This window comes from Lentzea fradiae (genome assembly GCF_900100955.1).
GTDB classification, from domain to species: domain Bacteria; phylum Actinomycetota; class Actinomycetes; order Mycobacteriales; family Pseudonocardiaceae; genus Lentzea; species Lentzea fradiae.
In genome coordinates this window covers 221,918-336,605 of the sequence record NZ_FNCC01000004.1, presented here as the reverse complement: position 1 = coordinate 336,605, position 114,688 = coordinate 221,918, and the positions used below count along the sequence as shown (strand labels likewise).

Here is a 114,688-nt window from a genome sequence, read left to right as displayed (position 1 = left end):
CAGTCGCGCACGTTCGACCCGCCGAAGCACCTCATGTGGGCGCGGGCGCTGGTCGAGCTGTGCCGGTTCGTCCCGGTGATGCTGAACGTGGCGCTCGTCGTGCTGGTGCTGTTCGCGCTGAAGGAGTTCGGGCCGTGGTGGTCCGGGGTCGTCCTGCTCGGTGCGGGTGTCGCCGCGTGCCTGGTGGCGGTGGCCGCGAAGTGGACGCTCGTGGGCCGGTTCAAGGTGCGCGAGTACCCGCTGTGGTCGGCCTTCGTGTGGCGCAACGAGCTGGCGGACACGTTCGTCGAGGTGCTCGCGGTGCCGTGGCTGGTCGGGTTCTCCGGCGGCACGCCGGTCATGAACCTGTGGCTGCGCTCGCTGGGTGCGTCGGTGGGCCGTGGCGTGTGGTGCGAGTCGTACTGGCTGCCAGAGGCCGACCTCGTCTCGCTGGGCGCCGGTGCCACGGTCAACCGCGGCTGCGTCGTGCAGACGCACCTGTTCCACGACCGCATCCTGCGGATGGACCGGGTGTCGCTCGCCGAAGGCGCCGCTTTGGGCCCGCACGGCATCGTGCTGCCCGGTGCGTCCGTCGGCGCGCACACCACGATCGGACCCGCCTCGCTCGTCATGCGCGGCGAAGAGGTACCGTCGGGAACCCGTTGGCTGGGCAACCCGATCTCCGCGTGGACATGAGCTTCTCCGTACACCATTACGCGCTAGAGCTTGACTACAAGCCGCACTCCGGCCGCCTGTCGGGGCGGGCGGTGCTGCAGGCGTCCTGCACGGCGCTCAGCTCGTTCTCGCTGTCCTTCGGCTCGCTGCGGGTCTCGAAGGTGCTGGTAAACGGCAAACCGGCCCGCTACGCGCACGCGGGCGGAGTGCTGAACGTCCGCGCGGCCGTGCGCGGGTCGTTCTCGGTCGAGGTCCGCTACTCGGGCACGCCGGTCCCGATCTCCACGCCGGAGTGGGGTGACCTGGGCTGGGACGAGCTGACGGACGGCTCGATCGTCGCCTCGCAGCCGATCGGCGCCCCGTCGTGGTTCCCATGCCTGGACGACCCGTCGTCGAAGGCGTCGTACCTGATCGACGTGACGGCGCCGTCGTCTTACACGGTGGTGTGCAACGGAGTCCTGGTCGACGGCAAGGTCTCCGGCAGCACCACGCGCTGGACGTACTCGATGGCCGCGCCGATGGCGACCTACCTCTCGACCGTCCAGATAGGACAGTACGTGGAGGCGCTGCCCGGCGTCTGGGCGCCGTCGCGGCTGAGGCGGCCGGTGGCGCACGACTTCGGCAGGCAGAGCGAGATGGTCGAGCTGTTCTCGTCGCTGTTCGGCCCGTACCCGTTCGCCGGGTACGCGGTCGTGGTGACCGACGACGCGCTCGACGTTCCCGTTGAGGCACAAGGGTTGTCCACGTTCGGCTCGAACCACGTGGACGGACGGCGCGGTTCCGAGCGGCTGGTGGCGCACGAGCTGGCGCACCAGTGGTTCGGCAACTCGGTCGGCATCGCCGCGTGGGAGCACATCTGGCTGAACGAGGGCTTCGCCTGCTACTCGGAATGGCTGTGGTCCGAGGCGTCCGGCGGCCGGTCGGCGGACGTGTGCGCGGCGGCGGCACGCGACCTCCTGCAACGCCTGCCCCAGGACGTCGTGATCGGCGCGCCCGATCGCGCCCACTGGTTCGACGACCGGGTCTACCAGCGCGGCGCGCTCACGCTGCACACCCTGCGGCGCGAGATGGGCGACGACTCGTTCTTCGCGCTGCTGCGCGAGTGGTGCGCCCGCCACCGCCACGGCGTCGTGACGACCGACGACTTCCTGAACCTCGCCGGGCACCAAGACCTGCTCACCCACTGGCTCTTCGAGCCCGACCTGCCCCTCTAGCCCCACCCGCCCGGGTGACCCAACCGTGTCACGCGGGGGCCCCGCGTGTTTCCTGATGGTACGCGGGGCCCCCGCGTACCATCAGGAAACACGAATGGGGGGCGGGGGGAGGCGTGGGCGGGTGCGGGTAGTGGTTGTGGGTGGTGAGGTGGGACGGGCTCAGGTGGTCCACTTCCAGACCAGTGGCGGACGGCCGCCCTTGGGCAGTGCCGCGGCGTGTTCGCTGGTGCGTTCCAGGCCGGGCACGCGGTCCATCGTGCGGCCCAGGTTGGCCGGGTAGGGCCGATCGCCGGTCAGCGACTCGGTCACGTCGAGCGCCTGCGCCGTGGTGAACTCCCGTCCCAGCAGCCCCGCGGTGAACGGCACGTCGCGCCACAGCTTGTCCGCGAGCAGCGGCCGGCAGTCGGCGACGATGCGGTCGTGGTCGAACGCGAGCGGCGGCACCTCGTCCAGCCGCGCCCAGACGGCCACGTCGCCGGTCGGGCGGTCTGCCGTGGCCCACAGCGCGATCGACAGCGTCGGGCCGCGCGGGTCGCGGGACGGCTCGTCGAACGTGGCGAGCTGCCCGGTCGCCGTGACGGTGTCCGCGGCCAGGCCCAGCTTGCCGGTGACGGCCCTGGTGGTCGCCTCCCGCAGCCGTTCCCCCTTGCCGAGCAGCACGCCGGGCAGCGCCAGCTCGCCCGCGAACGGCTCGTGCGCGCGCGGTGCCACCCCCAGGAACACCGCGCGCGCGTCCCGGTCAAACCGGAGCACGATCACGTCCACCGACACGAGCGTCGACTCGATCATGACCTGGATTCTCCCGCACCACGTAGTCCGCCCTGGACGGGCCCGCCCCGGTCACCAGCACCTCGACGTCCAGCAGTTCCCGCAGGTAGGCGACGGGATCGGGCAGGTCCTCCAGCCCGTCGCCGGTCGCGACCTTCAGGCCGCCGGCGTCCAGGTGCGTCACGGCCAGCCCGTCGACGCCCCCGCAGCACTCGACGGCGTAGCGCAGCAGGACGGCGTCGAGGTGGCCCGCCCGCCAGGCGCCCTGGTACTCCCCCGTGCCGTTGTGCGCCTCCGGGAACCGGTCGAGCACCGCCCGGTCCTCGGTCGGCAGCGGACCGGCGCCGTGCCGGGTCTGATAGGTCCTGGTCACGCCGAGAACCCGCGCTCCGCACCCCTCGAGCAGAGCCCGTGCGTTCTTCGGCGTGACCGTGGACCAGGTGGTGTGCGGGTGGAAGCCGTGCGTCTCGTCCAGCAGGACGCCCTGCGCGCCCTCGAAGACGATCCGCCCGCTGTCCGCGAGCCGCCCCGCCTCGTCGCCCGTCGTGATGCGGACGGCGTCCGCGAACGACCGGTACAGCTCGACCAGCTCGTCCACGCCCGGCCCGTCCCCGATCAGCGGCTCGTAGAACCGCGCCAGCGCGTCCAGCCTGCGCCGCAGCTCACGCGGGTCCAGGCAGTCGCCGACCGTGGGCGCGGGACCCGGCTCGCCGAGCACCCGCTGCTGTTCCACCACCTCGCCGGGCCGCGCCCCCCGTTCGGCGAGCAGCCCGTACCAGACCGTCTCGCCGATCCCCTTGCCGCACGACCCGTGCCGGTCCGCTCCCCTGGCGTCCTCCCTCGCCCGGTTCGCGGCCACGTGGAACGGCGTCGTGAGCTTCGCGCCGGCGTCGACCGACACCAGCGACAGCGGGTCGGCCACCCCGATCGCCTCCAGCTCGCGCGACTCGGCGGCCAGCGCGATCGGTTCGACGAGCACGTACCGGGAGAGCCAGGTCGGCACGCCCGCGAGCGTGCCCGACCCGAACTGGCTGAACGTGTGGTGCCGCCCGTCGACGACGACGTTGTGCGCGGCCTGCGCACCGCCGTTGAACCGCACGACGGCCGACACCGGGCCGTTCGCGCACAGCGCGTCGACGACCGCCCCCTTGCCCTCGTCGCCGAACCCCAGCCCGACGACGATGACGTGCTCGTCGTTCCACATGTCCACTCCCGCTGTCGGTTCGCTCGGGTCAGCTCAGGGTCACGTCGTCGGGGCCGTCGATGCCCAGCGGTGCCGCCGTCGCCGTGAGCGACCGCGAGCCGACCGTGGCCAGCGCCTTGCCGACCGACCTGCTCTCGGCGACCGACCCGATCTCGGCGAGGTCGACCAGCGCCTGGTCGAGGTCGACGACGCTCTCCTCCATGCCGATGGTCGCGGCGATCAGCTCGCACACCGCGCCGGGGTCGTCGAGCTTGAGGAAGTTCTGGCCGAGGATGCCCCGCCAGTGCTCGGCGATGCTGTCGTCGCGGAAGTACGCCGACTGGTTGGGCAGGATGAAGTAGACGTGCCACTTCCGGGCGAGCTCCCGGTACACCGACACCGGGTCGATGTCCTGGCGGACGTCGTCGCCGATGACCCGGCGGATGTGCTTCGCCTCCAGCCGCGGCTTGTTCAGCTCGTCGCCGATGATGAACAGGTAGCCCTTCTTGCCGCGCTTCTGCCACGCGTCGGTGACGACGTGCCGGGCCATGAAGTACGCGGCCAGCTCGTACGACTCGCTCTTCTGCCCGCCACCGCCGCCCTCCAGGAAGATGTCGCGCAGCTGGTCGTCCATGCGGTTGTCCGACTCGAACTGCCCGACCTGCAACGGCACGCGGTCGCTGTCGGCGTCGCCGATGCCGCCGAACAGCACCTGCGGGTCGGCGAGGTATCCCTTGCGCTGCAACAGTCCGTGCAGCTTGCCTAGCTTGCCCTGCATGATCCGCGGGACCGAGCCCATCGACCCCGTGACGTCGAACAGCACGGCGATCGGTGTCGAGTCGGCGTGGTCGGGCGAGTCGCGGCACTCGCGGTGCTCCACCTTGAACGGGTCGAGCGCGGGAGCGGCCTTCCAGCTCGCCGCCGGGGTGGACTTCATCGAGGCGGTGTAGCCGAAGTCGGCGATTCCCTTGGCCGCGCGGAAGGTCTTGGCCGCCGCGTAGGCGTTGTCATCCCACTTGCCGTGTCCCATCGTCATGCTCCTGTCTTGTCGGGGAGGGCGAACGGGCGGAAAACCCGTGGCCCGTAAAGGTCTTCGAGGAGGTCGTCGTACTCGGTGAGCAGGTCGACGGCCTCCGGGCGGCGCGACGGGCGGTCCTGCAGGCACCCCTTCGCGAAGGAGATCTGGGTGCGTTCGCTTGGCGCCAGCAGGTCCAGCATCAGCGTGTGTGCCATGTGGACGTCGGTCGCGGTCGTGACCGGGTCGCCCGCGACGACTTCCGGCGGGTAGCCGATGGTGCGGCTGGTCGCGATCAGCCGTTGTCCCGTCTCGACGGCGAACGACCAGCCGACGAGCACGATCCCGTGCTGTTCCGGGTGCACCATCACGTTCTCGGCGGTGACGGCACCGTGCACCAGGCCGATCTGGTGCGCACCGGCCAGCGCCTTGAGCAGCCTGCGGTGCATCCACGCGTAGTCACGTCCGTCGAGCCCGTCCGGGTAGGCGCGCTTGACGTCGGCGAGCGTCACGAACCCGTCGATCAGCGGGTCGAGCACCGTGAAGGCACGTGACCCCTTGGCGACGTCGCCGGAGGTGTCGAGCAGCCGCGGGTAGAAGGGCCGCAGCCACGCGTTCCAGTCGGTGAACCGCTCCAGCTTGCGCAGCGCGTCCCACTCGCCGTGCAGCAACGGGTTGAGGACCGGGTTGCGCACCACCTTGACGACGTGCGGACCGTCCGTTTCGTACAGGTTGGCGACGCTGCCGACCGCGAACGGCTCGCCGATGCGGTAGACGCCCGTCTTCGTCTTCAGTTCGACGACCGCGCTGCGCACCCACTCGTGGTGCAGGCGGGTCAGGTTCGCCGACGCCGCGTGCGCTCGCGTGTCGCCAGGCCCCACCACGTCGGGGTGCAGCACCGAGGCGAGCGCGTGGTAGCGCCGCTTCGCCTGCTTGCGCTTGTCCGGGTCGATGGTCCGCGGGCCGAACAGCTCCTCGGCTGTCGTGACGCGTTCCACCAGCTCCAGGGCCTCCACTGTGGTGAACATGGGTTTGAGTCTAAGCGACTCAAACCCGGAGCGCAAGCGCGTTTCGAAGAGGACGGCTCCTCAGCCGGCCGTGAGGCGCCTCATGGTGTTCCTCCGTCCGTCCACCGGGTACCCGGTCCGGATACGGGAGGAGGAAACGTGCTGTTCGTCGTCATGGGCTGCTCGATCGCCTTCGCGCTGCTCGTGGTCGAAGTGGTCCACCGGCTGGTCCGCCGCTTCACCCACAGCGGGAGGATGTACCGCCCCGCCCAGCTCTTCGGAGCGCTGCTGGCCGCCCAGATCAGCCTGAGCGTGTACCCGGTGGACGCACCCGTCGTGCTGCACGCGCTGGGCATCGCGCTGATCCTGGCCGGGTCGTGGCTGCTCGCAGCGCTCATCAGCACCCTTGTGGACGTCTCACTCGCGCGCATCCGCACGGATGTCAGGGACAACCGGCACGCGCGGCGGGTGCACACGCAGATCACACTGGTGCGACGCCTGGTGCTCGTGGTCATCGGCGTGCTCGCGATCGGCGCGATCCTGATGACGTTCCCCGGCGCACGCGCGGTCGGCTCGACGGTGCTGGCGTCCGCGGCGGTCATCGGTGCCGTAGCGGCCTTCAGCGCGCAGTCGTTGCTGGGCAACCTGATCTCGGGCCTGCAGATCGCGTTCAGCGACGCGGTGCGGCTCGACGACGTCGTGGTGGTCGAGGGCGAGTGGGGACGGGTCGAGGACATCACGCTGACGTACGTGGTGCTGCACCTGTGGGACGACCGGCGGCTGGTGCTGCCCACGTCGTACTTCCTGAAGACGCCGTTCCAGAACTGGACGCGCACGCAGTCCGCGCTGCTCGGCACCGTCGAGCTCGACCTGGACTGGACGGTGCCGGTCGAGGCGATGCGGCAGGAGATGCGGTCGATGCTGCAGGCCAGCGACCTGTGGGACGGACGGGTGTCGGTGCTGCAGGTGACCGAGGCGACGAACGGGTTCGTGCGGGTGCGTGCGCTCGTGAGCGCCGCCGACGCCGGAAAACTGTGGGACCTGCGGTGCCTCACCAGAGAGCACCTGGTGGACTGGGTGCGCAGGCAGCACAGCGACGCGCTGCCGCAGATCCGGACGCGCGCGGTGACCGGGGTCAGGAAGGCACAACCGGCCTCCGACCAGCACACCGACGCCCGCGTGTTCGGCGAGAGCGCGGACGGGACGCTGCGGGAGCAAGCGTTTGCGGGGCCCAAGCAGTAGAACGGCGGGAAATCCCGTGCAACCGCGCGTGGGGCGCGTTCCGTCCTCGGACCATGAGAAGACCGCTCGCCGTCGCGTTTTGCGCGCTGGCTCTCGGTGGCTGTGGCACGGACACTGGCACCCTGCCGTACCAGGAGGGGACAGTGGTGTACTCGGCCATGCCGGACAGGAACCGGATCGAGCAGGCGAAGCGCGACGGCCACCTCACAGTGCCACTGACGATCTCCGTGCGACCGGGACGCGACGAGGAGGTCGAGCAGGCGCTGGTGCGGCTGGGCGCGACCGTCGAGTCGCGTGACCCGAGAATCGGCTACCTGCGCGCCGAGATGCCGGTGGACAAGGTGGAGCAAGCGTTCCTGATCACCGGAGTGTCCCGGGTGGACGTGGACGAGCCGCTCGGGAACAGGCTGCCAGAACCGTAGGAAGCCCCAGGACCTCGTGGATCCTGGGGCTTCCCGCGTTTCACACCTTCCGGTGCTAGCCGATCGACTGGATGATCACGGCACCGCCGCCCACGAGGGCGCCGTCCACCGTGCGCACTTCCAGGTCACCGCGCAGCACGCGGCCGGCGGCCGGGACGCCCAGCGGGGTGATGACCGCCGTGGTGCTCCACGACGAACCGGCGGCGCGCTCGGCGTCGCTGTCCGCGACGGTCAGCGTGCCGAGACCCGGCGAGGTGAAGACGTCGAAGTAGTCGTACTCCGTCGTGCCCGCGGGCACCGAGTACGCGTCCACGAGGACGATCCACTGGCCCGCCGCCGGGTTGTTGATCGTCACCGACTCCTCGGAGTCCGCGTCCGCGGACTGCCCGGCGAGCAGGCAGCTGCCCGTCGTGCAGTTGTAGACGAGGAGGTCGAGGTCGGCACCCTGGTCGGACGGGTTGCCGATGGTGGCGGTGAGCCGCGTCGCGCCGGCGCCGACCGTGACCGGGATCTGCTTGGACTCGAGGTTCGCGATCGTCGGGCGGTCCTGCTTGGCGCTGCCCACCTGGCCCGCCGCGAGCTTGCCGGTGAAGCCGGCCTGCGAGTTCGTGACGGTGTAGGAGCGCTCGATCGGCGTGCCCAGCGACGCGGACGGGATGACGTCCGGGTTCGGGCTGACCGTCGTGCCCAGCACGGACGCCGTCACCGAGTACGCCGACTCGGCCGCGTCGGAGGTCCGGCGCGACTCGATCACGATCTCCCACACACCGGCCATCGGGTTGGTCACCGTGCGGCTGGTGGGGGTGCCACCGGCACAACCGGCGCCCGCGTCCGGGTTGTAGCAGTTCGTCGACGAGGACGAGTCGAACGGGATGCCCTGCGGCGTGTAGCGCAGGAAGCGCACCTGGCCCTTGCCGGCCTCGGCGCCACCGGCGGCCATGTCGACCTTCAGCGCGCTCGTGCCCTTCGGCACGTTCACGAAGATGCTGGCCGACTGGTTCCGCTCGATCTTGCCGGTCTTGGTCACCGAGAACTTGTTGGCGGAGTTGAAGGTCTCCGCCGCGAACACGGTGTTCAGGGTCTGCACGTCGACGCCGGGGGTCTCCGGGTTGTCGAGCTGCAGGACGGCGCTGTGCGCGCCCGCGGTCTTCGGCTTGACCTTGACGTCGAGCTTGACCGGCTTGTTCAGCGGCAGGCTGACCTTCTTCGGCGCCGTGAACGTGCCGTCGTTGCCCAGCCAGGACACGTTGTAGGTCTCGTCCTTGTGGCCCGTGGTGCGGGTCAGCGTGTAGGTGCGGGTGTACTCCTTGCCCGCGGTCACGCCCTCGCGGTCGTGGATGCCGACACCGGTGTTCGGGGTGGCCAGGAAGTCACCGAGGACGGTGCTGACCGGGACGGACGTGGTGACCTGGTCCGGCACGGAGTGCTTGTCCAGCAGCTTCCACGCGGCGTTGGTGTTGAACAGACCGGCGCCCTGCTCGTACGCGGCGAGGTCCTTCACGTAGTTCGCGCTGCGCTGGATCGCGTAGCGCAGCTCGGCGCTGGTCGGGCGCTGGCCGTTGTGCGTGGCCTTGAACGCGCTGACGAGCAGGGCCGCGGCACCGGTCGCCTGCGGGGCGGCCATCGACGTGCCGTTGAACATCGAGTAGCCGGCGGGCAGGGTGTAGGTGCCCGTCACCGGGCCACCCGGCTGCCAGCGCGGCGTCGTGGAGATCGCCGAGCCGGGCGCGATGATGTTCGGCTTGAAGCCGCCGTCCTCGGCCGGGCCGCGCGACGAGAAGCCGTGCAGGCTCTGCTTCTGCTTCGTCTTCGAGCCGTAGTTGGAGAGCCAGGTCTCCTTGGTGATGGACGAGCCGACGCTGACGGCGTCCGTGGCGACCGACGGGTCGCCGACGGTGTTCGCGCCCGCGCCCGAGTTGCCCGCCGAGATGAAGAGCTGGACGTTGTACTCGTTGATCGTGCGGTTGTAGAGCTCCGCACGGGCGTTGTTGCCGTCGTTGAGCGCCGGGAGGCCACCGATGGAGATGTTCACGACGTCGGCGCCGTTGCGCGCGGCGTAGAGGACACCGTCGATGAGGCCGGAGCTGGTGCAGGCCGGCGTGGTGAGGCACGCCTTGATGGAGATCAGCTTCGCACCGGGGGCGGCGCCGGCGGCCTTGCCGTCGAACAGCTTGTGAGCGGCGGTGATGCCGGCGACGTGCGTGCCGTGCGCGCCCGAGATGCCCAGGTTGACGTACGGGGTGCCCGCGTTGTCGTAGATCGAGCGGTCGGTCTGCACGACGAACGCGATGCGGTCGACGACCGGCGTCGCGGGGTTGTCGGTGCCGAAGAAGCCGACGTCGTACTTCACCTTGTAGTCGATCATGCGCTTGTTGTTGGTGAAGTTGCCGTCGCCGTCGGAGTCGACGAAGACTTCCTTCGTCGTGATGTCCTGGATGACACCGAACGAGTCCGTGCGGTCGCCGTCGCGGTTGATGTCACCGCCGACCTCGCTGGCCGCGGCGCTCAGGTCGCCCGCGGTCTCGCGGAAGAGACCGAACGAGTACGGGCCGCCGGTCGAGGGCGCGGTCCACTCGCGGCCCTCCGCGGTGAACTTGCCGACGCGGCCGGTCTTCGTCATCGCGACCCAGGTGCCGTCGCCCGAGTCGATGGAGTTCGCGTTGTACCAGTCGATGATCTTGCGCTCACCGGTGCTGGTGGTCTGCAGGGCGGGCGTGTCGAGGTCGATGCCGCCGTCGATCACGGCGATCGTCGCGCCGCGGCCGTCCCACTTCGGGTTCGCGGTGGCGAACTGCGCCGCCTGCGTGTCCTGGGTCGGCATGTACGGGTTGGTGCGCGGCGTCTTCGAGTCCGGCGCCTTCTGCGGGGCCGGGTTCTCCATGCCCTGCGGACGCGGGTCGTCGACGGCGATGAGCCCGTCCACGTCGACGGTGTTGACCGACGCCAGCTTGGCGGCCCTCTCCGCGTTCTCGCGCGGGATGGTCACCTTGACGTAGTCGACGTCCTTCTCGGTCTTCTGGACCGTGGCGCCGAGCGCCTTGAGCTCGTTGACGGCGGCGTCCGTCTTGCCCTTCTCCGCGGCGACCAGCAGGTCGACGGTCGGCTTGCCCTCCCGGGCGGCCTGCTCGACGAGCTCGCGGTCCTTCTTGTCCAGCTGCTTGTCAGCGGCCGGCTGCTCTTGGGGAGCGTTCTGCGCGATTGCGGGGGTGGCGGCGAAGCCGAGCCCGGCAGTGCCCAGCACCGCGGTCAGCAAGACCGTTCCGGTGCGGCGTCTCCAGTTCTTCACGGCGCATGTGCCCTTCGTGGGGTAAAGAGTGCTCGAAGCACATCTCTTCACCTGACGAGCGGCAATCGTCGGACCGGAGCATTTCCGACAACGGAGTTGGACTGTTCAGAGTCTTGCCGGAACACCATTTCGGTGCTGATGCTTTCCGTTTATGCGTGGAACGGACAGCCGCCTTCCAGTCAAGAGCTGATGGAATGGAATGTCAAGCAGGTGTCAACGGTGAACAGCGTTGTCGTGTAACGAGTTCCCGTCACCGGGCGATGGGACGTGCGCCATTTCCGCGCAACAGCGAACGCAATCGGGACCGCACTCGCGCGCCGAGGCTCCTGCTGATCTCGACCGCTTTCGGCACCGTGCCGCACACCGGGCATCCGGTGCGGTGCTCGCGCAGGGCCCGCTCCAGTTCCGCCACGTGCTTGCGGGTGCGCTCCGGGACGACGTCCTTCTGCACCGACAGCAGGCTCAGCTCGGAGAGCGTCTCCTTGCCGGAACGCAGCCGCACGACGGGCGCAATGGTGTGGAAGAGGACCAGGTTCCGGCGCCGCGCGTGCTCGACCGAGACGACGTCACACCACTCGATCGTGGTCTGCCGGTCCAGGCCGTTCGACGTGATGCCCTGGGCGGTCAGCCGGGTGCCCATGCACAGGGCGCGCCACGCCACCGTGCCGCCCAGCAGGAACCACAGGCCGCCGAAGACGTAGCCGTACCAGGGACCGCCCGTCATGGCGAGCGGCCCGATGGCGGCCACGGCGGCGCCGAGACCCGTGAGAACCCACTTCCACCTGGTGTCCATCTCTCCCGTCCCTCGCGGTTGTCCTGCTCCTAGGACGTCCGGGACACCCCTGTCGTTGAGTTCGGCTCGAAACGGCCTGGTCAGGACGCGCCCGGACGCGTTCGGCGGGACTGGAGGCCGCTCAGCCGCTACCTTGCGCGGATGGACCTCAAGTCGGTCGCCGACGAGCTCTACGGGCTGCCTCCGAAGGAGTTCACCGCCGCCCGCAACGCCGCCGTCAAGCAGGCCGGCGACAAGGACCTCGCGAAGGCCATCTCGGACCTGCGCAAACCGACGGTGGCGGCCTGGGCGGTGAACAAGCTCGTCAGGGACGCCCCCGACGGCCTGCAGGACGCGCTGGGCCTGTCCACGGCCGAGCTGACCATGCGCGAGCTGGGCCGCAAGCGCAAGCAGCTGATGGAAGCCCTCGTCTACCGGACGCTGGAGCTGACCGGACCGCTCGCCGACGACGCCGTCACGCAGGTCCGCTCCACCCTGACCGCCGCGATGGCCGACCCGGAGTCGGCCGAGCAGGTGCGCGCGGGGCACCTCACCAAGGCGCTGGAGTACTCGGGCTTCGGCTTCGCGCTGCCCGCTCCCGAACCGCCGTCCGACGACGGTGAGGACGCGCTCGCCCGCAAGCGGCGCGAACGGCGGGAACGCAAGCGCGCCGAGGCCCAGCAGGCCCTGGACGAGGCGGAACAGGCCCTCGGCGAGGCCCAGGCCGACCAGCTGGCGGCCCAGCGGGCGTTCGACAGGGCCGCCGAACGGCTGGAGGACGCGAAGCGCCTCACCGCGGCGGCGGAGAAGGCCCGCAAGGCGGCCGAGCGCAAGCTCGCCGACCTGAGCTAGTGGCGCGCCAGAGGTCCCTGTCCGCCGCTACCCCGTCACACCCGCCCGTATGTCATCCACACAGGGGCCACCGCCTCCTCTGCGTGACACGGCTTTTGCACGCGGGGGCCCCGCGTATCGGTGCTTGGTACGCGGGGCCCCCGCGTACCAAGCGGCAAACACGAAAGAGAGTTGCGAGCGGCGCGGGTGTTACGGACAGCAAGCACTTCGGGAGCGTGCTTAGCTGTGCTGCCCGGGCCGTCGGGCGGTGGTTTGCTCTGCGATGTCCTCGGCCACGTCGCCGGCGCGAGCCGCGCCACCGGACCGGTCGAGGGGTCCCCACCCCGCGGAGTGCTGTGCGCCGACCAGCTCCGCGCACTCCTCCAGCGCGCTGTCCGCCACCCACGCGAGCGGCTCGGAGCAGTGGACCAGCGGCTCGTTGTCCGGACCGCGGCCCACCTCCGTGCCGCGCAGCACCCACGCGCGGACGTCCGGTCCGCGCAGGTCACGCAGGTGGCGGTAGTCGAACAGGCGCCGCGCGACCCACAGCTCGCGGGAACGGTCGCCCCACCACGGCTCGATCCGCAGCGGGCTCGCGGACAGGCCGGGCAGGTCCACGCCGGTCAGCGAGTCGCGGGACGTCGCGGCGGCGTCGGCGTCAGGGCCTTTCGACCAGCGCACGTAGACGTCCTCGCCCAGCAGTCCGACCAGCTCGGCCAGGTTCGTGATCGTCGGAAGTCCAGCTGTCACGCCCATCGGCGTACCCGGCCGGAACCCGGGAAAACCCGGCCGGGTTGAGCCTGGTCACACCGCGGGCCGACCGGAACACCACCGACAGGTTGTACGTTCAACCAGTGGTTGGCCGCGTGCGCTCGAGCTGCACGCCTTGGGCGATCCGGCACCCCCAGGCCGGAAAGGCCCTTCCGCAGGCGTCGCGTGCTCGCGCCGCGGTCAACCCGTGCCGTCGGCCGCCCACCGGTAACCCCCCTCTCCGGTGGTGGCCGGCGGCCTCAGCTCAGCCGGGCAGCTGGTCACGCCGCGCGTAAAAAGCCGCCGTTTCGCCTCGCCGATCTCCAGGAAGAACTTCTCCCCGGGGCTGTCAATGCGGAATCCGCGCGGCCGGTTCGCCGGCACGTACAGGAAGTCGCCTTCGAGCACGGAGAACGTCTTGTGGAAATGAGGACGGGCGTTCGGCCGCCGACGCCGTCGCGTGAGCCGGTCGCATAGGTCAACGGGGTTCCGCGTGGTGGACGCGGGTTGACGGTCCCCCGGCTTGCGGCTGTGCTGGGAGCATGACGCAGATCGGTGTTCTGGCCGGCAACCCGCGGCCCGCCTCACGCACCCTGCAAGCGGCTCTGACGCTGCGCGAGGCGCTCGCCGCCACGCTGGGAGTGCCCGTCGACGGCCCGGTGGTGGACGCGGCGGAGCTGGCGCCGCTGGTCTTCACCGACCAGGAGGCGGTCAAGGCGGCGCTAACGGCGTTGGGGCGGGCCGAGATCCTGGTGGTCGCGACGCCGACGTACAAGGCCGCGTACACCGGGCTGCTGAAAGCCGTGCTGGACCAGGCACCGCCGGGCTGGCTCACCGGCAAGGTGGTCGTGCCGTTGCAGATCGCCGCGTCCGAACGACACGCGCTCGCGGTGGAGGTGCACCTGCGGCCCGTGCTGAGCGAGCTGGGAGCGCTGGTGCCGCAGGCGTTGTTCCTCACCGAAGCGGCGCTTCCCGCCCGGCCCGCCGACTTCGCGCTCGACGCGGACGTGCTCAAGGCGCTGGTCCGATGAGGGAACAGCTGCGGGACGCGTTGCGGCACCACGCCCAGGCCGTCACGATCGTCACGGCCACCGGCCAGGACGGTCCGGTCGGCACCACGGTGTCGTCGTTCACCTCCGTCTCGTTCGAGCCGCCGCTGGTCGTCGTGTGGATCGGCGAGGGCGCCTCGGTGTGGCCGGTGCTGCGGACCGCGCCGCTGTTCGCGGTGCACCTGCTCGACGCCGCCCAGACCGGTCTCGCCGACCTGTTCGCGACGAAGGGCGCCGACCGGTTCGGTCCCGGCACGCGGTGGCGGCAGGACGACGACGGGGTGCCGCACCTGCTGGACGCGCCGGTCCGGTTGCGGTGCAGGACGGCCCGCCGGATCGCCGTGGGCGACCACGTCGCGTTGGTCGGCGAACCGCTGGACATCGCGCACGCCGAGATCGCCGCTCCCCTGGTGCGGCACCAGGGGCGCTACACGTCAGTCGCCTAACAGGCGCAGGATCTCCCGTGCCAGCCGGTCGTTCTGCTTGAACGCGGGCGCGTTCGTCCTCGGCCGGGCGAACGCCGCGAACGCCGTGCCCGTCACGTACGGGCCGACGGCGAACCGGACGGGGTCCGCCTCGCCGCGTTCGCCGATCAGGCGTCCCAGCGGGTCGACGCGGACCAGACCGGCGGCGTCCTCGGTGATGTCACCGGTGGCCCGCAACGACCTCAGCACCGGGTCCGCCGTGCGCGACAGCGAGTGCGCGGGCAGGCGGGCCTCGACCAGGCCGTTGGCGCGCACCACGTCCGGTGTCGTGGCACTGCCCGCCAGGAACGCGCCCTCCACCGCCTCCACCCACATGTCCGCGCCGAGGAAGCGCACGATCCCCGCGCGGGACAACGCGAGCAGCTCCTCCAGCCGGTCCGGCGGCGGGCCGGAGGCCAGGTAGCTGAAGTAGCCGTGCCACCACCCGTCGAACGGCATCAGCCCGGCCAGCTGGCCGTAGACCGACAGCAGGGCCAGGAACGCGCCGAGGTCCGCGCTGTGGCGGGGGTCCGAGCGGCGGGCCACGTCCGCCTCGACGTACGAGCGCAGGTACTCCTGGAACTCCTCCGCCGAGCCGAACGTGACGCCGGCCAGCGGGCGGTCGAGGCGCTCGAAGTCGATGCGGTCGGCCGGGTCCGGCACCGCCAGCCGTTCCAGCTCCCGCATCTCCTCGCTGTACCAGGGCAGGGCGGCGAACGAGACGGCGAACTCGGGGAACGGCATCCGCACCAGGGCGGGGTGACCGGTGAACAGCTCGTGGTAGTGGCCCCAGGCGATCTCCTTGGCCATCAACGGCCACACGTCCGCCCGGAAGTCGAGCTCCTTGCCGCGCAACGCGTCCGCGACGAAGAAGTGCGGCAGCTTCGGGCGCGTGCCCTGCAAGCGGTAGCCGGTCTTCGAGTGGTACGGGACTCCGCGCCGCGACCCCACGTACAGCGTCGGTTCCGCGCCGGACGGCACGTACGTCAGCTGCCCGGACTCGCGCACGTACCGGCCGCCGCGTCCTTCGGTCAGCAGCACCATGAGGTCGATGAACGCGAGCCCGAACCCGCGCAGCACCACGTCACCGGTGACGGCGGACAGGTCCGCGTCGGCCGAGTACAGCGGCGGCACGTAGACCAGGCCGTGCTCCGCGGCGTGCTCGGCGAGCTTGCGGTGCTCCGGTTCGAGGTCGGCGTCCAGGTGGCCCAGTGCGAGCACGAGGATGTCGGCGTCGAGCATCTCGCCGTTGTCGAGCCGCACCCGGTTGCCGGTGACCTCCACCGCCGTCGCCCGATGCACGGTCACAGACATGGTCGGTGGCAGAGATTTCCTTGCGTGGTCGAAGAACCACGACAGGTACCGGCTCTGCACCTGACGGGACGGGAACGACACCGGGTCGATGCCGGTCCACTCCGCGAGCGACGGGCCGGGCCGGACCGGGCCCTCGCCGTCGAACGACTCGTCGGTGAAGACGGTGACGTCCTCGGCCATGCTGTTCATGCGCAGCAACGGGGACTGCGCGTGCCGCCACACCCGGCCCGCTCCCGGCGGGTGCGGGTCGACGACGTGCACGGCGGCCCGGACGGTGGGCGACTGGGCGGCGATGCGTTCGAGCAGGCCCGCGGTGCGGGGACCGCCGCCGATCACGACGAGTGTGCGCATGCGCGTCTTTCCGTTGGAGGGCAACGAGAAACGAGCCGCGCCCCTCAACGCGAACACCCCCACGATACCCCGCGTGTGCAAGCACATCCCGCTCTGTGGACGTCGTTGCACCGGTCGGTCCCGGGGTGTGCACTCGAAGGGCGTCCCCTCAACGCACCCACTCCCGCCACCAGTACTGGGGAATCGGTCATGCCAGTGGAGTTTCTCGGGATCGCCGCCACGAACGACGGGTCGGAGACGACCCCGCGCTCGGGCGGCGCGTTCGACAAGGAGTACACGATCAGGCTCGCCAGGGCCCACGAGGACCACGGGTGGGACCGCGTGCTCTTCGCCTACGGCTCCGGCTCGCCGGAACCCGCGTCGGCCGCCGCCTACCTCGCGAGCAAGCTCGACAAGCTGCAGATCCTGCTGGCCCACCGGCCGAACGTGTCCTACCCGACGTTCGCCGCCAAGACGTTCGCGACGCTCGACCGGATCAGCGACGGCCGGCTCACCGTGCACTTCATCACCGGCGGCACCGACCACGAACAGCAGCGCGAGGGCGACTACCTCTCCAAGGACCAGCGCTACGGCCGCACCCGCGAGTACATCCGGATCGTCAAGAAGGCGTGGCTCAGCCGCGAGCCGTTCGACCACGACGGCGAGCACTACCACTTCGCCGACTTCGTCAGCGACGTGTTCCCCGTCCAGCAGCCACGCCCGAACGTGTCGTTCGGCGGCTCCTCGCCCGCCGCCTACGCCGCGGGCGGCGCCGAGACGGACATCTACTGCCTGTGGGGCGAGCCGCTGGCCGAGACCGCGCAGCAGATCGAGTCGGTCAGGCAGGCGGCGAAGGAGGCGGGCAGGACCGACGTGCCGCGCATCCAGGTGGCGTTCCGGCCGATCATCGCGCCGACCGAGGAGCTGGCCTGGGAGAAGGCGCACCGGACGGTCGAGCGGATCGAGGCGCGCAAGGCGGGCGGCCCGCTGAGCCGCCGGCACCCGCTGACGAACCCGGAGAACACCGGCTCGCAGCGGCTGCTGGCGGTCGCGGAGCGCGGCGAGCGGTTCGACCGCGCGCTGTGGACGCCGACGGCCAGGGCGACCGGCGGCGCCGGCAACTCCAACGCGCTGGTCGGCACGCCGGAGACGGTCGCGCAGGCGCTGCTCGACTACTACGACCTCGGCGTGGACATCCTGTCGGCGCGCGGCTACGACCTGCTCGGCGACGCGATCGACTTCGGCCGGTACGTCATCCCGATCGTGCGCGAGGAAGTCGCCAAGCGGGACCGGGCAAAGGCCGCATGACGACCCTGGAGGTGCGCCGCGTCCGGCAGTCCGACCCGGACGCGGCACCGTTGGTGGCCGAGCTGACCTACGAGTACACGTCCCGGTACGGAGCGGGTGGGCTGGAGGAGATGCGGCGGCCGGCGGACGTGTTCGAACCACCGCACGGCCAGTTCCTGCTGCTGGTGGAACACGGTGAGGCGGTGGCGGGCGGCGCATTCATGCGATACGACTCGGAAACGGCGGAGCTGAAACGAATCTGGACGCATTCACGGCACCGCCGCCGCGGACTCGGCCGCCGTGTTCTCATCGAGCTGGAGAACGAGGCCAAAGCGTTTGGGTACAACCGCGTCTATCTCACGACGGGACCCCGCCAGCCCGAGGCGAAAGCGCTCTACCTGGCGACCGGCTACACGCCCCTGTTCGACGTGACGACAGCACCTACGACAACGGGACCGCTCGCGTTCAGCAAGGTAATTCGTTAGTTCAAACGAGTGAATTCGTGCCCGGAACGCCGAATCTCGCCCGGGAATCGGCGTTCCGTTGGACACGTCGTGACTGATCAGTAAGCTTTCCGGTTGGTCGCGGCACGCCGCCGTGCGACGACCTGGCAGCGGATCCCCGGTCCCCACGAATGGCCACCGAGCTGAATGAACATGGTCGACAGCCCCGATCGCGCCGTGCACTGGGCGACGGCGATCTTCAGCACGCTCCTCGCGAACCTCACGCGCGACAAGCTCGAGCGGCTGCTCGCCGGCTACCTCGAGCAGCTGCTCGGTGGCGACGCGGAGGCGGCCAGGCAGGTCGGCCGTTCCATGGTCGAGAACGACTTCATCTCGCCGGCGACGCTGGAGCAGTCGATCTCCCACCTCGGTGAGCACACCCCGGTGAGGCCCGCGCAGCTCGCCGCGCTCGCCGCCGGGTACGCGGAGGCGCTGCGCGACCGCGCGCTCGACCAGCAGGAGGTCACCCGCGCGGCCTCGATCAACGCGATGCGCCGCGCCGAGAGCGCGGTCAGGGCCAGCGAGGCCAAGTTCCGCGCGGTCTTCCGCAGCGCGGCGTTCGGCATCATCATCACGAGCCTCACCGGCGAGATCATCGACGTCAACGAGTCGATGCTGGCGATGCTCGGCTACCAGGCGCCCGACCTCGCGCGGATCAACGGCGGCGAGCTCGTGCACCCCGACGACAGAGCCGGGCTGGCGGAGCTCGCGAGACAGCTCATCGCGTCGGACCACGACAGCATCAGGGTCGAGAAGCGGATGGTCCGCAGCGACGGCGAGACCATCCAGACCCACATGGCGATCTCGCTGGTGCGCGAGGAGGAGGGCTCCTCGCCCTACTTCGTCGCCATGATCGAGAACATGAACGAGATGCGCGCGTTGCAGACGGAGCTGGTGCGCCAGAGCCTCAACGACATGCAGACCGCCCTGCCGAACCGCGCGCAGTTTCTCGGCTGGCTGGAAGGTGCCGTCGGCTCGAAGGGACCGGGGACGGTCGCGCTGCTGCAGGTCGACGTCGACGGCTTCCGCGGCGTCAACGACGCCTTCGGGCACCAGGCGGGCAACCGCGTGCTGCTGCACGTGGCCACGCAGTTGCGCACGGTGTTCCACGACGACGTGGCCAAGGTCGCGCGCATCGGCGAGGACGAGTTCGGCGTGCTGATCAACGACCCGCAGGACGTGCCGGCCGTGATCGCGCTCGTCGACGAGTTCACCGCGAGCCTCGAGGAACCGCTCTGGGTCGAGGGCCACGGCATCGGCGTCACGACGAGCATCGGCATCGTGGCGAGACCGGCGCGCCGCGGTGACGCGGCGGACCTGTTGCGGGCGGCGGACGTCACGGTCGGCTGGGCCAAGCGCGACGGCAAGGCGCAGTGGGCGTTGTACGACCAGGAGCGCGACGAGCGCGACAAGCTGAGGTACGAGCTGGCCGCGTCCGTCCCCGGAGCCCTGGAGGAGGGCCGCATCCGGGTCGACTACCTGCCGGTGCGGTCGCTGACCGACGGCACGGTGCTCGCGCTGGAGGTCAAGGTCGTCTGGGACCACCCGGAGCACGGGATGCTGTGCCCCGACGACTTCATCGACGAGGCCGTGGGCAACGGCATGATCGTGCGGCTCTGGTGGTGGGCGTTCGAGGAAGCGTGCGCGCAGGTGAACGAGTGGCGCCGGGTCCTCGGCGACCGCACACCGGTGCTGTCGATCGACCTGCCCCGCCGGCTGTGCCAGGAACCGGAGCTCGTCGCCGCGGTCTTCCGCGTGCTGGACCGCACCGGCCTGCCCGTGTCGTCGCTGCGCTTCGAGCTGCACGAACACCTGCCGGCGCAGCTCACCGAGGCGCAGCTGGAGGAGCTGACCATCCTCGCCGAACGCGGCGCCGGACTGGTGCTCGACCACGTCACCGGCGGCAACCCCGGCGTCGAGCAGCTCCGCCTGCTGCCGCTGACCGGCGTCAAGTTCACCGGCCCCGTCGTGCACGGCCTCGACGAGGGCGCCGACGAGATCGACGAGGGCGCGTCCGTGACGATGATCGCCAGGGCGTCGCTGCTCGGCCTGCCGCTGCACGCGGAGGACGTCAAGACCTCCGCCGAGGCCGCCCGCCTCGCCTCGCTGGGCGTGCAGGGCGGTCAGGGCCCGCACATCGGGCTGTCCCTGGAGGCGTCCGCCGTCGCCGCGCTCCTCCTCCCCTGACCTTCTCAGCGATTTCTTATCAGGGTTTTCGAGGGTTCCGGCACAGCTGGCTCACATGATGGGGGTTCATCGTGGAGCCATGACCGAGCAGAGCTTCCCCGCGATGAGCGGGTCACTGGTGGAACCGCAGCCCGCCGTCGCCCGGACGCCGAAGTTCTGGCGCCGCACGGCACCCGCCCTCACCGTCGCGGCACTGGTGGCCGGCCTGTTCGGCGGCGTCACCGGAGCGGTCGTGGCCACCTCCGACACCCCCGCGAACACCACCGTCGCCGCACGGACCGTCTCCAACACGTCCACACAGGACTGGAGCACCGTGGCCGCGAGCGTGCTGCCCTCCGTGGTGCAGGTGAACGTCGGTGACGGACTCGGCTCCGGCGTGGTCCTCTCCGCCGACGGCAAGATCCTCACGAACAACCACGTCGTGGCCTCGTCCGGCGGCGCCGTCACCGTGAAGCTCAACGACGGCAGGGAGGTTCCCGCCACCGTGGTGTCGACCGACCCCGCCTCCGACCTGGCGGTGCTGCAGGCGTCCGTCACGGGCCTCACGCCGATCAAGTGGGCGGACTCGGACGCGGTGAAGGTCGGCGACGCGGTGATGGCGATCGGCTCGCCGTCGGGCCTGCAGGGCACCGTCACCACCGGCATCGTCTCGGCACTCGACCGCAAGGTGACCGTGCCCGGCCAGACGCGCCGCGCACAACCCGTGTCGTACCAGGCGATCCAGACCGACGCGTCGATCAACCCCGGCAACTCCGGCGGCGCGCTCGTGAACGCGGCGGGCGAGCTGGTCGGGATCAACTCGGCGATCTACTCGCCCGCGTCGAGCAGCGGCGAGGCGGGCAGCGTGGGGATCGGGTTCGCGATCCCGTCGAACACCGCCAGGCAGATCGTGGACCAGCTCGGCTAGCAGGTCCACAGGGCGGAGATCGGCAGGCACGCCATGCCGTCGCGGCGGTGGTGCGGCCCACCCCCTCGTCGAGGTGGCGGGCCACACCGCCGCGCCGGTGCACCGTCCTTCCGGCCGGAGTGCTTTCGCCGTCCTCCGCCACCGCCTCGGCAGGTACTCCGACCAGCCGAAACAGCTGATCGACTTTCAATCTGCCGAGCCGCGGACTTTAAATCTGCCGAAGATCACTCTTTCGATCTGCCGAAGATCAACTGAGCCAGTCCGGCCGCAACGGCATGTGCGACTCCGTCCCGTCCAGCTTCACCCCGAGCACCTGGTGCAGCTGGATGTTGTTGCGCTCGAACCCGAGCCGGGACGCCGCCAGGTACAGCCGCCACACCCGTGCCCGTGCCTCCCCGACCTCCCGCATCGCCTCTTCCCAGTGGTCCTCCAGGTTGCGGCCCCAGGCGGCGAGAGTGAGGGCGTAGTGCTCGCGGATGTTCTCCTCGTGCCGCACCTCGAATCCGGCGTCGTGCATCCGGGAGACGAGGTGGCCCGGCCCGACCAGCTCGCCGTCCGGGAACACGTACCGGTCGATGAACGGGCCGGAGAGCGCGCGCTGCTTGTTGTCCGGCCTGGTGATGCAGTGGTTGAGCAGCCGGCCGCCCGGCTTGAGCTTGCGGTACAGGGAGTCGAAGTACGCGGGCAGCTTGGCCTTGCCGATGTGCTCGGTCAGGCCGATCGACGACACGGCGTCGAAGCCCGTCTCGCGGACGTCGCGGTAGTCGAGGTGGCGCACCTCGGCGAGGTCGGACAGGCCCGCCTCGACGATCGCCTTCTGCGCCCACTCCGCCTGGTTGCGCGAGAGGGTCACGCCGATCGCGCGCACGCCGTACTCGCGGGCGGCGTGCATGACCATGCCGCCCCAGCCGCAGCCGACGTCGAGCAGCTTCATCCCCGGCTTCAGGCCGAGCTTGCGGGCCACCAGGTCGTGCTTCTCGAACTGGGCTTCCTCCAGAGTGGACTCGAGCGACGGGTACACCGCGCAGGTGTAGGCCATCGACGGGCCGAGGATCCACTCGTAGAACCGGTTCGAGACGTCGTAGTGGTGGGCAATGGCCTGCTGGTCGCGGGCCTTGGAGTGACGCAAGCCGCGCAGGCGGGTCTCCTGCGGGGGCGGGGCGACCTTGTGGGTCAGCCGGATCTTGCCGAGGAAGCGCAGCAGCTCCGCGCGCTGCGCCCACGGGATCTCGCGCAGGGAGAACTCGGAGAGCTGGGCGAGACCGGCGTGCACGTCGCCGAGGATCTCCAGGTGGCCTGTCACGTAGGCGCGTGCCAGGCCGAGCTCTCCGGGAGCGGAAGCCAGGTAGGACAGGGCTTCCGGGGTTTTGATGTCGATGGCGACCGGAGCCGAGTCAGGCCCGGCCGAGCTGCCGTCGTAAGCCTTGAAGCGAACGTCGTTGCCGCCCGTGATGCGCTGGAAAATGGTGGCCAACCGCATTCATCGTCCCCTGACACACTTGGCGTACAGATCAGGCAGGCGGTTCGTCTGGTCGTACCGGCTCTTCACGGACCGGTAGTGCGAACCGTTGTAGTGCCGCCAGAACTCGTCCTCGGTGTAGTACGAGTCCGAGTACAGCGACTTGTGACCGCCCAGCCGCGCCACCTCGCGCTCGATCAGCCGGTTGCGGTCACCCATCTTCTCCCCCGGACGCACCGGGACCTCCGACCAGAACCCGACGTTGACGTACAGCGTGTCCGGGTCCATCGGGTACAGCGGCCAGCCCGTCGTGTCGCGCAGGCGGACCGGGCACAGCCACACCGGCGAGATGCCGATCTCGCGGTCGAAGAAGTCGAGGAAGTCGGCCAGGCCCGCGACGGGGATCTCCACGTCCTGGATCACCGGCTCGACGTCCACCCGCGGCCGCAGCTGCCGGTGCTTGGCCACGAGCTTGCGGTACACGTCCGACCTCAGGTAGCGCTTGGGCCACAGCCGGCGCACGACCGGGTGCTGGGCCCCGAACGCGCGGGAGCACCAGAACCAGTCGGTGTCCCAGCGCCACAGGTAGTCGTGGATCGTCAGGTGGTCGGTCCGCCGCTTCTGGATGGACCGGTAGTAGATCTGGTTGCCGGTGTAGTCGGACGTGTAGGGCGCGATGTCGGCGTAGTGGCCCAGCGTCAGGTACATCTCGCCGCGGGAGAACACCGTGCCGTCGACGAAGTCGGCGGAGCCGTCCGCGCAGACCTCCTCGATGACGGCGGCGCACTCGGCGAACGACCCGAACGGCACGTGCCGCAGCCGCACGTACTGGCGCACCGGCTCCAGTTCGATCTCCAGCCGCAGCGCGTAGCCCAGGGTGCCGTAGGAGTTGGGGAAGGCGCGGAACAGGTCGTCGTCCGGCTTGGCGACGACGACCTCGCCGTCGCCGGTGAGGATCTCCAGTTCGCGCACGGACTCGTGCGGCAGGCCGTTGCGGAAGGACGTGGACTCGATGCCGAGCCCCGCCACGGCGCCGCCGATGGTGATGGTCTTGAGCTGCGGCACGACCAACGGCATGAGGCCGTGCGGAAGTGTCGCGGCGACGAAGTTCTCGTAGGTGGTCATGCCCTGCACCTGTGCGGTACGTCCGGCCGGGTCCACGGACAGGACCTGGTCGAACCTGCCGACGTCCAGCCCACCGGCCTGGTCGGCCCGGAACCGGAAGAGGTTGGACGTCTTCTTCGCGAGCCGCACCGGCGCACCTTCGCGCATCGCGGCGTACTGCGCGGTCAACGCAGCCACGGCCGAGCTGTGCCCATGGTCACTCACGCCGACGACGTTATTCCTCGTCAGCGCCGATGGCACGCCCAAAACCCGGAATGGACCAGCGATCTTCCGGCGCACCCTGCCAGGAGTTACCGATGAGTAGTACCGTGCGGGACATGGCAACGCACGAGGTGACCAACCAGGTTCCGCCGCTGACCGGTCACGACGTCGCGGCCGACCCGGCCCTGCTGAGCTGGGTCGACGACGCCGAGCTGCACGAGATCGGCAGGCTCGCGGGCAGCGAGGAGTGGCAGGAGCGCGGCCGGCTCGCGAACTCCTACCCGCCCGTTCTGCACACGCACGACCGGTACGGGAACCGGATCGACGAGGTCGAGTTCCACCCGGCTTGGCACGATCTGATGAATGTGGCCGTTACGCACGGATTGCACGCCCATGTCGACGGTGCGCACCTCGCCCGTGCGGCCAAGTTCTACGTGTGGTCGCAGGCCGAGGCCGGTCACGGATGTCCGATTTCGATGACTTACGCGGCTGTGCCCGCATTGCGCGTCTCGCCCGAGCTCGCCGCCGTGTACGAACCGCTGCTCACCTCGCGCACCTACGACTTCGGGCTCCGGGCGCCGCTCACCAAGCAGGGCCTCATCGCCGGCATGTCGATGACGGAGAAGCAGGGCGGGTCGGACGTCCGGACGAACACGACGGTGGCGAAGCCCGTCTCCGACGGGTACGTGCTGACCGGGCACAAGTGGTTCACCTCCGCCCCGATGTCCGACGTCTTCCTGACGCTCGCGCAGGCCCCCGGCGGACTGACGTGCTTCCTCGTGCCGCGGGTGCTGCCGGACGGCACGCGCAACCGGTTCTTCCTGCAGCGGCTCAAGGACAAGCTGGGCAACAAGTCCAACGCCTCCGCCGAGATCGAGTACGACGAGGCGTTCGCCCTCAGGGTCGGCGACGAGGGCCGCGGCGTGCGGACGATCATCGAGATGGTCAACGCGACCCGCCTCGACTGCGTGCTCGGCACGGCGGCGGGCATGCGCGCCGGGCTGCGGCAGGCCGCCCACCACGCCGCGCACCGCAAGGCGTTCGGCAGCTACCTCGTCGACCAGCCCGCGATGCGCAACGTCCTGGCGGACCTCGCCGTCGAGTCCGAGGCGGCCACGACCACCGCGATGTGGCTGGCACAGCACAAGCAGCGGCTCGCGCTCGCCGTCACCAAGTACTGGGTCTGCAAGCGCGGGCCGGTGCACGCCGCCGAGGCGATGGAGTGCCTGGGCGGCAACGGGTACATCGAGGACAGCGGCATGCCGCGGCTGTTCCGCGAGTCGCCGCTGATGTCGATCTGGGAGGGCTCCGGCAACGTCGCCGCGCTCGACGTCCTGCGCGCGATGAAGAAGGAACCCGCGTCCGTGCAGGAGTTCCTGGAGACCGTCTCCGGGGCCGACCCGCGCGTCGACCGAGCCGTGAACGCGCTCACCGCGTCACTGTCCGATGTGGACGAGACGCAGGCGCGCCGGGTCGTCGAGCGGATGGCGCTGGTCCTGCAGGGCGCCCTGCTCGTGAAGCACGGGCACCCCGCCGTCGCGGACGCCTTCCTCTCCTCCCGGCTCGGCGGCGACTGGGGCGTCGCGTTCGGCACCCTGCCCAGGACCACGGACTTCGCCGCGATCATCGACCGCGCCATCCCAAAGGTCTAGCCACACCGTAGCTCCACACACGCCCCCACAATTACTGTCCGTAACGCCCCCTCCCACTCGCGACTCTCCTTCGCGTTTCCCCTCCCGCACGCGGGGCCCTTTCGTCCTGTCAGGGCGTACGCGGGGCCCCCGCGTACTAAAGCCACGTCACGCGGAGGAGGCGGGGACCGCTGGACGGATGACACACGGGTGTGACGGGCGAAGGCGGGCAGGACCTTCGGCGGCGCGTAGCCGTCCCGGAGTTCCGGCCGCGTCACTGGCCGGTCGGGCAGCCGTTCGGTCCGCGGGGCGAGTCCGGGCCGTACAGGTCGCCGGTCAGGAAGACGCACGCCGGCTGCTGGCCGAAGTCGTGGATGTCCGTCAGCTCCAGGATCGTGAAGTTGCGCTGCTCGCCGATCCGCGACGCGCTGAAGTCGGTGCGTCCGGTGGCACCGAAGAACTCCAGCTCGCGCAGCTCGCCGCCGATGGCACCGCGGTGCGGGGTGTGCACCGGCAGTCCGGTGAGCCGCGCCTGCGCGTTGCGGACCGCGTCGAGGAACAGTCCCGCCGCGTCGTAGGCGACGCCGATGTGCTCGCCGGGCCACGGTTTGGCCGGCTTGTCCTCCGCAGGCAGCGAGGACGCCTGGATCTCCTGGTTCAGCCTGCTGTACCCGGCGCAGAACGCGTCCAGCGGCAGCCCGCCACGGGCTTTCGGGTCCGGTTTTCCCTCCACGCAAGGCTTTCCGGCGAGCACGACGAGACCGGCCATGCTCACGTACGACACGCGCATGCCCGCCAGCGAGTCGTGCACGCGGCTGGCCTTCTGCGCGATGAACCGCATGATCGCGTCGTCGGCGACGATGCGCGGCAGGCGGTTCTTGTCGTAGCAGTCCCTGCCGACGGCGCGCAGGAACTCGCCGAAGTACTCCTCACGGCCCGCGAAGAACACCATCTCGCGGGAGTGGTCCTCGACGCACTGCGACGGCACCTCCTGCGGGCTCCTCGACCACGGGACGGCCTGGAAGCGCACTCCCGTCCCGGCGAGCTCGGTGCCCAGCACGGAGACCAGGTCGTCGAGGTAGACGTCCCCCTTGCCGAGCGGCGGGTGGTGGATCGTCACCTTGGTGACGCCGACGTGCTGCGCGTACCGGCGGACGAGGTCGGCCTGCCGGACGTTGCCGGGGATCAGCTGGAAGTACATCGACGACCTGGTCGGCAGCGACGCCTCGGTGAGCGTGGTGCCGATGGTCGGCACGCCGAGCGCGCCCAGCTCGGTGATGACGTCCTTGGTCTCCTGGACGCTGCGGTCGAGCCCGACCACGCCGATGATGCTCCGGTCCTCGTCCAGCAGCGGGGTCAGCATGTCACGCAGGACCTCCGGCGCGCGCTTCATCATCGCGCCGCCGTTCGCGACCACGACGCGCAGCAACGGTTCCGAGCGCGACCTGTCGTTCTGCTGCCGTTGCTTGAGCAGCATGCCCTCCAGCTCCTCGGCCCTGGAGTGGTCGGCGTCGGGGTTGGTGTCCTTGTGGGTGAGGCTGGAGAAGTAGACCAGCGAGACGTACGGGCGGCCCGGGTCGGCCTCGTGCAGGCGCTTCGCCTCCTCGTTCTGCGCGAAGACCGCCTGCTGCGTCCACCGCAGCCGTTCGTTCGAGCCGAACACCTGGCTGCTGTTGTCGCTGTAGCCGACGCACTCGGTGTTGCCGTCGACGTCCATCAGCCTGGTCGCCACCCCCGCCGACGTGGCGGAGCCGATGATCGAGCAGCTCGCCTCGATGTGGTTCTGCACGGTGACGAACGCGGGCAGCAGCAACACCACGACCACCGCGGCGACGATCGCCTCCAGGCGCCGCGGCCGCGCGAGCCACCGCACCGGCGCCGCGCGGAACTCCGGCGCGCCCTTCCACCTCTTCTTGCCCTCGCTGGGGAACGGCAGCCCGACCATCAGGTAGCGGGCGTCCGGTGCGAGCATCTGCCGTTTGCGCGGCAGCTCCTCCCGCCAGGTCGCCAGCGCCTCTGCGGTCTCGTCCGGCGCCACCGGCGTGGTCCCGAGCCGTTGCGACAGCGCCGGTTGCACCGAGCTGGCCGCGATGACGAGCAACGGGTCCAGCTCGCCGGTCTCGTTGCGGACGTCGTTGATCAGCTCCAGCAGCTCCCAGCCGCCGTTGTCCTTCGTGACGCCGTCGAGCAGCACGGGGATGTAGGCCGTGCGCCGCCACCCGGCCCTGCGCGGCAGGAACCTCCTGCGCCGCCGGTACGCGATCCGCAGGTCCTCCAGGAACGCGTGCACGAGCAGCAGCTTGACCTGCTCCTCGTTCTCCGACTCCCGCCGGCCGAGCGTGAGCCGTTCGGCGAACCCGAGGAACTCGATGGAGTGGTGGGGCAGCGCGAAGTTCTGGCCGCGCATGAACCACTTCGACTCGCGCGCGAGCCCCGGCACCCTCCTGCCGAGCCAGCGGAACCCCGCCTTGCTGCCGACCCACGCGACGAGCCCGAGCCCCAGCCGCGTCACGAGGTTGGGGATGAACGCGTCGACGGCCCTGTTCAGCTCCTCGCCGCTGCCGGTGGTGCGGCCGGTCCACTGCCGCAGCAGCTCGACGACGCTCGCCCGGTCGTCCCTGCCCGGCTTGCGCGGCAGGCGTTTGCTGGTGAGCCAGTCGACGAGCCGGTAGTGGTCGAACCGGGTGAGCCGCTCGCTGCCGACGTGGACCTCCGCCAGCCGGTGGCTGAGCACGTCCAGCAACGGCAACAGCGGCGGCGTCTCCCGTGCTTCGGGCGGCCAGCGCTTGGCCACCTCCGCGCGCACCGAGGACACGTCGACGTAGGCGTGCGGGATTCCCGGACGGCCCTCGTCGAGCTTGTGCTCCAAGGCCCGCAGGAACGGCGTCGGGCTGGCCTCGCTCTCCAGGTAGATCAACGGGAGCGGCTGGTCGCCCACGACCTCCTCGGTCTTGCTCCGGTAGAAGAACCCCGGCCGGTGGCAAAGACCCTGGATGACCTCGAGGAGGACGCGCACGCCCGGGAAGACCGGTTCCGTCCGGCTACCTGTCATCTGCACCCTCACAGTCGTGCGGCGGGAAGCCGACGCTAGCCGTGTGCGGTGAGGGGAACCGGCCGTTTCCGGCTCGGTTAGGTGGAATGGCGTAACGGGCTCCGCGCGCCCTCCGATACCCCGCCGACTTCGACGAGGAGACATGGTGCGCGGTTTCGGCGTGTTGCTGCTGGTGACAGGTGTGATCGGCGGACTGGTGTCCAGGTTCAGCCTGGAACCGTTGTCAGTCCTGGACTTCATCCCCCTGCCGTTGATCCTGCTGGGCGGCTTCCTGTACTTCCGCGGCGGTCAGCACGCGGCCCGCGCGCTGTCCCGGCAGCCGTACGACGGCGGGGACTCCGTCCTCTACCTGCGGGCGTTCAGCACCGACCCGACAGCGCTCGGGAGGACGTTCCGCAGCATCTTCTGGGTAGGGCTCGCGACCATGAGCACCGACGTGGAATGCCTGGCGCGGGCGCTGAGCCCGTTCGGCCGGCTGCACGTGATCGGACGTCCGGAGGAAGGACTTCCGCGTCCCGGCGGGAAGACCGTCTACACGGGCGACGACGCCTGGAAGCAGGTCGTCCAGGAGATGATGCTGACGGCCAAGCTCGTGGTCATCCGCCCGGCCGCCAACCCCGGCGTGCTGTGGGAGCTGACCAGGGCGCGTGAGATCGTCCCCGCCGACCGGCTGCTCGTCGAGGTGCGCGGGCTCTCCGCCCGCGAGTACCGCGAGGCGGCGGAGTCGATGGCGCGCTGCGGCTACGAGCTGCCGGCGAAGCGGCCCCGGCGCGGCGGGTTCTTCCGGTTCTCACCGGACTGGAAACCGGAGTTCCTGCCGCTGTCCGGTCCCGTCACGCGCCGGGGCGTGGTGAACGTCTACCGGAAGATGACGGTCTTCACCCTCCGTCCGGTGTTCGCCCACCACGGCGTCCCGTGGACGCGACCCGGGCTCTCCGCCGGGTTCGTCGCCTACCTCGTGTTCCTGGGGCTCCTCGGCGCGTTCGTGCTCACCGCGGCCATCGCGGGCGCGATCCTGGGCTAGAAGCCCAGCTCTCGCGCGATCAGCATCTTCTGCACCTCGGACGTGCCCTCGCCGATCTCCAGGATCTTGGCGTCGCGGTAGAAGCGGCCGACCGGGTACTCGTTCATGAAGCCGTAGCCGCCGAAGATCTGCGTGGCGTCGCGAGCGTTGTCCATCGCCGCCTCGGACGACACGAGCTTCGCGATGGCCGCCTGCTTCTTGAACGGCTCGCCGCGCAGCATCCGCGACGCCGCCTCGTAGTAGGCGAGCCTGGCGGTGTGGACGCGGGCTTCCATCTCGGCGATCTTGAACTGGATCGCCTGGTACGTCCCGATCTTCGCGCCGAACGTCTCGCGCTCGTGCGCGTAGCGGACCGACTCGTCGACACAGCCCTGGGCCAGGCCGACCGACAGCGCGGCGATGGCGACGCGGCCCTCGTCCAGCGTGCGCAGGAACTGCGCGAAGCCGCGGCCGCGGGTGCCCAGCAGGTTCTCGGCGGGCACGCGGCAGTCCTGGAAGGACAGTTCGCGCGTGTCCGACGCGCACCAGCCGACCTTGGAGTACTTCTTCGACACCGTGAAGCCCGGCGTGCCGGACGGGACGATGATCGACGAGATCTCCTTGCGGCCGTCCGGGAGCGTGCCCGTCACGGCGGCGACCGTCACCAGACCGGTGATGTCCGTGCCGGAGTTCGTGATGAACGCCTTGGTGCCGTTGATGACCCACTCGTCACCGTCGAGGCGCGCGGTGGTCGCGAGGGCGCCCGCGTCGGAGCCCGAACCCGGTTCGGTCAGGCCGAACGCGCCGAGCATCCGCCCGGACGTCAGCTCCGGCAGCCACTTCGCCTTCTGCTCGTCGGTGCCGTAGCGGTAGATCGGCATGGCACCCAGCGAGGTGGCGGCCTCGACGGTGATCGAGACCGACGAGTCGACGCGCGCGAGCTCCTCCAGCGTGAGGCACAGGGCGAAGTAGTCGCCGCCCATGCCGCCGTGCTCCTCGGGGAACGGCAGGCCGAGCAGGCCCATCTGCCCCATCTTCGCGACGATCGGGTACGGGAACTCGCCGCGCTCGTAGTAGTCGCCGATGACCGGGGCGACCTCGTCGCGGGCGAACTCCTCGACGGTCTTGCGCAGGTCCTCGTACTCGCTCGGGAGCCTGAAGTCCAACATCGGTGTCACTCCTCGTGAGAGACGACGAGAGCCAGCACCTGGTCGAGTGCGACCTGCTGGCCTGCCTGAACGTTCACTTCGGCGAGCACGCCGTCGACCGGTGCGGTCACGGTGTGCTCCATCTTCATGGCCTCGACCACGAACAACGCTTGACCGGCGGTCACCTCCTCGCCCTGCCGGGCGCGGACCACCAGCACGGTGCCGGGCATCGGCGACTTGACCGGGCCACCGGAGGCGGCGGCACCACCGCCGGCGGCGCCCACCAGGAACTCCGCCTCGACCAACGCCCACGAGGCCCCGTCGTGGCCCAGCCACAGCACGTCGCCGTCGCGCGCGGTCGCGTACCGGCGTGAGCCGACGAGCAGGTCGGACCCTTCCCGGCGGGCCCGCGCCCGCACCGGTTCGCCGCCTCCCACAACGACTTCGTCGCCGCGCACGCGCACGTCGACGTCGTTGATCCGCCACGTTGTCCACGCGTGCTCGCCGACCCGCCAGCCGTCCAGCCTGTCCCAGGGGTCGTCGCCGCGCGGTTCCAGCGACCGCTCGAGCCCGGCCGCCACGTACACGTCGTCCGGCACCTCGGCCGACGTGAGCGAGTCGAGCTTCCGTTCGACCAGACCGGTGTCGAGCGCGCCGGAACGCACGTCCTCATCGCGCAGCAACGCGCGCAGGAACGGGATGTTCGTCGTGACGCCGAGCAGCACCATCTGGCCGAGCGCGTGGTCGAGGCGCCGCAACGCCTCCTCGCGGGTGCGGCCGTGAGCGATCACCTTGGCCAGCATCGGGTCGTAGTCCGATCCGACGACAAGTCCTTCGTACAGCCCGGAATCCACCCGCACGGACGTCGGTTCGCGCAGCGCCAGCACCCGGCCACCGGTCGGCAGGAAGCCCCGCGCGGGGTCCTCGGCGTAGACGCGGGCCTCGACCGAGTGCCCGGACAGCTCGACGGTCAGGTCCAGCACCTCACCGGCGGCCACCCGGAGCTGCCACTCGACGAGGTCGACGCCCGTGACCATCTCGGTCACGGGGTGCTCGACCTGCAACCGGGTGTTCATCTCCATGAAGAAGTAGTCGCCGGAAGCACCGTCCACAATGAACTCGACCGTGCCCGCGCCGACGTAGCCGACCGACTTGGCGGCGTCGACCGCGGCCGAGCCCATCGCCTCACGCACCTCGGGCGTGAGGAACGGCGACGGCGCCTCCTCGATGATCTTCTGGTGCCGCCGCTGGAGGCTGCACTCTCGTTCGCCGAGGTGGATCACGTTGCCGTGCGCGTCGGCGAGCACCTGGATCTCGATGTGCCGCGGGTTCGTGATGAACCGCTCGATCAGCAGCGTGTCGTCACCGAACGACCCGCGCGCCTCACGCCGTGCCGACTCGATCGCCTCGCGCAGCGCGCTTTCCTCGTGCACGAGCCGCATGCCTTTGCCGCCACCACCGGCGGAAGGCTTGAGCAGCACCGGAAAACCGATCTCCAGCGCGGCGTCCACGATCTCGTCGTCGGACATGCCCTCACGGGTGCGGCCGGGGACGACCGGAACGCCGGCCGCCGACACCGTCAGCTTCGCGCGGATCTTGTCGCCCATCGCGTCGATCGCGGACGCGGGCGGCCCGACGAACACGATCCCCGCCTCGGCGCAGGCCGCCGCGAACGCCGTGTTCTCGGCCAGGAAGCCGTAGCCGGGGTGGATCGCCTGCGCCCCCGCCGACACGGCCGCCGCGACGATCTTCTCGACGGACAGGTAGCTCTCACGGGCCGCCGCCGGCCCGATCCGCACGGCCTCGTCGGCCATCCGGACGTGCAACGCGTCGGCGTCCGCATCGGAGTACACGGCGACGGAACGAATCCCGAGCGACCGCAGCGCGCGGATCACCCTGACCGCGATCTCCCCGCGGTTCGCCACCAGAACGCTGTCGAACATGATCACATCCGGAAGACGCCGTAGGAAACATCGTCGATGGGGGCGTTCGCCGCGGTGGACAACGCGAGCCCGAGCACCGTGCGGGTGTCCCGCGGGTCGATCACGCCGTCGTCCCACAGCCGCGCGGTCGAGTAGTACGGGTTGCCCTGGTCCTCGTACTGCTGGCGGATCGGCGCCTTGAACGCCTCCTCGTCCTCCGCGGACCACTCGTCACCGAGCTGGTCGCGGCGCACGGTCGCGAGCACCGACGCGGCCTGTTCCCCGCCCATCACGGAGATCCGCGCGTTGGGCCACATCCACAGGAACCGCGGCGAGTACGCCCGGCCGCACATCGAGTAGTTGCCCGCGCCGAACGAGCCGCCGATGATCACCGTGAACTTCGGGACGCGCGCGCACGCCACCGCCGTCACCATCTTGGCGCCGTGCTTGGCGATGCCGCCCGCCTCGTACTCGCGGCCGACCATGAAGCCGGTGATGTTCTGCAGGAACACCAGCGGGATGGACCGCTTGTCGCACAGCTGGATGAAGTGCGCGCCCTTGACCGCGGACTCGCCGAACAGGATGCCGTTGTTCGCGACGATCCCGACCGGGTGCCCGTGGATGCGCGCGAAGCCGGTGACGAGCGTCTGCCCGTACTCCTTCTTGAACTCCTGGAACTTCGAGCCGTCGACGACCCGCGCGATGACCTCGCGCACGTCGTAGGGCGTCCGGGAGTCCGTCGGCACGACACCGTAAAGATCATCGGGGTTCACGACCGGCGCCTCGACCGGCGCGACGTCCCACGGCCGCGGCACGCGCGGGCCGAGCGTCGAGATGATCGAGCGGACCATCTTCAACGCGTGCGCGTCGTTCTCCGCCAGGTGGTCGGTGACGCCGGACGTGCGCGAGTGCAGGTCGCCGCCGCCCAGGTCCTCCGCCGAGACGACCTCCCCGGTCGCGGCCTTCACCAGCGGCGGGCCGCCCAGGAAGATCGTGCCCTGGTTGCGGACGATGACCGCCTCGTCGCTCATGGCGGGCACGTACGCGCCACCCGCGGTGCAGGAGCCCAGGACCGCGGCGACCTGCGGGATGCCCTTGGCCGACATCGTGGCCTGGTTGTAGAAGATCCGGCCGAAGTGCTCGCGGTCCGGGAACACGTCGTCCTGCTTGGGCAGGAACGCGCCGCCGCTGTCGACCAGGTAGATGCACGGCAAGTTGTTCTGCAGCGCCACTTCCTGCGCGCGCAGGTGCTTCTTGACCGTGATGGGGTAGTAGGTGCCGCCCTTGACCGTGGCGTCGTTCGCGACGATCACGCACTCCCGGCCGGACACCCGCCCGACGCCGGTGATGATGCCCGCGGCGGGCGCGTCGTCGCCGTACATGCCGTTGGCGGCCAGCGGCGACAGTTCGAGGAACGGCGAACCGGGGTCGACCAGCGTGTCCACGCGCTCGCGCGGCAGCAGCTTGCCGCGGTCGACGTGACGCTGTCGCGCCTTCTCGGGTCCGCCGAGTGCGGCGGTGGCGAGCTTGCCGCGCAGCTCGTCGACGAGCGCGGCGTGCTCCTTGGCGTAGCGGTCCGACGGCTCGGCTGCGCTGCGCAGGACAGGTGCGTCCATGCTCCCCAGACCTCAGGTTAGCGGGCGTTAACGTCTTGATGTTAACGCCCGCTCACCTGAAGGTCCACCAGCTCCGGTGGAGAGCGGCCCGAACGCAGGTCACCCTACCTTTCAGGCACTCCCACGTTCCGGAATGACTCAGCCCAGCACGCCCCGCAGCGCGGGCAGGTACCCGCTGCTGTGACCGGCGCGGTTCGGGTGGTACGACTCGTCGACCGGCCAGCTCAGACTGTTCAGCCACCAGCTCGACGAGCAGATCTCGTGCCCGGTGAACACGCCGCGCACGTCGACGTAGGTGAAGCCGGCGGCAGCCGCCCGCGCACTGATGGTGGCGTGCAGCGCGTCGCTGCCGGAGTTGATCGCGGCCCGCTTCGTGTCGCTCAGCCCGACGGCGCACGAGCCGGGCACCTTGTAGATGCGCGGGTAGCCGAGCACGACCACCCGAGCCGACGGCGACTTGGCCTTGATCGTGCCGTAGACGTTGTTGAGCAGGCCGGGAAGCGTGTTCGCGGCGTAGTTCTTGGCCGTGTTCACCCGGTTGACGCAGTCCTGCTCGGACCCGAGCGTGCAGGTGGTGATGACGTCGGTGAACCCGGCGTCGTTGCCGCCGACCTGCACCGTGACCAGGTTGGTGGACGACGTCAGGTTGTTGTTCGCCTGCGAGATGACGTCACTGGTCCGAGCACCCGAGCAGGCGGCGGACTTGAAGCTCGCGGGAGCTGTCGCCGCCGCGTACAGGGCCGGGTAGGCGAGCGGACCGCGCTTGCAGCTGCTGTTGTCGTAACTGCCGGTGCCGAGACCCGAGGCGTACGAGTCGCCGAGAGCCACGTAGTTGACGGCTGCCGCGCTGGCGGGGTTGGCGAGCGCGATGACGGCCGCGGCGGCAGCGACCACCGAGCCGAGGAAATGAGCAGGACGCATCGAAGACTCCCGAGGGGGCCGCAGGGGTGATGCAGTGCGAGCACATCGTTGCCCAGCAGTAAGACCTGTGTGAAGTATTGGTCAAGAGTCAACGATCCGCGGCCGCACCCCGGGGAATTCCTCCCATCGGTGGACGACGATCGACCTCCCGCACCTCGAGCGCCCGCCGCTTTCCACCCCCCGGCCCCATGTGAACGGCTGCTAACCTCCTCCCGTGGCCGAGAAACCCTCACGCCGGGACCAGATCCTCAACGCCGCGGCCGAGCTCTTCGCCCGGCACGGCTTCCACGGGGTGGGCATCGACGACATCGGCGCGGCCGTGGGCATCTCCGGCCCGGCCCTGTACCGCCACTTCCGCAGCAAGGACGCGATGCTCGGCGAGATGCTGACGTCGATCTCCGAGCGCCTCCTGGACGGCGGCCAGCGCAGGGTGGACGCGGCCGCCTCCCCCGACGAGGCGCTGCGCGAACTGGTCGGCTGGCACGTCGACTTCGCCTTGGACGACCCGGCCCTGATCACGGTCCAGGCCCGCAACCTGGCCAACCTCACCGACCCGGACCGCCGCCGGGTGCGAGCCCTCCAACGCCGCTACGTGGAGGTCTGGGTGGACACCATCCGCCGGACCGTCACGGACTTCGACGAGCCCACCGCGCGAGCGGCAGCACACGCGGTGTTCGGCCTGATCAACTCCACCCCGCACAGCGCCCACCTCGACCGCGACCAGATGGCGGCGCTGCTGACCCGCATGGCGCTCGCCTCGCTGGCACCAGCCGCAGTGCCTTCCTGACCGGCCGGGAAGCCGTCGAGGCGCGGACGATCGGACGCCTGACCGAGAACGGCGGCCGGCTTCCCGCTCTGTTCGGCACCACCTCTCCCCCGCAGGCGAAACAAGCGAATCGAGGCGTTCGGAGCACGTTCGAGTCTGTTCCGAACACGCTCGAACGCATTCGAACGTCGATTTTTTCCGCAATGCTTCCGAGTTGCTGCTACGTTCGAAATCGCCAATTCTCGGCAAGTTCACCAGGGGGAGAACTGTGACGAAATCGCTGCTCCGCAAATCAGCGGTGTTCACTGCGAGTCTTGTCGCGATGACGGCTGTGGCGGGCACGGGCGCCACCGCGTCAGCGAAGCCTGACGGCGAGGTGGGGGTGCTGGCGCGGGCGTGCACGACCTTCTACATGGGCAGTGGGGAGGTGTACTTCTGCAAGACCTGGAACTGGGACGGCAACGACTACGACGGCAGCTGGGGCCCCGAAGGCCCCTCCGACCTGCCGGGCGGCACCTACCTCCAGCGGCGTGAGGACGGACGCAAGATCGATCCCTCGGCGTGGTCCGGCCGGTACTACGACCGGGACGAGGTCCTGTTCCGGGTGTGCAACGACCTGTTGGGCGGTTGCACGAGCTGGTGGTGATCCGCGACGTGGTGGCGCACCGTCCGGTGCGCCACCACGAGCGGCGAACACGAATCGCGACCGAACGGAAATCGACGTCGCGGGCGAGAGAGGAAGGCCGCCCGGCTGACCGCGGAAAACGATCGCCCGCGACCAGGAAGTCACATTGGGGGAAAACGATGAGATCGACTTTGCTCCGCAGGACGGCGGCGGTGATGGCCGGCTTCGTGGTGGCGACCGGCCTGACGGGTGTAGGTGCTCCCGTCTCTGCTGACACCGGCGGAGTCACCAGCCAGGCGGCCGTCCCGGTAGCCGCCGCCTGTGAGGACGGCACCAAGCAGGTCCAGCTCCTCTACGTGCGCTCGCCCGCAGGCGCCGACCGCTACGCCGAGATGGCGCCCAAGATCGAGACCATGTCCGCCGAGATCAACTCCGCCGTCCAGCGCTCGGCGTTGCGGACGGGAGGCTCGCGGAAGATCCGCTACGTCGGCAACACCGACTGCTCGCCCAGGATCGACAACGTCGTCCTGTCGTCCACCACGAACATCATGGACTACGACTCCGTGCGGAAGGACCTCTCGTCGCGCGGGTACAACAGCGCCGACCGCAAGTACCTGATCTTCTTGCAGACGACCGCCTTCTGCGGCCTGGCGTCCGGCGGAACCCTCACGGCCGGTCCGTCGTGGTCCATGGTCGGCGCGGGCTGCTGGGAGTGGAACGCCGCCGGACACGAACTGCTGCACGCGCTGGGCGCGGTGAGCCCGAACGCGCCGCACGGCACTCCCGGTGGTCACTGCTGGGACGACGCCGACATCATGTGCTACGACGATGACGACAAGCCCGGCACGTACCCGCTGCAAGAGCTGTGTCCCAAGTCGAGCGAGCAGGACCTCGTCGACTGCAACAACGACGACTACTTCAACACCGATCCCCCGGCCGGCACCTGGCTGGCGAACAACCCGAACGCGAACGTCGCCAGGAGTCCGTTCCTGTCCTCCAGTGCGATGGCACCGGTGTACACGGGGAGCAAGACCATCACCACCGCCAGGGCCGGGGCGACCGCCTACGTGACCAAGTACCAGCTGCCCACCGGCGAGTGGACGGCGAAGGCGAAGATCGTGACGAACACGAGCAGCCCGTTCTTCTCGGCCGTGCTCGCGGTGCGCACTCCGAACGGCGTCCGGTACGTGCCACCATCCGGCGTGCAGCGCGGTTCGGCCGCCCACATCACCGTGGAGCACAACGACTCGATCGAGTTCAAGCTCTGCGAGGGCAACGCCGCGGCGAAGTCCGGCTGCACCGCCACCTGGTGGTAGCCGGGAGCCGCCCGCCGGGGAACCGGTGGGCGGCTCCCCGGTGGGCGGGACGTGTTCCGAACGCTGCTCGGACAGGGCCGAACAGACCTGAACGGCGCAGTGCCGGTCTCCTGATCAGCGGTCGCACGGCCGGCCGCCGATCCACCATCCTGAGCTGATGGATCATGGAGGCGGAGGCTCGGCCGGGCCGCCGGTGGACGCACCGCGGCCCCAGGCCCGCACCCCTTCGGAGTTCACGGCGGAGCTGCGGGCCCTGCGGACGTGGTCCGGGCTGACCTATCGGCAGATCGAGGGAAAGGCGTCAGCGCACGCGACCAGGTTCCCCGCCAGCACGATCGCGACCACCCTCGGCCGGGCCACGCTGCCGAAGGAGTGGTTCGTCGAGGTGTTCACCCGCGCGTGCGGGCTCGGCGACGAGGAGGTGCGCCAGTGGCTCGACGTCCGCCGCCGCATCGCGACCGAGAACCCCGTGCAGACCGGCGACCAGGACGGCGACGATCGAGACGAGGCCGCCGACGAGGGTCTCCCGCCGCGCTCCCCGCGCTGGCGCCGGGCGGCGAGCCTGCTCGCCGCGACGGGCATCGGCGTCGCGGGCACCTTGGGTGTCACCAGCGTGGTCGGCACGTCCGCGCCTCCGCCGCCGCCGTCGGCGCAGCCGGTGACGGGTCTGGCCGTCCGGGCCGTCGGCAGCTGGGCTCGCATCCACCCCGGCAGGACACCTGAGCTGTGCCTGACCGAGGGCAGGGACCGGACCGGGCGTTACGCCACCGCGGTCGCGGCCCAACAGGTCTGCGCGGACGCCGTCCTGCCGCGGGTGTTCGTCGAGCCGCTGGGCGACGACGTGGTGCAGATCCAGTGGCACCACCCCGAGTACGGCATCGGCTGCCTCACCGTCCTGCTCGACGGACCGGGCCGTGACCTGCTCGAACCTCGCGACGACTGCGCCGGCGACAACACCGCCCAGCAGTTCAGGGTCGAGCCGCACGGTCCTTCGGCGGCGGGACGTTTCCGGATCCGTCCCGTGGTCACCGACCAGTGCCTGAGTCTGCGTGACCAGGACACCGAGGCCGGTGCCGAAGTGGTGCAAGGGCGCTGTTCCGGAGCAGCCGACCAGGAGTTCTCGATCGAGCTGGTGTCGCCTCCGTGACGCGAGCCGCCGCCGTGGCAGACCGTGTCACGGCATCCGCCGATCGACTGATGGCACGCCCCTGACCTGGCGAACTGGCGGCCGCCCGAGACCCTTCCGTAACCTCCCCGACCAATGGGCGCGCGCAAACTCCTCCTCCGGCTCCCCGCCTGGTTCAGGTTCACGGTGATCACGCTCGCCGTGTTCGTCTGCGGGGTGGTCGCCTCCCGCCCGGCCACGGGCGACACGGGCACACCTCCCAGCCCGGACGTGATCGCGGCAGCCAACGCGGTGGAGGCGTTCGCCGCGCCCTCGGCCACCCACGACCCGTACGTGAACCTCCCCCCTGACTTCGCCGAGGAGATGGGCCGAGACCCGAAGACGGTCACGGCCCCGGACGGCACCCTGCGGGTGGTGGACCTCTCCGGCGGCTGCTCCGGCCCGGCCGGTGACACGGAGTGGGACTTCAGCACGGCCTGCCGGGCCCACGACCTGGGCTACGACCTGCTGCGCTACGCCGACCACAAGGGCGAACCGCTCGGACCGGCGGCCCGCAAGGCGCTGGACGACCGCCTGACGACCGACCTGCACGCGCAGTGCCGGACCAACCCGCGGGGTGCCGAGCAGAGCTGTCACGCGGTGGCCGCGACCTACGCGATGGGGCTGAAGTTCAACTCGTGGCGCCAGCGCTGGGGGCCGCCCGGTCACGAGCCGGTCGTCGCCTGGGCGTTCGGCAGCGCGGTCGTGGTGTTCCTCCTGCTGGCCCGCCTACACGGCCGCAAGCGCGGCGAGCTTCCGGCGGCGACCGCCCCCGTCGAGCAGGACCGGTACGCGACGTTCCTGCGGCTGTTCAGCCTCGCCCTGCTGGTCCTGGGTGAGACGGTGGCGACGCTCGCGCACCTCAAGGACGTCGGCACGCCGTGGCTGTGGGCGCTGCAAGCGGTGCCGTTGTTCTTCTTCGCGGGCGGGCACGCGAACCTGCGCAGCTGGCAGGCTCACCAGGGCGGTTTCGGGTGCTGGGTGTCGAGCCGGACGTCGTGGCTGATGCGGCCGGTGCTCGCGTTCGTGCTGCTGTGGGTGGTGCTGTTCGCGGGGCTGAACCTGCTCGACGTCAAGGTCGAGGCGTACAGCCGGTTGATCACGCACCCGCTGTGGTTCCTCGCCCTCTACCTGCTCGCGGTGGCCGCCACGCCCGCCGCCGCGTGGCTGCACCGCAACTTCCGCCGCACCACGCCGTTCGTGCTGATGCTGCTGACGCTGATGGTCGAGGTCGCGCGCACGTCGACGGACTGGAAGACCGGCGGGTACGCGAACCTGGTGGTCGGGGCGCTGCTGATGCAGCAGCTCGGGTTCTTCTACGCGGACGGCACGGTGCGGCAGGTGTCGCGGCGGGTGCTGGCGGCGCTGGGCGCGATCACGGTGCCGGCGCTGGTGTTCTTCAGCGACTACCCGCGCTCAATGATGGTGCTCGGCGTCGCCCAGGTCTGCCTCGCTCTGCTGGCGCGGGAGCGGGTGACGGCGTGGCTGAGCGGCCGGTCGTGGCACGTCGTCGACTTCGCCCGGCGGGCGCCGATGACGGTGTACCTGGCGTACCTCGCGGGCGTGGGCGCGCTGGTCGGGGTGCTCGGGCTCACCGACGCGCCGTTCTGGCTGGTGCTCGCCCTCGTGCCGCTCACCCTCGTCTTCCACCGGTTCGAACGGCGGCTGGTCCGGTTCCCGCTGCTCGCGCACGAGTCGCACCGGACCCGGCTCGCGACGGCGGCGGGCGTGGCGTTCGGCGTGCTCGGCGTGCTCGGGTTCGTGGTGAGCGGGTTCCTCGGCGACGGCGTGCTGGTGCTGCTGCCGGTCGACCCGCTGCAGAACGTCATCCACCTCCTGCTCGGCTGGTACCTGGTGCACACGGCACGCACCGGCAGCTGCGACACGCGGTTGCCGTGGCTGCTCACGGCGCTGGCGTGCGTGCCTCCGATGCTGGCGCTGAACCCGGCTCCGGCGGTGGTGGCGCTGCACGCCGTGGCGATCGGGCTCGCAGTGCTCGCAGCCATCCCCAGGTCACTGCCGCGCACACCGGCAGCCACAGCACCCGCTGCCACACCCAGCCCGGATGGTCTGGTGGCTGCTGGAGTCCCGGCAGTGGTCCCCACGCGCTGAGCGCCAGCGTCACGGTGACCAGCGCGCTCTGGTGCGACAGGAAGATCCCCAGTGCGCGCTTGTTCAGCCACACCACGGGTTTCGCCGTCCCGGCCCTGGTCAGCACGGGCGCGATCGTGAGCACCAGGCCGATCTGCGCGAACGCCAGCGCGAGCGTCGCGTAGTTGGGCGGGTTGAGGTTCGACACCGCTTCTCCCGGGATGCCGACCGCAGACACCGGGTAGCCGCCGAACGTCGTCAGCACCGCGTACCCGGCCGCACCGGCCAGCAGCAGCGGCGGACCGGGCACCTTCCTGCGCGCCAGCGAGTAGCCGAGCTGCCAGACCGCCCACCACACCGCGTACGGCAGCACCGGCACCAGCAGGACCGGGACGAGCACACCCCACGAGTGCTCGTCCAGCCCGCGCACCAGCGGTGTCAGCGCGAGCAGCACCAGGTACACGCCGAAGAACCACAGCGGCGACACGACGAGGAACCCGATGGCGGACGCCGTTCCCTGGTCGACACCGCGCAGGACCAGTCCGAAAAGGACGATCGCCCATGCCCCGAGCACCAACGACGTCGGCACTACCAGTTGCTTCAGCCGGACGAAGAACGGAGTCGCCGAGTGCGCCGCGGCGAACCCACCGGCGAAGAAGAACAGCCCGAGCGTCTGCAACACCCACGAAACCGGTGCCAGTGCGGCGAAATGCCGCAACGGGCTGTCGATGTACATGCCAGTGGGCGTGTCGACCAACGCCGTCACGAGCCAATGTCCGAGCACGACGGTGACGACGGCGACGGCCCGCACTGCGTCGATGAACGGGTTCCTCACGGCTTCTCCCCCGAAGCGATGCGGACGAGCGCGGCCAGCGTCGCGGTGCCCGGCTCGTAGTAGGTGTCGTGCTTGCCGCCCTCGAAGCGCAGCACGGTGGCGCCGAAGCCGGGGGACGCGGGATCGGTGCCGTGGCCGAGGTCGAACAGCCGCAGGCTGGGCACGAACCGCATCCAGTCGCCGCTCGTCCTGATCGCCACGACCTCCGCCGGTGTGCGCAGGTCCGCGACGGAGTCCGCCCGCACGCCGGGGCTCCCGGTGAACACGATGGTGTCGACGTCCAACTCGGGCGCGGCCAGCGACACGACCACCGAGCCGTAGCTGTGGCCGAAGACGTGGACGCGGGCGCGGGTGTCCAGGGCCCGCACGAAGTCCGCCAGCGCGACGGCACCCTGACGGGCCAGCCCGCCCGTGACGGCGTCGACGCCGAGGCCCTGCGGCGTCCGGTACCCGAGCCAGGCGATCACCGCGAGGTCGTCGCGGTGGGCCTGCTCGTACAGGTTCACCGCCATCCGACCGACGGTGCGGCCGAACCTGTCGGCGTCCACGTCGGACCCCGGCACGACCACGACGACGTCCCGCGCGGTCGCGAGGTCGCCGACGACCGCGACCCGGCGGGCGGCGTCACCACGCCACTGCGCGATGGACGGCGTGACCGCGGGAACGGCGATCAGCAGGAGGAACAGGACGGCTCGGCGCATGAGCCGAAGCTAGGAAGACGACGAACCCCGGCGCGTCCCGCCGCGGAGCCATCTCCGCGCCGCTACCCCGGTACGACGAGCCCGCTCTCGTACGCCGCGATCACGGCCTGGGCCCGGTCGCGCAGACCGAGCTTGGTGAGCACGCGGCTCACGTGCGTCTTGACGGTCTGCTCGGCCAGCACGAGGTGCGCGGCGATCTCCTGGTTCGACATGCCCTGCGCGACCAGCGAGAGGATCTCCGTCTCGCGTTCGGTCAGCACGCCGAGCCGGGCGGGCCGGACCTTCTCGCCGCGGCGCGCCCGCACGAAGTCCTCGATCAGCCTCTTGGTGATCGACGGCGCCAGCAACGCCTCCCCCGCCGCCACGACGCGCACGGCGTGCACCAGCTCGCGGGCGGGCGCGTGCTTGAGCAGGAACCCGCTCGCGCCGGCCTGCAACGCCTCGTAGACGTAGTCGTCGAGGTCGAACGTGGTCAGCACGAGGACCTTGACGTCGCCGGAGCCGTCCAGCAGCAGCCGGGTGGCGGTGAGCCCGTCCATCTCCGGCATGCGGATGTCCATCAGCACGACGTCCGGTCTGACCGTACGCGCCAACGCGACGCCCTGCACCCCGTTGCCCGCCGACCCGACCACCTCGATGTCGTCCTGCGCGGCGAGCAGCGCCGAGAACCCCTCGCGCACCATCTCCTGGTCGTCCACCACGACCACCCTGATCACTTGTCCCCCAACGGAATTCTCGCTCTCACCAGGAACCCGCCGTCCTCGGTCGACTTCACGGTCAGCGTGCCGCCGTGCACCGCGACGCGTTCCCGCATCCCCACCAGACCCTGCCCGCTGCCACCGCCCCGCGACGGCCCACCCGCCGTGTTGACCACCAGGACGTCGAGCGCGTCGCCCTCGCGGTGCACGTGGACGGACGCCTTGGAGCCGGGCGCGTGCCTGGTGGCGTTCGTGAGCGCCTCCTGCACGACCCGGTAGGCGGTCAGCCCGACCGCCTCCGGCACGTCGTCCACGCCCACCTCGGCCTCGTCGCCGGGCCGCACCAGCTCCGGGATGCGGCTGATGCCCGGCTGCGGCTGCCGTTCCGCCTCCTGGCCGTTCGTCCTGAGCACGCCGAGGAGCCGTTGCATGTCGGTGATGGCCTCCCTGGCCGCCTCACCCAGCTCGGCGAACTCCTTCTCCGCGTCCTCGTTCAGTCCTTTGAGGCGGTACGGCGCCGTTTCACACCGCACGGCGACCATCGACATGTGGTGGGCCACGACGTCGTGCATCTCGCGCGCGATGCGGGCGCGTTCCTCCAAAGCGGCCTTGGCGTCGCGTTCTTCCTCCAGCTCGCGTTCCGCCCGGCCTCGGGCGCCGAACAGGAAGACCGCGGCGGCCACTATCGGGACGAAGAAGGCCAGGTCCGCGTTCTGCGGTTCGGACCACACGATCAGCGCCGCGCTGACCAGCGTCGCGGCGACGACGACCGATCGCGAGTAGAACGCGGCGACCGCGACGAAGAGCGGTGTCACCGTCCAGTACTGGCAGGCGGCGGCGCTTTCTCCCGCGAACAGCAGGCTGACCGGGTGGAAGGCCGCGGCGGCGAACCGCCAGGCGTACAGCGGCGACCAGAACAACAGCACGTACGGGACGACCGTCGACACGAAGACGAGGACCCACCAGCCGTCCGAGTCGTCCTGGCGCACGTAGTTCGCGCTGGCCACGATCCCCCACACGACCGCGTAGACGACCAGTGCGGCGAAGACGGGCAGCCACAGCCGGCCGAGCGCCTGGGGGAGAACCCGCGTGCGATCGGGACCGAGGACAGTCCGGTACAACGTGCGGAACACCACCCGATGCTAGGTGGGATCGCGGATTCGCACATTGACCTGCGGAGTGACCTACCCCGGTAGCACTCTGATCAAGATGGGGCATTGCGGTCTGCTCACACCGCGCGGTAGGCAGTACCTGTGAGACCACCACAGGACCCTGATCGCTGGTCACGGCTGACGGCCGTGGCCGGTGAGGCGCTGGCCGCGGCCAGGGCCGGTGAGGACGCTGTGGCGGTGGACCTCGTGACCGGCTACCTCAGCGGGTCGCCCGAGGGCAACGAGGAGATCCGCGAGCTGGTCCTGCTGCTGTTCGCCGAGTGCAGCAGCATGGTCGGCGCGCTCGGCTCCGGTGGTGCCACGCCGGTCAAGATGCAGGTCTTCGACGAGGAGGGCAACGAGGTCCAGATCGACGACGCGGACCCGCCCGTGCGCACGGCGATCCGCGCGTTGCTGGCGGAGGTGCACGGCGACCAGGACGCGGCCTCGGAGCAGATCGAGATCGCCCTGGCCAACGGGGCACCGCAGGAGCTCGCGACCGTGGTCCTGCAAGCCCTGCGGTGGACCCTCAAGCTGGCCGTCGAGTGCGAGACGCGCGACCTGCCCGTCGCGTCGTGGATCACCGCGTCACTGGACGACCAACCCTGACGTGCAGCAGTGCGTCCACACCGGCCATGAGGTGCCGGTCGAGCGGGAAGTAGCCCATCTCGGGGCTGGTGTCCGCGCGCGGCTCACCGACCGGCATCTCGTTCGTGATGCCCCAGGTCGTGAACCTGCCCTGCAGCTGCCCCTCCGGGGTGGCCCTGTCCGGTTCGCCCAGCCCGAACGAGTCGTTGCGGCCGAGCGTGCCCGCGACGACCGTGTAGCGGTCGCCGAGGACCGGCGCCACGAGCGCACCGGCCGAGAACCACTCGACCCGTTCGCCGCCCATCTCCATCGAGCTCGTCGTGCGTTGCAGGTGGGCGTTGTGCGCGAACACGAACGTCGGTCCGCGTGACGCCTCGGCGCGCCGGATCTCCAGCAGGTTGCGGGCCATCACGCCGTCGCGGATCTGGCACAACCGGGTGATGCGCACGCCCAGCGGGTTCGGCTCCGCGCACTCCCGGTGGTAGCGCAGCAGCTCCAGACCGGCCGTGAGGTGCAGCTCCGCGCGGTGCCACGCCTCGTCGAGCGTCCTGCGCCCGTGCAACCGCCTGAGCATGCCCACGCCGATCTCGCGCAGCCGCAGTGCCTCCTCGGACAGCCCCGGCGACTTCGTGAGGTCCAGGACGGCCTCGTCGCGGCTCCACATCTCGTCGTCCGTCGACAGGTCCACGTCCTCGCCGAGGTGGTCGCGGGCGTGTTCGAGGTACGGGCGCGGGCTGGGCGCGCTGGTGGTCTCGGTCTGGAAGTCGAAGCCGTGGAACGCGAGCCGTTCCTCCGCCGGCCTGCCGCTGTTGTGCTCGCGCATCCACTCGACCAGCTCGCGGTTGGCGGGCCACTGCCCGAACGAGTGGGAGAAACCCTCCTCCATCACGGTGTCGAGGTCGCCGGGCCCGCCCTGGACGTAGTCGTCGACCAGCAGTGCCCTGATCCGGCACGTCTCCAGCGCGATCGACCGGTAGCCGTGGGCGGCGAGCTGCTCGAACAGCTCGTTGCGGACCCAGGTGTGGGCGTGCTCGCGGTGCGTCGGCTCCCCGAACGCCAGCAGCTCGGTGAAGGGGGTGGTGAACTCACGGATGTCCTGGCTCATGTGGTTCAACCGTAACATTGAAACGCCCGTTGAAACTTGACCGTGAAATGCCCTGCTACCTGCGGCTAAAGTCTCAACCGTGCGTCCATCCGACCTCGCCGCGGAACACGGCCTCTCGGCCCAGGCGGTGCGCAACTACGAGCAGTCCGGGTTCCTGCCGCCCGCGGCGCGCACCCCGTCGGGGTACCGCGTCTACACCGAGGTCCACGCCGCCGCGTTGCGCGCGTTCCTGGCGCTGGTCCCGGCGTTCGGGCACGCGCGGGCGGGGCAGGTCATGAACGCGGTGCACGCCGGTGATCTCGACGAGGTGCTGCTGACCATCGACCGCGGCCACGAGCAGCTGCTGCGCGACCGGGAGACCCTGGCGTCCGTCAGCAGGGCCGTGGAGGACCTGACCGGCTTCGAGCCGACCTTGGAACCGCGCTCGATCGGCGAGCTGGCACGGCGCCTCGACGTCACCCCGGCGACGTTGCGCGCGTGGGAGGGAGCCGGAATCCTGCGGCCCGCCAGGGAAAGCACCGGCTACCGCGTCTTCACGGCGGAGGACGTGCGCGACGCCGAACTGGCGCACCTGCTGCGCCGCGGCGGCTATCCGTTGGCGCGCATCGCCTTGGTGGTCGAGCAGGTCCGCACGGCGGGCGGCACCGGCACGCTGGCCGCCGCGCTGGCGGACTGGCGCCGCCGCCTCACCGCGCGGGGCCTCGCGATGCTCACCGCCTCCGCGCGGCTCAACGACTACCTGAGTGCGCGGGCACCAGCTCCCTGACGAGCGCGCCCACCTGGTCGCTCTCGATCAGGAACGCGTCGTGCCCGTACGGCGACTCGATCACCCGCACATCGTCCGCTCCCGGAATGCCCGCCGCGAGCTCTCGCTGCTGCCCCAACGGGTACAGCCGGTCCGAGTCGACACCGGCGACGATCGTCCGCGCCCGCACCCGGCGCAGTGCCGCACGGACACCGCCGCGTCCGTGCCCGACGTCGTGGGCGTTCATCGCCTCGGTCAGCACCACGTAGCTCTCCGGGTCGAACCTGGCGGCGAGCTTCGCCGCGTGGTGGTCCAAATAGGACTCCACCTCGAAGCGCCCGTCCGCCTGGACCTTCCTGCCGAACCGCTCCTGCAGCTCCTGCTCGCTGCGGTAGCTGATGTGCGCGATGCGGCGCGCGACCCCGAGCCCTCCCACGGGGTCGAGCCGGATCGCGTGCACCTGCGCCGACGCGAGCGCGATCTGCTCGGCCGACGCGGCGGCCGACGTCGCGAGCAGCAGCAGCGACTCCACCCGGTCGGGTTCGGCGACCGCCCACTCCACGGCCCGCATCCCGCCCATCGAGCCGCCGAGCACCGCGGCCCACCGCTCGACGCCCAGCGCGTCGGCGAGCAGCACCTCGGCCGCGACCTGGTCGCGGATGGTGAGCGCGGGGAAGTCCGGGTGCTGCCACGGCCCGGTGCTGCCCTGGCAGCCGCCCAGCACGTTCGGCGCCACCACGAAGAACCCGTCGAGGGGCCGGCCGGGCCCGATCAGCGAGTCCCACCAGCCCGGCGTCGGGTGGCCCGGCTCCACACCCCCGGCGACGTGGCTGTCACCGGTGAGGGCGTGGAGCACGAGCACCGCGTTGGAGGCCCCCGCGTTGAGGGTCCCCCACGTCTCGTACGCGAGCTGGAAGCCGGGCAGCCCCGCGAACGGCGCGGTGTGGGTGAACCACTCGCGCCGTCCCTCGGGGTCGCCGAACCGCCAGCCTGCCACTACAGCTCCGACTTGGCCGCGGTGAAGCCCGCCTCCAGGTCGGCCTTGAGGTCCTCGAGCCCCTCCAGCCCGACCGACAGCCGCACCAGGCCGGGCGCGACGCCCGCGACGAGCTGCTCCTCCGGCGTGAGCTGGCTGTGCGTGGTCGACGCCGGGTGCACGATCAGCGACCGCACGTCGCCGATGTTGACCAGCTGGCTGAACAGGCTCGTCCCGTCGACGAACGCCCGCCCGGCGGTCACACCGCCGCGCAGCTCGAAGCTCACGATCGCGCCCGCGCCCTTGGGCAGGTACTTCTGCGCGTTGGCGTGGAACGGCGACGACGGCAGGCCCGCGTAGTGGACCTTCTCGACCTCGTCCCGCCCCTCCAGCCACTCGGCGAGCGCCTGCGCGTTCTGCACGTGCCGCTCGATCCGCAGCGACAGCGTCTCGATGCCCTGGATGACCAGGAAGCTGGTCAGCGGCGCGATGGCGGCACCGGTGTCCCGCAGGCCCTGCACCCGCAGCTTGGCCGCGAACGCCCCGTGCCCGAGCACCGGCCAGTACTGGAGCCCGTTGTAGCTGGGGTCGGGCTCGTGGAAGCCGGGGAACTTCTCCGCGCCGTACTCGAACTTGCCGCCGTCCACGACGACACCGGCGATGGCCGTCCCGTGCCCGCCGAGGTACTTCGTGGCCGAGTGCACGACGATGTCCGCGCCGTACTCCAGCGGCCGCAGCAGGTACGGCGTCGGCACCGTGTTGTCGACGATCAGCGGGATGTCGTTGGAGTGCGCGACACCGGAGACACCCTCCACGTCGAGCACGTGGCTGCGCGGGTTCGCGAGCGACTCGCCGAAGAACAGCTTGGTGTTCGGCCGCACCGCCGCCTGCCACGCGTCGAGGTCGTCCGGGTCCTCCACGAACGACACCTCGATGCCGAGCTTCGGCAGCGTGTAGCGGAACAGGTTGTACGTGCCGCCGTAGAGCGAGGCGCTCGACACCAGGTGGTCACCGGACTGCGCGAGGTTCAGGATCGCCGCCGTCACCGCCGCCGAACCGGACGCGAACGCGACGGCGGCCACACCACCCTCGAGTGCGGCGACCCGCTGCTCCAGCACGTCCTGCGTCGGGTTGTTGATGCGCGTGTAGATGTTGCCGGGCTCGGCGAGCGAGAACAGGTCGGCACCGTGCTGCGTGTCGCGGAACACGTACGACGTGGTCTGGTAGATCGGCGTGGCACGAGCACCGGTGGCGGGGTCGGGCGCGGCGCCCGCGTGGATCTGAGCAGTCTCGAAGGACCAGGACATGGCTGTGCTCCAGGTTCAGTGCGGTGAGGGTGGGCTCGAATCAACGGGAGCGACGACAGGCCATGCTGGTGACGCGCACGTAGTCCACGTGGCGGCGGCTGGTGAGCAGCATGGTCATGGTCACACACGCTAGTACGCCATCCGGCCTGATGGACACCCCGTCCACCAGATGAGAACGCTTAGGCTGATCGCATGCGCACAGCACTGGTCGGCTACGGCCTCGGAGGGGCGGCCTTCCACGCCCCGTTCATCGCGTCGACACCGGGCCTGGAGCTCTCGGCAGTGGTGACCGCGAACCCGAAGCGCCAGGCAGAGGTGGCGGCCCGCTACCCGCAGACCCGCCTGCTGTCCACACTGGACGAGATCTGGACCGGCTCCTACGACCTGGTCGTCATCACCACCCCGAACCGCTTCCACGCGACCCACGCCCGCCAGGTCCTCGAACACGGCCTGAACGTCGTGGTCGACAAGCCCTTCGCGGGCTCGGCGGCGGAGGCGAGGGCACTGGCCTCCATCGCCTCGTCGCGGGGCCTGCTCCTGGTCCCCTTCCACAACCGCCGCTGGGACGGCGACTTCCTGACCGTGCGCTCCCTCCTGGACACGAACGCACTCGGCAAAGTTCACCGGTTCGAGTCACGGTTCGAGCGCTACCGCCCGGAGATCAAGGCGTCCTGGAAGGAGTCCGGCGACCCGAAGGACCTCGGCAGCATCCTCTTCGACCTGGGCACCCACCTGATCGACCAGGCGATCACCCTCTTCGGCCGCCCGAAGTCGGTCCACGCCGAGATCGCCGCGGTCCGCCCCGCCGCCAAGGCCGACGACGACGTCTTCCTCGCCCTCACCCACGACAACGGCGTCCGCTCCCACCTCTGGATGAGCGCCATCGCGGCGGACCTCGGCCCCCGCTTCCGGGTGCTGGGCCACGACGCCGCCTACGTGAAGTACGGCATGGACCCCCAGGAGGAACGCCTCAGGGCGGGCGACACCCCCGCGACCCCCGGCTGGGGCGAGGAGCCGCAGGAGGCGTGGGGCACGCTGGGCGGCCGGCCGCACAGGACGGAACCAGGCGCCTACCAGGACTTCTACGCGGCGGTGGCCGCGGGGACGGCCCCGGTGCAGCCGCAGGACGCCGTGACCGGCCTGGAGGTCATCGAAGCGGCCAGGCAGTCCGCGGCGTCGGGGGACACGGTCGCCCTCTGACCGCGGAGGTCCTCACGGACGGACCAGCGGCGGGTACAGCGCCTGAGCGGGCCCCCGGCGGAACACCGCCGCGGGCCGCCCGCCGTCCCTGCCGGTCGTCTCGCCGGTGGGCACCAGCAGCCCTTCCACGCCGGTGACCTTGCGGTGGAAGTTCCTGGGGTCGAGCGGGACGCCCCAGACGATCTCGTAGACCCGCCTCAGCTCGGCCACGGTGAACTCGGGTCCGCAGAACTCCGCCGCCAGCGGCGTGTACTCGAGCTTGGCCCTGGCCCGCTCGACCCCGTCCCGCAGGATCCGCGAGTGGTCGAAGGCCAGCGCGGGCGCCTGGTCCACCGGCACCCACCGCGCCGCGGCGGCGTCGGTCCCCGCCACCGGCACCGGCAACCCGGCCGCCAGCGCCAGGTGGGCGACGGACACCACTCTCATCCGCGGGTCGCGGCGCGGTTCCCCGTACGTGGCGAGCTGCTCCAGGAACAGCCCCGACACCCCGGTCTCCTCCGCGAGCTCCCGGACGGCGGCGTCGGCGACTGACTCGGTGGCACGGACGAACCCGCCGGGCAGCGCCCACCGCCCTCGGTACGGCGCCTCCCCCCTGCGCACCAGCAACGCGCACAGCGCGTCGTCCCGCACGGTCAGCACCACCAGGTCGACCGTGACCGCGAAGGGAGGGAAGTCGCTTGGCGAGTACACGACCGCAGTATAGGGTTATCGTCAGATCGACGATAATTGAGGAGACGTCATGGCCGACATCCGCAGGTACCCGGGCCTCCGGCACTTCAGAGGAGCCCCCACCGTCCACATCAGACACGTCAGCAAGGGCGTGCTCGTGCACGAGGGCACCGGCCAGAGCTTCTGGTTCCGTCCCGCGACCGCGGTGCTGAGCGAGGTCCCGGTCGACGACCGCGAGCTGCCCATGCTCTTCCACGCGAGGACCGGCGACCACCAGGACGTGACGGTCCAGCTGACCGTCACCTACCGCTGCACCGACCCGGAGACGGCGACCAGCAGGATCGACTTCTCGATCGACCCCGACACCGGCGTGTGGCGCCAGGACCCGCTGAGCCAGATCGGCACCACCCTGACCGAGAGCACCCAGCAGCACGCGCTGAAGATCCTCGCCACCCTGGACCTGGAGACGGCGATCAGGACCGGCGTGGAACAGGTCAAGACGGCGGTGGCGGCCGGTCTCACGGCGGCCCACCTCGGCATGGAGGTCATCGACGTCCGCGTCGTCGCCATCCGCCCGGACGCAGACCTGGAGAAGGCGCTCCAGACCACCATCCGCGAACGGGTCCAGCAGGAGGCCGACAGGGCCACCTACGAGCGCAGGGCGATGGCCGTCGAACGCGAGCGGGCGATCGGCGAGAACGAGCTGCAGAACCAGATCGAGCTCGCGAAGCGCGAGGAGCAGCTGGTGGTGCAGCGCGGCGCGAACGCGCTGCGGCAGGCGGAGGACAACGCCAGGGCGGCGAAGGTCGCCACCGAGGCGAAGGCCGACGGCATCCGCAAGCTGGCCGAGGCGGAGGCGGCCGGTGAGAAGGCGCGGCTCGACGCGTACCGGGACACGCCGGAGGCGACCCTCCACGCGCTCGCGCTGAAGGAGCTGGCCGGCAACCTCCCGGAGATCGGCAGCATCACGCTGACGCCGGACCTCCTCCAGGCCGCGTTGCGGAGACTGGCCGGATGAGCCTCGCGCCGAGGATCGTCCTGGTGCACCGGCGCACCGAGCTGACCGACCTGCTGGCCAGGCACGGGACCCGCGGGCAGGTCGAGTTCTTCCTCCGCTCCCGCGACCGGACCCTGGACGAGGTGGTGGACCGCGACGAACGGGCCCGCCGCGCGCTCGCCGACGTCAGCGCCGCGATCCCGCTGGACTGGCGCCGCGGCGTGGTGGAGCGGGAGGACCTGTCGCGGTTCCTGTTCGCGCCGGAGGACGTCGTGGTCGTCGTCGGCCAGGACGGGCTGGTCGCGAACGTGGCCAAGTACCTGGACGGCCAGCCCGTGATCGGCATCAACCCGGACCGGGGCGTGCTCGCGACGCACGCGCCGTCCGACGCGGCCGAGCTGCTGCGCGCCACCGGTGACACCGAGGACCGCACGATGGTCGAGGCCAGGTCGGACGACGGCCAGACCCTCCTGGCGCTCAACGAGGTCTACGTCGGCCACCCGAGCCACCAGACCAGCCGCTACCGCGTCCGCGGCGAACGGCAGGCGTCCTCGGGAGTCCTCATCGGCACCGGCACGGGCGCGACGGGCTGGTGCGGGTCGATCCACCGGGAACGGGGAAGCGCGCTGACGCTGCCCGGCCCGGCCGAACGCAGGCTCGTCTGGTTCGTCCGGGAGGCGTGGCCCTCCCCCGGCACCGGCGTCGAGCACACCGAGGGCGAGATCACCACCGAGGACCTCCACCTCGACGTCGAGTCCGACGGCCTGGTGGCGTTCGGCGACGGCATCGAGAGCGACGCGCTGCGCCTGGGCTGGGGCCAGCGGCTGAGCGTGGGGCTCGCCGCCCGCCGGCTGCGCCTCGTGCGCTGAGCCGGCCCGCCCGTTTCCGCCTGGTGGAGGGATTGACACTGCGCAATGGCCCGGTCACCCTACGTCCGACGGCCCTACTTTCCAGTAACGAGGTAGCAATGACGCGCCGAGTGACTGTGGTGTCCCTGCTGACGGCCATGATCGCCACCCTCCTGGCTCCCCATGCCAGCGCCGCCCCGAACTACCGCAACTACGTCTCGCTGGGCGACTCGTTCGTCTCCGGACCGTTCATCCCCCACCAGCGGCTGGACCCGCTGAGCTGCTTCAAGTCCACCCAGAACTACCCGTCCGTCCTGGCGGGGAAGCTGGGCATCGCGAACTTCACCGACATCTCCTGCGGTGGCGCCCAGACCAAGGACATGGCGGGTGTGCAGAGCGGCGTCCCCGGCCAGTCCGTGGCGCAGTTCTCCGCGCTGAAGGCCGACACCGACCTCGTCACGATCTCCATCGGTGGCAACGACATCGGCTTCTCCGACATCATCCTGACGTGCGCGGGCAAGAGCGTGCTCGACCCGCTCGGCGCTCCCTGCAAGGCGAACTACGGCGACTCGCTCGCGCAGCGCGTCGCGGCCACCGCGCCGAAGGTCGCCGCCGTGCTCGCGGGCATCAAGCAGCGGTCGCCCAACGCCAAGATCGTCGTGGTCGGCTACCTCCGCATCCTGCCGCCGTCGGGCGGCTGCTGGCCGGTCGTGCCGATCTCCCGCGGCGACGTGCCGTACCTCGACGGGGTGGAACGGCAGCTCAACGCGATGCTGGCCGCGCAGGCGCAGGCGGCCGGTGCCACGTTCGTGAACCCGTACGACATCAGCCTGGGCCGTGACACGTGCGCGGCGCCGTGGGACAAGTGGGTCGAGGGCATCATCCCGACGAGCCTCGCGTTCCCGGTGCACCCGAACGCGAAGGGCATGGCGGCGGTGGGCAACCAGGTCGCCGCGGCGCTCGCCGGGACGGCGTCCGCGAAGGTCTAGTTGCACGAACGATCGCGGTGTACACGATCCGGTGTTACCGCCGAGTTGGTTGGAGTCGCGGGTCCTCGCCGCGCCACAGTGGTGGCATGGCAAGGACCCGGCTTCTTTTTGCCTCTCTCGCACTCGTCGCGCCGCTCCTCACCGCGGCGACGGCCCAGGCGGGCCCGCTCGTACCACTCCTCCCGGCCACCGGCCTGGTGCTGTCGCTGGAACCGGAGATGGGCGGCGCCCGCACCACCCAGCTCAACTGCCACCCCACCGGCGGCCCGCACAAGCACGCGCGGCAGGCGTGCGACGCGCTCACGCCCGTCGAGGGCGACTTCCGCGAGCTGGAGCCGACGGCCGACGCGATGTGCACGATGGAGCTGAACCCGACGAAGGCGACGTTGCGCGGCAAGTGGCGCGACAAGCGGATCGACTTCCAGCAGGTGTACTCGAACCCGTGCGTCGTGCGCGCGTCCACCGGCAAGGTCTTCGACTTCTGACCCCGCGACCGCGCGTCAGGTGTTCCGGCGCACCGCCGTCGTGCCGGAACACGGCCGCGTTCTCAGCCGGACCTGCCTAGGCTGCGGTCCATGGGGGACTTCTTCGTCTACACGATCGGCTTCCCGGTCACGTTCGTGCTGCTCGTGCTGGGCATGGCCCTGGCGGCACGCCGCATCCTCGGCCTGCGCGTCGGTCTCGTCCGCACCGCGCTGGCGTGCCTGCTCGCGATGTCCATCGCGTCGGGCATCTTCGGCGAGACGAACGCGTCGCCGACGACATCGCTCGCGACCATCCAACTGGGACTGTCGCTGCTCGTCGTCATCGGGCTGCTGGCGTTCGCCGAGATCATCGTGCCGACCGGCTCGATCCCGCCGCCCACCGAGTGGTGGGGCCTGCTGCGGCGCCGGGTCGCCCGCACCCGCCGGTACTCGCGGATCACCGCGATCGCGTTCCGTCACGGCCTCGGCCCCTATCTGCGCGGCCGGGAGCGGTCGGGCACGGACCTGGCGCGGTCTCTGCGTCTCGCGTTGCAGGACGCGGGCGTCACGTTCGTGAAGCTCGGCCAGGTGCTGTCCACCCGCGCCGACCTGCTGCCGGAGGACTTCGTCGACGAGCTGAGCCTGTTGCAGGACAAGGTTCCGCCCGCGCGGTGGGACGAGGTCCGCGCGGTGCTCGACGCCGAGGTGGGGCCGGACGCGTTCCGCGAGGTCGACCCCGAACCGCTGGCCGCGGCCTCGATCGCGCAGGTGCACCGGGCGGTGCTGGCGTCGGGCGCCGAGGTCGTCGTGAAGGTGCAACGGCCGGACGTGCGGGCGGTGGCCGAGGGCGACCTGGACATCGTGTCGCGGCTCGCGGAGACGTTGCAGCGCACCCGGTGGGGTTCGGCGCTGGGCGTGCGGGACCTGGCCGCCGGGTTCGCGGCGGCGTTGCGCGAGGAGCTGGACTTCCGGGTCGAGGCACGCAACATCGCCGCCGTGGCGGCGGTCGCGGACGACTCGGTCGCACTGCCGCGGGTCCACCTGTCGACGTCGCGCGTGCTCGTCATGGACCGGCTCGACGGCGTGCCCGTGCGCGGCACCGCCGAGGACGAGGGGCTCGCGCGGACGTTGCTGCGGTTCGTGCTCCGCCAGGTGATGCTCGACGGCGTCTTCCACGCCGACCCGCACCCCGGCAACGTCCTGCTGATGGCCGACGGACGCCTCGGGCTGCTCGACTTCGGCTCGGTCGGGCGGATCGACGCCGGCCTGCGCTCGGCGTTGCGGCGGCTGCTGCTCGCCATCGACCGCGGCGACCCCGCCGGGCTCACCGACGCGCTGCTGGAGCTGACCGCGCGGCCGGAGGAGATCGACGAGCAGCGGCTGGAACGCGCGCTCGGCCAGTTCATGGCCCGGCACCTCGGCGCGGGGATGCGGCCGGACGTCGAGATGTTCGGCGACCTGTTCGCACTGGTGTCGCGGTTCGGGCTGAACGTCCCGCCGGAGGTCGCGGCGGTGTTCCGGGCGCTGGCGACGCTGGAGGGCACCCTCGCCGTGCTGTCACCGGGCTTCAACATCGTGGTGGAGGCGCGCGCCTTCGCGGCCGAACAGATCACCGAGCGCCTGTCGCCCGAGTCCGTGCAGCGCACGATGGCCGAGGAGCTCCAGGCCGCGCTGCCGATGCTGCGCAGGCTGCCGCGCCGGATCGACCGCATCACCGGAGCCGTGGAGCAGGGCAGGCTGAGCCTGTCGATGAGGCTGTTCGCGGACGAACGCGACAGGTCGTTCGTCACCGGCCTGCTGCACCAGGTGATGCTGACCGTCCTCGGTGCGACCGCGGGCCTGATGGCGGTGCTGCTGCTCGGCTCCTCCGGCGGGCCGCAGGTGGTGCCGGACATCGGCCTCTACCAGGTGTTCGGCTACAACCTGCTGATCGTCAGCGTCCTGCTCGGCCTGCGGGTGGTCGTCGCGGTCTTCCGGCCACGCGCCTGAGACGCCGACGAGGTCCGGCCTGCCGAGAATCCGCTGCGCGGCGGGCTGCCGCCGGTGCACACGGACCAGCATCCGGTGGCCGAGGAACGGCACTGGATCGTCACCCGTCCGCGCCTTCTCGACGGAACCTGCGCCACTGGCGGATTGTCCGTCGCATCGACGTGGGCGACCATCACCCGATGAGTTATGAGACGGGCGTCCGGTGGAAGTGGATCCCGGCCGTCGTGCTCGGCTTCGTGCTGCTGAGCTGGATCGTGTTCGAGGCGCTCGACCTGATCGACTTCGAAGGCGTCGTGACCTGGGTGCGCGGGATCGACCCCGCGTGGGCGGCGGTGGCGATCTTCGCCCTGCTGGTCGTCGACATCTTCCTGCCGGTGCCGTCGACGCCGCTCATCGTGCTGGCGGGAACGGCGCTGGGCCTTCCCCTCGGGCTGGCGCTGGCGGTCGTCGGGTCCCTGGGTTCCTCCGCCGCGGGCTACGCCCTGGGCAGGTTCGCGGGTCCCGCCCTGGTGCGCCGGGTCGTCACCATGGAGGAGATGGCCGAGATGCGGCGGTGGGGCCGTCAGTTCGGGCCGTGGTTCTTCGGCGTGGCGCGCGGAATCCCGATGATGGCGGAAACGGTGTCGGTGTCCGCGGGGGTTTCGCGGGTGCCGTTCCGGAGTTTCATGTCGTTCACGCTCCTCGGCACCATCCCGATCTGCGCCGCCTACGTGTTCGCGGGATCGAAGGCCGACACCGTGGAACAGATCGTGATGATCAGCGCAATCGGTTTTCTCCTCACCGTCGGGCTCTTCTACCTCTTGCGGCGCCTGGTGAAGACGGCGTAATTCGCTGGCGCGGTGTGGTTGTATGAATGTGCGCCCGGTGCGCAGCGGAGGGTTACTTCGGTGTCCACTCAGGTTCAACTCCTGGGACCGGCTCAGGCCGGTCGTGCTCACTCCGGTGAGCAGTCACCTTCCGCGACTTGAACTCGGGCGCCCCACAACTCCACCTCCGCCGGAGATAAAACCGCTGGCGCGGCGTGGTTGTATGGAAATCGCACCCGGTGCGAAGCCGGCGGTTACTTCGATCCGTAATCAGAACACCGCCGGCGAACCGATCTCGGGAGCGCACAACTTCACACGTGTCCGGTGCGAAGCAGAGGGTTACTTCCACTTTTAATGGGCGGGACGTGGGTTCGAATCCCACCGGCCATCCGGTCGTAGCTCAGTCAGGCAGAGCAGCAACGTACCTTCCGCGCTCTGATCTCGGACACGTGTGGAGTTCGTGGGCTCCCCTTTCTTTTGCTTCGAGGGGGAAGAGCCGATGGCGAAGTTCAACGTCTTCCGCGCACGCCCGGCGGGCACCAGCCCGGTCGCCACGGCGGCGCGTCCGGCCGGCCGCACCCACGAGGGCGGCGACGGGTACGCCCGCGACACGAAGTCCGAGCTGTTCCTGCTCGCCGTGTCGAACATGGGCGGCGAGGACACCTTCTACGAGTCCGGGACCAGCCGCGACAACCGCTTCGCCCAGCTCGTGCACGCCGCAGCGCTCGCGGACCCCGAGTGGACCGCGCGCCTGCTCCAGTGGCTGCGCACCGAGGCGAACATGCGCACCGCGTCGCTCGTCGGCGCGGCCGAGTTCGTGCTCGCCCGCCTCGTGGAGTCCGCGGACGCGGGCGTCACCAACCGCGCGGTCATCGCCTCGGTGCTCCAGCGCGCGGACGAGCCCGGTGAGCTGCTCGCCTACTGGACGAGCCAGAACGGCCGGCGCGTGCCGAAGCCGGTCAAGCGCGGCATCGCCGACGCCGTCCGGCGCCTGTACGACGAGCGCGCCGTCCTCAAGTGGGACAGCGACGCCCGTGGCTTCCGGATGGCCGACGTGCTGAACCTCACCCACCCCTCGCCGGCCGCCCCGTGGCAGGGCGCGCTGTTCCAGCACGTGCTGGACCGGCGCCGTTCCGCCGACGCACCGGTGCCGGACGGCCTGTCCGTGATCGCGGCCCGCCGCGAGCTCATGGCGTGGCCGGTCGAGCAGCGCCGTGCGCTCTTCTCGCGTCCCGACGCGGCCGACGTGCTGCGGCGGGCCGGGATGACGTGGGAGTCGGTGGCCGGGTGGCTGCAGGGCCCGCTCACCAAGGACGTGTGGGAGGCGCTGGCGCCGTCGATGGGCTACATGGCGCTGCTGCGCAACCTCAGGAACTTCGACGAGGCGGGCATGTCCGACGAGGTCGCGGCCACCGTCGCGGCACGGCTGGCCGACCCCGGCCAGGTGGCGCGCTCGCGGCAGCTGCCGTTCCGGTTCCTGTCCGCCTACGAGGCGGCGCCGAGCCTGCGCTGGGGCCACGCCCTGGACCAGGCGCTGCGGGCGTCGCTCGGCAACCTGCCCACGCTGCCGGGCCGGTCGCTCGTGCTCGTCGACACCTCGGCGTCGATGACGGGCACGCCGGTGTCGGCGCGGTCGAAGGTCACCCCGGCGAAGGCCGCGGCGGTCTTCGGCGTGGCGCTGGCGGCGAAGGGCGAGCAGGTCGACCTCGTCGGGTTCGCGGACCGCACGTTCCGGCACGAGGTGCCGCGCGGGGCGTCGGTCGTCCGCGAGGTCGACCGGTTCCTGAAGCGGATCGGCGAGGTCGGGCACGGCACCGACATCATCGGGTCGCTCAAGCGCTCCTACGGGCGTCACGACCGCGTGTTCGTCATCTCGGACATGCAGACGATGTCGGGCGCGTACGGGCAGGGCGTCTCCGACGTCGTGCCGCGGCACGTGCCGATCTACGGGTTCAACCTGGGCGGCTACCGGATGGGCGCGTACGCGACCGGGAAGGCGAACCGGCACGAGTTCGGTGGCCTGACCGACGCGACGTTCCGGGCGATCCCGCTGCTCGAAGCCGGCCGCGACGCCGACTGGCCGTTCTGACTGTGTGAGGGCTCTCCGACGTGGAGGGCCCTCACACTCGTGCTGTGACCAGCTATCGTGCCGGTGTGGAGTACAACGTGTTCGCGAGGGCGTGCCCGTCACGTCCCTTGCTGGAGCACGTCACCGGCCGGTGGGGCGGCCTGACGCTGGGCGCGCTCGTGGACGGCCCGCTGCGGTTCAACGAGCTGCGCAGGCGCGTCGACGGGATCAGCGAGAAGATGCTGTCCCAGACGTTGCAGGCGTTGGAACGCGACGGGCTGGTGCACCGCGACGCGCAACCCACCACCCCGCCGCGGGTCGACTACAGCCTCACACCGCTCGGCCGGGAGACGGCCGAGCGGCTGCTCGCGTTGATCCACCTCCTGATGGAGCGGATGCCCGAGGTGGAGGCGGCGCAGCGGGCGTACGACGCCCGCTGAGGCTCAGCACTCGATGACGTTCACGGCGAGTCCGCCGCGGGCCGTCTCCTTGTACTTGACCGACATGTCCTTGCCCGTGTCGCGCATGGTCTTGATGACCTTGTCGAGCGACACGAAGTGCGAGCCGTCGCCACGCAAAGCCATGCGCACGGCCGTGATCGCCTTGATGGACGCGACGGCGTTGCGTTCGATGCACGGGATCTGCACCAGGCCGCCGATCGGGTCGCAGGTGAGGCCGAGGTTGTGCTCCATCGCGATCTCGGCCGCGTTCTCGACCTGTTCCGGCGTGCCGCCGAGGACCTCGGCGAGGCCGCCCGCCGCCATCGAGCAGGCGGAGCCGACCTCGCCCTGGCAGCCGACCTCGGCGCCGGAGATCGAGGCGTTCTCCTTGAACAGCACGCCGATCGCGCCCGCCGTGAGCAGGAACCGGATCACGCCGTCGTCGTTCGCGCCCGGCACGAACCGCGTGTAGTAGTGCAGGACGGCGGGAACGATGCCGGCGGCGCCGTTGGTCGGCGCGGTGACCACCCGGCCGCCCGCGGCGTTCTCCTCGTTGACGGCGAGGGCGAAGAGCGTGACCCAGTCCATGACGCGCAGCGGGTCGGTGGCGAAGTGCTCACCCTCCAGCCTCTTGCGCATCTCGGCGGCGCGGCGGCGGACCTTGAGGCCGCCGGGCAACACGCCCTGCTCGGTGCAGCCGCGTTCGACGCACTCCTGCATGACGTGCCAGATGTGCAGCAGGCCCTGGCGCACCTCGTCCTCGGTCCGCCAGGCCAGCTCGTTGGCCATCATGATCTCGCTGATGGACAGGCCGGTCTCGCGGCAGCGGGCGAGCAGCTCGTCGCCGGTCAGGAACGGGTGCGGCAGCGACGTGGTGTCGGGCTTGATCCGGTCGGTGCCGGAGGCGTTCTCGTCGACGACGAACCCGCCGCCGATCGAGTAGTAGACGGCGTGCTCGACGGACTCGCCGCCGCGGAACGCCTCGAAGCTCATCCCGTTGGGGTGCAACGGGAGCGACTTGCGGCGGTGCATGACGAGGTCGCGGTCGTGCGCGAAGGCGATCTCGTGGCGGCCGCCGAGCCGCAGCCGTCCGCTCGTGATGATCTCCTCGACGCGGACGGCCGCGGCCGCCGGGTCGACCTCCTCCGGCAGGTTGCCCTCCAGGCCGAGGAAGACGGCCTTGGGGCTGCCGTGGCCGTGCCCGGTCGCGCCGAGCGAGCCGAACAGCTCGACGTGCACGCGGTCCACTTCGGACGCGCGCTCGCCGAGCTTGCCGACGAACATCGCCGCCGCCCGCATCGGGCCGACCGTGTGGGAGCTGGACGGCCCGATGCCGACGGAGAAGAGGTCGAAAACGCTGATCGCCATTGATCAGTCCTTCGTGGTGCGGCGGTGGGGCGGGAGCATCTCAGTCGGACTTGGTGAGCTCGGCGTACTTGGCCGCGGTGAGCAGGTTCTCCGCCGACTCGACGCGGACCCTGAACAGCCAGCCGTCGCCGTACGGGTCGTCGTTGATGAGCGACGGGTCGTCGGCGGCGGCGGTGTTGACCTCGATCACCTCGCCGGTGACGGGCGAGTACAGGTCGCTGACGGACTTGGTGGACTCGAGCTCACCGCACACCGCGTTCGTGACGACCTTCGCCCCGACCTCCGGCAGCTGGACGAAGACGATGTCCCCGAGCGCGTCGGCGGCGTACTCGGTGATCCCGCAGGTCAACGGGTCCTGGGTACCCGGAGTCCAGTCGACCCACTCGTGTTCGGCGGTGTAGAGAAGGTTCTCGGGGAACTGCACGGCGACTCCTCTGTGCGGTGACGGTCAGGGGACACTTGCGCCCCCTCCGCCGTGCAGAGTTGCCTACCCCGGGCGGTCTTGCTGCCTGAGAGTGTGCGGGAGCTTGCCCCTTCGGCGCCCCGACCGCTGTGCGTCGAGGTCTCTCCCACCCGGGTTGTGGCGCTGTGCGCGCCGCGGCCGTTGTTCAGTTCTCGGGCGCACGCTATGTGGGGCCACGGCCGGGTGTCAACGCGGGCGAGGTCGAGTCACACGCGGCCGGGACGCGAGTGGCTTCGTCCTGACTGAACAACCCCGAGGGTGCCGGATAGTGCGACCAGCACAGTGACATGACCTTCCCCCTGCCCCACATTGTGAGATGTCGGCCACCGAACGGAGGAGTCATCGTGCGGATCGCAGTTCCTCGCGAGATCAAGAACCACGAGTACCGCGTCGCGCTCACCCCTGCCGGTGCGCACGAGCTGACCAGCCGCGGGCACGACGTGTTCGTCGAGCAGGGCGCCGGTCTGGGCTCCGCGATCACCGACGAGGAGTACCTCGCCGCCGGTGCGAAGGTCCTCGCGACCGCCGACGACGTGTGGGCGGAGGGCGACCTGGTCCTCAAGGTCAAGGAGCCGATCGCCGAGGAGTACCCGCGGCTGCGCTCCGGCCAGACCCTCTTCACCTACCTGCACCTCGCCGCCGACAAGCCGCTGACCGAGGCGCTGCTCGCGTCCGGCACCACCGCCATCGCCTACGAGACGGTCCAGCTGCCGAACCGCGCGCTGCCGCTGCTCGCCCCGATGTCCGAGGTCGCGGGCAGGCTGGCCCCGCAGGTCGGCGCGTTCTCGCTGATGAAGCCCTCCGGCGGCCGCGGCGTGCTGCCCGGCGGCGTCCCCGGTGTCGCCCCGGCCCGCGTGGTCGTCATCGGCGGTGGCGTGGCGGGCCTCAACGCCGCGACGATCGCCGTGGGCATGGGCGCGGACGTGCAGATCCTCGACACCAACGTCGACCGCCTGCGCCAGATCGACGCCCAGTTCCAGGGCCGCCTGCGCACGCTCGCCTCCACCGCGTTCTCCGTCGAGCAGGCCGTCCGCGAGGCTGACCTGGTCATCGGCGCCGTGCTGGTGCCGGGCGCCGCGGCCCCGAAGCTCGTCTCGAACGCGCTCGTCGCCCAGATGAAGCCGGGTTCGGTGCTCGTCGACATCGCGATCGACCAGGGCGGCTGCTTCGAGGACTCGCGTCCCACCACGCACGCCGAGCCGACCTACGAGGTGCACGACACGGTGTTCTACTGCGTGGCGAACATGCCGGGCGCCGTCCCGCGCACCTCGACCTACGCGCTGACCAACGTGACGCTGCCCTACGCCGTGGCGCTGGCCGACAAGGGCTGGGAGCAGGCGCTGAAGGACGACCGTTCGTTGGCCCTCGGCCTGAACGTCCACGCCGGACAGCTGACCAACGGCCCGGTGGCCGAGGCGACCGGCCTCGCGCACACACCGCTGGAGTCCGTGATCTAGAAGCCACCTGAATGAATGAGGCCCCCGCACGCGAGCAACGCTGCGGGGGTTTCGGCTACCTGAGGGTCGCGACCCGCGCCTTGACGCCCTCGATCACGCAGTCGAGTCCGAAGTCGAACTGGCTCTCCAGCGACCAGATCTCCTGCTCGTCCAGCATCTTGACGTAGTTCGGGTGCTTCTCCCGGTACAGGTCGGCGAGCTTGCCGAGGTCCGGCGGCGGGCCGTCCATGCCGCCGCTGCCGATGAAGTTCACCTCGGCCATCACGTACCCGGTGACGTAGCTGGCCACCGTGGAGATGGACTGCGCCGCCACGGACATCTCCAGGCCCGCCCGCAGCATCGGCTCGAACATCGAGTCGGCGTACGCCACCGCGTTCGGGCCGATGGTGTTGTACTCACCGATGGTCTTGACCCACCACGGGTGCCGGTGGGCGATGGCGCGGAACGCGTGCATGGTGCCGCGCACCGCCGTCTCCCAGTCCGTCTCTGGGTCCGGCAGCTCGAACTCGCCGAAGACCTCGTCGAGGCAGAGCTCGATCAGCGCGTCCTTCGTCGGGACGTGCCAGTAGAGCGACATGGGCGCCGCGCCCAGCTCCGCGGCGAGCTTGCGCATGGACAGCTTCTGCAGGCCGTGCTGGTCCAGCACCTCCAGCGCCTTGCGGACGATCGCCGCCCGGCTCAGGCCGAGGGGCTGACCGCCACCGGGCCTGGGTTTGCTGAACCACACGCTCTCCACATCAGCGATCCTAGGCGTCACGCCGGAGCAAGACGCTGGCCACGACACCTCCCAGGAACACGGCGACCGCACCGATCATCAGGCTGGCGCTCATGCCGTCGGAGAACGCGTCGCGCACCGCGGTGACGTCCGCGCCGCTGTGCAGCGCCTCGCTCAACGACCGTCCCGGCACGCCGTCCGGCAGTGACGCCACGAACCGCGCCGACAGCAGTGCCCCGAGCACGGCGATGCCGAACGACGAGCCCAGCTCCGTCAGCGTCCCCGACAGCCCGGAGGCGATGCCGGCGCGTTCCGGCGGGATCGAGCCCATCAACGCGTTGACCGCGACCGGTTGGGACACACCGACTCCGACGCCGATGAGGACCAGCCCGGCGAGCGTCGGCGGGTAGGTCGTGCCGATCGACAGCAGCGCCACACCGGCCGCGACGATCGTCATGCCGAGCAGCATCGCCCTGCCCGTGCCGAGCCTGACCACGAGCTGTCCCAAGGTGTTGCTGGTGATGAGCAACGCGACCGCCATCGGCGCCACGCGCACACCGGCCTCCAGCGGGCTGTAGCCGAGCACGCCCTGGAGGTGCTGCGTCAGCAGGAAGAGCGAGCCCGCCATGCCGAACGCGGCGAGCACGCCGGAGGCGACCGCGCCGGTGAACCGGCGGTTGCGGAAGAACCCGAGGTCGAGCATCGGCTCGGCGGTGTGCCGCTCCCACAACGCGAACCCGGTCATCGCCACGAGACCGAGCGCGACCGGCACGCCGAACTCGGCCGAGCCGAACCCGTGCTCCGGCACCTCGATCACGGCGTACACGAGCGACACCATGCCGATGATCGACAGGATCGAGCCGACCACGTCGGGCCTGCGCACGGCCGGGTCCTTGGACTCCGGCACGAGCGTCGCGACGGCCGCGACGGCGAGGACCGCCACCGGCACGTTGATCAGGAACACCGAGCCCCACCAGAAGTGCTTGATCAGCGCACCGCCGATCACCGGCCCGGCCGCGAAACCGAGGCTCGTCACGGCGGCCCAGATGCCGATGGCCTTGGGGCGTTCCCGGTCGTCGAACAGCTGCATCAGCACGGCGAGCGTGCCCGGCATCAGCACGGCGGCGCCGACGCCCATGAACCCGCGTGCCGCGATCAGCGCCTCCGACGAGGTCGCGTAGGCGGCCGCGGCACTGCCCGCGCCGAACAGGACCAGCCCGGCCAGCAGCGCCTTCTTGCGACCGAACCTGTCGCTCAGCGCACCGGTCGTGAGCAGCAGGCCCGCCAGCGCGAGCGAGTAGGCGTTGATCATCCACTGGATGTCGGCGGTGCCGGCGCCCAGACCGGTGGAGATCGACGGGATCGCCACGTTCAGGACGGTGTTGTCCAGCACCACGACCATCACGGACAGGCACAGCACGCCGAGCACGGCCCAGCGCTGCGGGTGCGGGCGCACCCCGACCTCCTCGGTCGTCGAAGTCATGTCGTCCCCCTTACGGTGTACGAGCAACTTACAGCGTACGAGAGGCGCGGGCGCAACAGGTTTTGACGCAGGGGCAGGCGCGTTGACAGCCGGAGACGGCCGGAGGATGGATCACGAGACGCGGCCGAAAAGGGCCAGGAACTTAAAGGGCGGCCGCGCTCAACCAGCCTGGGGGTCACTGGGAGCGGGGCCGCCGAGACCAAATATAGCGGGCTTGCCCGGGGCGCGCCCAGCCGCCCCGCCCAAACGCGACGGAAAAGTTTCCCCGACTGGACCACTGCCCGTGCGGGACTCGTCCAGCAAACGAGTGAAATCCCGGCCTTCCGGTGCGGCGAGCAGGGGCGACGGCCGATGAAGAGGAGTCGGGCGTCCCTTGATAGGAGATTCCATGGCTGAACCACAGGGATGGATCCACTGCCACGACCCGTTCGGTCGGGACAGATCCATGACCGTGCTGGTGGAGAACGACCGGGTGCTGCTGGTCACGCCACCGGGCGAGACGGCTGTGATGTCGGCCACCCAGACCCGCCGGCTGGGCTCGCTGCTCGACCAGGCCACGGCGAAGATGTGATGGACGAGACCCTGCGTGACGCGGTGCTGCACCGCCTGGCACTGCTGGACGAGGCGGCCGAACAGGGCGAGGCGGAGGCGCTGGTCCCGCTCGCCCGCGCGGAGATCCACCGGCTCGCGGACGGCTGGCGGCTGCTGCTGACCGTGCACCAGCCCGACGAGGACAGCCGTTGCAAGGTGTGTCCCGGCTGGTTGCGGCGGCGCAGGTGGCCGTGCCAGGTGTGGAACATGGCGCACCAGCACCTGATCGGCGAAGGGATGACGCACCGCGAACGGCGGCGGCCGTTGCGCAACCCGTTCACCCGGTCGGGCATCGTCGACCTCCCGGTGGAACCGCCGCGCGAGGCGGTCTCGGAGATGACCACCGAACTGCCGGTCCTGCGCGGCGCACCACCAGGGGTGCACCGGGCGCCGGTCGTGTCCCGGCCGAAGCACGCCTTGCCGGACTGACCTTTCAGGCAGGATGGGCCGCATGCATGACGGCAGCGGCCTCATCGCGGTCCAGAACCTGACCAAGCAGTTCGGTCCGGTGACCGCGGTGCAGAACCTGAGCTTCACCGTGTCACCCGGCAGCGTGACGGGCTTCCTCGGCCCGAACGGCGCCGGCAAGACGACGACCCTGCGGATGCTGCTGGGTCTGGTGAAACCCACGAGCGGCACGGCGACGATCAACGGGCGACCGTTCCACCAGCTCGGCCAGCCCGGCCGCGTGGTGGGGGCGGTGCTGGAGGCGCAGGGGTTCCACCCCGCCCGCACGGCCCGCAACCACCTGCGCGTGTACGCGTCGGCCATCGGCGTGCCCGATGCGCAGGCCGACCAGGTCATCGGCCTGGTCGGCCTCGGCAGCGCCGCCGACCGCAAGGTGGGCGGTTTCTCCCTGGGCATGAAGCAGCGGCTGGCGCTCGCCACGGCGCTGCTCGGCGACCCGCAGGTGCTCGTGCTCGACGAGCCGGCGAACGGCCTCGACCCCGAGGGCATCGCGTGGCTGCGCACGTTCCTGCAGTCGTACGCGCGTATGGGGCGCACGGTGCTGATCTCCAGCCACCTGCTGGCCGAGGTGGAGCAGACCGTCGACCAGGTCGTGATCATCTCGCGCGGGCAGACGATGTTCTACGGGCCGTTGCAGCAGCTGCGGCAGTCGCAGCAGAAGCGCGTCCTCGTGCAGCCGTCGGACCTCAACGCGCTCGCGACCGCGCTGCGCGCCGAGGGAGTGCAGGCGATCGAACAGCTGCCCGACGGCAGGCTCGCCGTGTCCGGTGTGGAGTCCAAGCAGGTCGCGGACACCGCGTTGAAGGCGGGTGTGTCGATCTACGGCATCCAGGAGGAGCAGGTCGACCTCGAACGGTTGTTCTTCCAGCTCACCAGTGGCCAGTACGCCGGCTACGCACCGGCGCCGTATCAGCAGCAGCAACAGCAGGGTGGTTGGCACTGATGGGCAACCTCGTAGGGGCGGAGCTCCGCAAGACCACGACGACCGGCCTGTGGTGGGGTCTGCTGATCCCGACCGCGGTGCTGGCGCTCGGCTGGGGCCTCGCGACCGGGATGCTGGGGCAGTTCTTCGTGGACTTCGCGTCGTCCGGCGACGTCGACGAGGTGTCGGACTTCCTGGGCGTCACGCCGGACCAGTGGAAGGTGTCGCTGTTCGGCATGGCGCGGGCGATCAACGTCTCGACGATCTTCCCGATGGTCTTCGGCGCGATGGCGATCTCGAGCGAGATCAGCAGGCGGACGATCACGACGACGTTCCTGACGGCGCCGTCGCGGATGCACGCCCTGCTGGCGAAGATGCTGGTCTACGTGCTGTGGGGCGCGATCTACGGCCTCGCGATCATGCTGTTCCTCGGCGTCGGCGTGGCGCTCACCAGCTCGCCGGGGCAGCTGCCGGACGCCGGTGGCTGGGCGATGCTCACGCTGGTCTGCGTGCTGTCGTCGATCCTCATGACGATGTTCGGCGTCGGCGTCGGCGCGCTGATCCCGAACGTGGCGGGGGCGGTCGTGCTCCTGCTGCTGTACTTCCTGGTGATCGAGAACGTGCTGCACGGCGTGCTCGCGTACCTGGAGGTGCCCGCGGTCATCGGGTTCCTGCCCAACGGGTCGATCAACGGGCTCACCGGGTCGGTCTCGGTCGACCTGTTCCTGTCGGCGGCCGGTGTCGTGCCGCCGGAGATCGAGGACGTGCTGCGGGCCATCGCCGGTGCTTCCGGGGCGCAGGACTGGTGGCTGTCCGGGATCGTGTTCCTGCTCTGGTCCGGGGTCGTCTTCGCGGGCGGCTGGGCCGTCACGCAGGCGAAGGACATCACCTGACCTGCGACGACTGACGTCACGATTTTATGTCGGACCCCGACCGTACTGTGGGTCCCGTGACGAAGGGCTGGATCCGCCGACTGACCGCAGCGTGCTGGCAGCACCCCCGACTGGTGGTGCTGTCGGTCCTCGCCGCGGTCGTCGGCGTGGGTCTCCAGGCGGCGGGGCCGTTGCTGCTCAAGACCGCCGTCGACGACTCCACCGAGGGCCGCACCGACCGGCTGTGGCCGCTGATGGTCGCGCTGATCGTGCTGGAGCTGCTCACGTTCGGGTCGGCGTTCCTGCGCCGCTACCTGGGCGGGCGGCTGGCGCTGGGCGTGCAGCACGACCTGCGGCTGGGCGTGTTCTCGGCGGTGCAGCGGCTCGACGGCGCCAAGCAGGACGAGATGCGCACCGGCCAGATCGTGTCGCGGTCGATCACCGACCTGCAGCTCGTGCAGTCGTTGCTGATGATGGCGCCGCTGGCGGTCGGCACCGTCGTGTTCGCGCTGGCCGCGCTCGCCGCGATGATCTACCTGTCGGTGCCGTTGACGATCATCGCGGTGATCGTGCTGCCGCTGGTGGCGTGGCTCGCCGGGCGCACCAGGCTCACGCTGTTCCCGGCCACCTGGTCGGCGCAGCAGCGGGCAGCCGACCTGGCCCAGCACGTCGAGGAGACCGTCACCGGCGTGCGCGTGGTGAAGGGCTTCGGGCAGGAGGCGCGGGAGGTCGCGCGGCTGGAGAAGCACGCCCGCTCGCTCTTCGCGGAACGGATGCGGACGGCCCGGCTGTCGTCGAAGCCCCTCGCGACCGTGACGGCGCTGCCGCTGCTCGGGCAGGTCGCGGTGCTGGGCCTGGGCGGCTGGCTGGCGTTGCACGGGCAGGTCACGCTCGGCACGTTCCTCGCGTTCACGACGTACGTGGCGAACCTGGTGGGACCGACGCGGCTGCTGTCGAGCCTGATGGTGTCCGCCCAGCTCGCCCGCGCCGGGGTGGAGCGGGTGTACGAGCTGATCGACTCGCAGCCGGACGTGACGGACGGGCCGGGTGAGGTGCCGTCCGGGCCGCTCGCGGTGTCGTTCTCGGGCGTGACGTTCGGCTACGCGCGCAGCGAGCCGGTGCTGCGCGACTTCTCGGTCTCGGTGGAGCCCGGCGAGACGCTGGCGCTGGTCGGCACCGCGGGGTCCGGCAAGTCGACGGTGTCGTTGCTGCTGCCCCGCTTCTACGACGTGCACTCCGGTGCCGTGCGGATCGGTGGCGCGGACGTGCGGACGTTGCGGCTGGAGTCGTTGCGCGGCGCGGTGGGCGTGGTGTTCGAGGAGGCGTTCCTGTTCTCCGACACCGTGTTCGCGAACATCGCGTACGGCCGTCCTGACGCGTCTCGCGAGGAGGTGGAGCGCGCCGCGAAGGCCGCGGAGGCCCACGACTTCATCGAGGCGCTGCAAGACGGCTACGACACGGTGGTCGGCGAACGCGGGCTGACGCTGTCGGGTGGTCAGCGCCAGCGCGTGGCCCTCGCCCGTGCCCTGCTGTCCGACCCGCGCGTGCTGGTGCTGGACGACGCGACGTCCGCGGTGGACAACGCGACCGAGGCCGCGATCCACGCGACGCTCGCCTCGGTGACGGCGAACCGCACGACGCTGCTGATCGCCCACCGGCGTTCGACGCTCTCGCTGGCCGACCGGATCGCCGTGCTCGACGCGGGCCGGGTGGTCGACGTCGGCACGCACGAGGAGCTCACGGAGCGCTGCGCGCTGTACCGCGACCTGCTGGCGGGTCCCGGTGAGGCGATCGAGTCGGCCCGGCCCGCGCGGACCGGTGAGCTGTGGCCGCAGGTGTCGCAGGAAGACCTCGACCAGCGCCTGATCGACGAGGCCAAGACGTCGTCGCCCGCCGCGTCCGGCCGCCGCGGTGCCGGTGGGGGCGGTGGTGCGGGCGGCGGCATGGCGGCGCTGGCCGGTGGCCCGCCGACCCCGGAACTGCTGGCCCAGGTCCGCAAACTACCTCCCGCGACGGAGGAACCGGTCCTGCACGGCGAGGACCCGCGCGCCCCCGACCCCGGCTTCCGGCTGGCCCGCCTGCTGCGCCCGGTCCGCTGGGCCCTGGCGGGCGTGGCGGCCCTCGTGGTGCTGGACGCGCTGGTCGGCATGGGCCTGCCCGCCCTGGTGCGCCTGGGCGTGGACGGCGGCGTCACGACGGGCACCCAGTCGTCGTTGTGGCTGGCCGTCGGCCTCGGCGTGGCCCTGGTCGCCATCGGCTGGCTGACGACGGCGAGCAGCACCGTCTACGCCGCCCGCCTGGGCGAGCGCCTGCTGTACCTGCTGCGCGTGCGCAGCTACTCGCACCTGCAACGCCTCGGCCTCGATTACTACGAGCGCGAGATGGCCGGCCGCATCATGACGAGGATGACGACGGACGTCGACGCCCTGTCGACGTTCCTGCAGACCGGCCTGGTCACCGCCGTGATCAGCCTGGTCACGGTCGTCGGCATCACCGCGGCCCTGGTCGTCACCGACGCGTCGCTGGCGCTGATCGCCCTGTCGGTGCTGCCGGTCCTGGTGGCCGCGACTGTCGTGTTCCAGCGTCTGTCCTCCACCGCCTACGCGGAGGCCCGCGAGCGGGTCAGCGCGGTGAACGCCGACCTCCAGGAGAACGTCTCCGGCCTGCGCGTCTCCCAGGCGTACACCAGGGAACGCCGCTCGGCGGAAGCCTTCGCCGAACGCAGCGACGCCTACCGCCGCTCCCGTCTGCGCGCGCAGCGCTACATCGCCACGTACTTCCCGTTCGTGGCGATGCTGTCGGGCGTGGCCCAGGCCGTCGTGCTGGCCGTGGGCGCGCACCGCGTCGCCACCGGCACCCTCACACCGGGCGTCCTGCTGGCGTTCCTGCTGTACCTGGGCCTGTTCTTCAGCCCGATCCAGCAGCTCTCCGGCGTCTTCGACGGCTACCAGCAGGCCCGTGTGGGCCTGCGCCGCATCGGCGACCTGCTCCGCACCCCGACCAGCGTCGAACCCCCGGCCACCCCCGTCCCGGTCCCGGAGCGCCTGCGCGGTGAGGTGCGCCTGACCGGCGTCTCGTTCACCTACCGGGGAGCGGACGAACCGGCCCTCTCCGACGTGACCCTGCACGTCCGGCCGGGCGAGACGGTGGCACTGGTCGGCGAGACCGGCGCGGGCAAGTCGACCCTGGTCAAGCTGATCGCCCGCTTCTACGACGCCACCACCGGCACCGTCGAGGTCGACGGCGTGGACGTCCGCGAGTACGACCTGCCCGCCTACCGCCAACGCCTCGGCGTGGTCCCGCAGGAAGCCCACCTGTTCGGCGGCGACGTGGCCGGCAACGTCGCCTACGGCCGTCCCTCGGCGACCGAGAAGGACGTCCAGCAGGCCGTGGAGGCTGTTGGGGCCCTTCCGATGGTCGCCGGCCTGCCTCACGGGTTCCGCCAGGCCGTCGGCGAGCGGGGTGGCAACCTTTCTGCTGGTCAGCGGCAGTTGGTGGCCCTTGCTCGGGCTGAGCTGGTGCAGCCGGACGTGCTCTTGCTGGACGAGGCCACTGCCGCTTTGGATCCGGCTACCGAGTCCGCGGTGCTGGCCGCCAGTGATCATTTGGCTGGGGCCCGGACGACCTTCGTGGTCGCTCATCGGCTGGCTACCGCGGCTCGGGCTGATCGGATCGTCGTTTTGGCTGGTGGGCGGGTTGTTGAGCTTGGTAGCCATGAGGAGTTGCTGTCGTTGGACGGGGTTTATGCGCGGTTGTGGCGGCATGGGAGCGGTGCTTCGTAGCTGGGATTGACGCGGCTCCCCCGCTGGGGCCGGGATTGTTCAACGCCGTGGCGGGTCTGAGGGCGCGTCTCCTGTAGCCGGTGCCCTCCAGATCGCCGTGCCGCCCCGCTCCGCATGCCTCCCGTCTCCCGCGCTTCCCGCCCTTTCCACCCCTCCGCGCCTCGTCTTCTGGCTCCTCCGGCGTGCCTTCCTCCGCTCACCCGCAGCCCGCCCATCTCGACGCCCCGCCCTGAGGCCGCGACCCGAGACCCGCGCCACGATCCCTCGTCCGGGCCCCTGCCTGTGACGTACAAACCAACCCCAGGTCAGCGCGTCCAGGAGGTTCCGAGTGCCCCGCCCGAAAGTCCTCTACGTCACCGACCTCGCCTACCCGGCCAGGGGGCGGCGCTACTGCGACGAGGACATCTACCTGACGGCCCGGCTGCGGGAGACGTTCGACCTGGCTCTCTGCCACCCCGTCCAGGCCGCGGAGCTGATGGACGGGTTCGACACCGTGGTCGTGCGCAACAGTGGGCCGGTGATCGACTACCCGGAGGCGTACCGGGAGTTTCGCGAGCGGGCCGCCGCCACCGGGCAGCGTGTCTACAACCCGCTCACCGGCAAGGGCGACATGGCGGGCAAGCAGTACCTCGTCGACCTCACGGCTCAGGGGTTTCCGGTCATCCCCACCGTGGACGACCTGGCGGACCTCGATCGTCTTCCGGTGGTGGCCGAGTACGTCGTCAAGCCGAAGGCCGGGGCCGACTCGCACGGGCTGGAGTTCGTGCGGCGTGAGCATTTGACGCGAAAAGAAGAAAACGTGCTCATCCAGCCGAAGATCGATTTTCGGTACGAGGTGTCGTTCTACTTCGTGGACCGTGAGTTCCACTACGCCCTCAACGCGCCAGATCCGGCTCGGCGCTGGGAACTCGCGATGTACGAACCTGATGGTGCCGATCTGAAATTCGCGGCGCGGTTCGTCGAGTGGAACGACCTCGGGTACGGGATCCAGCGCGTTGACGCGTGCCGCACTCGGGACGGCGAACTGTTGCTGGTCGAGCTGGAGGACCTGAACCCGTACCTGTCGCTGGACCGGACGTCCGGTGAGACCAGGGAGAAGTTCGTGCGGGCGATGGCTCGTTCCGTCCTCGGGTCGCTCGGTGAGGACTGACGCGGGGCAAGATCGACCCGCGGACCGGGGATCTTGTACTTATCGTGAACTGATCACCGTGCGTGGTGCGTATGTCTCTCAAAAGCACGAGAAAACGGAGGTGACGTAGTGAGACACACCTCAAGATTTGCTCAACAACAGGTGACTGCGGGGCCGTCCTGATCGATCCTGTGACAGAGCACTCCTTGCCAGGTGCCTCCAGCGTGTGAAGGCCGAGGCCGGGGGGACTAGCCTGACTACCGCATGAGTCAACACCAAGAGCGAGATGGATAGAGGCGAGCGCCAGCCGTGTCCAGCAGCAGTCCTGCGTCACAGTTCGGGCCGAACGAGTGGCTCGTCGAGGAGATGTACGACCAGTTCCTCGCGGATCCGTCGTCCGTAGACCCGGCGTGGCATGACTTCTTTGCCGACTACAAGCGTGCGGGCGGCAACGGAAGTGCCGCCGCCACGTCCAGCGCGGGTGGCTCCTCGGCCACCTCGACCACGACCGTGACGCCGCCGGCCGCCGACACCGGCAAGCCCGCGCCCGCCGCCGCACCCAAGCCCGCCGCGCAGCCGAAGCCGCAGCCGAAGGCGGCGGCCACCTTGCCGTCCACCGGCAAGCCCGCGCCGCAGCAGGCCGCCAAGGCCAAGCCGGTCACGCAGAGCGCGCAGCCCGAGCAGAAGCAGCTGCGCGGTGCCGCCGCCGCGATCGCGAAGAACATGGAGCTGTCGCTCACCGTTCCGACCGCGACCAGCGTGCGCGCCGTGCCCGCCAAGCTGCTGGCCGACAACCGCATCGTCATCAACAACCACCTGAAGCGGACGCGCGGCGGGAAGGTCTCCTTCACGCACGTCATCGGCTACGCGGTGGTCAGGGCGCTGCAGGCGTTCCCGAACATGAACCGGCACTACGCCGAGGTCGACGGCAAGCCGTTCGTCGTCACGCCGGAGCACGTGAACTTCGGTCTCGCGATCGACCTGCCCGGCAAGGACGGCTCGCGCACGCTGGTCGTCGCGTCGGTGAAGAACTGCGAGAACATGACGTTCACGCAGTTCTGGCAGGCGTACGAGGACCTGATCCGCAAGGCCCGCAGCGGCTCGCTGACCGCCGAGGACTTCGGCGGCACCACGATCTCGCTGACCAACCCCGGCACGATCGGCACGAACCACTCGGTTCCGCGCCTCACCGCCGGTCAGGGCGCGATCATCGGCGTCGGCGCGATGGAGTACCCCGCGCACTTCCAGGGCACCAGCGAGCAGGCGCTCACCGACATGGGCGTCAGCAAGATCATCACGCTGACCTCCACGTACGACCACCGCATCATCCAGGGCGCGGAGTCGGGCGAGTTCCTCAAGCGCGTGCACCAGCTGCTGCTGGGCGAGGACGACTTCTACGACGACATCTTCGCGTCGCTGCGGCTGCCCTACGAGCCGATCCGCTGGGTCGCGGACATCCCCGAGGGCGCTGTCGACAAGACGGCCCGCGTCATAGAGCTGATCGACGCGTTCCGCACGCGCGGCCACCTGATGGCCGACACGGACCCGTTGAACTACCGCCAGCGCAGCCACGCCGACCTGGACGTGCTCAGCCACGGCCTGACGCTGTGGGACCTCGACCGCGAGTTCCCCGTCGGCGGCTTCGCGGGCAAGGAGCGGATGAAGCTCCGCGACATCCTGGGCGTGCTGCGCAACTCGTACTGCCGCACCGTCGGCGTCGAGTACATGCACATCCTGGAGCCGGAGGAGCGCCGCTGGATCCAGGAGCGCGTCGAGGTTCCGCACGAGAAGCCGCCGGCCACCGTGCAGAAGTACATCCTCAGCAAGCTCAACGCCGCCGAGGCGTTCGAGACGTTCCTGCAGACCAAGTACGTCGGCCAGAAGCGGTTCTCGCTGGAGGGCGGCGAGACCGTCATCCCGCTGCTCGACGCGGTGCTGGACAAGGCCGCCGAGCACGAGCTCGACGAGGTCGTCATCGGCATGCCGCACCGCGGCCGCCTGAACGTGCTCGCGAACATCGTCGGCAAGCCGATCTCGCAGATCTTCCGCGAGTTCGAGGGCAACCTCGACCCCGGCCAGGCCCACGGCTCCGGCGACGTGAAGTACCACCTCGGCGCCGAGGGCAAGTACTTCCGGATGTTCGGCGACGGCGAGACCAAGGTGTCGCTGACGGCGAACCCGTCGCACCTGGAGGCCGTCGACCCGGTGCTCGAGGGCATCGTGCGCGCCAAGCAGGACCTGATCGACAAGGGCGGCGACTTCTTCCCCGTCCTGCCGGTCGCCCTGCACGGTGACGCGGCGTTCGCGGGCCAGGGTGTCGTCGCCGAGACGCTGAACCTGGCGCTCGTGCGCGGCTACCGCACCGGTGGCACCGTCCACATCGTCGTCAACAACCAGGTCGGCTTCACCACCGCGCCGGAGCACTCGCGGTCCTCGAAGTACTCGACCGACGTCGCGAAGATGATCGGCTCGCCGGTCTTCCACGTGAACGGCGACGACCCCGAGGCGTGCTACTGGGTCGCGAAGCTGGCGGTCGACTACCGCCAGGCGTTCCACAAAGACGTCGTGATCGACATGGTCTGCTACCGCCGCCGCGGCCACAACGAGGGTGACGACCCCTCGATGACGCAGCCGGCGATGTACGACGTGATCGACCAGAAGCGCTCGGTCCGCAAGACCTACACCGAGGCCCTGATCGGCCGCGGCGACATCACGGTCGAAGAGGCCGAGAAGGCGCTGCAGGACTTCTCCAGCCAGCTGGAGCACGTGTTCAACGAGGTCCGCGAGCTCGAGAAGCACCCGGTGACGGTCAGCCCGTCGGTGGAGGCCGAGCAGCAGGTCCCGGCGAAGCTGCCGACCGGCATCACGCGTGAGGTGCTGGAGCAGATCGCCGACGCGCACGTGAACCTGCCGGAGGGCTTCACCCCGCACGCCCGCGTCAAGCCGGTGCTGGAGCGCCGCGCGAAGATGGCGCGCGACGGCGGCATCGACTGGGCGTTCGCCGAGCTGCTCGCGTTCGGCTCGCTGGCCCTGGAGGGTCGCAAGATCCGCCTGGCTGGCCAGGACTCGCGCCGCGGCACGTTCGTGCAGCGCCACGCGACCCTGATCGACCGCAAGTCCGGCGAGGAGTACACGCCGCTGCAGAACCTGTCGCCGGACCAGGGCAAGTTCATGGTCTACGACTCGGTGCTGTCGGAGTTCGCCGCGCTCGGCTTCGAGTACGGCTACTCGGTCGCGAACCCGCAGGCGCTGGTGCTGTGGGAGGCGCAGTTCGGCGACTTCGTCAACGGCGCGCAGCCGATCATCGACGAGTTCATCTCGTCCGGTGAGGCGAAGTGGGGTCAGCGTTCCGACGTCGTGATCCTGCTGCCGCACGGCCACGAGGGCCAGGGCCCCGACCACACGTCGGGCCGCATCGAGCGCTGGCTGCAGCTGTGCGCCGAGGGCTCCATGACCGTCGCGGTGCCGTCGACCCCGGCGAACTACTTCCACCTGCTGCGCCGCCACGCCCTCGACGGTGTGGACCGCCCGCTCGTGGTGTTCACGCCGAAGTCGATGCTGCGCCTGAAGGCCGCCGTCAGCGGCACGGACGAGTTCATCAACGACCGCTTCCAGTCGGTGATGGACGACCCGACCGTCAAGGACCCGAACGCGGTCACGAAGGTCCTGCTGTGCAGCGGCAAGATCTCCTACGAGCTGCACGCCGAGCGAGAGAAGCGCGGCAGCGGCGACGTGGCGATCGTGCGCGTCGAGCAGCTCTACCCGGTCCCGGCCCGCAAGCTGACCGAGACCCTGGAGCGCTACCCGAACGCGAAGGACATCCGCTGGGTGCAGGAGGAGCCGGCGAACCAGGGCGCGTGGCCGTTCTACGGCCTGGCCCTGCCGGAGCTGCTGCCCGAGCACCTGGGCACCGTCCGCCGCGTGTCGCGCCGCCCGATGGCCGCCCCGTCGGCCGGTTCGAGCAAGGTGCACGAGGTCGAGCAGCGCGAGATCATCACCCGCGCGTTCGAGTGACCACCGCCTGACAAGACCGAGCCGCCGGGCCCTCACCAGGGGGTCCGGCGGCTCGCTTTCTACCGCCACACAGGAGTCTCTGCCATGTACTTCACCGATCGCGGCATCGAGGAGCTGGAGAAGCGGCGCGGCGACGAGGAGGTCACCTTCGCGTGGCTCGCCGACAAGCTCCGCGCGTTCGTCGACACCAACCCGGACTTCGAGACCGCCGTCGAGCGCCTGGCCACCTACCTGGCGCGCGACGACGACGACTTCGAGGACTGACCTAATCCGCCATTGGTCCACTCCCCCTAGTCCTTTTTCCGCCACGCGGGGCCCCATCGTGTGCGTGGACAGTACGTGGGGCCCCCGCGTACTGGAAGGCAGGCGGGGAGTGGTCTACCAGGCGTACGCCTCCGGGGCCGGCTTGGAGCCGTTCGGGGCGGGGGCGGGGAACAGTTCGTCGAGGCGTGCCAGCACGTCCGCGTCCAGCTTGAGCTCCGCCGCCCGCAGCGAGTTGTCGAGCTGCTCGCCGGTGCGCGGGCCGATGATGGGCGCGGTGACGCCGTCCTGGTGCAGCAGCCACGCGAGGCCGACGTTGGCCGGGTCCTCGCCCAGCTCCGCGCACAGCTTCTCGTAGGCGTCGATGGTGTCGCGGTGCTTCTCCAGCGCGTCCGCCGAGCGGCCGGACGAGCTGCGGGAGGTGCCGTTCTCGCGCTGCTTGCGCAGGACGCCGCCGAGCAGGCCGCCGTGCAGCGGCGACCACGGGATGACGCCGAGGCCGTAGTGCTTGGCGGCGGGCAGCACCTCCAGCTCGACCCAGCGGGTCATCAGGTTGTAGATCGACTGCTCGGAGACGAGCCCGAGGAAACCGCGGGTGCGCGCGGCCTCGGCGGCCTGGGCGATGTGCCAGCCCGCGAAGTTCGACGAGCCGAAGTAGATGACCTTGCCCTGCTGGCGCAGGACGGAGAACGCCTCCCAGATCTCGTCCCACGGCGTGTCCCTGTCGACGTGGTGCATCTGGTAGAGGTCGATGTAGTCGGTCTGCAGGCGCTTCAGGGAGGCGTCGCAGGCCCGGCGGATGTTCAGCGCCGACAGCTTGGTCTCGTTCGGCCAGTCGCCCATGCTGCCGTAGAGCTTGGTGGCGATGACCGTCTTCTCGCGGCGGCCGCCGCCCTGGGCGAACCAGCGTCCGATGATGTTCTCGGTGACGCCCTCGCCTTGCTTCCAGCCGTAGACGTTGGCCGTGTCGAAGAAGTTCAGGCCGTGCTCGTGGGCGCGGTCCATGATCGCGTGGCTGTCGGCCTCGGACGTCTCGGGACCGAAGTTCATCGTGCCGAGGCACAGGCGGGAGACGGACAGGCCGCTGCGGCCGAGGTGGGTGTACTCCATGCTCTCCACCCTGCCCCCTGGGCTCCCCCGGTGCCACGTGGAGCTGCTCCAGCTCCCGCTACTCCCACTCCCACCGGATGCCGTGCACGTGACCGGCCTGGGCCTCGTGGACCAGCAGGTGGGCGGCGGCGGTCGTGCCGATCCACAGCTCGCCCGTGTCGACGGCGGGGGCGTCCGGGCCCTGCTTGGTGAAGCTGTGGCAGCGCACCGGGACGGCGTCGGGGTGGAACTCGACCTCCAGGAGGTAGTTGCGCAGCGGGCGCAGGAACGTGCGGTCCACGCGGGAGCTGTCCGCGCCGGGGTCGGAGAGCAGGCGCAGGTCGACGAGGCCCGTGTCGCCCGCGCGCAGGACCCGGTCGAGGATGATCTCGGCGACGAGCAGCTTGTGCTCGGCGTCCTTGCGGACCCTGCCCAGCCGGCACGACCCCTCCGCGACGACGTCGCCGGGTGAGCGGTCGGTGCCGTCGGCGGTCTTGGCGAGGAGCACCCGGTCGACGCCGTCCTCGAACGCCTCGATGACCGTGCTGACCCGGATCTCGACCTCCCGCCGGTCCTTGCCGATCGACGCGCGGTCGCGCACGTTCAGGTAGCGCGCCGGGACGGGCAGCAGGTGGTCGACGCGGGCGATCTCGCGGCCGAGGTCGATCGCGGCGGCGGCCCAGATGCCTTCCAGCGCGGTGGTGCGCTCGACCCACCGGCCGCGCGGGCGCCGGTCCCCCAGCCTGCCGGTCAGCGCGCCGGTCTCCAGCCGCAGGATCTCCTCCAGCGCGGCGACGGCCGAGAGCGACTCGGGGCGTTCCGGCCGGCTGCGGCCGCGGCGCCAGTAGCTCAGCGTCGACTGGCTCACCTGCACGCCGCGCGACTCCAGGTGGCGCTGGATCCGCTCCAGGCTGAGGCCGCTCGCCTCGACCGCCCGCGTCAGCTCCTCGGCGAATTCCGACACGGTCGAATGCTACGGCCGGTGATCGCCCGGCACGCCCGTGCGCGCCGCCACAGTTTTGACAGAGTTGACGACTGAAGTTTCGAACCTGTTGTCCGGCGCACCTGTCGCGTTAGTTTCTCCCTGTGCCCGAAACATTCTTGAGACGCGAATCAGGAATAGCGCGCACACCGGTTCTCAGAACACGGTAAGACCAGGTCTTGCCGTCGTCGCACCCCTGCAGCGACGACGGCCGCCTCAACGCCCCGCAGCGCGGGCCCAACGCGGCCCGGCCCGCGCATCGGTCATCCGGGGGCGTTCGTGGTGGGAATGGGAGTAGCGGCCTACTCCCATTCCCACCGCACACCTCTGATTCCCGGCTTCGAGTTCCGCACGTGGATGTGCGTCGACGCGGTCGTGCCTATCCACAGCTCGTTCAGCGCGGTCTCCGGTTCCTGCAACGACGGCCGGGTGAACTCGAAGCACCGCGCCGGCACCGCGTCCGGGTGGAAGTCGACCTGCAGCACGTAGTCGCCCACCGGTCGCAGGAACCGCCTGTCGCACACCTCGCTCTGCGCACCGGGCCGCATCCGCACCCGGTAGTCGACGAGCGCCGTCTCCCCCGCCCTCAGCACCCGGTCGAAGAGCACCTCCGCGACGAGGAACCCCGTGGAGTCGTCCCCGCGCACCCGTCCGAGCCTGCACGGCGGCCCCGCCTCGATGGACGGCACGCCGAGGTCGTCAGGGTCGGCGAGCTGGATGGCGAGGAACCTGTCGACGCCGTCCTCCAGCGCCTGCACGACACCGGTGGAGTGCATCTCGACTTCACGCCGGTCCGGCCCGATCACCTGCCGGTCGCGGACGGTCAGGTACGTCGACGCCGTCGGCTGAAGCCGGTCGATCCGCGCCATGACCTCGCCGAGGTCGGTGGCACGCGAGTCCCACATGTCCTCCAGGGACATCGCCTGGTCCACCCAGCGCCCGCGCGGGCGCTTGTCGCCGAGCCGGTCGGTGAGGAAGCCCTCGCCGAGGCCGAGCAGCTCTTCCAGGGCCGTGACGACCTTCAGCGACTCCGGCCGTTCCGGTCGGCTGCGGCCGCGGCGCCAGTAGCTGAGCGTCGACTGGCTCACCCGCATGCCCCGTGCGCCCAGGTGGTGCCGCACGCGTTCGAGGCTGAGACCGCTGTTGTCGATCGCTTTGGTCAGGGCTTCGGCGAAGTCCACGACGCCACCGTACGGTCCCGGCCCGTTGCGCCAGTAGGCCCAGACGAAGGGTGCTCAGACGGACCGTTCACCCCGGCGCCACACCGCGTGGGTCAACGGGACTCCGGGCCGGTAGGCGAGGTGCGTGACCGACGGCGCGTCCAGCACGTGCAGGTCGGCGCGGGCCCCCGGCCTGATGACACCGACGTCGTCGCGGCGCAACGCCCTCGCGCCGCCCGCGGTCGCCGCCCAGATCGCCTCCTCGACGGTCATCCGCATCTGCAGGACCGCTGTCGTCACGCAGAACGCCATCGACGAGGTGTAGGACGAGCCGGGGTTGCAGTTGCTGGCCAGCGCGACCGTTGCGCCCGCGTCGAGCAGGGCACGGGCGGGCGGCAGCGACTGCCGCGTCGACAGGTCGCACGCCGGGAGCAGCGTGGCGACGGTGTCGGAGGACGCCAGCGCGTCCACGTCCGCGGCCGACAGGTAGGTGCAGTGGTCGACCGACGCGGCACCCAGTTCCACGGCCAGCCCCACGCCGGGGCCTTCACCGAGCTGGTTGCCGTGCACGCGCAACCCCAGCCCCTTCGCTTTAGCTGCCTCCAGCACGGCCTTGGACTGGTCGTAGTCGAAAGCGCCCTTCTCGCAGAACACGTCCGCCCACCGCACGAGAGGTGCGACGGCGTCGAGCATCTCGCCGCGGACCAGCTCGACGTAGATGTCGGCGTCCTCACCGGGCGGGACGAGGTGCGCCCCCAGGAACGTGACCTCGTCGGCGTGCTCGGCGGCGATGCGGGCCGACCGCACCTCGTCGGCGACGTTCAGGCCGTAACCGGTCTTGGTCTCGACGAACGTCGTGCCCTGCCGGAGCGCCTCGGCGACGTGCTTGCGCACGACCTCGGACAGTTCGGCGTCGGTGGCGGCACGGGTCGCGTTGACGGTGACGGCGATGCCGCCCGCCGTGTAGGGCTTGCCCGCCATGCGCGCACCGAACTCGGCCGTGCGGTCGCCGGCGAAGACGAGGTGGGTGTGGCTGTCCACCCAGCCCGGCAGCACGGCCCTGCCTTCGACGTCGACCCGTTCGTCCGCAGGCGGCGCCTCCGTCGCACTGCCGACCCAGGCGATCTTCTCGCCGTCGATGACCAGCGCGTTTCCCGCGGACTCGCTGTTCGTCGTCAGCTCACCGATGCCGGTGACCAGCACGCTCATGCCCACAGCTCCTCGATCGCGTCCGCCAGCAGCTTGCCGACGTCTCCCAGGGTCTCGTGCACGCCGTTCGAGGCGACGACCCTGCCTCCCACGACCACGGTGTCCACATCGGACGCTGTGGCCGAGAGGAACACCTGCTGCGGCAACGATCCCGCGGTGCGCGGGGTAGAGCAACTGATCGCCACCAGGTCGCAGGGAGCGCCGGGCTCGATGCGTCCGCCGTCCCAGCCGAGCGCGGAGTGCCGGGTGGCGACCTGCAGCAGCTCCTCCGGCGAGAACCGGCCGCGCTGACCGGTGCGGAGCCGTTCGCCGTGCTCCAGTGCCCTGGTCTCCAGCAGCGGGTCGGCCACCGCGTGCTGGTCGCTGCCCAGCGACAACGGGCTGCCCGCGTCCGCCAGCTCACGGGCAGGGCCGATGCCGTCGGCGAGGTCTGCCTCGGTGGTCGGGCAGAAGCACGCCCCCGTGCCCGAACCGCCGAGCAACTCGATGTCCTCGGACGTCAGGTGCGTGGCGTGCACCGCCGTCGTGCGCGGCGACAACGCTCCGGCCTCCGCGAGCAGACCGGTCGGCGTCAGCCCGTACGCGGCGAGGCACGCCTCGTTCTCCGCGGGCTGCTCCGACAGGTGGACGTGCAGCGGCGCGTCGGGGAACGCCTGCGCCACAACGGGAAGCTCCGCTCGCGGCACCGCGCGGACGGAGTGGATCGCCGCCCCGACCTTCATCACGTCGTCGGACTTCAGCTCACCGACCCGGCTCGCCCACGCCTCCGCCGTGCCGTCGGAGAACCGCCGCTGCACCTCGTTCACCGGCTGGCCGATACCGCCCGCCAGGTAACAGGTGTCGAGCAACGTCAGGCGGATGCCCGCGTCCTTCGCCGCTTCCCTCAACGCATAGCCGAACTCGTTCGACCCGTCGTGCACGTAGTGGAACTCGCCGACCGCCGAGACCCCGGCAAGCGCCATTTCACCGTAAACCGCGCGGGCCAGCCGGTAGTACGACTGCGGCGTCAACTTGGCCGCCAACGCGTACATGCCTTCGCGCCACGTCCAGAACGTGCCGCCACCGTCGTGCGTCCGTCCGCGCAACGCCCGGTGGAACGCGTGCGAGTGGACGTTGGCGAACCCGGGAACGACAACGCCGTACAGCCGCCGCACCCCCAACGGAATCGTGTCCACAGTGGACACGCTGGAGATGCGCCCGTTCTCCACCCTGACGAGCACGCGCTCGGCGAGCCCGCCGGGCAGCCAGGCCCGCTCGCACCAGTAGTTCATGAGCCGAGGTGTTCGATCGTGGCCGCCAACGCCCTGACTCCTTCGTCCACGTCCGCCTGCTCGGCGAACTCCTCCGGCGCGTGGCTCACCCCGGTCGGGTTGCGCACGAACAACATGGCCGTGGGCACGTGAGCAGCGAGAATGCCCGCGTCGTGCCCCGCCCCGGTCGGCAACGCCGGAACACCGCCAAGCGCGTTCGCGATGTCGTCCCGGAGCCGCGGGTCGAAGTGCACCGTGTCGCCGTACGACTCCTCGGCGATCCGCACCTCGCATCCCTCCTCCGCCGCGGCTTGCCTCGCCGCCTCGGAGATCTCCGCGACCATCGCACGGGTACGTGCGTCATCACTGTCCCGCGCGTCCAGCCAGACGTCCACAGTGGACGCGATGACGTTCGTCCCGCCGGGGTTGGGCACGATCCGCCCGACCGTGGCCCGTCCGCCGTCCCTGGCGGCCCGGCGCGCGGCGATCACGAGCTGCGCCGCCGGAACCATCGGGTCACGCCGGTCCTCGATCAACGTCGCTCCGGCGTGGTTGCCCTCACCGGCGAACGTGAACCGCCACCGCCCGTGCGCGAGGATGCTGCTCGCCACCCCCACCGGCACCGTCAGCCCACGCCCCTGCTCGACGTGCAGCTCGACGAACTGCCCGATGCGCCCCAGCGCCTCGTCGTCCCGCCCGACCCGCTCCGGATCGTGGCCGGCGGCCTTCATCGCCTCGGCCAGCGTGACGCCATCGGGGTCCTTGAGGCTCAACGCCTTCGCGGCGTCGATGGCACCGCTGAGCAGCCGGCTGCCCAGACACGCGACCCCGAACCGGCCACCCTCCTCCTCGGCGAACACGGCAACCGCGAACGGCCGGCCTGGCGTGAACCCCTTGGCTTGCAAGAGGTCCACGGCTTGCAGCGAACTGGTCACCCCGAGCGGCCCGTCGAACGCACCGCCACCGGGCACCGAGTCGAGGTGGCTGCCGGTGACGAGCGCGTTCGCACCCGGCTCACCCCACCACGCCCAGAGGTTGCCGTTCCGGTCGGTCTCGACGGCCAGGCCCCGCCGTTCGGCCTGCTCGGCGAACCAGTGGCGGAGCTCGACCTCCGGCTTCGTGTAGGCGTGGCGGGAGTAGCCGCCCCGCTGCGCGTCGCGGCCGATGTCGGCGATCTGGTCGAGCATCACGCCACCCCCGGCAGGCTCACGCAGGGGTCCCCTCCGGGGGGTCCCCCGACTTTCATTCTCCCAGCGAGGTCTGACATTTCTCAGCGCTCCATCGGGATGTGCACGCCCTTGTCGGCCGCCACCGCCCTGGCCTCGTCGTACCCCGCGTCCACGTGCCGGATGACGCCCATCCCGGGGTCGTTCGTCAGCACCCGCTCGATCTTGCGCGCCGCCAGCTCGGTGCCGTCCGCCACGGTCACCTGCCCGGCGTGGATCGACCGGCCGATGCCGACGCCGCCGCCGTGGTGGATCGACACCCACGTGGCGCCGGAGGCCGTGTTGACCAGGGCGTTCAGCAGCGGCCAGTCGGCGATGGCGTCGGAGCCGTCCGCCATCGCCTCGGTCTCGCGGTACGGCGACGCGACCGAGCCGCAGTCGAGGTGGTCGCGGCCGATCACGATCGGCGCGGACAGCTCGCCGGAGGCCACCATCTCGTTGAACCTGAGACCCGCGAGGTGCCGTTCGCCGTAGCCGAGCCAGCAGATGCGGGCGGGCAGGCCCTGGAACTCGACGCGCTCCCCCGCCATCTTGATCCACCGCGCGAGCTGCTCGTTCTCCGGGAACAGCTCCAGGATCGCGGCGTCGGTCTTCGCGATGTCGGCCGGGTCGCCGGACAGCGCCGCCCAGCGGAACGGGCCCTTGCCCTCGCAGAACAGCGGACGGATGTAGGCGGGCACGAAGCCGGGGAACGCGAACGCGCGGTCGTAGCCGCCGAGCTGGGCCTCGCCGCGGATCGAGTTGCCGTAGTCGAACACCTCGGCGCCGCGGTCGAGGAAGCCGACCATCGCCTCGACGTGCGTGGCCATCGACTTGCGGGCGCGTTCGGTGAACTCCTCCGGCTTCGCGGCCGCGTACGAGGCCCAGTCCTCCAGCGGGACGCCGATCGGCAGGTACGCCAACGGGTCGTGCGCCGACGTCTGGTCCGTGACGATGTCGACGGCGACCTCGCGGCGCAGCAGCTCGGGCAGGATCTCGGCCGCGTTGCCGACGACGCCGACGGACACGGCCTCACCGGCGGCCTTGGCCGCCAGGCACCGTTCGACCGCCTCGTCCAGCGAAGCAGCGACCTCGTCGAGGTAACGGGTCTCGACCCGGCGCAGGGCGCGGGCGGGGTCGACCTCGATGCACAGCGCGACGCCCTCGTTCATCGTCACGGCCAGCGGCTGCGCGCCACCCATGCCGCCCAGACCGGCCGTCACGGTCAGCGTTCCGCGCAGCGTGCCGCCGAAGCGCTTCTGGGCCACGGCGGCGAACGTCTCGTAGGTGCCCTGGAGGATGCCCTGCGTGCCGATGTAGATCCACGACCCGGCGGTCATCTGCCCGTACATCGTGAGGCCCTCGGCCTCCAAGCGGCGGAACTCGGGCCAGTTCGCCCAGTCCGGCACGAGGTTCGAGTTCGCGATGAGCACGCGTGGCGCCCACTCGTGCGTGCGCATGACGCCGACCGGGCGGCCGGACTGCACGAGCAGGGTCTCGTCGGCTTCGAGGTTGCGCAGCTCGCGGGAGATCGCCTCGAACGACGGCCAGTCGCGCGCGGCCTTGCCGGTGCCGCCGTAGACGACGAGGTCCTCGGGGCGCTCGGCCACGTCGGGGTCGAGGTTGTTGTGGAACATCCGCAGGGCGGCCTCGGTCGACCACTGCTTGGCGGTCAGCTCGGTTCCTCGATCGGCACGAACAGAGGTCATGACAGGGCTCCACTTCGGATGAGGGCCTCGGCGGCGGCGATCTCGGGGGCGAGGTGGCGATCGGGGCCGGGCCCGGGCACCGTCTCGCGCAGCTTCGCCACGGCGGCGGCCGTCGCGGGGGCGGGCTTGAGGGGCGCGCGCAGGTCGAGGGCCCGCGCGGCGGTGAGCAGCTCGATCGCGAGCACGGTCGTCAGGCCGTCGACGGCCTTGCGCAGCTTGCGGGCCGCGGACCAGCCCATCGACACGTGGTCCTCCTGCATCGCCGACGACGGGATCGAGTCGACCGACGCGGGCACGGCCAGGCGCTTGAGCTCGGACACGATCGCCGCCTGCGTGTACTGGGCGATCATGTGGCCGGAGTCCACGCCGGGGTCGTCGGCGAGGAACGGCGGCAGGCCGTGCGAGCGGGAGACGTCGAGCATCCGGTCCGTGCGGCGCTCGGCGATCGACGCCACGTCCGCGACCGGGATGGCCAGGAAGTCCAGCACGTACGCGACGGGCGCGCCGTGGAAGTTGCCGTTCGACTCCACCCGTCCGTCGGCCAGCACGACCGGGTTGTCGATCACCGACGACAGCTCGCGGTCCGCCACCGTCGCCGCGTAGGCGACCGTGTCCCGGGCCGCGCCGTGCACCTGCGGGGAGCAGCGCAACGAGTACGCGTCCTGCACGCGGGTGCAGTCCGGGCCGCGGTGCGAGGCGACGATCTCGGAGTCGCGCAGGAACGCGAGCATCCGCGCCGCGCTGTGGTTCTGGCCGGGGTGCGGGCGCAGCGCGTGCAGCTCGGGCTCGAAGACCCGGTCCGTGCCGAGCAGCGCCTCGACGCTCATGGCGGCCGTGAGGTCGGCGATGTCCAGCAGCCTCGTCAGGTCCGCGATGGCCAGCGCCAGCATGCCGAGCATGCCGTCGGTGCCGTTGATCAGCGCGAGGCCCTCCTTCTCGGCGAGCCGCACCGGTTCGATGCCGGCCTCGGCCAGCGCCTCGGCGGCCGGGACGAGCTCGTCGCGGGCGTTGCGGACCATGCCCTCGCCCATCAGCGCGAGCGCGCTCGCCGACAACGGCGCGAGGTCACCGGAGCAGCCCAGCGAACCGAACTCGTGCACCACCGGGGTAATCCCGGCGTTCAGCATGCCCGCCATGGCATCCACAGTGGACAGACGGACGCCGGTGTGACCGGTCGACAACGTGCGCAGCCGCAGCAACATCAGCGCGCGCACGACCTCGCGTTCCACCTCCGGACCCGATCCGGCGGCGTGGGAGCGGATCAGCGACCGCTGCAGCTGCGCGCGGCGGTCCGGCGGGATGTGCCGGACGGCGAGCGCGCCGAACCCGGTCGAGACGCCGTAGGTGGGACGTTCCGCCGTGGCGAGCTGTTCGATGTGACCACGGGCGGCGCCGACCGCCTCGCGGGCCGCCGCGGTGATCTCCACCGGGGCACCGTCGCGGGCGACGGCATGGACGTCGTCGAGGGTCAGGGGCTTGGGACCCAGCTCCACCGGTTGTCGCATGCAGACATCACAGCGCTCCGGGGCCGCCTCAGCGACCCCGGAGCGCGCGATGGCGTCTGGTATCCCAGACGTAGGTCAGAGGCCCTTGCCGATCCACTCGGTGTCGGGGTGGTCCATGTGCTGAAGGGACACGCGCGTGGCCGTGTCGACCAAGTCGTCCGTGCTCTGACCATCACCCGAAACGGTGAGCCACAGCCCGCTGTCCCGCACCACGAGCGACCCGTCGGCGACGATCGCGCCCTGCCTGCCGCGCACCGACACCGGAGTGCCACTGGTCTGCGCGGGCGTGCTCGTCGAGACCGTCACCACGTACTTCTCCGAGTGCCACCGCGCCGTCCACCGGCTGGGCGTGCTGCCCCACACGTCACCCGCCGGCTTGCCGTCGAGCGAGAACGGCGTGAGGAAGGAGATCTTCGTGTCGGACCGCACGGACTCCGCGACGCTCATCGCGGTCTGCTGCCCGGCCTCCTGCCCGCGCACCGACACGCGGAGCACGTCCTGCGCCTGCCACACGAGCTCGGTGGTCGGACCGGCCGACTGGCCCTGGACCGTCCTCGCCCACGCCTTCAGCCCGCGCACGCTGGTCTCCAGCCACCCGCTGAGGTCGGGCAACGCCTGCAGGCTCGTCAGGCTGACCCGCGGGTGCCCGGTCTGCAGGGTCGGGTCCACGTCCTTGGCGCTCGCCGGCACCCAGACTCGGGTCGTCTCCTCACCGACGCTGCGGAACGTCTCGACGTACCCGTCCGGCAGCCAGTGCGGCGTGTACTCGATGTCGACGGTCTGCCCGGTCCCCGGCATCAGCGCGGCGGCGGCGCTGTTCGCGTCGGGCGGCGCGTACCTGTCGCTGGCGACGACACCCGCGAAGATCAGGACGGCGACGGCGGCGACCCCGGCCGTGGCCATCAGGAAGATGTTGCTGCGCTGCTGTTTGCGCTTGCGCCGCAGGGCGTTCAACGTCGGCCCGGGATGCGGCGTGCGTTCGGCCAGCTGGCCGAGCGCGTCCTTGATCAGCTGTTCGGTGTCGTTCACGAGAGGCCCTCCCCGAACCGCAACCCAGCACCAGCGGGTTCCGGCAGATGTTCCGTGCGGAGTGTGGCCAGCGCACGTGAGATGTGGCTGCGCACTGTTCCCTCGGCACAACCGAGCATCTGTGCGATCTCCGAGTCGTCGTAGTTCTCGTAGTAACGGAGCACGACCGCAGCCCGCTGCTTGCGGGGCAGCCTCGCGATCCGCTGCAACATGGCTTCCCGCTCGTCGTAGTGGTGCGTGGTGTCGGCGACGGGCGGGGTGACGGACTCCAGGGTCGACATGCACAGGGCGACGTCCTTCGCCGCCCTGCGCCGGCGCCACGAGAGGTACTCGTTGGTGACCATGCGTTTGACGTAGGCGTGCGGAAGGTCGACTGATCCGATGCGGTCCCACTTCTGCTGCGCACGCAGCAGCACCTCCTGGACCACGTCCTGGGCCAGGTGCGGGTCGCACGTGAGCACGGTGGCGTAGCGCAGCAGCGGTGTTACCTGCTCTGCAGCGAAGTCATCGAAACTCGGTGTCAATCCCGACCCCCTTCAAAACCGTCACACCCCTATGACGCAGCTCGGGCCTGTTCTGTTGAGTCTGCCCTGAAGTAGTAACGGCGTGGGCTGGATCACGTGGGAAAATCACCGCGTGGGCAGCAGCAGTGACGTTCCCGCGCTGCGGCGAGGACTGGCGGTCCTGCGGCTGCTGGCGGGCAGACCAGGGCCGGTCTCCGCGGCGTCGGTGGCGCGCGAGCTGAATCTACCCAGGTCAACGACCTACCACCTGCTCTCGGAACTCACCGAGGCAGGCTTCGCCACGCACTTCCCCGAGGAGAAGCGCTACGGCCTGGGCGTGGCCTCCTTCGAGCTGGGCTCCGCCTACCTGCGCCACGACCCCCTCGAACGCCTGGCTCGCCCGCTGTTGCGACGCCTGGCCGATCGGATGGAAAAGGTGGCGCATCTGGGTGTACTCCACGGCCCGGAGGCCCTGTACCTGGTACGGGAACAACCGAGACAACCCCAGTCGATCGTCTCCGACGTGGGCGTCCGCCTCCCCGCCCACCTGACGGCCTCCGGCAGGGCGATGCTTGCGCACCTCCCCCCGGCCCAGGTCAGAGCCCTCTTCCCGTCCGTCGAGTCGTTCGTGGACCGCACCGGCCGAGGCCCGCACAACCTCCCGGCGCTACGCCGCGTCCTGACCGCGGAACGCCGCCAGGGCTGGGCGGTGGAGGACAGCTTCGTCACGGTCGGCTTCGCCTCGGTGGCGGCCCCGGTCTTCGACCACGGCGAACGCCCGATCGCCGCGATCACCCTGACGTTCCGCCACCTGTGCGACACCCCGTGCGGCCAGACCTGGCCGGATCTGGCCAAGGAGGTCCGCAAGGCAGCGGACGAGCTGACGGCCCGGATCGGTGGCCACCCGGCGTCGGGCTGACCCGCACAGGGCCCTGAGCCGAACTATGCCGCGCGTGCGGAGATGAGCACTGTTCCAGGCTTCCCCGCCACGGGGGCGTCGATCGTCTCCACCACGATCTCGCCGAACCCCGCCGCGCAGAGATGTCCACGCCACAACGGAACGGCGAGATGCTGTTGCCGGACCACCTGTCCAGCCTCGTCCCGCTGAGGAGTGGCAGGAGGCTGTGAGAACGCGAAGATGCCGCCGTCGTTCATCTTCTTCCGCACCAGCGGGAACAGGACCCGCGGGTCGGTGAACCACACCGCGCCGAAGATCGAGTAGACCACGTCGAACATCGTGCTCACCTCGCTGAGGTAGTCGACCGCATCAGCGGTGACGAACTCCAGCTCACCGAGGTGGCCCCAGGTGCGGTGGGCGACATCGGCACGGCTGGGCGCGAGGTCGACGCCGGTGCAGGTCGCGCCGAGGGTGGCGAGGTGCGCGAGGTTGGCCCCGGCACCGGAGCCCAGTTCCAGCACCCGCCTGCCGCGAACGTCGCCGAGCACGGACTCGTCAGGACCGTGGTCCGGGTACTGGGTCCAGTTGAGCCAGGTCGCCGCACCTGCGGCGTTGACGGTGCGCCGCGGGGTGTACTTCGCGGCGTACCGCTCCCAGATCTCTGCTTGGGGGCTGCTCACCGGCCATCCCTTCGTGCGGGTCCCTCGTTCCGCGCTCAGAGAAGCGGAACGAGGGACGGTAGCAGCGGTTGTGGCAGCGCGCGTCACTTGCCGGGGCTGTCGTGGCAACCCACATAGCACTGGTTGCAGTCGACGGACTGCGCATTCCACAGTTCGGCGTCGAGCGTGAACCCGGCCGCGCGAATGGCCTGGATCGTCGTGCTCAGCAGGAGCGGTCCCGCCGCACCGTCCTCAGGCAGGTGCGGGATGTGGTGGATGTAGCGGCCGGCGTTCTCCTCGCAGAACGCGAAGTAGTGGGGTGTGTCGAGAGTGAAACTGTGGACGCCCTTGTCGACTGCCGGCGTCGGTCCCATCGGGATGTCCGGGTTCTCACCCGCGACCACGAGATACGCGACAGTCTGGCCGAAAGTGCGTTCGGCCAGGTCGCGATCCATCTCGTGGTCACGCATGAGCAGCCGGACCTCGCGGTCCCACACCTCAGCGGGCACACATGTCCGCGGATCGCGCAGGCTCAATGCAGTGGACATACTGGTCTCCTTCAAGTGCGGTTCTCCGGGCCGCGTTCGATCGCGGCTTTCGGTGTGCTGCGAGAGCACACCAGTCAGGGGCCACCAGAACGGTGGTGATCGAGCGTGGACGGGCGTAGTGGTTCACCGTCGTGGCGCAACGGGAACCGACGTCACCAACCGCCGTTCTGCGAGACACACATCGCAGATTTGAAGCGGGTCGAGCGGTCTCCCGGGAAGCTCGAAGTAGGGACGGAAGGTCCTGCGACACAGCGACTCGACGCTGCCCCCGCTGAAATGGCGAAGTGCGTGTCATGGTCCGCAGTGGTGGCGAGGTACCAGGGCACGTAGTTCTCCGGTGATCAGGTACTTGCTTCGAAAGTGAAAGAGGTCGCCGGCTGCGCGCCCGCGTCTCGTGGTCGAACCGAGGCGGATTCGGAAAAGACGGAAGGCCAGAGCTGTGGATGCAGATCCAGCGGCACAAAAGGTCTGACGGCGACACCACGCCTCTCGATGTGACGCGCCGCCTCATCGAACCGAGCGCACGGCCAGAACTGTGTGGAGCACAACCGGCACACGGTTGTTCCGTCCGCAGGTGGCAGATGCGCGGCCAGTGTGTCGAGCGCACCAGCCAGAAGTCCGGCAGGGCTCTCAGCGGCCACGACGACGGCGACGATCTCCCGCATGGCGCCACCCAGCGCGAAATCACATGCTCGGGTGATCTCCGCGGAGTGCGGGATGCCGAGCGCCAAGGAGGGCGCATCGACGCATTCATCATCCAGTAGGGCGATGGTTCGGGCATCCATGCTGGTCATCACAGCTCCCTTGGCTATCTTGAGACCTGAATCACGTCGCATGCTGTACACAACCGGTAACCGGGTGCACAGACCACGGCATGGACACGACAGGACCACGGCATCCACACGGCACGACACGGTCTGAACAGCGGAAACGCAATCAATGAGGACCACGAACGGCATCGGGAGGCGCGGTAGCGATGAACGAGCACCCGATTGCGGTGCGACGCCTCCAGCTCTACTTCACTCAGGAGGGTCTGGCCGAGGAGGTCGATGTCGACACCCGCACTGTTCAGCGGTGGGAAGCGGGCGAGCGCAAACCTCAGCCTTGGAAGCGGTCGAAGCTCGCGAAGGTACTGCGCGTCACGAGGCAGCAGCTCGACTCCATGATCGACTGGGTGCCCAGTGGTGCACGTACGCCCGATGTCACGGCAGACTGGGAAGTGGCACCCGGAACGGGCGAGGCGTTCAGGGAGCAGTTTCCAAGCGAAGACCGGCTTGAACCAGGCGGTCACGACCAGAGTCTCGACGACCCTGAGCTGGCACCCGGTCCCCACCGCCAGCCGGATCCCCCGGAGATTGACGACATGCAGCGTCGCGAAGCGCTCCGCATGGCCGGCATGGTCGCCGCCATGCTCGCACTGCACCCCGCTACCGACCGTCCAGCTGATACCGACGACGCGGACTACGCGCAGTTCAACGCCGCTCTCTGGACGATCTACGCGAGTGCCGCCTCGAAATCCGAGGTGCTTCCGCTCGTCCGCAGCCAACTTGGCGTCCTGACCACGGAACTCGAGCGTGGTCACGGGCCCGCCGCCATGCAGCGGATCGCCGCGTCCGCCAGCGACCTCTACCAGCTCAAGGGCGAGATCCATTTCGACGGCGACGATTACACGCTGGCTGCGGACAGCTACGACCTCGCCGCGCGCCACGCCGAAGCGGCCGGCGACTTCGACCTGTGGGCGTGCGCGCTGACACGGCATTCGTTCCTGTCGGTCTACGAGCGCCGCTTCGCCAGCGCGGCACCGATGTTGGAACTCGCCGCCGGACTTGCCCGCCGTGGTCACCCCGGTCTCTCGACTCGGCATTGGGTCGCGGCGGTTCAGGCTGAGACCTTCGCGGGCTTGGGTGACCTGTCCTCCTGCCAGCGGGCCCTGGACAAGGCCGAAGAAGTCCGCGGACTGGCCGGAGCCCTCCAGAACGGAGGGTGGTTGCGGTTCGACGGCTCACGACTCCCAGAGCAACGTGGCACCTGCTATGCGACTCTCGGCCGGCACCTCCTGGCAGAAGAGGAGCTGGCAAAAGCGCTGCGGCACAAGCTTTCTCCCCGCCGACGCGCCGGTGTGCACGTCGATCTCGCGATCATCGGCGCCGACCGGCGAGACCGGGACCAGGTGATGGCCCACGCCAGCACGGCCCTGGCCGACGCCGTGACCACGAGTTCCGACTACATCCGCCGCAAGCTCGGCAGTCTTCAGCGCCACCTCGTGCCGATGCTCGGCGACAAGCAGGTACAGCGGCTGAGCGGTGAGATCAAGGCGTTGGCACCAGCGTCGAACACCCGATAGGACAGGAGAACCAAGTGCAGGACGACCGCGGTCGCGTGTTCCGTGAAGCCTGGATCGCAGGCGTCACCAAGCACTTCCCCGGCACGCCCAAGGACAGCTACGTCAAGCCGTGGGACGACACCGATGACTGGGAGAAGGCCAGCGCGACCGCGACCTACGACCAGGTCGTGGCGTTCATCGAGGCTGGAGACGGTGTCACGGGCTTGACCCGCGAGCAGAAGGGCCGGTTCGTCGCCACCTGCTGGCTCGTGCAGATCTACCGCAACGTCGCCGACCCCAAGCCCAGCCACGTCCCGGACTGGAACGACATGCCCAGCTGGTGGCAGCAAACCGACTGCGACATCTTCGAGGCGATCGAACGGCACATCGCGCGGTAGCCCGCCCGATCACCGCCGCCAGGATCTCGCCACGCGGAAGCGGAAGGACGGAGCCCTCGCGAACCGCAGTTGCACAGCCGGTCCAGCGAGAACGCACCCGAGGCTGGGCAGAACCGCCCAGCCTCGGTTGAATCGGTTCCATGGCGGAGGTGCGGGCGTGATCGAGCGGCTCGAGTTCGCGACGGCTTCGGAAGAGGACCGGCGGGATCTGCACGAGGTGGTGTCGGCCTGGGCCGTCGAGAACAAGCCCGGCAAGGAACCTCCGTCCTACGACGCCTGCGCGGCCCTGTGGAGCCACCGGGACGAGCTGGGGTTCGAACCGGCCCGGTTCGTGGTCGCCCGCGAGGCCGGCCGGATCATCGGGTACGCCCAGGTGCAGGTCTCCGTGGCGGCGGCGAACGCGCATCTCGCGCTGGTCACCGTTGTCGTGCTGCCGTCTCGTCGCCGCCGGGGCGTCGGCACGGCGCTGCTTCGCGGAGTTCCCGCGCTGCTGGACGGGCGGACCGTGATCGAGTCGTGGAGCGTGTTCCGCGGCAGCCCGGCCGAGCACTTCGCCGCTGCTCGCGGGTTCCGCGTCGTGACCTCGATGACCAGCCAGCGCCTGGAAGGCTTCTCCCTGCCGCACGTCGGCGCGCCTCCCGCCGGATACCGGCTCGTCACGTGGAAGGGCTCGGCGCCGGACGAGTTCGTCGGGGCTTGTGCCGACGCGCTGAACTCGATCACGGACGCGCCGTTCGGCGAGACGACGCTCGACGCCGCGAGGAACACGGTCGAAGGGGTGCGTGCCGCCGAAGCCGCGAGCTCGGCGGCGGGGAAGGAACGCTGGGTGGTGCTCCTGCTGCACGACGACGCACCGGCGGGTGTCACCGTCGTGGAGCGGCAGGGCGTCGACCCCACGGTCGCGGTCCAGCTGCACACCGCCGTGCTGCCCGCTCATCGGGGCAAGGGGCTCGGCCGGCTGATCAAGGCGCGCATGCTGCACAACCTGACCGGGGTGACGAAGGTGCTGACGCGCACCAGCACCGCGAACGAGCCCATGCTCCGGCTGAACCGCTCGCTGGGCTTCGAGGACGACTACGTCTACTTCGCCGTACAAGCGAAGACCGCCGACCTGCACCCCTGAGGGGCCGCGGGCCGGCGGTCTCGGCGAACATCAGATCCCGGCGGAAGCCAGCCACTCCTTGGCGACCTTCTCCGGCTCGGGCTTGTCCGGCCCTGCCAGCTTCTCGTTCAGCTCCAGCAACGTCTCCGTGTCGAGCTTCTTCGAGATGGCGTTCAAGACGTCCCGAACCTGCTGGGAAGCCTTCTTCTCGTTGATCAACGGCAGCACGTTCTGAGCGGCGAACACGTTCTTGGGGTCTTCGAGCACCACGAACTCGTTGGCCTTGATGGCGGCGTCGGTGGTGAACAGGTCAGCCGCCTGGACCGTGTTGTCCTTCAGCCCGGCGACCGTCAGCGGCCCGCCCACGTCGAGGGCCTTGAACTCCTTGAACTCGCAGTTGTACTTGGCCTTCAGCCCCGGCAGCCCGTCCGGGCGGTTCTGGAACTCGGTGGGGCCGCCGAAGACGAAGTCCTTGCAGTACGGCACGAGGTCGTCGATCGACTTGAGGCTGTACTGCGCCGCCACCTGCTTGGTGACGACGACGGCGTCCTTGTCCTCGGCCTCCGACTTGTCGAGCACGATCAAGGGCTGCGGCAGGGCCTTCTTCAGCGCCGCGTACACCTCGTCGGCGCCTACCTCGGGGGCTTCCTTGTTGACGTGCTTGAGGAGCACGCCGCTGTACTCGGGGATCAGGTCGATCGAGCCGTCCTGGACGCCCTTGAAGTACAGCTCGCGGTTGCCGATGTTGAGCTTCTTGGAGACCTTGACGCCCTTGGCGGCCAAGGCTTCCGCGTAGATCTCGGCGAGCAGGCGCGACTCCGTGAAGTTCGCGGACCCGACCACGATCGTGTCCACGGGTGCCGGGTTGTCGGCGCCGCCCGTCAGCGGGTCACCACCGCACGCCGACAAAAGCATGACCGCGGCGACGGCTGTCGCGATGCGCTTCATCTCTTTCCTCCGGTTCCTGCTGGACGCAGCCCTGGCGAGACCGTCAGCCGTTGCAAGCCGGCGAACGCCAGGTCGACGAGAACGGCGAGCAGTGCCACGAGCACCGCGCCGGCGAGCATCTGTCCGAACTCCTGCAGTGCCAGGCCGTCGAAGACGAGCCTGCCGAGGCCGCCGGCACCGGTGTACGCGGCGATGGTGGCGGTGGCGACCACCTGCAGCGCGGCGCCGCGGAAACCGCCGTAGACCAGGGGAAGCGCGTTCGGGATCTCCACGCGCAGCAGCACGCCCGACTCGCGCATGCCGACGCCGCGCGCCGCGTCGACCGTCACCGGGTCGACGGCGCGGACGCCCGCGTAGGTGCCCGCCATGATCGGCGGGATCGCCAGCAGCACCAGGGCCACGTAGACGGGGAAGTCGCCGAGACCCGCCCACAGCACGACGAGGATCAGCACGGCCGTCGTCGGCAGGGCGCGCAGGGCGTTGGAGAGGCCGACGATCAGGAACCCGCCCCGGCCGGTGTGACCGACGAACGCGCCCAGCGGGATCGCGATCAGCGCGGCGACCAGCAGCGTGACGAACGTGTAGCCGAGGTGTTCCGCCATCCGCACCGGGATGCCGGTCGTGCCGGACCAGTGCGCGGGGTCGAAGAGCCAGCCCACGTCAGCTCACCTCCCCGCCCTCGCCCACGGCGTGAGCAGTCGTCCGGCCAGCAGCAGCAACCCGTCCGCGAGGACCGCGAGCACGACCGTCCCGATCAGTCCCGCGAGCACCTTCTCGGTGTGGTCGGTCTGGTAGCCCTCGGTGAAGAGCTGGCCGTAGCCGCCGAGGCCGACCAGCGCGCCGACGCTCACCATGCTGATGTTGGAGACGGTCGCGACGCGCAGGCCCGCGATGGTGACCGGCAGCGCCAGCGGGAAGTCGACGGTGAGGAACCGGCGCAGCGGCCGGAAGCCCATCGCGTTCGCCGCGGCCGTCACGTGGCCCGGCACGGCGGAGAGCGCGTCCGCGACCGACCTCACCATCAGCGCGACGGTGTAGATGGTCAGCGGCACGATCACGTTGATCTCGTCGAGGATCTTCACGCCCAGCAGCACCGGCGTGATGACGATCAGCGCGATCGACGGGACCGTGAAGAGGATGTTGGCCAGGGGGAAGAGGATCGTGCGGGCCGTGGGAGACCTGCTCGCCCACCAGCCGAGCGGGACGGCGAGGAGGAACCCGACGACGACCGGGACGACCGAGAGCCGCAGGTGCACCTCGGTGACCTCCCAGAACCTCGCCCAGTTCTCGAAGATCCAGGTCACTTCGGGACCTCACCCGCCGCGCGGGCCTTCGCGAGGGCCTGGATGACGTCGTCGGCCCTGACCACGCCGCTCACCGCGCCCGCGTCGTCGACCATCACGCCGAGCGCGGACGGGGAGCTGAGCGCCGCGTCGAGCGCGCCGCGCAACGAGGTGCCGTCGTAGAGGGAACCACCGGAGACGAGGTCCTGCTCACGCACCTCCACCTCACCGTCCACTCCGGACAGCCAGCCCTTCGGCCTGTTCTCGTCGTCGACGACGAGGATCCAGCCGGTGACGGTGACCCGCTCGCCGAGCTTCGCCGTGGCGACGGGGTGCACGGGGACGTCGGCGTGCAGGAACGTCAGCGTGCGGTAGCCGCGGTCCCTGCCGACGAACGAGGCGACGAAGTCGTTGGCGGGCGCGCTGAGCAGCTCCGCCGGCTTCGCGTACTGGGCGAGGTGCCCGCCCGTCTGGAACACCGCGACGCGCTCGCCGAGCTTCAGCGCCTCGTCGATGTCGTGCGTGACGAACACGATCGTCTTGTCGAGCTCCGCCTGCAGCCGCAGCAGCTCGGTCTGGAGGTCCTCGCGCACGACCGGGTCGACGGCGCTGAACGGCTCGTCCATGAGCAGCACGGGCGGGTCCGCCGCGAGGGCGCGGGCGACACCGACGCGCTGCTGCTGGCCGCCGGAGAGCTGGGCCGGGTAGCGCTTGCCGAACGCCGGGTCCAGCCCGACGATCTCCAGCAGCTCCGCGGCACGGGTGCGGGCCTTGCGTTTGTCCCAACCGGACAGAAGCGGCACCGTCGCGACGTTGTCGAGGACGGTGCGGTGCGGGAACAGGCCCGCCTGCTGGATGACGTAGCCGATGCCGCGGCGCAACGTCGGCGGGTCGACGGTCATGACGTCCCGGCCGTCCACCAGGATCGTGCCCGACGTGGGGTCGATCATGCGGTTGACCATGCGCAGCGACGTGGTCTTGCCGCACCCGGATGGACCGACGAACACGGTGATCGTGCCCGCCTCGACCGTGAGGTCGAGCTCGTCGACAGCGATGGTCCCGTCCTCGAACCGCTTGGTGACGGCCCGGAACTCGATCACCCGAAGATCCCTCCGGTCGTGACGGCCACCCCGGTTCGGACCGCCCTGGACGTAGATCCCCAAGACCTTAACTCGTTCGGCTTACCCCGGCACAGCGTTCCACGATGTGACGGGCCGTATGGTTCAGCACTTGTGACGATCGATCAGGTCAGGCTGCTGGTGGCGGAACGCGGGGTGCACGCCCGCAAGCTGCGCGAGGTGTTGTCCCTGCTCAGTGAGGACTGGCACCCGCTGGCCGAGCTGGTGCGCCTGCCCGCCGTGCCCCGCCGCACCGTGCAGGACCTGCTGAAGGCCCTGGGCGACGACGTCGAATCTTCAGGCGATCGTTACCGCATCGCCCCCGGCCTGGTGGCGTCCTACCGCGCCGAGTTCGGGGTGTCCGGCGTCCGCGACCGCACGGGCGTGCTGCGCCAGATCCTCGTCGACATCGCCGACGTGCCGCCACCTCTGTCCTCCCTGGACCACGTGCAGGCGACGGCGGAGACCGCGCTCAACCGCGCGGTGTGGCTCGACTCGACCTACGACCTCGCGGGCAAGCGCCTGCTGTGCCTGGGCGACCACGACCTGACGTCGCTCGCCGTCGCCGCGGTCAACCCGCACGTCTCGATCACCGTGGTGGATCTCGACGAGCGCCTGCTGGAGTTCATCGACGCACGGGCGGCCGAACGCGGCCACGACATCCGGACCTTGCACTGCGACATGCGTTTCGGGCTGCCCGCGTCCGTGCTGGAGTCGTTCGACCTCGTCTTCAGCGACCCGCCCTACACGCCGGAGGGCATGGGCCTGTTCGCCGGTCGCGCGGTCGAGGCGCTGGAGGACATCGCCTCCGGCCGGGTGCTGCTCGCCTACGGCTTCTCCGACCGGACTCCCGCGCTGGGCCTCAAGGTCCAGCAGGAACTGCAGAAGCTCGGGCTGGTCTTCGAGGCGATCCTGCCCGCGTTCCACCGGTTCGACGGCGCCCAGGCCATCGGCTCGGCCGCCGACCTCTACGTGTGCCGCCCGACCGGACGGCGTGCGGTGGCGGGCGGGACGCGGATCTACACCCACGGCGCGCAGTCCGTGGAGTCGTCCGGCCCGTCGAAGGAGGCGCTGGCCGCGCTGTCGGACCTGGCGCCGCGCCCCGAGTCCTCGCCGCCGCCGAAGCCGCGCGCCGCCGGCTGGGCCGAGCCCGTCGGCAAGGGAGCCGCGTCGCTCGCCGTCGACCTGTCGGCGGACCCCGGGCCGTGGCTGCTGCGGACGCTGCTGGCGTCGTCACCGGCGCGGCTGGCGTGCCTGGTGCCCAACAATCACCCGGCCGTGTCGTCGGAGGCGGGTCAGAAGGAGCTGCAGGAGCTGGTGGCGACGCGGTTCAAGCTGCGGTTCCTGCGCAACAACCCGGACGCCAAGACCACGATCGTGGTGGCCGACCAGGTCCTCACCGGCACGCTGTCGCTCGGCGACCGCACGGTCCGGGAGGTGCTGATGAAGGCGCACGGCAAGCTGCGCAACGTCTGGCGCGAAGCGCTGATCACGGCGTCGCAGGGCGTGCTGACGAAGCGGCAGGCGGCCGAGATCGTCGACAACGCGCAGGTGTCGTCGGAGGACCTCGAACTGAGGCTGGTCGACCTGCCCAGGCACCGCATCGCGGCGCTGCTGCCGGAGGTCTCAGCCAGCGCGCGGTATGTGGAGCGGCCCGAGGGCTAGCACGGCGCGGAACTCCTTGGGCGGCACCGGACGCGAGAACAGCCAGCCCTGGTACGCGTCCACGCCGACACCGCGCAGCACGTGGAACTGGGTGGCGGTCTCGACGCCCTCGGCCACGCACTTGCGGCCCATCGCGCGGGCCATGTCGACGACGGCGCGGGCGACGGCGAAGTCCGACGAGTCGTTGCCCACGCCGGAGACGAACCGCCGGTCCACCTTGATGATCTGCGCGGGCAGGTCCTTGAGGCGGGCGAGCGACGAGTAGCCGGTGCCGAAGTCGTCGACGGCGAACTGCACGCCGCGCTTCACCAGCTCGTCCATCGACTGCCGCACGCGCGAGGGCAGGTCGACGAACGCGGTCTCGACCAGCTCCAGCACCACCCGTTCCCACGGGACGCCGGACTCCATGATCGCGGTCGAGACGATGTCGACGAACTCCGGGTCGCCCGGCACGAGACCGGCGAGGTTCACCGCCACCGACACCGGGCGGCCGTCCGGCGCGGGCCAGGTCGCGGCCTCCTTCAACGCCGTGCGCAGCACCCAGCGGTCCAGCTCGCGCATCAGGTCGCCCTGCTCGGCGACCGGCAGGAACACGTCCGGCGGCAGCAGGCCGCGGTCCGGGTGCGGCCAGCGCACCAGCGCCTCCGCGGTCAGCACGGCGCCGTCGACGCCCACGACCGGCTGGTAGTGCAGGGCCAGGCCGTCGTGCTGCAACGCCTCCCGCAGCTGGCCTTCGAGGTGCACCTGGCGGTCGGCGGAGGCGATCAGCGCGGCCGAGGCGAGCGAGACGCGCCCGGCGCCGTTGCGCTTCGCCTCGAACATCGCCGCGTCGGCGAACCGCAGCAGGTCGGCGCCGTTGGCGCGGGAGCCGTTCGGGACGGCCGCACCGATCGACGCCGAGACGCGGACGAGTTGTCCGTGCACGGGAACGGCGGTGCGCAGCAACGACGCGACGCGCGTGGCGAGGGCGTCCACGCCGCCGACGGCGTCGATGTCCTCGGAGATGATCACGTACTCGTCGCCGGACAGGCGCGCGGCCGTGCAGCCGTCCGGCAGGCCGCCCTCCAGCCTGCGCGCGAGCGCCACGAGCAGCTCGTCACCCGCGTCGTGGCCGAGGGAGTCGTTGACGCGCTTGAAGTTGTCGATGTCGCAGAACAGGACGGCGACCTTGGACCGGTCCGGCCCGTCGAGCACCTTGCCGAGGATCTCCTTCACCAGCGCGCGGTTCGGGAGCCCGGTCAGCTCGTCGTGGGTGGCCTGGTGGCGCAACGCCTCGGCGGCGCGGCGGCGTTCGGTGATGTCGAGGAACACGATCAGCCAGAAGCGGCGGCCGTCGTCCTGCACCGACATCGCGATGTGCAGCTCGCAGTAGACCTTCTCGCCGTCGGGGCGGACGAGGATGCGCTGCGGGATCTTCTGCGTGCGCTCGGCGGCCCACTGCAGGCCCGGCGAGGTGTCCTCCGGGTGGGTGAGCTGCTCGGCGGTCATGCCGCGCAGCTGCTCCAGCTCCATGCCGAGCAGGTCGCACAGCGCGTCGTTGGCGTCGACCAGCCGCTCGCCCTCGTCGAACAGGCCGATGCCGACCGGCGTCACGGACACCAGGTCGGTGAAGCGCTGGGAGGAGCGCTTCATGCGGGCCTCGGCGGCGCGCTGCTCGGTGACGTCCTGGGCGGTGCCGACCGCGAGCTTCTTGCCCAGCGGGTCGTGGACGATCATGCCGTGGCAGCGGAAGACGCGCGTCGCGCCGTCGTGCGGCCGGATGATCCGGTGCTCGCACTGGACCGCCGTCTCGTCGGTGGCGAGCTGGCGCCACAGGTCGTCCACCCAGGCGCGGTCCTCCGGGTGCACGAGGTCGAGGTAGGTCCGGTAGCTGCCAGGAACGTCGGCCGGGATGCCGAAGATCTCGCGCAGCATGTCCGACCACACGACCCCGCCGTCCTCGGGGTTCCACTCCCACATGCCGAGGCGGGCCGCCTGCTGCGCGTCCGCGAGTCTTCGGCGGTCCTCACGCATCCGGCGCTCCAGCTCGCGCGCCTCGGTGACGTCCTGGATCGTGCCGTGGTAGCGCTCGACGCGGCCGGACGGCGCGATCTCGGCGCGCGCACGGCACATGTAGACGCGGTCACCGACCTCGCTGCGGACCTCGACCTCGACCGGGGCGCCGTCGCTCGCGTGCAGCAGGCGGTCCCTGATGGCCTTGACCGCCTCGCGGTCGTCGGGGTGCACCCCGCTGAGCAGGTCGTCCTCGGGGGTGATGCCCAGCTCGGCGAACATCTCGACCAGCACCTCGCTGCGGTGCACGGCGCGAGTGCCGGTCTCGTAGGCCCAGCTGCCGATGCGGGCGATGCGCTGCGCCTCCAGCAGCCGCGCCCGTTCCTGGGCGAGCTCGGTCGCCGCGCGCTTGGACTCGGTGATGTCGCGGATGTAGCCGGTGATCTTGTCGAGGGCGCCGGCGTCGTCCAGCCGCGCCTCGGCGACACCGCGGATCCAGCGCAGCTGGCCGTCCGGTCGCACGATCCGGTACTCGATGTCGATGGGGTCGCCGGTGATCTCCCGGCCGTGCCAGTAGGTCTCGACCATGTGGTAGTCGTCCGGGTGCACGACGTCGAGGACGGCCTGCGCGCCGGGGACGATGGCGCGGTCGACGCCGAGCAGCTCGTAGTGCGTGTCCGACCAGACGGTCACCCCGGTCCTGGGGTCGAACTCCCACGAGCCGAGCTGGGCGACCTGCTGCACCTTGCGCAGGCGGCGCTGCTCGTCGCGCAACGCGTCCGCGGCGGCGGCGAGGTCGGAGACGTCGATCAGCAGGACGGCCTGCAGACCGGTGCCGGGAACGGGGTGGCGGGCGACGCGCACGGGCAGCTCGGTGCGGTCGGCGCGGGCCAGCCGCAGGTCGGAGGAGTCGCCGAGGAGCAGCTCACCGAGGGGATGGCCGACGAGGTCGTCCGCTCCCTGAGCGCCCGCCAGCTCCACCGCGGCCGGGTTCGCCTGCATGACGACGCCCTGACCGTCGACGAGCAACGACGGCGCGTCGGGCAGGGTGAGCCCGTCCAGCGTCACCGAAGTCCTCGCGGCCGTCCGTGCACGGCCGTTCACCACCGTCGCGCGTCCCACCCACTTGGGCACCGACCCACCCTCTCCTCGCATTCACCACCCGCGGCAATTCGGATGGGCACGACAACGGCACCCGAACGGCGGCGAACGCGAACCCTCTCCACGGGCGTTCACCCGTGGAGAGGGACGGTAGCGCTTCGGAGCGTCATCGCCCACCCCTGCACGGGTTAACGAAAAGCCACCTTCGTGGTTCCGGTTCCCGTGCGATCAAATGGGCGGTGAATGTGAACGCGGAGCAGGCGCAGGTCAGGCCACTCCGTCGGCCTTCGCGGCCACGGCGACGGCCGCCGCGACAGCGGGCCCGACGCGGGGGTCCAGCGCCGACGGCACAATTCGGTCCGGGCCCAAATCATCTTTCGCGACGTCCAGAATTGCGTCGGCCGCCGCGAGTTTCATGCCCTCGGTGATCCTGCGCGCGCCCGCGTCGAGCGCCCCGCGGAAAATGCCGGGGAACGCGAGCACGTTGTTGATCTGGTTCGGGAAGTCGCTGCGGCCGGTCGCCACGACCGCGGCGTGCCGCGCGGCGACCTCCGGGTGCACCTCCGGGTCCGGGTTCGAGAGCGCGAAGACGACCGAGTCGTCCGCCATGCTCGCGATCAGCTCCTCCGGCACCGTCGACGACGAGACGCCGATGAAGACGTCCGCGCCGCGCAGGGCGACGTCGATGCCGCCGTCGAGGTTCGAGGAGTTCGTGACGGCCGCGATCTCCTCCTTGACCGGGTTGAGCCCCGCCCTGCCCGTGCGGACGATGCCGCGCGAGTCGATCAGCGTGATGTCACCGGCGCCGGCCGCGACGAGGATCTTGGCGATCGCGATGCCCGCGGCGCCCGCACCGGAGATGACCACCCGCTGGTCGCCGATGTTCTTGCCCAGCACGGTGTTCGCGCCATTGAGCGCGGCGAGCGACACGACGGCGGTGCCGTGCTGGTCGTCGTGCATGACCGGGCAGTCGAGCGCCTCGATGAGCTTCCGCTCCAGCTCGAAGCAGCGCGGCGCGGAGACGTCCTCCAGGTTGACCGCGCCGAACGACGGGCGCAGCCGGACGAGCGTCTCGACGATCTCGTCCACGTCCGTCGTGTTCAGCACGAGCGGGATGGAGTCGAGGCCGCCGAAGGTCTTGAACAGCGCGGACTTGCCCTCCATGACGGGCAGGGACGCGCTGGGCCCGATGTCGCCGAGGCCGAGCACGGCGGTGCCGTCGCTGACGACGACCACGAGCCGGTGCGCCCAGGTGTACCGCGCGGCCAGCGAGGCGTCCTGCGCGATGGCGGTGCTCACCCGCGCGACCCCCGGTGTGTACGCGATCGACAGCGCCTTCGGGTCGGCCAGCGAGGCGGTCGCGCCGACCTCGAGCTTCCCTCCCAGGTGCGCGTGGAAGATCTCCTCGTCCGTCAGCTGCGTCGGATCGGAGTTCTCGGTACGGGCTTCGTTCACTGCTGTCACGGCGTCCCTCCTGCGGTGCGGGCGGCGTATCGGCCCGGAAACGGGCTCATCACCAAACGGCGCACCGGCCCAGCGTTGTCACGCCGGGTACACGGGGCCTGGAAACTCGGTCGACGACCTCCGACGAGTTGCGCCGGAGAACGGTCCGAGTGCTGCGGGTGACGGAAGTGTGACAGGGTCCCGCACGGCTGTCTGCGGCGGGGATCACACTTTTTCCGCAGGTCAGAGGGCATGTAACAAGACGTCCGTCCGGTTTTCTGAACCGACCGGTCAGTTTCTGCAGGCAGGAAGCACCCGATCGGTCAAGAAACTTTGACGCCTTAGAGTGACGGACATGCAGGCGAGTCCGCTGAAAATCTCTGGCGCGTTCGAGTTCACCCCCCGAAGATTCCCCGACGACCGCGGCGTGTTCGTCTCGCCGTACCAGGAGGCCGCCTTCGTCGAGGCGGTAGGGCACCCGCTCCGGCTCGCCCAGACGAACCACAGCGTGTCCCGCGCGGGCACGATCCGCGGCATCCACTACGCGGACGTCCCGCCGTCCCAGGCGAAGTACGTCTTCTGCCCGCACGGCTCGTTCATCGACGTGGTCGTCGACATCCGCGTCGGCTCCCCCACCTTCGGCCAGTGGGACGCCGTGCTGGTGACGTCCGAGAAGTCCAACGCCGTCTACATCGCGGAGGGCCTCGGCCACGCGATGATCGCGCTGGAGGACGACACGACGATGAACTACCTCTGCTCCACGTCCTACAACCCGTCCGGCGAGCACGGCCTCACGCCGCTCGACCCGGCCCTCGACCTGCCGTGGCCGCGCGAGCTCGAGTTCCACCTGTCCGAGAAGGACGTCGCGGCCCCCACCCTGGCCGAGGCGTACGAGGCGGGCGTGCTCCCCCGCTACGAGGACTGCCTCGCGCTCTACGCGTCGCTCAAAGCCTGAACGCGGGCCGCGGCCACACCCTCGCCCTGACGACTCCGAGCACCTCGGCCGGCCCGAGCTGCTCGGAGTCGGTGCTCGCGAACGGGTTGTCCCCGACGACGTGCCACAACCCGCCGACGCGATGAGAGACACGTTTTATCGACAGCTGATCGGGCCGACTCTCCCACCGCACGAGAGCGATCTGCCCCGGTTTGGGCGCCACACCCCATCTGACCAGCACGATGTCCTCGTCGCGCAGGGCAGGCGCCATCGACGGCCCGCGCACGAGCACGGTCGAGAGTCGTGGTCTCAACGATCACCTTCCGGTCGGCCGGAGTAGGGTTCGGGATGTCGGAGCATCCACTTGTTCATTCTGGGAGGAACGATGCGACTCGTGTCGCGCATTCTCCGCCCGCGCGTCGAAGCCACCGCGCACTGCGACCTGCCCTGCGGTGTCTACGACCCCGCGCAGGCCCGCATCGAGGCCGAGTCGGTCAAGGCGGTCCAGGAGAAGTACCAGGCCAACGAGGACCCGGAGTTCCGGGAGCGCGCCGTCCTGATCAAGGAACAGCGCAGCGAGCTCGTCAAGCACCACCTGTGGGTGCTGTGGACGGACTACTTCAAGCCGCCGCACTTCGAGAAGTACCCCCAGCTGCACGACCTGTTCAACCGCGCCACCAAGGCGGCGGGTGCCTCCGGCACCAAGGGTTCCATGGACCCGGCCACCGGACAGCAGCTGCTCGACCTGATCGCGGAGATCGACAAGATCTTCTGGGAGACCAAGCAGGGCTGAGATCGAAGCCTTGTAAACGACGCTGACCTGCGAAGAACTTTTTCGCAGGTCAGCGTCGTTTCTCGTCATCGGGGGCTGCTGAACGGCCCCAGACGGCCCAAGTTCGCCCTTGTGGACGGTGCGAAGTGGAAGTGCTCAGACACTCCCCCAAGATCAACGCGCTACCACACGTGGCCAGGGCTTGGTCTGCACCGCGACGAGGTCCGCACTCAGCCAGGAACCACTCGCGCCCTGACAGACTGATCGCCCGCACCGCGGCTCGCGGATCAGATCGGTGACACGACCCGAGATCACAGTGTGACCGCCCGGCAGCGTGCGTGGACTCAACCATCGGGGTGCGCCGGTCGGCAGATGATCACACTGTGACATGGGGATACCATCTCGTCAGCGCCCTCAGCAAAGGGCCGGGGTCTCGTCGGCCTAAAGGTGGGAGCAGGCGATCGTGAGTACGCCGTACGATCAAGGTAAAGCCGCATTGGACGAACTCATCGCCTGGGCGGCCGAAAATGTTGCAGAAGTTCAACGCAACGAGGCAACGACACGGCTGCACCTTATCGATCAGCTTCTCACCAAGGTCCTCGCTTGGCCGCTGGCAGAGATAGAAACCGAGACGGCACACGAAGGAAAGTACGTCGACTATTCCATCGGCCGGCCTTTTACACGACTAATTGTCGAAGCCAAACGTGAGGGCCAGCACTTCTCGGTCCCGGCTGGACTGACTTCCACCATCCAGCGACTGGTCAACCTCACGGACGGCGAAGCAGGAAAACCGCTCAAGGCGGCTGCGGAACAAGTGGCCGGCTACTGCGCATCCCGAGGGGTGTCCCTCGCGGTAGCGTGTAATGGCCTGCAAATCGTCGCCTTTCTCGGCGTGCGAACCGACGGGGTGCCGCCACTGAAAGGCAACGCACTCGTATTTCCCAGCCTCTCCGCCATGAGAGAGAATTTCCGACTTTTCTGGGATAACCTGTCAAAGCCGGGCATCGAGGCACGGAACCTGCACGTAACTCTCAAAGAGGGCGGCAAGAAGTCCGCGCCGGCGCCACTTTCCGCATCTATCCCACACTACCCTGGAATAAAGCGCAGAAATGACATCCGGGTTGGGCTGCAGATCCTTGCCGAACTATTTCTCGAGGATCTGACAAGAACGGCCGAGCTTGAAGAGGAATTTCTTCGCGCGACCTACGCCACAAGCGGTGCCCTATCGCAATACGCCATGCTCAGCAAGCAAATACTCGAGAACAGATATTCGCTCCTCCACGAATCGGACTCGAACTTTGAAACTGAGCCCGCAGCGGCCCGCGGTGGCAGCATAAGCCCGAACCTTGCGGGCGACATCCTTGCGTCGGGACTCAGCAAACGCCCAATCATTCTTCTCGGCGATGTGGGCGTTGGAAAAACGATGTTCATTCGACACTTGGTCAACGTGGACGCGAAAGAAGTGTTTCAGCAGTCCATGGTGTTCTATGTCGACTTCGGGCAGAAGTCGGCCCTCATGTCGGACCTGCGCGAATTCGTCATCCAGGACGTGATCCGGCAATTCCGCGAGAAGTACGACATCGACATCAACGACCGCAAGTTTGTCGAAGCAGTGCATCACGGCGCACTAAATCGATTTGACAAGGGAATCTACGGCGAACTTCGCGAAATTGATGAAGTTGCTTACCGGCGCGAACGCTTGAACCATCTTGCTCGCCTCACGTCCGACAGCGCCTCCCACCTGCTGGCTTCAATGGAGCATCTCCGCGGAAGTATGCAGAAGCAGGTAGTCATATTCCTGGACAACATAGACCAGCACGCATCGGAACTCCAGGAACAGGTCTTTCTCATTGCTCAATCACTCGCCAGCGAGTGGCCTGCGACGGTATTCGTCTCTCTGCGCCCGGACACATTCTATCGCTCCAGGAGCGAAGGTACGCTTTCGGCTTATCAGCCTCGCGTCTTCACGATCGCACCGCCGCGCGTGGATGTCGTCCTGAAGAAACGGACGAGCTTTGCCCTTAATGTACTCAAAGATCCATCGATACTTCCAAGCTTCAACCCTCAAGTCACTCTCGAATCTGACTCTTTGACCGCCTGCCTTGAAGTGCTCCTGAACAACTTCGAGCACAACGAGAATCTTGTCAGGCTTATCGACAACCTTTCAGCAGGAAACACCAGGCTGGCACTGAGCTTCGTATCCTCTTTCATCGGAAGCGGCCATGTCGACACCCGGAAAATTGTCGATATCTACACTCAGAGCGAGCACTACAACATCCCACTACATGAGTTCCTGCGGGCCACGATCTACGGCGACTACGAACACTACGAGCCTGACTCCTCACCGATTGCGAACATCTTCGACATCTCCGAGCCCGATGGGCGAGAGCACTTCTTGCTTCTGCTGGTTCTTGCATACGTCGAGACCTCTGGAGACAGGGCAGGAACTGAGGGCTTTGTCTCCAGTGATGACGTTTACACATATGGCCAACAAAGCGGCTTCAGTGCTGATCAGATCGCCTGGGCCGTAGAGAGAGCAGTGCGTAAAGGCATCTTGGAGAGGTCGCCTCGTGCGCGCAACGTAAGCGGAGTCGAACATATCCGAGTTACGTCGGCCGGGGTCTACACGGCTCGGGTACTCGCAGGAATGTTTGCGTATCTTGATGCAGTAGTGGTCGACACACCAATAGTCGACGATGCTTACAGGAGAATTATTTCCGATGCACACTCAATCATAGACAGACTGCGCAGGGCAGGTCATTTCCGGGCATACCTGGACAACCAGTGGCGGACGGTGGAGTCTTCAGTTCCCAACCCGTCCTTGAATTGGCGAGAGCACAGTACGCACCTCGGGAACGAGATAGCAAGGATTTCAGACCGCCTTCAATGGAACGAGTAAAACCGAGCCACGTCACGGGAGTTGGCCCTCGGTGGGTACGCGGCTACCTCGGTGAGATCGCACCCAAACAGGGCTGAGTGCCGAGACGGCGCCGCTCCCGCAGGGGACGCGACGCCGTCTCGCCGGGAAACCGGGAACCCCGGTCAGTCGCCGTCGGTCACCTCACCGGTCACCTCGAACGTGCCGCCGCTGGGCTGGAGCCCCTCGAACCGCAGCCGCAGGACCTCCACCCCCTCCGCCTCGGTGTCGGGCACGGTCGGAACCTCGACCTCGATCGAGGTCACGCCCGGGTTGAACACCGGCACGAGGCCGAGACCGGTGGACGACAACGGCCGGGACGGTTCCGGCTCCTCGCCCGTCTTCGACCGGAACCAGTCGGGGTCGACGTCCGTTGTGGACAGTTCGGTGCCGGACTCGGGGGCCACCGGGGTGGCGCGCAGCGCGATCAGCGAGTCTGCGGCGGCGGACAGCGTGAGGCTCCACCTGAGCCGTTCGCCCTCGGTCGCGCGGCCTGCTATCGGGGTGGCCGTGATCGTGGGGACCGGGTCGTCGTTGCGCACGAGCAGCTGGCCCAGTGCCGCGCCGGCCACCGCGTTGGAGACCGCCTGCACCGAGACGCTGTGGCGGACGTCCCCGCTCCACCGGGTGTTGCCCTCGTAGGTGATCGGCACGACCGCACGGGTCTGGCCGGGCTGGAGCGTCACGAGCCTGGACTCGGGGGCTTCGCCCGGACCGACGTAGTACAGCCGGAACACCCTTGTGCCGTCGCCGTTCGCGGTCACCACGACGTTCCGCGTCCGCCGGCCGGAGTCGCCCTCGTCGACCTCCGTGATGGCGGTGTCGACGCGGCCGAGGTTCGTCGGGACGACCGGGACGAGGCCCTCGTTCCGGCCGTGGGCGTCGATCAGCCACGCCTCGCCGGACGCGGAGCGCGGGACGAGCTCCAGCGCCGTCACGTCGCCGATGCCGCCGGGCAGGGGGACGCGCACCTCCTGGGCCCACAGCGAGCTGGTCCTCATGGTGCCGGGAAGGCCAGTGACCGAGACGGACCCGAGGTCGTGTCTGCGGCCGTCCTGGCCGGTCACCGCGACGCCGAACTCGGACTCCGGCGCGTTCGGCGGGAGGGCCAGGCGCAGCGCCAGGTCCTGGTAGCCGCTCAGCGACACCGGTTCCGCGGGCTGGACGACGCTCGCCTGGCCCGCTTCGGACCAGGTCAGGGCGACCGAGACGCGGTCGGGCTGGGCCACGGCGCCGCGGAACACGGCGAAGTGCGGGGAGCGGACGGTGGGGACGGGGATGCACGCGACGGTGGCGTCGGTGGAGGTCTGCTCGCACAGGCGGGCGCCGCCGGACACCTCGGTCGAGGTCGCCGGCACGACGAACGGCCTGCGGTCGCCGCCGACGGCGTGGGAGAGGACGCGGGCCGGGTCGGCGGACGGGGCGCGGACGCCCGAACCGTCGAGCAGCGGCAGCACGGACTCGTCACCGGCGAGGAACAGCCGCGCGGACGCGGCGAGGTAGGTGGCGGACATCGTCTGCTGCTGGTCCGCGGTCAGGCGGGTCGCGGCGCCGGGCTGGCACACCTCGTCCGGCGGCGGGGAGACGAAGTCGTCGAACGCCGGGGCCTCCGCCTGGCCGGGGGTCCACTCGCTGTTGAAGTAGTTGTGGTTCGCGCCGATCATGTACAAGGCGCTGTGCAGCGCCTCGCCGCGGCTCACGCCCTGGGTCTGGTCCAGGTAGATCTGGCCCTGGAGGTCGGAGACGTCGCCGTCGCAGCCGGGCAGGAACGTCACCGAGGGCACGTCCGGCGCCGGGTTGTGGCCGAAGATCGTGGGGCCGATCAGCACGGTGCCGCGGACGTTCCAGCGCACCGGGCCGCTGAACCCGGTGTCGCCGGGGGGCGGGGTGAGGCTGTCGGTCGCGGCGCGGTTGACGCCCTCGCCGCCGCGGGAGTGGCCCACCAGCAGCACGTTCGACAGGTCGGCTGGAGCCGAGTCCCGCACGACGTCGGGGACCGGCCCGCTGCCGGAGGTCCAGTCCGCCCACTTCGCCAGGTGGTGGCGCACCAGCGTCGACCGCGCCTGGGCGCCCGCGTCGACGTCGGAGTCCTGGGCGTTGACGCCGTTCGCGGAGATCGACACGGTCAGGTAGCCCTGCGACGCCAGCAGCCGCTGCGCCTTCAAATAGCCCTTGTGGCTCGGCACGGCCGTCAGGCCCTCCGGGCACGGCCAGGCGAGCGCGATCCCGTTCGGGTCGTTCTTGTCGTAGCAGGTGACGTGCCTGCCGTGCAGGAAGAGCGCGAGCGGGCGCTCGCCGGGAGCGTCTACGGGGGCGACGACCACCGCGTCCATCTCGAGGGCCTGCGGGTATCCCGGAAATGTCACCGGGTCGAGTGAGTACTCACCGGTGCGGGTCGCGTACGGGCCGGGGGTGCCGGGATCTGCGTCCGCCGCCGGTCGCAGATCTGGCAGCCCCGCCACGGCCTGGCCGGGCGACGCGGGCTCGGCCACGTCGATCCGGCGTCCCGCCGATCTCACCTCGAGTGCGGCCGGGTTGTGCAGAGCGGCCTTCAGCGTGAAGGACCGCAGGTCGGACGACTCCCTGGCGAGCCCCAGGTAGCGCTCGCCCTCCCAGAACTCGACACCCGCGTCACGCGGGGGCATCGCGGTGGGACTGGTCCACCGGACCTCGTCGCCGGTGAGGGTCCAGCCGGGTGGTGAGGGAGGGTCGGGCGCGGCCGACACCGGCAGCGCCGGGAGCACCGCTACCAGCAGTGCGGGGAGCACGAGCGTGATGGAACGACGCATGAACGGGTCCTCTCAGGAAAAGGACATCCGTTCCGTTCTATCGGCGCCCGATGACATACCGGCCAGTAGCCGCCGACGAATACCACAACCAGACGTGAGTACTACGCCAATCGGTTCATCAAAGAGACGAATGGCGGGGTTGACGCAGCTCAGAGCAGGGCCTAATGGTCCCGCCCATCGAGATTCCGCTCGTTCTGACGCAGTTTGTTCCACGTCGACGTGAGTTCCGCACGGATTCTGGCGATGCGGACGCCGAATGCCTCGCGGATCTCCTGCGGGTCCACTTCTTCTTCGGGGACCCGGCGGTCCGGGTGGTCGGCAGTCATGGCGAGGGGGGTACCTCTTGGGTGGACTCGTCCAAACGTGCGCGCCGTCACTCCTTAGGATCGAACAGGTGAGCACCCACCTCTACCTGCTGCGCCACGGCCAGACCGAGTGGTCGGAGACCGGCAGGCACACGGGACGCACTGACATCGAACTGACGCCCGAGGGCGAGCAGCAGGCACGCAGGGCGGGCGCCACGCTCGCCCGGCTGAGAGGCACGGACTCCGCGCCCGCGCTCGTGCTGACGAGCCCGCGGCGGCGGGCCACCAGGACCGCGGAGCTGGCCGGGCTGGAGGTGACCGCGACGACCGAGGACCTCGCCGAGTGGGACTACGGCGACTACGAGGGCATCACCACGCCGCAGATCCGCGAGCGCGTCCCCGGCTGGACGGTGTGGACGCACCCGATGCCGAACGGCGAGTCGCACACCGAGGTCCAGGAGCGGGCCCGCAAGGTGCTCGACGAGGTGCGCAGGATCCTGCCCGGCGGTGACGTGGTGCTCGTGGGCCACGGCCACTTCAGCCGCGTGCTGATCGCGGCGTGGCTGGGCCTCGCCCCCGACCAGGGCGTCCACTTCGGACTGGACCCGGCCGGCACCTGCCAGCTGGGCGACGAACGCGGCGACCCCCAGGTGCGCAGGCTGAACGTCCCGGCGTGGGAGGTGTGATGATCCGGCGGATCGAGGCGCGTGACATCGACGCCACCGTGCGGCTCGTGCACGAGCTCGCGCTCTACGAGAAGGCGCCGGAGCTGTGCCTCCTCACCGCGGAGCAGTTGCACACGGCGTTGTTCCGCGACAACCCGGCGCTGTTCGGCCATGTGGCCGAAGTGGACGGTGAGGTCGTCGGGATCGCCTTGTGGTTCCTCAACTTCTCGACGTGGGACGGCGTGCACGGCATCTACCTCGAAGACCTCTACGTCACGCCGGAACACCGCGGCAGCGGCATCGGCAGGCAGCTGCTGGAAACACTTGCACAGGAGTGCGTCGCCCAGGGGTACACGAGGTTCCAGTGGTCCGTGCTCAACTGGAACGCGCCCAGCATCGCGTTCTACGAGAAGCTCGGTGCCGTCCCGATGGACGAGTGGACGGTGATGCGTGTGGAGGGCAAGGCACTCCAGGAGCTGGGCGCGTCGCGCTGAAGGTTGACGGAAGGTCTCGAAAGGCTCACGAAACGGGAATTCCACTCTGGACCCGCGCACGGTGCTGGCAGCGTCCCCGCTCGCCGATCCCCCGGCACCAGTAAGCGTGGAAAGAAGGAACGACCGTGGGTACTGACCCGACCACCGAGATCGACACGACTGCGCTCGCAGCCGTCTCGGGCTTCTTCCTGGTGATCAGCCTGATCATCGCAGTGATCGGCATCATCGTCATGTGGAAGGTCAACACGAAGGCCGGCCAGCCCGGCTGGGCTGCGATCATCCCGATCTACAACATCTACGTGTGGCTGAAGATCGCCGGCCGTCCCGGCTGGTGGCTGCTGCTGATGCTGATCCCGTTCGTGAACGTCGTCATGTCGGTCATCGTGTCGATCGACATCGCGAAGTCGTTCGCGAAGGACACCGTCTTCGGCGTCGTCGGCCTGTGGCTGTTCAGCCTGATCGGCTACGCGATCCTCGCGTTCGGCAACGCGCAGTACCGCGGTCCGGCTGCCCTCGGGGGCGGGCAGCCCGGCTACGGCTACGGCGCCTGAACCGCCTGACCGACCGCGAAGGCCGGGCCTGACACCGCGACCCGCGGCTCAGGCCCGGCCTTCGGCCTGTTCGACGACGACGCCGACGGCGCCGTAGGTGGAGGCGTCCGCCGTGGCCGACGTGCCGGGCAGCTCGCCGTCGGCCCGCCAGTGCGCCGCGAGCACCAGGCCGGGCTCCAGCAGCCGCACGCCGCAGAGGAGCTCCTCCACGTCCTGCTTCGACCGCGGCACGAGCGGGGTGCCCAGGCTGTGCGCGAGCGCGACCAGCCTGCCGACGACGTCCGGTTCGACGTCCTTCGTCAGGTGCGTCAGGGCGATGACGCTGCCCTCGCACAGCGCGGCCCGGTAGCGCGCGACGACGCCCGCGGGCTCGTCGGTGATGTGCGGGAGGATGCCGACCATCAGCACGGCGGTCGGCTGGGTGAAGTCGATGAGCCTGCGGGTCTCGGGATCACGCAGCACGGCGCCCACGTCGCAGACGTCGGCCTGCACGATGGCGGCGTTGAGGTTCTCCCGCAGCATCGTGCGGGCGTGCGCGACGGTGATCGGGTCGTGGTCGACGTAGACGACGCTGCACGACGGGTCGACCGACTGCGCGACCTCGTGGACGTTGCCCGCGGTCGGGATGCCGCTGCCCAGGTCGAGGAACTGGCGGATGCCGTACTCCTCGACGCACAGCCGCACCACGCGCCGGGAGAACGACCTGATCGTGCGCGCCATCTCGGCGACGGGGAACTTCGCGATGCTCTCCTCCGCGAGCGTCCTGTCGACCGCGAAGTTGTGCGCTCCCCCGAGGTAGTAGTCGAAGAGGCGGG

The 114,688-nt window shown here is 70.1% G+C and carries 99 protein-coding genes, 1 tRNA gene, 1 pseudogene and 1 riboswitch (2 of these 102 cut by a window edge); of the genes and pseudogenes, 50 read left to right on the top strand and 51 right to left on the bottom strand.

The annotated features are described in order from the left end of the window. Window positions 1–675: the 3' portion of a Pls/PosA family non-ribosomal peptide synthetase gene (locus BLT23_RS11360; protein WP_090048267.1), read on the top strand. The gene continues 3,063 nt to the left of window position 1, outside the view; only the last 675 of its 3,738 coding nucleotides appear in the window; the start codon falls outside the window, past its left edge; the stop codon is at window positions 673–675. Then, window positions 672–1,868 (top strand): M1 family metallopeptidase, encoded by a 1,197-nt coding sequence (locus BLT23_RS11355; protein ID WP_090048595.1) that lies wholly within the window; start codon window positions 672–674, stop codon window positions 1,866–1,868. The genes BLT23_RS11360 and BLT23_RS11355 overlap by 4 nt, the downstream gene beginning before the upstream one ends. 159 nt (window positions 1,869–2,027) lie before the next feature. Here BLT23_RS11355 and BLT23_RS11350 read toward each other — a convergent pair whose 3' ends face one another. From BLT23_RS11350 to BLT23_RS11335, 4 genes are read right to left on the bottom strand one after another with little or no spacing between them, the layout of a single operon-like run. Beyond that, complete coding sequence (locus BLT23_RS11350; protein ID WP_090048265.1) at window positions 2,028–2,657, bottom strand: NUDIX hydrolase; 630 nt, start codon at window positions 2,655–2,657, stop codon at window positions 2,028–2,030. Continuing rightward, window positions 2,608–3,840: an adenylosuccinate synthetase gene (locus tag BLT23_RS11345; protein WP_090048594.1), complete on the bottom strand. Its 1,233-nt coding sequence runs from the start codon at window positions 3,838–3,840 to the stop codon at window positions 2,608–2,610. The genes BLT23_RS11350 and BLT23_RS11345 overlap by 50 nt, the downstream gene beginning before the upstream one ends. A gap of 28 nt (window positions 3,841–3,868) precedes the next feature. Then, entirely contained in the window at window positions 3,869–4,849 is a 981-nt protein-coding gene (locus tag BLT23_RS11340; RefSeq protein ID WP_090048264.1) for a hypothetical protein, read from the bottom strand. 2 nt (window positions 4,850–4,851) lie between these two features. After that, window positions 4,852–5,862, bottom strand: a complete 1,011-nt coding sequence (locus BLT23_RS11335; RefSeq protein WP_090048262.1) for a serine/threonine-protein kinase — start codon at window positions 5,860–5,862, stop codon at window positions 4,852–4,854. 138 nt (window positions 5,863–6,000) lie between these two features. Between BLT23_RS11335 and BLT23_RS11330 the strand changes: the two genes are divergently transcribed. After that, the gene (locus BLT23_RS11330) at window positions 6,001–7,083 is read left to right on the top strand and encodes a mechanosensitive ion channel family protein (RefSeq protein WP_245743894.1); all 1,083 of its coding nucleotides are present in this window, start codon (window positions 6,001–6,003) and stop codon (window positions 7,081–7,083) included. Window positions 7,084–7,226: 143 nt separating this feature from the next. Beyond that, entirely contained in the window at window positions 7,227–7,505 is a 279-nt protein-coding gene (locus BLT23_RS11325; RefSeq protein ID WP_090048260.1) for a hypothetical protein, read from the top strand. Window positions 7,506–7,560: 55 nt separating this feature from the next. On the opposite strand, the gene BLT23_RS11320 is transcribed toward BLT23_RS11325, so the two are convergent. Together BLT23_RS11320 and BLT23_RS11315 are read right to left on the bottom strand one after the other, a co-directional pair. Continuing rightward, window positions 7,561–10,791 (bottom strand): S8 family serine peptidase, encoded by a 3,231-nt coding sequence (locus BLT23_RS11320; RefSeq protein WP_090048259.1) that lies wholly within the window; start codon window positions 10,789–10,791, stop codon window positions 7,561–7,563. A gap of 250 nt (window positions 10,792–11,041) precedes the next feature. Beyond that, on the bottom strand, window positions 11,042–11,584 hold the full coding sequence (locus tag BLT23_RS11315) for a hypothetical protein (RefSeq protein ID WP_090048257.1): 543 nt from the start codon (window positions 11,582–11,584) through the stop codon (window positions 11,042–11,044). Between the two features lie 141 nt (window positions 11,585–11,725). Between BLT23_RS11315 and BLT23_RS11310 the strand changes: the two genes are divergently transcribed. Next, window positions 11,726–12,415: a hypothetical protein gene (locus tag BLT23_RS11310; protein ID WP_090048256.1), complete on the top strand. Its 690-nt coding sequence runs from the start codon at window positions 11,726–11,728 to the stop codon at window positions 12,413–12,415. A 219-nt stretch (window positions 12,416–12,634) separates the two neighbouring features. Here BLT23_RS11310 and BLT23_RS11305 read toward each other — a convergent pair whose 3' ends face one another. Then, on the bottom strand, window positions 12,635–13,144 hold the full coding sequence (locus tag BLT23_RS11305) for a DUF6098 family protein (protein ID WP_218133714.1): 510 nt from the start codon (window positions 13,142–13,144) through the stop codon (window positions 12,635–12,637). A gap of 201 nt (window positions 13,145–13,345) precedes the next feature. Then, complete coding sequence (locus BLT23_RS11300; protein ID WP_090048254.1) at window positions 13,346–13,552, bottom strand: hypothetical protein; 207 nt, start codon at window positions 13,550–13,552, stop codon at window positions 13,346–13,348. A 134-nt stretch (window positions 13,553–13,686) separates the two neighbouring features. On the opposite strand from BLT23_RS11300, the gene BLT23_RS11295 reads away from it, so the two are divergent. After that, entirely contained in the window at window positions 13,687–14,175 is a 489-nt protein-coding gene (locus BLT23_RS11295) for an NADPH-dependent FMN reductase (protein WP_090048252.1), read from the top strand. Beyond that, on the top strand, window positions 14,172–14,639 hold the full coding sequence (locus BLT23_RS11290) for a flavin reductase family protein (protein WP_090048249.1): 468 nt from the start codon (window positions 14,172–14,174) through the stop codon (window positions 14,637–14,639). The genes BLT23_RS11295 and BLT23_RS11290 overlap by 4 nt, the downstream gene beginning before the upstream one ends. On the opposite strand, the gene BLT23_RS11285 is transcribed toward BLT23_RS11290, so the two are convergent. Continuing rightward, the gene (locus tag BLT23_RS11285) at window positions 14,628–16,322 is read right to left on the bottom strand and encodes an FAD/NAD(P)-binding protein (RefSeq protein WP_090048247.1); all 1,695 of its coding nucleotides are present in this window, start codon (window positions 16,320–16,322) and stop codon (window positions 14,628–14,630) included. The genes BLT23_RS11290 and BLT23_RS11285 overlap by 12 nt on opposite strands. A gap of 189 nt (window positions 16,323–16,511) precedes the next feature. On the opposite strand from BLT23_RS11285, the gene BLT23_RS11280 reads away from it, so the two are divergent. The 4 genes from BLT23_RS11280 (at window position 16,512) to BLT23_RS11265 (ending at window position 21,185) form a co-directional block, all read left to right on the top strand. Beyond that, window positions 16,512–17,609, top strand: coding sequence for an LLM class flavin-dependent oxidoreductase (locus tag BLT23_RS11280; protein ID WP_090048246.1), 1,098 nt, complete (start codon window positions 16,512–16,514; stop codon window positions 17,607–17,609). Then, window positions 17,606–18,073: a GNAT family N-acetyltransferase gene (locus BLT23_RS11275; protein ID WP_090048244.1), complete on the top strand. Its 468-nt coding sequence runs from the start codon at window positions 17,606–17,608 to the stop codon at window positions 18,071–18,073. The genes BLT23_RS11280 and BLT23_RS11275 overlap by 4 nt, the downstream gene beginning before the upstream one ends. Before the next feature lie 171 nt (window positions 18,074–18,244). Further along, entirely contained in the window at window positions 18,245–20,278 is a 2,034-nt protein-coding gene (locus BLT23_RS11270) for an EAL domain-containing protein (RefSeq protein ID WP_143035897.1), read from the top strand. Between the two features lie 79 nt (window positions 20,279–20,357). After that, a complete protein-coding gene (locus tag BLT23_RS11265) occupies window positions 20,358–21,185 on the top strand; it encodes a S1C family serine protease (protein WP_090048240.1) in 828 nt (275 codons plus the stop codon). Window positions 21,186–21,432: 247 nt separating this feature from the next. On the opposite strand, the gene BLT23_RS11260 is transcribed toward BLT23_RS11265, so the two are convergent. Continuing rightward, window positions 21,433–22,665, bottom strand: a complete 1,233-nt coding sequence (locus tag BLT23_RS11260) for an SAM-dependent methyltransferase (RefSeq protein ID WP_090048238.1) — start codon at window positions 22,663–22,665, stop codon at window positions 21,433–21,435. After that, on the bottom strand, window positions 22,666–23,916 hold the full coding sequence (locus BLT23_RS11255) for an FAD-binding oxidoreductase (protein ID WP_090048590.1): 1,251 nt from the start codon (window positions 23,914–23,916) through the stop codon (window positions 22,666–22,668). A gap of 170 nt (window positions 23,917–24,086) precedes the next feature. Here BLT23_RS11255 and BLT23_RS11250 point away from each other — a divergent pair, with 170 nt between their 5' ends. Continuing rightward, window positions 24,087–25,622: an acyl-CoA dehydrogenase family protein gene (locus tag BLT23_RS11250; protein ID WP_090048236.1), complete on the top strand. Its 1,536-nt coding sequence runs from the start codon at window positions 24,087–24,089 to the stop codon at window positions 25,620–25,622. Window positions 25,623–25,875: 253 nt separating this feature from the next. Here the strand turns inward: BLT23_RS11250 and BLT23_RS11245 are convergent, their stop codons facing one another. Then, on the bottom strand, window positions 25,876–28,653 hold the full coding sequence (locus BLT23_RS11245) for a hypothetical protein (protein ID WP_090048589.1): 2,778 nt from the start codon (window positions 28,651–28,653) through the stop codon (window positions 25,876–25,878). Window positions 28,654–28,795: 142 nt separating this feature from the next. Between BLT23_RS11245 and BLT23_RS11240 the strand changes: the two genes are divergently transcribed. Next, complete coding sequence (locus tag BLT23_RS11240; RefSeq protein WP_090048234.1) at window positions 28,796–29,677, top strand: hypothetical protein; 882 nt, start codon at window positions 28,796–28,798, stop codon at window positions 29,675–29,677. Here BLT23_RS11240 and BLT23_RS11235 read toward each other — a convergent pair. From BLT23_RS11235 to BLT23_RS11220, 4 genes are all read right to left on the bottom strand, one after another. Continuing rightward, window positions 29,674–30,825, bottom strand: a complete 1,152-nt coding sequence (locus BLT23_RS11235) for an acyl-CoA dehydrogenase family protein (RefSeq protein WP_090048232.1) — start codon at window positions 30,823–30,825, stop codon at window positions 29,674–29,676. The two genes, BLT23_RS11240 and BLT23_RS11235, sit on opposite strands and share 4 nt — an antisense overlap. Window positions 30,826–30,830: 5 nt before the next feature. Next, a complete protein-coding gene (locus BLT23_RS11230) occupies window positions 30,831–32,747 on the bottom strand; it encodes an acetyl/propionyl/methylcrotonyl-CoA carboxylase subunit alpha (protein WP_090048587.1) in 1,917 nt (638 codons plus the stop codon). A gap of 2 nt (window positions 32,748–32,749) precedes the next feature. Continuing rightward, window positions 32,750–34,342: a carboxyl transferase domain-containing protein gene (locus BLT23_RS11225; protein ID WP_090048230.1), complete on the bottom strand. Its 1,593-nt coding sequence runs from the start codon at window positions 34,340–34,342 to the stop codon at window positions 32,750–32,752. 138 nt (window positions 34,343–34,480) lie between these two features. Beyond that, a complete protein-coding gene (locus tag BLT23_RS11220; protein WP_090048228.1) occupies window positions 34,481–35,263 on the bottom strand; it encodes an SGNH/GDSL hydrolase family protein in 783 nt (260 codons plus the stop codon). A gap of 214 nt (window positions 35,264–35,477) precedes the next feature. Between BLT23_RS11220 and BLT23_RS11215 the strand changes: the two genes are divergently transcribed. The 5 genes and pseudogenes from BLT23_RS11215 to BLT23_RS42255 all read left to right on the top strand — a co-directional run. Continuing rightward, window positions 35,478–36,050: an SACE_7040 family transcriptional regulator gene (locus tag BLT23_RS11215; protein ID WP_090048226.1), complete on the top strand. Its 573-nt coding sequence runs from the start codon at window positions 35,478–35,480 to the stop codon at window positions 36,048–36,050. A gap of 301 nt (window positions 36,051–36,351) precedes the next feature. Continuing rightward, a complete protein-coding gene (locus tag BLT23_RS11210) occupies window positions 36,352–36,675 on the top strand; it encodes a hypothetical protein (RefSeq protein ID WP_090048224.1) in 324 nt (107 codons plus the stop codon). Between the two features lie 158 nt (window positions 36,676–36,833). Further along, window positions 36,834–37,970, top strand: coding sequence for a hypothetical protein (locus BLT23_RS11205; protein ID WP_143035896.1), 1,137 nt, complete (start codon window positions 36,834–36,836; stop codon window positions 37,968–37,970). A gap of 157 nt (window positions 37,971–38,127) precedes the next feature. Further along, complete coding sequence (locus BLT23_RS11200; RefSeq protein WP_090048221.1) at window positions 38,128–39,117, top strand: XRE family transcriptional regulator; 990 nt, start codon at window positions 38,128–38,130, stop codon at window positions 39,115–39,117. 114 nt (window positions 39,118–39,231) lie between these two features. Then, window positions 39,232–39,699, top strand: a pseudogene (locus tag BLT23_RS42255) (phospholipase A2 family protein); the annotation flags it as partial. 1,339 nt (window positions 39,700–41,038) lie between these two features. On the opposite strand, the gene BLT23_RS42170 reads toward BLT23_RS42255, so the two are convergent. From BLT23_RS42170 to BLT23_RS11180, 4 genes are all read right to left on the bottom strand, one after another. Then, window positions 41,039–42,061 carry an acyltransferase family protein gene (locus BLT23_RS42170; protein WP_425434369.1) on the bottom strand — a complete coding sequence of 341 codons (1,023 nt, stop codon included), beginning with the start codon at window positions 42,059–42,061 and terminating at the stop codon, window positions 41,039–41,041. After that, the gene (locus BLT23_RS11190; protein ID WP_090048219.1) at window positions 42,058–42,762 is read right to left on the bottom strand and encodes an alpha/beta hydrolase; all 705 of its coding nucleotides are present in this window, start codon (window positions 42,760–42,762) and stop codon (window positions 42,058–42,060) included. Before BLT23_RS11190 ends, BLT23_RS42170 begins: the two co-directional genes overlap by 4 nt. A gap of 62 nt (window positions 42,763–42,824) precedes the next feature. After that, window positions 42,825–43,478 (bottom strand): response regulator, encoded by a 654-nt coding sequence (locus BLT23_RS11185; protein WP_090048218.1) that lies wholly within the window; start codon window positions 43,476–43,478, stop codon window positions 42,825–42,827. Continuing rightward, the gene (locus BLT23_RS11180; RefSeq protein WP_090048585.1) at window positions 43,475–44,593 is read right to left on the bottom strand and encodes a sensor histidine kinase; all 1,119 of its coding nucleotides are present in this window, start codon (window positions 44,591–44,593) and stop codon (window positions 43,475–43,477) included. Before BLT23_RS11180 ends, BLT23_RS11185 begins: the two co-directional genes overlap by 4 nt. 120 nt (window positions 44,594–44,713) lie before the next feature. Here BLT23_RS11180 and BLT23_RS11175 point away from each other — a divergent pair, with 120 nt between their 5' ends. Beyond that, window positions 44,714–45,220, top strand: a complete 507-nt coding sequence (locus BLT23_RS11175; RefSeq protein WP_090048217.1) for a hypothetical protein — start codon at window positions 44,714–44,716, stop codon at window positions 45,218–45,220. Here the strand turns inward: BLT23_RS11175 and BLT23_RS11170 are convergent. Next, on the bottom strand, window positions 45,192–46,304 hold the full coding sequence (locus BLT23_RS11170; RefSeq protein WP_090048216.1) for an erythromycin esterase family protein: 1,113 nt from the start codon (window positions 46,302–46,304) through the stop codon (window positions 45,192–45,194). The genes BLT23_RS11175 and BLT23_RS11170 overlap by 29 nt on opposite strands. 79 nt (window positions 46,305–46,383) lie before the next feature. Between BLT23_RS11170 and BLT23_RS11165 the strand changes: the two genes are divergently transcribed. Continuing rightward, complete coding sequence (locus BLT23_RS11165) at window positions 46,384–47,070, top strand: TioE family transcriptional regulator (protein ID WP_090048215.1); 687 nt, start codon at window positions 46,384–46,386, stop codon at window positions 47,068–47,070. Here BLT23_RS11165 and metX read toward each other — a convergent pair. Together metX and BLT23_RS11155 are read right to left on the bottom strand one after the other, a co-directional pair. After that, window positions 47,033–48,046, bottom strand: coding sequence for a homoserine O-acetyltransferase MetX (metX, locus tag BLT23_RS11160; protein WP_090048214.1), 1,014 nt, complete (start codon window positions 48,044–48,046; stop codon window positions 47,033–47,035). The genes BLT23_RS11165 and metX overlap by 38 nt on opposite strands. Then, window positions 48,046–49,332 carry a bifunctional o-acetylhomoserine/o-acetylserine sulfhydrylase gene (locus BLT23_RS11155; protein ID WP_090048213.1) on the bottom strand — a complete coding sequence of 429 codons (1,287 nt, stop codon included), beginning with the start codon at window positions 49,330–49,332 and terminating at the stop codon, window positions 48,046–48,048. The genes metX and BLT23_RS11155 overlap by 1 nt, the downstream gene beginning before the upstream one ends. Before the next feature lie 192 nt (window positions 49,333–49,524). Here BLT23_RS11155 and BLT23_RS11150 point away from each other — a divergent pair, with 192 nt between their 5' ends. Continuing rightward, window positions 49,525–50,532: a Gfo/Idh/MocA family oxidoreductase gene (locus tag BLT23_RS11150; RefSeq protein WP_090048212.1), complete on the top strand. Its 1,008-nt coding sequence runs from the start codon at window positions 49,525–49,527 to the stop codon at window positions 50,530–50,532. 12 nt (window positions 50,533–50,544) lie between these two features. Here the strand turns inward: BLT23_RS11150 and BLT23_RS11145 are convergent, their stop codons facing one another. Beyond that, a complete protein-coding gene (locus BLT23_RS11145; protein WP_090048211.1) occupies window positions 50,545–51,222 on the bottom strand; it encodes an NUDIX hydrolase in 678 nt (225 codons plus the stop codon). Window positions 51,223–51,271: 49 nt separating this feature from the next. On the opposite strand from BLT23_RS11145, the gene BLT23_RS11140 reads away from it, so the two are divergent. The 9 genes from BLT23_RS11140 to BLT23_RS11105 all read left to right on the top strand — a co-directional run bounded on the left by BLT23_RS11140 (window position 51,272) and on the right by BLT23_RS11105 (window position 59,802). Continuing rightward, complete coding sequence (locus BLT23_RS11140) at window positions 51,272–52,219, top strand: SPFH domain-containing protein (RefSeq protein WP_090048210.1); 948 nt, start codon at window positions 51,272–51,274, stop codon at window positions 52,217–52,219. Continuing rightward, window positions 52,216–53,067 carry an NAD(+)/NADH kinase gene (locus tag BLT23_RS11135; protein WP_090048209.1) on the top strand — a complete coding sequence of 284 codons (852 nt, stop codon included), beginning with the start codon at window positions 52,216–52,218 and terminating at the stop codon, window positions 53,065–53,067. The genes BLT23_RS11140 and BLT23_RS11135 overlap by 4 nt, the downstream gene beginning before the upstream one ends. Before the next feature lie 98 nt (window positions 53,068–53,165). Continuing rightward, window positions 53,166–54,035, top strand: coding sequence for an SGNH/GDSL hydrolase family protein (locus BLT23_RS11130; protein ID WP_090048208.1), 870 nt, complete (start codon window positions 53,166–53,168; stop codon window positions 54,033–54,035). Window positions 54,036–54,121: 86 nt separating this feature from the next. Continuing rightward, on the top strand, window positions 54,122–54,520 hold the full coding sequence (locus tag BLT23_RS11125; RefSeq protein ID WP_090048207.1) for an SSI family serine proteinase inhibitor: 399 nt from the start codon (window positions 54,122–54,124) through the stop codon (window positions 54,518–54,520). Window positions 54,521–54,610: 90 nt separating this feature from the next. Continuing rightward, window positions 54,611–56,488 carry an ABC1 kinase family protein gene (locus BLT23_RS11120; protein WP_090048206.1) on the top strand — a complete coding sequence of 626 codons (1,878 nt, stop codon included), beginning with the start codon at window positions 54,611–54,613 and terminating at the stop codon, window positions 56,486–56,488. A 179-nt stretch (window positions 56,489–56,667) separates the two neighbouring features. Beyond that, a complete protein-coding gene (locus tag BLT23_RS11115; RefSeq protein WP_090048205.1) occupies window positions 56,668–57,315 on the top strand; it encodes a TVP38/TMEM64 family protein in 648 nt (215 codons plus the stop codon). Window positions 57,316–57,613: 298 nt separating this feature from the next. Beyond that, window positions 57,614–57,682, top strand: a tRNA-Ser gene (locus BLT23_RS40660). Window positions 57,683–57,793: 111 nt separating this feature from the next. After that, the gene (locus BLT23_RS11110; protein ID WP_090048204.1) at window positions 57,794–59,383 is read left to right on the top strand and encodes a TROVE domain-containing protein; all 1,590 of its coding nucleotides are present in this window, start codon (window positions 57,794–57,796) and stop codon (window positions 59,381–59,383) included. Window positions 59,384–59,427: 44 nt separating this feature from the next. Then, entirely contained in the window at window positions 59,428–59,802 is a 375-nt protein-coding gene (locus tag BLT23_RS11105; protein WP_090048203.1) for a winged helix-turn-helix transcriptional regulator, read from the top strand. Between the two features lie 3 nt (window positions 59,803–59,805). On the opposite strand, the gene BLT23_RS11100 is transcribed toward BLT23_RS11105, so the two are convergent. Both BLT23_RS11100 and gcvH read right to left on the bottom strand, forming a co-directional pair. Further along, window positions 59,806–61,170, bottom strand: a complete 1,365-nt coding sequence (locus BLT23_RS11100; RefSeq protein ID WP_090048202.1) for an L-serine ammonia-lyase — start codon at window positions 61,168–61,170, stop codon at window positions 59,806–59,808. A 40-nt stretch (window positions 61,171–61,210) separates the two neighbouring features. Then, on the bottom strand, window positions 61,211–61,594 hold the full coding sequence (gcvH, locus tag BLT23_RS11095; RefSeq protein ID WP_090048201.1) for a glycine cleavage system protein GcvH: 384 nt from the start codon (window positions 61,592–61,594) through the stop codon (window positions 61,211–61,213). A 63-nt stretch (window positions 61,595–61,657) separates the two neighbouring features. Further along, a riboswitch (glycine riboswitch) is annotated at window positions 61,658–61,752 on the bottom strand. 225 nt (window positions 61,753–61,977) lie between these two features. Between gcvH and ald the strand changes: the two genes are divergently transcribed. Then, on the top strand, window positions 61,978–63,090 hold the full coding sequence (gene ald, locus BLT23_RS11090; protein ID WP_090048200.1) for an alanine dehydrogenase: 1,113 nt from the start codon (window positions 61,978–61,980) through the stop codon (window positions 63,088–63,090). A gap of 55 nt (window positions 63,091–63,145) precedes the next feature. On the opposite strand, the gene BLT23_RS39970 is transcribed toward ald, so the two are convergent. Both BLT23_RS39970 and BLT23_RS11075 read right to left on the bottom strand, forming a co-directional pair. After that, window positions 63,146–63,826: a TetR/AcrR family transcriptional regulator gene (locus BLT23_RS39970; RefSeq protein ID WP_176946688.1), complete on the bottom strand. Its 681-nt coding sequence runs from the start codon at window positions 63,824–63,826 to the stop codon at window positions 63,146–63,148. 10 nt (window positions 63,827–63,836) lie between these two features. After that, entirely contained in the window at window positions 63,837–65,288 is a 1,452-nt protein-coding gene (locus BLT23_RS11075) for an MFS transporter (protein ID WP_090048198.1), read from the bottom strand. A 445-nt stretch (window positions 65,289–65,733) separates the two neighbouring features. On the opposite strand from BLT23_RS11075, the gene BLT23_RS42020 reads away from it, so the two are divergent. The 8 genes from BLT23_RS42020 (at window position 65,734) to BLT23_RS11035 (ending at window position 77,330) form a co-directional block, all read left to right on the top strand. Then, a complete protein-coding gene (locus BLT23_RS42020; protein ID WP_281248831.1) occupies window positions 65,734–65,859 on the top strand; it encodes a hypothetical protein in 126 nt (41 codons plus the stop codon). Next, window positions 65,859–66,308, top strand: coding sequence for a hypothetical protein (locus tag BLT23_RS11065; protein WP_245743892.1), 450 nt, complete (start codon window positions 65,859–65,861; stop codon window positions 66,306–66,308). Before BLT23_RS42020 ends, BLT23_RS11065 begins: the two co-directional genes overlap by 1 nt. Window positions 66,309–66,330: 22 nt before the next feature. Then, the gene (locus BLT23_RS11060; RefSeq protein WP_090048197.1) at window positions 66,331–67,290 is read left to right on the top strand and encodes an ABC transporter ATP-binding protein; all 960 of its coding nucleotides are present in this window, start codon (window positions 66,331–66,333) and stop codon (window positions 67,288–67,290) included. Next, on the top strand, window positions 67,290–68,162 hold the full coding sequence (locus tag BLT23_RS11055) for a hypothetical protein (protein ID WP_090048196.1): 873 nt from the start codon (window positions 67,290–67,292) through the stop codon (window positions 68,160–68,162). The genes BLT23_RS11060 and BLT23_RS11055 overlap by 1 nt, the downstream gene beginning before the upstream one ends. 26 nt (window positions 68,163–68,188) lie before the next feature. Continuing rightward, the gene (locus BLT23_RS11050) at window positions 68,189–71,923 is read left to right on the top strand and encodes an ABC transporter ATP-binding protein (protein ID WP_090048195.1); all 3,735 of its coding nucleotides are present in this window, start codon (window positions 68,189–68,191) and stop codon (window positions 71,921–71,923) included. 328 nt (window positions 71,924–72,251) lie between these two features. After that, window positions 72,252–73,073: an ATP-grasp domain-containing protein gene (locus BLT23_RS11045; RefSeq protein WP_090048194.1), complete on the top strand. Its 822-nt coding sequence runs from the start codon at window positions 72,252–72,254 to the stop codon at window positions 73,071–73,073. Window positions 73,074–73,361: 288 nt separating this feature from the next. Next, the gene (locus tag BLT23_RS11040; protein WP_090048193.1) at window positions 73,362–77,066 is read left to right on the top strand and encodes a multifunctional oxoglutarate decarboxylase/oxoglutarate dehydrogenase thiamine pyrophosphate-binding subunit/dihydrolipoyllysine-residue succinyltransferase subunit; all 3,705 of its coding nucleotides are present in this window, start codon (window positions 73,362–73,364) and stop codon (window positions 77,064–77,066) included. 84 nt (window positions 77,067–77,150) lie between these two features. After that, window positions 77,151–77,330, top strand: coding sequence for a DUF6104 family protein (locus tag BLT23_RS11035; RefSeq protein WP_090048192.1), 180 nt, complete (start codon window positions 77,151–77,153; stop codon window positions 77,328–77,330). Window positions 77,331–77,444: 114 nt separating this feature from the next. Here BLT23_RS11035 and BLT23_RS11030 read toward each other — a convergent pair whose 3' ends face one another. The 10 genes from BLT23_RS11030 to BLT23_RS10985 form a co-directional block, all read right to left on the bottom strand. Next, window positions 77,445–78,437: an aldo/keto reductase gene (locus BLT23_RS11030; RefSeq protein WP_090048191.1), complete on the bottom strand. Its 993-nt coding sequence runs from the start codon at window positions 78,435–78,437 to the stop codon at window positions 77,445–77,447. A gap of 58 nt (window positions 78,438–78,495) precedes the next feature. Further along, window positions 78,496–79,380 (bottom strand): hypothetical protein, encoded by an 885-nt coding sequence (locus BLT23_RS11025; RefSeq protein ID WP_090048190.1) that lies wholly within the window; start codon window positions 79,378–79,380, stop codon window positions 78,496–78,498. A gap of 320 nt (window positions 79,381–79,700) precedes the next feature. Further along, window positions 79,701–80,579 carry a hypothetical protein gene (locus BLT23_RS11020; RefSeq protein ID WP_090048189.1) on the bottom strand — a complete coding sequence of 293 codons (879 nt, stop codon included), beginning with the start codon at window positions 80,577–80,579 and terminating at the stop codon, window positions 79,701–79,703. Between the two features lie 54 nt (window positions 80,580–80,633). After that, entirely contained in the window at window positions 80,634–81,767 is a 1,134-nt protein-coding gene (gene hutI / locus BLT23_RS11015) for an imidazolonepropionase (RefSeq protein ID WP_090048584.1), read from the bottom strand. Further along, the gene (locus BLT23_RS11010; protein ID WP_090048188.1) at window positions 81,764–83,038 is read right to left on the bottom strand and encodes a formimidoylglutamate deiminase; all 1,275 of its coding nucleotides are present in this window, start codon (window positions 83,036–83,038) and stop codon (window positions 81,764–81,766) included. The genes hutI and BLT23_RS11010 overlap by 4 nt, the downstream gene beginning before the upstream one ends. Further along, window positions 83,035–84,204, bottom strand: coding sequence for an allantoate amidohydrolase (locus BLT23_RS11005; protein ID WP_090048582.1), 1,170 nt, complete (start codon window positions 84,202–84,204; stop codon window positions 83,035–83,037). Before BLT23_RS11005 ends, BLT23_RS11010 begins: the two co-directional genes overlap by 4 nt. 83 nt (window positions 84,205–84,287) lie before the next feature. Continuing rightward, window positions 84,288–85,931, bottom strand: coding sequence for a urocanate hydratase (hutU, locus tag BLT23_RS11000; RefSeq protein WP_090048187.1), 1,644 nt, complete (start codon window positions 85,929–85,931; stop codon window positions 84,288–84,290). After that, entirely contained in the window at window positions 85,928–87,436 is a 1,509-nt protein-coding gene (gene hutH, locus BLT23_RS10995) for a histidine ammonia-lyase (RefSeq protein WP_090048186.1), read from the bottom strand. The genes hutU and hutH overlap by 4 nt, the downstream gene beginning before the upstream one ends. Window positions 87,437–87,511: 75 nt before the next feature. Then, the gene (locus BLT23_RS10990) at window positions 87,512–88,465 is read right to left on the bottom strand and encodes a hypothetical protein (protein WP_090048185.1); all 954 of its coding nucleotides are present in this window, start codon (window positions 88,463–88,465) and stop codon (window positions 87,512–87,514) included. Further along, window positions 88,462–88,989 (bottom strand): SigE family RNA polymerase sigma factor, encoded by a 528-nt coding sequence (locus BLT23_RS10985; RefSeq protein ID WP_090048184.1) that lies wholly within the window; start codon window positions 88,987–88,989, stop codon window positions 88,462–88,464. Before BLT23_RS10985 ends, BLT23_RS10990 begins: the two co-directional genes overlap by 4 nt. 112 nt (window positions 88,990–89,101) lie before the next feature. Between BLT23_RS10985 and BLT23_RS10980 the strand changes: the two genes are divergently transcribed. Next, on the top strand, window positions 89,102–89,887 hold the full coding sequence (locus BLT23_RS10980) for an IclR family transcriptional regulator (RefSeq protein ID WP_090048183.1): 786 nt from the start codon (window positions 89,102–89,104) through the stop codon (window positions 89,885–89,887). Window positions 89,888–89,910: 23 nt separating this feature from the next. Here the strand turns inward: BLT23_RS10980 and BLT23_RS10975 are convergent, their stop codons facing one another. From BLT23_RS10975 to BLT23_RS39965, 3 genes are all read right to left on the bottom strand, one after another. Then, complete coding sequence (locus tag BLT23_RS10975) at window positions 89,911–90,546, bottom strand: class I SAM-dependent methyltransferase (protein WP_090048182.1); 636 nt, start codon at window positions 90,544–90,546, stop codon at window positions 89,911–89,913. An 83-nt stretch (window positions 90,547–90,629) separates the two neighbouring features. Continuing rightward, entirely contained in the window at window positions 90,630–90,995 is a 366-nt protein-coding gene (locus BLT23_RS10970; RefSeq protein ID WP_245743891.1) for a glycine-rich domain-containing protein, read from the bottom strand. Window positions 90,996–91,414: 419 nt separating this feature from the next. Beyond that, complete coding sequence (locus tag BLT23_RS39965) at window positions 91,415–91,867, bottom strand: hypothetical protein (RefSeq protein WP_143035893.1); 453 nt, start codon at window positions 91,865–91,867, stop codon at window positions 91,415–91,417. A 182-nt stretch (window positions 91,868–92,049) separates the two neighbouring features. Between BLT23_RS39965 and BLT23_RS10960 the strand changes: the two genes are divergently transcribed. The 3 genes from BLT23_RS10960 to BLT23_RS10950 all read left to right on the top strand — a co-directional run bounded on the left by BLT23_RS10960 (window position 92,050) and on the right by BLT23_RS10950 (window position 94,917). Further along, window positions 92,050–93,417, top strand: coding sequence for a helix-turn-helix transcriptional regulator (locus tag BLT23_RS10960; protein ID WP_090048179.1), 1,368 nt, complete (start codon window positions 92,050–92,052; stop codon window positions 93,415–93,417). Window positions 93,418–93,431: 14 nt separating this feature from the next. Continuing rightward, complete coding sequence (locus BLT23_RS10955) at window positions 93,432–93,794, top strand: hypothetical protein (RefSeq protein WP_090048178.1); 363 nt, start codon at window positions 93,432–93,434, stop codon at window positions 93,792–93,794. Between the two features lie 157 nt (window positions 93,795–93,951). Continuing rightward, window positions 93,952–94,917, top strand: coding sequence for a GNAT family N-acetyltransferase (locus tag BLT23_RS10950; protein ID WP_176946687.1), 966 nt, complete (start codon window positions 93,952–93,954; stop codon window positions 94,915–94,917). A gap of 30 nt (window positions 94,918–94,947) precedes the next feature. Here BLT23_RS10950 and BLT23_RS10945 read toward each other — a convergent pair whose 3' ends face one another. Genes BLT23_RS10945 through BLT23_RS10930 form a run of 4 tightly spaced genes read right to left on the bottom strand, consistent with a single transcriptional unit; the run spans window position 94,948 to window position 98,227 of the window. Further along, window positions 94,948–95,844: an ABC transporter substrate-binding protein gene (locus BLT23_RS10945; RefSeq protein WP_090048176.1), complete on the bottom strand. Its 897-nt coding sequence runs from the start codon at window positions 95,842–95,844 to the stop codon at window positions 94,948–94,950. Next, on the bottom strand, window positions 95,841–96,503 hold the full coding sequence (locus tag BLT23_RS10940; protein WP_342713653.1) for an ABC transporter permease: 663 nt from the start codon (window positions 96,501–96,503) through the stop codon (window positions 95,841–95,843). Before BLT23_RS10940 ends, BLT23_RS10945 begins: the two co-directional genes overlap by 4 nt. 6 nt (window positions 96,504–96,509) lie before the next feature. After that, the gene (locus BLT23_RS10935) at window positions 96,510–97,148 is read right to left on the bottom strand and encodes an ABC transporter permease (protein ID WP_090048175.1); all 639 of its coding nucleotides are present in this window, start codon (window positions 97,146–97,148) and stop codon (window positions 96,510–96,512) included. Beyond that, on the bottom strand, window positions 97,145–98,227 hold the full coding sequence (locus tag BLT23_RS10930) for an ABC transporter ATP-binding protein (RefSeq protein ID WP_090048174.1): 1,083 nt from the start codon (window positions 98,225–98,227) through the stop codon (window positions 97,145–97,147). Before BLT23_RS10930 ends, BLT23_RS10935 begins: the two co-directional genes overlap by 4 nt. Window positions 98,228–98,359: 132 nt before the next feature. Between BLT23_RS10930 and BLT23_RS10925 the strand changes: the two genes are divergently transcribed. Continuing rightward, entirely contained in the window at window positions 98,360–99,910 is a 1,551-nt protein-coding gene (locus BLT23_RS10925; protein ID WP_090048173.1) for a bis-aminopropyl spermidine synthase family protein, read from the top strand. Here the strand turns inward: BLT23_RS10925 and BLT23_RS10920 are convergent. Together BLT23_RS10920 and BLT23_RS10915 are read right to left on the bottom strand one after the other, a co-directional pair. Beyond that, a complete protein-coding gene (locus tag BLT23_RS10920; protein ID WP_245743890.1) occupies window positions 99,872–103,036 on the bottom strand; it encodes a bifunctional diguanylate cyclase/phosphodiesterase in 3,165 nt (1,054 codons plus the stop codon). The two genes, BLT23_RS10925 and BLT23_RS10920, sit on opposite strands and share 39 nt — an antisense overlap. Before the next feature lie 234 nt (window positions 103,037–103,270). Next, a complete protein-coding gene (locus tag BLT23_RS10915) occupies window positions 103,271–104,467 on the bottom strand; it encodes an NAD(P)-dependent malic enzyme (protein WP_425434368.1) in 1,197 nt (398 codons plus the stop codon). Between the two features lie 334 nt (window positions 104,468–104,801). Between BLT23_RS10915 and BLT23_RS10910 the strand changes: the two genes are divergently transcribed. Next, entirely contained in the window at window positions 104,802–105,401 is a 600-nt protein-coding gene (locus BLT23_RS10910; protein ID WP_090048578.1) for a dTDP-4-dehydrorhamnose 3,5-epimerase family protein, read from the top strand. On the opposite strand, the gene BLT23_RS10905 is transcribed toward BLT23_RS10910, so the two are convergent. Beyond that, entirely contained in the window at window positions 105,391–105,666 is a 276-nt protein-coding gene (locus BLT23_RS10905) for a S24 family peptidase (protein ID WP_281248835.1), read from the bottom strand. The two genes, BLT23_RS10910 and BLT23_RS10905, sit on opposite strands and share 11 nt — an antisense overlap. Before the next feature lie 99 nt (window positions 105,667–105,765). Here BLT23_RS10905 and sodN point away from each other — a divergent pair, with 99 nt between their 5' ends. Together sodN and BLT23_RS39960 are read left to right on the top strand one after the other, a co-directional pair. Further along, the gene (sodN, locus tag BLT23_RS10900) at window positions 105,766–106,173 is read left to right on the top strand and encodes a superoxide dismutase, Ni (protein ID WP_090048171.1); all 408 of its coding nucleotides are present in this window, start codon (window positions 105,766–105,768) and stop codon (window positions 106,171–106,173) included. A 442-nt stretch (window positions 106,174–106,615) separates the two neighbouring features. After that, complete coding sequence (locus BLT23_RS39960; RefSeq protein ID WP_143035892.1) at window positions 106,616–109,051, top strand: ATP-binding protein; 2,436 nt, start codon at window positions 106,616–106,618, stop codon at window positions 109,049–109,051. A 143-nt stretch (window positions 109,052–109,194) separates the two neighbouring features. Here the strand turns inward: BLT23_RS39960 and BLT23_RS10890 are convergent, their stop codons facing one another. After that, window positions 109,195–111,858 carry an alpha/beta hydrolase gene (locus BLT23_RS10890; protein ID WP_090048169.1) on the bottom strand — a complete coding sequence of 888 codons (2,664 nt, stop codon included), beginning with the start codon at window positions 111,856–111,858 and terminating at the stop codon, window positions 109,195–109,197. Window positions 111,859–112,019: 161 nt separating this feature from the next. Beyond that, window positions 112,020–112,184: a hypothetical protein gene (locus BLT23_RS40655; RefSeq protein ID WP_176946686.1), complete on the bottom strand. Its 165-nt coding sequence runs from the start codon at window positions 112,182–112,184 to the stop codon at window positions 112,020–112,022. 68 nt (window positions 112,185–112,252) lie between these two features. On the opposite strand from BLT23_RS40655, the gene BLT23_RS10885 reads away from it, so the two are divergent. The 3 genes from BLT23_RS10885 (at window position 112,253) to BLT23_RS10875 (ending at window position 113,873) form a co-directional block, all read left to right on the top strand. Next, window positions 112,253–112,849 (top strand): histidine phosphatase family protein, encoded by a 597-nt coding sequence (locus BLT23_RS10885; RefSeq protein ID WP_090048168.1) that lies wholly within the window; start codon window positions 112,253–112,255, stop codon window positions 112,847–112,849. Then, window positions 112,849–113,322 carry a GNAT family N-acetyltransferase gene (locus BLT23_RS10880; protein ID WP_090048167.1) on the top strand — a complete coding sequence of 158 codons (474 nt, stop codon included), beginning with the start codon at window positions 112,849–112,851 and terminating at the stop codon, window positions 113,320–113,322. Before BLT23_RS10885 ends, BLT23_RS10880 begins: the two co-directional genes overlap by 1 nt. Before the next feature lie 125 nt (window positions 113,323–113,447). Continuing rightward, a complete protein-coding gene (locus BLT23_RS10875; RefSeq protein WP_245743889.1) occupies window positions 113,448–113,873 on the top strand; it encodes a DUF5684 domain-containing protein in 426 nt (141 codons plus the stop codon). A 48-nt stretch (window positions 113,874–113,921) separates the two neighbouring features. On the opposite strand, the gene BLT23_RS10870 is transcribed toward BLT23_RS10875, so the two are convergent. Continuing rightward, window positions 113,922–114,688, bottom strand: the 3' portion of a protein-coding gene (locus BLT23_RS10870; RefSeq protein ID WP_245743888.1) for an SAM-dependent methyltransferase. It continues 58 nt past the right edge of the window; the window shows 767 of its 825 coding nt (coding positions 59–825); the start codon falls outside the window, past its right edge — the gene reads right to left on this strand; it ends in the stop codon at window positions 113,922–113,924.

Excerpts from the sequence above, each read along its gene's own strand:
- BLT23_RS11355 (WP_090048595.1), top strand. The coding sequence starts at position 672 with ATGAGCTTCTCCGTACACCATTACGCGCTAGAGCTTGACTACAAGCCG.
- BLT23_RS11350 (WP_090048265.1), bottom strand. The coding sequence starts at position 2,657 with ATGATCGAGTCGACGCTCGTGTCGGTGGACGTGATCGTGCTCCGGTTT.
- BLT23_RS11345 (WP_090048594.1), bottom strand. The coding sequence starts at position 3,840 with ATGTGGAACGACGAGCACGTCATCGTCGTCGGGCTGGGGTTCGGCGAC.
- BLT23_RS11340 (WP_090048264.1), bottom strand. The coding sequence starts at position 4,849 with ATGGGACACGGCAAGTGGGATGACAACGCCTACGCGGCGGCCAAGACC.
- BLT23_RS11335 (WP_090048262.1), bottom strand. The coding sequence starts at position 5,862 with ATGTTCACCACAGTGGAGGCCCTGGAGCTGGTGGAACGCGTCACGACA.
- BLT23_RS11315 (WP_090048257.1), bottom strand. The coding sequence starts at position 11,584 with ATGGACACCAGGTGGAAGTGGGTTCTCACGGGTCTCGGCGCCGCCGTG.
- BLT23_RS11310 (WP_090048256.1), top strand. The coding sequence starts at position 11,726 with ATGGACCTCAAGTCGGTCGCCGACGAGCTCTACGGGCTGCCTCCGAAG.
- BLT23_RS11295 (WP_090048252.1), top strand. The coding sequence starts at position 13,687 with ATGACGCAGATCGGTGTTCTGGCCGGCAACCCGCGGCCCGCCTCACGC.
- BLT23_RS11290 (WP_090048249.1), top strand. The coding sequence starts at position 14,172 with ATGAGGGAACAGCTGCGGGACGCGTTGCGGCACCACGCCCAGGCCGTC.
- BLT23_RS11285 (WP_090048247.1), bottom strand. The coding sequence starts at position 16,322 with ATGCGCACACTCGTCGTGATCGGCGGCGGTCCCCGCACCGCGGGCCTG.
- BLT23_RS11280 (WP_090048246.1), top strand. The coding sequence starts at position 16,512 with ATGCCAGTGGAGTTTCTCGGGATCGCCGCCACGAACGACGGGTCGGAG.
- BLT23_RS11275 (WP_090048244.1), top strand. The coding sequence starts at position 17,606 with ATGACGACCCTGGAGGTGCGCCGCGTCCGGCAGTCCGACCCGGACGCG.
- BLT23_RS11270 (WP_143035897.1), top strand. The coding sequence starts at position 18,245 with ATGGTCGACAGCCCCGATCGCGCCGTGCACTGGGCGACGGCGATCTTC.
- BLT23_RS11265 (WP_090048240.1), top strand. The coding sequence starts at position 20,358 with ATGACCGAGCAGAGCTTCCCCGCGATGAGCGGGTCACTGGTGGAACCG.
- BLT23_RS11260 (WP_090048238.1), bottom strand. The coding sequence starts at position 22,665 with ATGCGGTTGGCCACCATTTTCCAGCGCATCACGGGCGGCAACGACGTT.
- BLT23_RS11255 (WP_090048590.1), bottom strand. The coding sequence starts at position 23,916 with ATGCGCGAAGGTGCGCCGGTGCGGCTCGCGAAGAAGACGTCCAACCTC.
- BLT23_RS11250 (WP_090048236.1), top strand. The coding sequence starts at position 24,087 with ATGGCAACGCACGAGGTGACCAACCAGGTTCCGCCGCTGACCGGTCAC.
- BLT23_RS11245 (WP_090048589.1), bottom strand. The coding sequence starts at position 28,653 with ATGACAGGTAGCCGGACGGAACCGGTCTTCCCGGGCGTGCGCGTCCTC.
- BLT23_RS11240 (WP_090048234.1), top strand. The coding sequence starts at position 28,796 with ATGGTGCGCGGTTTCGGCGTGTTGCTGCTGGTGACAGGTGTGATCGGC.
- BLT23_RS11235 (WP_090048232.1), bottom strand. The coding sequence starts at position 30,825 with ATGTTGGACTTCAGGCTCCCGAGCGAGTACGAGGACCTGCGCAAGACC.
- BLT23_RS11230 (WP_090048587.1), bottom strand. The coding sequence starts at position 32,747 with ATGTTCGACAGCGTTCTGGTGGCGAACCGCGGGGAGATCGCGGTCAGG.
- BLT23_RS11225 (WP_090048230.1), bottom strand. The coding sequence starts at position 34,342 with ATGGACGCACCTGTCCTGCGCAGCGCAGCCGAGCCGTCGGACCGCTAC.
- BLT23_RS11220 (WP_090048228.1), bottom strand. The coding sequence starts at position 35,263 with ATGCGTCCTGCTCATTTCCTCGGCTCGGTGGTCGCTGCCGCCGCGGCC.
- BLT23_RS11210 (WP_090048224.1), top strand. The coding sequence starts at position 36,352 with ATGACGGCTGTGGCGGGCACGGGCGCCACCGCGTCAGCGAAGCCTGAC.
- BLT23_RS11205 (WP_143035896.1), top strand. The coding sequence starts at position 36,834 with ATGAGATCGACTTTGCTCCGCAGGACGGCGGCGGTGATGGCCGGCTTC.
- BLT23_RS11200 (WP_090048221.1), top strand. The coding sequence starts at position 38,128 with ATGGATCATGGAGGCGGAGGCTCGGCCGGGCCGCCGGTGGACGCACCG.
- BLT23_RS11190 (WP_090048219.1), bottom strand. The coding sequence starts at position 42,762 with ATGCGCCGAGCCGTCCTGTTCCTCCTGCTGATCGCCGTTCCCGCGGTC.
- BLT23_RS11170 (WP_090048216.1), bottom strand. The coding sequence starts at position 46,304 with ATGAGCCAGGACATCCGTGAGTTCACCACCCCCTTCACCGAGCTGCTG.
- BLT23_RS11155 (WP_090048213.1), bottom strand. The coding sequence starts at position 49,332 with ATGTCCTGGTCCTTCGAGACTGCTCAGATCCACGCGGGCGCCGCGCCC.
- BLT23_RS11150 (WP_090048212.1), top strand. The coding sequence starts at position 49,525 with ATGCGCACAGCACTGGTCGGCTACGGCCTCGGAGGGGCGGCCTTCCAC.
- BLT23_RS11140 (WP_090048210.1), top strand. The coding sequence starts at position 51,272 with ATGGCCGACATCCGCAGGTACCCGGGCCTCCGGCACTTCAGAGGAGCC.
- BLT23_RS11135 (WP_090048209.1), top strand. The coding sequence starts at position 52,216 with ATGAGCCTCGCGCCGAGGATCGTCCTGGTGCACCGGCGCACCGAGCTG.
- BLT23_RS11130 (WP_090048208.1), top strand. The coding sequence starts at position 53,166 with ATGACGCGCCGAGTGACTGTGGTGTCCCTGCTGACGGCCATGATCGCC.
- BLT23_RS11125 (WP_090048207.1), top strand. The coding sequence starts at position 54,122 with ATGGCAAGGACCCGGCTTCTTTTTGCCTCTCTCGCACTCGTCGCGCCG.
- BLT23_RS11120 (WP_090048206.1), top strand. The coding sequence starts at position 54,611 with ATGGGGGACTTCTTCGTCTACACGATCGGCTTCCCGGTCACGTTCGTG.
- BLT23_RS11115 (WP_090048205.1), top strand. The coding sequence starts at position 56,668 with ATGAGTTATGAGACGGGCGTCCGGTGGAAGTGGATCCCGGCCGTCGTG.
- BLT23_RS11110 (WP_090048204.1), top strand. The coding sequence starts at position 57,794 with ATGGCGAAGTTCAACGTCTTCCGCGCACGCCCGGCGGGCACCAGCCCG.
- BLT23_RS11100 (WP_090048202.1), bottom strand. The coding sequence starts at position 61,170 with ATGGCGATCAGCGTTTTCGACCTCTTCTCCGTCGGCATCGGGCCGTCC.
- BLT23_RS11075 (WP_090048198.1), bottom strand. The coding sequence starts at position 65,288 with ATGACTTCGACGACCGAGGAGGTCGGGGTGCGCCCGCACCCGCAGCGC.
- BLT23_RS42020 (WP_281248831.1), top strand. The coding sequence starts at position 65,734 with ATGACCGTGCTGGTGGAGAACGACCGGGTGCTGCTGGTCACGCCACCG.
- BLT23_RS11065 (WP_245743892.1), top strand. The coding sequence starts at position 65,859 with ATGGACGAGACCCTGCGTGACGCGGTGCTGCACCGCCTGGCACTGCTG.
- BLT23_RS11060 (WP_090048197.1), top strand. The coding sequence starts at position 66,331 with ATGCATGACGGCAGCGGCCTCATCGCGGTCCAGAACCTGACCAAGCAG.
- BLT23_RS11055 (WP_090048196.1), top strand. The coding sequence starts at position 67,290 with ATGGGCAACCTCGTAGGGGCGGAGCTCCGCAAGACCACGACGACCGGC.
- BLT23_RS11050 (WP_090048195.1), top strand. The coding sequence starts at position 68,189 with ATGTCGGACCCCGACCGTACTGTGGGTCCCGTGACGAAGGGCTGGATC.
- BLT23_RS11035 (WP_090048192.1), top strand. The coding sequence starts at position 77,151 with ATGTACTTCACCGATCGCGGCATCGAGGAGCTGGAGAAGCGGCGCGGC.
- BLT23_RS11030 (WP_090048191.1), bottom strand. The coding sequence starts at position 78,437 with ATGGAGTACACCCACCTCGGCCGCAGCGGCCTGTCCGTCTCCCGCCTG.
- hutI (WP_090048584.1), bottom strand. The coding sequence starts at position 81,767 with ATGAGCGTGCTGGTCACCGGCATCGGTGAGCTGACGACGAACAGCGAG.
- BLT23_RS11010 (WP_090048188.1), bottom strand. The coding sequence starts at position 83,038 with ATGAACTACTGGTGCGAGCGGGCCTGGCTGCCCGGCGGGCTCGCCGAG.
- BLT23_RS11005 (WP_090048582.1), bottom strand. The coding sequence starts at position 84,204 with ATGCTCGACCAGATCGCCGACATCGGCCGCGACGCGCAGCGGGGCGGC.
- hutU (WP_090048187.1), bottom strand. The coding sequence starts at position 85,931 with ATGACCTCTGTTCGTGCCGATCGAGGAACCGAGCTGACCGCCAAGCAG.
- hutH (WP_090048186.1), bottom strand. The coding sequence starts at position 87,436 with ATGCGACAACCGGTGGAGCTGGGTCCCAAGCCCCTGACCCTCGACGAC.
- BLT23_RS10970 (WP_245743891.1), bottom strand. The coding sequence starts at position 90,995 with ATGCGTGACCACGAGATGGATCGCGACCTGGCCGAACGCACTTTCGGC.
- BLT23_RS39965 (WP_143035893.1), bottom strand. The coding sequence starts at position 91,867 with ATGACCAGCATGGATGCCCGAACCATCGCCCTACTGGATGATGAATGC.
- BLT23_RS10960 (WP_090048179.1), top strand. The coding sequence starts at position 92,050 with ATGAACGAGCACCCGATTGCGGTGCGACGCCTCCAGCTCTACTTCACT.
- BLT23_RS10945 (WP_090048176.1), bottom strand. The coding sequence starts at position 95,844 with ATGAAGCGCATCGCGACAGCCGTCGCCGCGGTCATGCTTTTGTCGGCG.
- BLT23_RS10910 (WP_090048578.1), top strand. The coding sequence starts at position 104,802 with ATGCAGGCGAGTCCGCTGAAAATCTCTGGCGCGTTCGAGTTCACCCCC.
- sodN (WP_090048171.1), top strand. The coding sequence starts at position 105,766 with ATGCGACTCGTGTCGCGCATTCTCCGCCCGCGCGTCGAAGCCACCGCG.
- BLT23_RS10890 (WP_090048169.1), bottom strand. The coding sequence starts at position 111,858 with ATGCGTCGTTCCATCACGCTCGTGCTCCCCGCACTGCTGGTAGCGGTG.
- BLT23_RS40655 (WP_176946686.1), bottom strand. The coding sequence starts at position 112,184 with ATGACTGCCGACCACCCGGACCGCCGGGTCCCCGAAGAAGAAGTGGAC.
- BLT23_RS10880 (WP_090048167.1), top strand. The coding sequence starts at position 112,849 with ATGATCCGGCGGATCGAGGCGCGTGACATCGACGCCACCGTGCGGCTC.